This window comes from Shewanella sp. ANA-3 (genome assembly GCF_000203935.1).
In the GTDB taxonomy this organism is placed as follows: domain Bacteria; phylum Pseudomonadota; class Gammaproteobacteria; order Enterobacterales; family Shewanellaceae; genus Shewanella.
This window is the reverse complement of the sequence record NC_008577.1, coordinates 2071591-2186933: the sequence shown is the minus strand read 5'-3', so window position 1 is coordinate 2186933 and position 115343 is coordinate 2071591. Positions and strand designations below refer to the sequence as shown.

Genomic DNA, 115343 nt, shown 5'->3' with positions numbered 1-115343 from the left:
GTTTAGGCCCCATGGGTTTAGAACATTGGCACATTCGCTCTGCGAGCCTGCGTGTACATGACTCGCATTTAGTGATTAATAATCTTGATATTCAGCTTGAACTCAACTGGCCCAAGAGCCTTGAAGAACTGAAGCAACTTGTCCAAGTTGAGAGTTTGACTCAAAAAATCAAGCGTATTAGCACGGGCGAGATAGACGTTGAACTCGGCGCATCGCTGCTGGAGCGAAGCCCCACCATCGCCGATGAACAAACGCCAGCGTTGGCGTTAAATATCAAATCCTTACCGTTAATTGATATAGGTAAAACCACACTCAGATTAGCGCCGCAAGCTGAGCTTCCCGCCTATCAGCTGGTGATGGATAAACTCAGCCTGAATCATCAAGGTGAATTAACTACAGCCTTTAGCAGCCCTGAGGGTGAGCCGTTAGTCCAGCTTGCCGCCACGCTAGGCAACGAACAATGGCGCCTCAAGAGCGAACTGAATATCGCGCCGCTACTGGAAAACCTGCATCAAATTGGCCTGCGCCAAACCCAAGGGAGCATCCTCAGCCAACTAACTCTGTGGGATCAACAGTGGCAGCAACTTGGGATAGGCTTAAGTGGGCAACTCAGCTCTGAGAGCACGATGACACTCGCCAGCGGCGAAATCACAAGCCGCCACCGCATTCAGCAGCCTAACATCAGCTTAAGCCATTTTGCCGACTTAACGCTCGCGCCCCAGCCGGCTTTGGGGTTTGAGCTTAGTGGATCACTTGCCTCGCTCAATCTCACCCTTGAGCCCTTTAGCCTTGCGCTTACGCCGAATGCGGCACAGCACACGCAGCTATTAGCGGCGCTTAATCAGTCTCTGCAATTGAACGATGAAAACTCTCAAGCGCTCCTTACCCTGCTCTCGGGGCTGAAAAGCACCGAGGCGCCCGTGGGTCTTGGCTTTTCGATGACAGCGCCGCTGCACTATGCGCTGACATCTCAAGCGAGCCCCCATAAACCAATAGCGCTGCCCGCAATAGAGTTAACCACCCTAGGCTGTAAGCTTGAGACGCGCATTCACTTGCAAGAGACCCAGTTAACGCCCACACCAGATGCTTGGAATGTCGCGAGCCGCTGGCAACTGGCGCTTAAGCAAACTTCCCCACTGACGCTGCGAGACCTCTGGCACGTAGCCCCGCAGGATCTCAGTTGGGGCGCGGGAATGCTGCAAACGGCGGGTCAGGTCAGTGTTGCTCAATCGGCTCAAGGACTGAACTGGCAAGTCAGCACTGCCCCAGTGACGAGTGACTCAAGTGACTCAAGTGACACTCTGCAATTTGCGCTGGAAGATGTGCAGCTACAACAAACAGCGCAAGCCGCCGAGCACCAAACGAAACAGACGCAGTTAAGCCTTGGCAGTATTCAACTCAACGCCAAGTCCCCCTTGGCCGCAAGTGCAACCCCGTTAGCGACTCAGGATACTACTGGCGCACAATCGACCGAGTTTGCCTTCAAGCTGCCGCCTTTATCGCTCGCCTTGTCGCAGCTGCGCGTGAGCCAAGCGGTAGAGAATCTTGCGGGCAACAACAGCACCGCGACTGCAATACAGAGCAGTCGCAATGATATTAGCCTCAAGGCGTTTTCCCTTGAGACATCAAAGCCGATGACCCTCGATTACTCGTCGCTGCAATCCATTGTAAATACTATTCAATCGAGTCAGTTGACTAACCAAGTTAACTGGCAAGCGCAGCAACTCTTGATTGAAAAGCAGCTCAGCGCCAAAGGCCGAACACGTAAGCAGACTGTGCTTAAACTGGATAATTTAACGCTCGCGCAGACATTAAACTGGCAAAACCAACGTCTTCACGGCCATGAGCAGTGGCAAGTCGGCAAGGTTGCGCTACAAAGCGATCATCAATTACAGTTCGCCGCGCCTCACAAGCCCCTGCTGTTAACGGGCCAGTGGGTTGTCGATACCAGCATGACAGAGGCGCTATCTTTGCTTAATCAAACCCAGCCCTTGCCCGCTGAGTTAAATGTGACCGGTCATAACCAATTACAGGCACAATTTAAGCTGACACATGAGCCAGAGCAGACCCAATTTGCGATGCAAATTACCCAGTCGATGACAGAGCTGGAAGGTTTTTATCAAGACACGACCTTTGAGGGCGGGAAATTACAGGCCCAATGCGAGTTCACCTGGGGGCAATCCTACAAGTCGCCGCAAGCGCCAGGCTATTTCAGCAGTTTAAGCCGACTAAACTGCCCGCAAACCATGATGACTTTTAACTTGTTCGATCCCGGCTTCCCCTTGACCGATATCGAAGTGGAGGCCGATATTGTCCTCGCCAAGGATGCTGAGAAGCTTCCCGACAATTGGCTGCAACAACTCACGGGCTTAAGCGATACCGATGTCTCGATGACCGCCAAGGGTAAAGTATTGAGCGGCCAGTTTTTACTGCCTGATTTTAATTTAAAATTGCAGGACAAATCCCACGCCTATCTATTATTGCAGGGCATGAGCCTTGAAGAAGTGCTGCGGATTCAGCCGCAAATTGGTATTTATGCCGATGGTATTTTCGATGGTGTGTTACCCGTGGATTTGGTCGATGGCAAAGTCTCGATCAGCGGCGGCCAACTGGCGGCCCGCGCGCCCGGCGGTCTCATCGCCATTTCGGGTAATCCTGCGGTCGATCAAATGCGCCAATCGCAGCCTTATCTCGATTTTGTATTTTCGGCGCTAGAACATTTAGAATACAGCCAGTTATCCAGTAGTTTCGATATGGATCAAACCGGCGATGCCAACTTATTAGTGGAAGTCAAAGGCCGCAGCCGAGGGATTGAACGCCCCATCCACTTGAATTACTCTCATGAAGAGAACATGCTGCAATTATTCAGGAGTCTTCAGATTGGTAACGATCTGCAGGACAGAATCGAAAAATCCGTGAAGTAACAAGGAAACCTCAGTGAAGATCATTCAATTACAGCAAGTGAGTTTAGGTACATTGCTGCTACTGGCGGCATTGCAAGGCTGTGCCCCAACGGTAAAGATTGAGCCGCCTGACAAACCGATTGTGATTAATCTCAATGTGAAAATTGAACACGAGATAAAAATCAAAGTGGATAAGGAGCTAGATCAGCTTCTATCAGATGATAAGTTGTTCTAATCACAAAGAATTGAGGAATATACAATGAAATCAATGCCACTCAAAACCCTGCTACAAAAGCCAACATTACTGCTGTTGCTCGGCCTGAGTTTATTCAGCTTAAATGCCTTTGCCATGTCATTGCAGGAAGCTAAATCCCAAGGTTACTTAGGTGAGCAGCTCAATGGCTATTTGGGTCTAGTGCAAAATAATAGCGAGGCCAAGGCCGTGATGGACGATGTGAACAACAAACGCCGCGCCCATTACGAAACCATCGCTAAAAAGAACAATATCTCCGCCGCCGATGTAGCCAAACTTGCCGGTGAAAAAGCCATCGCCGCCACAGATAAAGGCAACTATGTGCAAAACGCCCAAGGAAAATGGGTTAAAAAATAGTGAGTTAGCACTTCCAAGCGACTAAGCAATGACAAAAACGCCTGCAATTGCAGGCGTTTTTGTATCAAACATCTCTTGCAGATTGACCCTCTCAATACGATTGCACTTGCTAAAGTCTCAAGAGATGAAGTTAAATTTGTACGCGATTTTTACTACCGAGTGATATACAGCTCTTCAACCACGAATTGCCAGCCTTGTTTCTGCATACACTGGACGAGTAAAACACTGCGAAGCGCATGGCTAGGCAACATGTCAGCAGATGAGCTCAACTGTTCCAAACACAAATTCAGCGCCTGAACTTGCTCAGCTTGTCGCTCAGCCGTCATCTGATTGGCTCCTTCATTGCCAATTGGCACCCATGATTTAAAGTAACCAAGATGGGGCGCGATTACTTCAAGTCCCGTCAACTCTTGGCTTGTTTGTTCATAGGTCCCCCTCGTATGGCAACCAAACAACATGGTGAGTGAGCAACACAAAATCAGCAGTTTACCCATAGTTTCCTAAAGCAGATAAGTTGAGGTTAGGCCCACATTGCTCATGGTTATCAATTAGCTATCAGAGCAGCCAGCGAGCCTAATATTTGATGCCTTAAATAACGTTTGCTCAATCCAATCCCGAAAGTATGAAATACGTGAGTAATGTTCAATCACGCCATACTTGCCCTCTTCCCAATTGGTTGACTCGGCATTTTGTCATGAGCTAACACCGATAAGGCAAACTGAATCGGCCGAGGTGAGGTACGCGGGGCCACCCGAATCTCTAGGGCCACTTATCCCCTCCAACGGCAAGGCATTCGCGTCGCGGTCAAAGACAAATTGCAGCCATTGTTCCTGCACCCCGACCACGGCATTGTGGGCCGCGCGTAATTGTTTATCGGCCCCCGCGACGCCCACCAGCCCATTACCATAATCGCCGCGTCCAATGAAGGTGGCGATTTTGCCCGTTTAGGTAGAGGCATGATTCAATTTAGCGAATGTTGCATCTTCAATGGGAGAAGCCAATTGAACCAATGCAATGTCATTGGGAAAGTGCCTTTCTTTCCAAAGTGGATGTTTTATCACCTCTTTAATCGAGTAAAAATCCGTTTTAAATTGCACTTTATTGCCAGTCTTTAGCTCATTGGCCACGTGCGCCGCCGTCACAATCCATTGCTTATCGATAAGGCTGCCAGTGCCAAGCACGATTTCATCACCTTTATAAAGTCCTAAAAAGGTGACCGTCGAATTATCGCTTTGCGCCGCCGCTTGATATTTCGCGTCTTCCACATCATGCCTAATAATCATGGCATTGGCGGTACTTGCAATCGCCAGTAACAGAACGAACATCCATTTCATATTGAACTCCCTATCGTTGTATGTTGTCTTTCGCCACTATTCAGTTAACCGCGCACTTAGCCGTGACATAAGTTGGTATGAAGTAGAATTAACCGTGGTTAAATCTATCGCATTAAAGAGATGGTTTTAACCCTATATCAGCACAGACTTCGGCTAACATTTCTGCCGTCATTCCTGCTGGCAGTTTATCCAGTTTTGGCAGGGCGAATTGCTGCTGCAGTTTTGCGTCGCCACTGGTGATATCCTCAATCCAAGCGCTAAAGAAAGACACTCTGGAATACACTTCCACCACGCCATACTTGCCTATTTCGCCTCCACCCACTCTGGAGCTGATCCCAAGTAAGTAATGTATGCCCTCAAGCGTGAGATAGGCTGGACCACCACTATCACCGCCGCCAGAAACCCCTTCCAAGGGTAGCGCCTCATCCCCCGAATCGAATGTAAATGTTAATAATGGCCCTTGGGCAAATTCGACGCTATTTTGCGCTTTGCGCAGCACTCCTGCATTGGCGCCATTATCCACGGTTTGCCCCGTTAAACCATTTCCGGTGCCACCCGCCCCGATAAACCAGATGTTTTTGCCTAATTCATCGGATTGCTCGTAGAGTCGAGCAGGCGTCACGTCTGTTACGGGGTCGACTAATTTGATTAATGCAATGTCATGGCTAATGCCTGGCTGATATTTCTTATGCACAAATACACTGTCGACCTTATGGTCAGTATCCAGTATCCGAATATCACTCCCGGGGGTGATGCAAAAAGTGGCGTGAGCCGCAGTCACAATCCAATCTGGCTTGATTAAGACGCCATGGGCGCCATCGGTATAAAAAGTGGCTAAGGGTGGAAAATCGCTCGCATCAGCAAGGTACTTTTGCGCATCCACATCGTGGCGCACCACTAGGGCCGATGCCGATAGGCTAAAACAGAGGAGTAAAATCGTTAGAGTGATACGCATTATGTCCCTATGCCATTTAGATTGGGCGAGCGGATTAACTCAAATAAAATGCCCACACTAAGACGGTAACTACCGAGTGATTAAGGCAATGCTATTGCACCCAGCCATTCCTATTAAACCCGATATTCCTATTGGCGAGAACTTAACAGCTTTTTCTTATTTGAGATATAGCCGCTGCATTCAAATCATTCAGGCGCAATGGAACAACATGACATGTTGAATGACATCGCAATTTGTCCGTAGAAAATAAAAAGCGCGGTGAACTTAATGTTCACTGCGCTTTTTATATTAAACCCTAAAGTTTAACTCTAGGGTTTAATGCTTGGGGGTTAACGCTAGGCAGCCTTATTTAAAATACAAGCTATGGAATTTAAGGTGCTCTTCGATAAAGCTCGCAATAAAATAATAGCTATGGTCGTATCCCGCCTGCATACGCAAATCTAAGGGGTAACCTTTTGCTTTGGCAATATCACTGAGCGTTTGCGGCATCAGTTGCGCCTCTAAAAAGCTGTCGGCGTCACCTTGGTCGACTAATACGGGCACTTCGTTAATCGCCAATTTGAGTAACTCACAGGCATCGTATTGGCGCCAGTGCTCGCGATTCTCGCCCAAATACTCGGTAAAAGCTTTAATCCCCCAAGGCGCGTTGCTTGGATTACTGATAGGACTAAAGGCCGAGATTGAACTGTATCTGTGGGGATTGGTTAACCCTATCACTAACGCGCCATGCCCGCCCATCGAATGGCCAGAGATAGCGCGTTGATCTGTCACGGGGAAATTGGCTTCGATCAGCGCAGGCAATTCATGCACTATATAGTCGTACATTTTATAGTGACGATTCCAAGGCGCTCTGGTCGCGTTCAAATAAAACCCCGCGCCTAAGCCTAAGTCATAGGCTTTATCCGGTGCATCGGCAACATCATCACCACGCGGGCTGGTATCGGGGGCAACGATGGCTATCCCCAATTGAGCCGCAATACGCTGCGCGCCCGCCTTCTGCATAAAGTTTTCGTCGGTACAGGTGAGACCCGATAGCCAATACAACACAGGCACAGGTTTGTTGGCCGCCTCCGGAGGCAGGTAAATCGCAAAGCGCATCTCGCAATTCAGCGCCTGAGATTGATGGCGATACTGTTTGTGCCAACCACCAAAGCTCTTGTTACAGCTGATATTTTCTATGGTCATGTCAATCCCTTTCCTGTTCACTTTTAGCGTTTAGCTTGCCGTTCAAGGCCCTATCACAAGCTTAAAACGCATAAGCAGCAGATAAGCCGTTAGCGGTTATCTGCTGCTGTGATGGCAAACTGAGCGCTTATTTATCGAAATGGATCACGCTGCGAATGCTCTTGCCTTCATGCATCAAGTCGAAGGCTTCGTTAACTTGCTCAAGTCCCATAGTGTGGGTGATAAAGTCATCGAGCTTAAACTCACCCGCTAGGTATTGTTCAACGATTTTAGGTAATTGCGAGCGTCCTTTCACGCCACCGAAGGCAGAACCACGCCATACGCGGCCCGTCACCAGTTGGAATGGACGGGTAGAAATCTCCTGCCCTGCGCCCGCAACCCCAATGATCACTGACTCGCCCCAGCCCTTGTGGCAACACTCGAGCGCGCTGCGCATCACATTGACATTACCGATACATTCGAAGGAGTAATCCACGCCGCCATCGGTCATTTCGACAATCACCTCTTGAATGGGTTTGTCGAAATGTTTCGGGTTAATACAATCGGTTGCCCCTAATTTACGGGCAAGTTCAAATTTAGATTCATTGATATCGATGGCAATGATCCGGCTGGCTTTAGCCATGGTCGCACCAATAATGGCCGAAAGACCGATACCGCCAAGGCCGAAAATCGCCACGGTCGCGCCTTCTTCCACTTTAGCCGTGTTCATCACAGCGCCCATACCTGTTGTCACACCACAACCCAGCAAACAGATTTCTTCTAATGGCGCAGTTTTATTAACCTTAGCCAATGAAATTTCAGGTAATACCGTGTATTCAGAGAAGGTAGAACAACCCATGTAATGGAAAATGGGCTGGCCATCTTTATAGAAACGCGTGGTGCCATCTGGCATCAAACCTTTGCCTTGGGTTGCACGGATCTTCTGGCACAGGTTTGTTTTACCCGATAAACAGAATTTACATTCACCACACTCAGGCGTGTAGAGAGGGATCACATGGTCGCCCACCTGCACGCTGGTCACGCCTTCGCCCACTTGCTCAACAATACCACCGCCCTCATGGCCGAGGATCGCTGGGAACACGCCCTCTGGATCGTCACCACTTAAGGTAAACGCATCAGTATGGCAAACCCCAGTCGCCACGATGCGAACTAACACTTCGCCGGCTTTTGGTAACATCACATCGACTTCTTCAATCTTGAGCGGCTGTCCCGGGCCCCAGGCCACGGCGGCCTTTGACTTGATAAACTGTGGTTTTTCGTTCGACATGCTTGTCTTTCCTTCTTTTAATCAATGGGCTTATCGATTTACGGCTTACCCTAGCCCTACTCGCTTGTAAGCATAGATTGAGGTGGACGGATAAGCTTAAAAATAGTGTGCGGTAATGCAGTCACTAGATTGTATTTATTTCCTGATGATTGATAATCTAGCATTTTGGCAATTCATTTTTACCGAGAAGCAACAATGTACCTTTGGGATGGCATATCAGAATTTGTAGCAGTAGCCGAAGTCGAGAACTTTACCTTGGCCGCACTGCGCCTCAATGTGTCCACCGCCCACGTGAGTCGGCAAATCGGTGCACTGGAAAATCGACTCGGTACTAAGCTGTTTTATCGTACAACACGCAAGGTATCGCTCACCGAAGAAGGCACGATTTATTATCGTCATTGCCGCCAATTGCAAACAGGCCTCGAGGAGGCCGAGCGGGCGATTACCGATCTAAAAGGTTCGCCCCAAGGATTGGTAAAACTCACCGCACCCGTGGCCTACGGCGAAAAATTTATCATGCCATTACTCAATGATTTTATGGTGCAATATCCCAGCGTGGAATTTAATGTCGACTTGACCAACAGAACCTTAGATTTGATTGAAGGCGGCTACGATTTGGCCATTCGCCTTGGTAAACTCGCCGACTCCAGCCTGATGGCTAAACCCTTGAGTAGCCGCACCCATTATGTGGCCGCCTCGCCCAGTTACGTTGAAAAATACGGTGAGCCCCATACGCTTTCGGAGTTAAATCAACATAATTGCCTGATCGGGAATCACAATTACTGGCGCTTTATTGAAAATGGCCGCGAGCGCAATATTAAGGTACGTGGCAACCTTATCTGCAACAGCGGTTACGCCCTGCGAGATGCAGCATTAAAGGGTATAGGAATAGTGCAACTCCCTGATTATTATATTGAAGAAGATATACATGCAGGCCGACTCATCTCATTCCTCGACGCGCACCGCGAAGCTAAAGAAGGCATTTGGGCGCTCTATCCGCAGAATCGTCACCTGAGCGCAAAAGTGCGGGTATTAGTGGATTATCTCGCGGAAAAACTGGCGATGGAGGATGCGTAGTAACGAGTCCATTGCAGCGAACCAAAGTAACAAATCACCCAATCTTGCGACCAATAACGCGCTTGAGCTTGACGGATTACTGGCTATTTAGCGCCAGTTTTCCCTCAAGGTGTAGTACAACATCCCTAGCGCAAGGGCCTGATTACCAAACCATTCATTCAATGGGATCCGGATATGACGCATGGAGGCGAAGAGATCGAACTCTCGCATTTGACCATCGATCGCCTGCCCCATGATCTCGGCCATAATATGGGAAGTCGCCACGCCATGGCCCGAATATCCCTGACAATAGAAGATATTCGGCGCAATCTTGCCCAGCTGGGGAATACGGTTAATCACTATCCCCGCCATGCCAGCCCAGGCAAATTCAATGTCGACGCCCTTTAACTGGGGGAAAGTGCGTTCAATCGCCGGACGCAGCTCGGCGGCAACGTTTTTAGGATCGCGGCCGCTGTAATTGGTGCCGCCCCCAAACATCAAACGGTTATCGGCGGTTAAGCGGTAATAATCCAGTACAAAGCGGCAATCATACACGGCTAAATCCTGCGGATTGAGTTGCTTAGCTAAATCTTCTGGCAATTGTGCCGTCGCGCAATTACCAAGGGAGGCCGGAAATAACATGCCCCGCAGCTGAGGTCGGCCTAATTTGTGATAGGCATTACCGGCGATAAGCACACTGTTTGCCTTCACCCTGCCCTTTGGCGTGACCACAGTTGCGAGCTCTCCTTGCTGAATATCCAGCACCTGCGAATGTTCAAAAATCTTAGCGCCTAAGGAAGCCGCGGCTCGTGCCTCACCAAGACATAAATTCACCGAATGCAGATGCATATTCCGCCGATTGACCAGCCCCCCGTGGTACAAGGGCGAAGCTAAGTAGGCGGGCATCTCCTGCGCTGGCACTAAGGTCATCAATTCCCCCATGCCACGGCGATTAGCTTCATCAAACATTTGCTGTAACTCGACCATATGTGCGGGGCGATACGCCGTTTGGATATGGCCAAATTTTAAATCACAATCAATGCCATACTTCGCCACTCTGTTTTTGATAATATCGTGGCCGCGCCAACGAAGGTTCCACACATAATCTTCAGCCTCCTGACCAAGCTGACGCCGCAATTGCTTGGTCATGGCGGCATCGCCGGACAAACTCCCCGTCACTTGGCCGCCATTTCGCCCTGTGGCCCCCCAGGCAATCTTATTGGCCTCAAGTAACGCCACTTGGTAACCCTTTTCGGCCAATTCGACCGCCGTTGCCACACCGGTAAATCCACCGCCGATAATGGCCACATCGACCCGAATATCGCCTTCAAGTTCAGGATAATTAGACTCTTGCTTGATGGTGGCATTGTAATAAGACGCGCAACGTTTAGCAGACATAGGGATCCTTTGAACAGATTTAAGCTGTTTTTGTTTTATATTTTTTACATTTGTTCAGAATTTTTGAGTATATCTAAGCTAATATCGTGGTCAACAGAAGATTGTAGGAACGGAATGAAACTCAAGCAGTGCACCCATCCAGAATCGTGCTTATCAATAGAATTCACCGCCGCATTGGCTTAAGCTACAGACCATTACAACCACGAGGGCTGACTGATACAACGCAATATCTGTAGGACAAACATTCTGTCAGCCCCTCGCAAGGAAAAATTTAGGACATACCATGTTTCAGGACTCTCAAACGCTGCCTAGCTTGCTGCCCTTTTCTCAAGCCTGTGAAAATAACAAAGCGCCCATACTCGCCGTGCTACAAACCGCCTTTGCCAGCGCCAAACAGGTGCTTGAAATTGGCAGCGGCACGGGACAACACGCGGTCTACTTTGCCGAAAATCTGCCTCAGCTTTTTTGGCAAACCAGCGATCAAACCGATTACCTTGAAGGCATTAGCGCAAGATGCCGCCAACAAGGGCATCAAAAAGGCATCAACAACCTCGGCTTGCCCTTCGCACTCGATGTCACCCAACCTTGGCCCATCGATAACATCCGTATCGACGCCGTGTTCAGTGCCAATACCCTGCACATTATGAGTCAAACCATGGTTGAAGCCTTCTTTGCTGGCTTGGGCCAATATTTGCCACAACTCAAGACCCTCTGTATTTACGGCCCTTTTAACTACCAAGGCCAGTTTACTAGCGACAGCAATCGTCAATTTGATCAGTATTTAAAACAAAGAGATAGTGAGAGTGGGATTCGGGACATAGAATGGATTATTCAGCTCGCCCAAGCGCAAGGTATCACACTGATTGCAGATACCGCCATGCCAGCCAATAATCGGCTGCTGCATTTTTCAAAACACGCCACTGACTGATACTAAGTAAAACACTAACTTAATCATGTGGTTAACCTGTACTGACTGACTAGCAAGCCAATTTAACACTCAGTCCCATTTGCGAATAGAACAATGCTCGCTACAATTACTGTATTTACATACAGTAATTATATTGCTATGCGTGTTTACCCTATTATTCCTTGGCCCGCTCACGCGGGAATTAGCGGCTTTGAAAGCCCAGCAGCTGAATATACTCAGCTTGGATTGTGTCTTGATGATTTACTCGTATTGCACCCCAGTGCAACACGGCTTTGCATCGCTCAAGGCGACTCGATGAAAGGTGTCGGCATATTCGATGGCGATCTGCTGATCATCGATCGCCATATAAAACCTCACACAGGGTGTGTGATTTATGGCCAACTCAATGGCGAGTTCATCTGCAAAATCTATGATGAAAAACAGAGAATGCTGCTCTCTTCCCATGAAAACTGCCAAGCCATAGTGATACACGATTACGATGATTTTTGCGTTGAAGGGGTCGTGATCAGAACCTTGAGGCAACATTTCTATCTCAATGATTCTATTAATATTGCTTCAGACTATTCTGAGCTTAGGACAAACCTGGATGATCTATTGGTATTACACCCTTGTGCAACCTGGTTTGGTGTCGCCCAAGGGGACTCCATGCAAGATGAAGGGATATATGATAGAGATATATTAATTATTGACCGACAAGTTAACGCATTACAGGGAGCCGTTATCGTTGCCCAGCTCAATGGCGAGTTTATCTGCAAAATTTTTGATAAAAAACGCAGGATGTTACTGTCTGCTAATCCGCAATACCATGCCGTGCCGATACGAGATTGCGACACTTTTAGTGTTGAAGGAATCGTTATTCGCTCGGTTAGAATGCATTTTAAATCTTCATTACAGGGCTTATGGTCATGTACGCCTTAGTCGATGCCAACTCGTTTTATTGCTCCGCTGAGCAAGTGTTCCGCCCCGATTGGCGCGGCAAACCGATTATCGTACTAAGCAATAACGATGGCTGTATCGTGGCAGCCAACCGTCAGGCCAGAGAACTCGGCATCCCCAAATTTGCGCCGTATTTTCATGTCAAAGAACAATGCGCCAAACTGGGGGTAATAGTGTGTTCTAGCAACTACGAGCTCTATGCCGATTTGTCGGCAAAAATGATGGAAATCATCGGCCGCTTCGCTCCAGACCAACATATTTACTCCATTGATGAATCATTTTTATCCTTCAAGCACTGCCACACCAGCATCCCCTGCTTAAAAACACACGGCCTGCGCATCCGCCAAACCGTTTGGAAAGAAGCGCGCATCCCCGTTTGCGTTGGCATAGGTGCAACACTCACACTGGCTAAAATCGCTAATCATGCCGCTAAAAAATTACCCGGCTATCATGGTGTTTGCCTGATAGATAATGAACCTCAACGAATTGAAATTCTTAAACAACTCTTAGTCAGTGATGTATGGGGTATTGGGCGCCGCCTCAGCAAAAAACTGGTGAGTATGGGCATTCACACCGCTTACGATCTGGCACAAATGCCAACAGGTCTTGCTCGCAAGCAATTCAGCATAGAGATAGAGCGAACCGTCCGAGAGCTTAATGGCACAGCCTGTAAACAATGGGATCACACACGGGCAGATAAACAACAGATATTTTCCACTCGCTCCGTGGGTGAGCGCATCATGGATTTTGAGGCGTTACTACAAGCATTGAGCAAACACGTTGGGATTGCAGCGGCAAAAGCCAGAGCGCAGGGTTCATGCTGCAAATCGATGCTGATTTTTGCCAATAACTCCCCTTACGATGAACAACCCGTTGGTTTTAAATCCCTTATCCATTTCCCCACTGCAACCAATTGCACCATTGAGATGACGCAAGCAGCGTCTTTAGCAGCACCAAGATTATTTCGACCAGGAGTTAAGTACTACAAGATAGGAATAGGCCTGATAAATCTCGAACAAAATAGGTATCAACAACTCGATTTGTTCAATTTATCTAAAACTAAACCCACACTAATGAACGCATTTGATGGAATAAATGCCCGTTATGGGCGAGATACCTTATTTTTAGCCGCACAAGGCATAGAACAGAAATGGGCAATGCGCCGCGCATTACTCACACCACAATACACCACGCTGTGGGGTGGCATACCTAGAGTAAAATGCTAGTCCTCAAGGCAAAAATTGCATTTTCCCCAATTAGTCCCAAAGCAAAAACGGGACTCCGTAAGTTACTGATTCCCGTGAGAGAGGGAGTCTACTTCATGATATAACGCATTGAAAAACATAATAAATACAAGTCAAGCAGAGGGCTGCATTACTTTTTGCATTACTTCTGTTTTTTGATATTTTCTTCAATTAGACCAATGACTTACCCTGAGAATCCGACTCCTCAATTTCAGTTCAAAATAACAACATAACCAATTGTATTTAATGGCTTTTGCTCCATTTCAAAAAAATCAACAAAAATTTAAAACAAATAGCGCTAGTCGTCATTTTTGACCAATATTCGCACATCTGTGATTTATTTTGATAGCCTCAATACCTAGATCAGACGTTCTTTGAGTAATGGGGTTATCACTAACAGCCAAGCTGTGAAGCTTAAAAAAGAATCTTATTCTGTAAAAACTGGCAACGAATTATGGACATCATCTCTTCTCAATTTCTTTATAACGATAAGAAATAATTAAACTTATCCAAATCATTAAATTCTATTGGGGCATGATAGGGCTTGGTTACTTTGATAACGTCATCTTCGATAATCATGGTGAAACCACCACTTCGGATGACATTACCCTGAATAGTATATTGATAATCGTTAAACTCTAACGCTTCGATAACCTCTTCCAGTTTCATAAATTACCTCATTTTCCCGTTTTCATACTTGCACGACCAAACTAACACACTGGGGCAACCTAGGATACCTTACTTATCTTATTAGGACTGCTTCGGTCAGACCTTTTCCCACATGCTCGACAAATCTAAAATTTAAAAGCGAGTGAATAATCACGCTCAGTTATTTTATTTGCTGAAGTACTCTCTCTAAATGAGTTTTAAAAGTACCAACATGAATTAGGACGAGTCTATTTAAGAAAGTGAAAGTATGATGATAGTCATCACTTCGCTCATCGTCATGCGGCAAGTACGTTGAAGTATGCGTATACCAACGGTTAACAGACCCTCCCCATTATTACATTAAAACATCTAAAAAATCATAGACATAATATTTTATTTCTACTAATTTATGCATAGACTCTCCGGTGTAATGGAGTTTCTCTTGGCCACAAATTCTGAGCTCAACGAGGGCCATTTGTTCAAATGTTATTATCCGGAGTTTATGCACCCTATTCTTTATGGCTCAGTTTTTTCACAGCTTGATCTCTGGTGAGTTATGACGCGACAAGATTTGATTTTTATCGGTGATATTCATGGGCAAGACGGAAAACTTCGTGCACTGCTCGAGCATCTCGATTTTATTGCTGATCCGCTTCAAGAACGTCGCCACCTTGTTTTCATCGGCGATCTGATCGATAACGGCCACGAAGTCGGAATCGATCATCAAGGGGTTTTAACCTTGGTCAAGGATCTATGCGATCAGGGACTCGCATGTTGCTTGATGGGGAACCATGAATTTAATGCCGTTGGTTGGGCACTAAAGCACCCAGAGACAGGCTTGCCGCTTCGCCGCCACAATGACAACAACCGCAAACAGCATCAGCGTTTCCTTCAAGATGTGGACGAGGGAAGTGATCTTCATAAAACTTGGATCGACTGGTTTATAAAGCTACCTCTTTTTTATGACTTTGGTCATGTCAGGGCTATTCATGCTTGCTGGCATGAACTGTCTATCCAAAGGATTCTGCCATACCTCAACGAGGATAACAGCTTGAAGATTGAGCATTGGCCTAATGCCTTCGACGAGCGGCACGAGCTATATCATCTATGTGAAATCTTGCTCAAGGGTCCAGAGTTAGCATTACCGCAGGGTTATAGCTTCCAGGATAACACGGGTACAGAGCGTCACAAAGTCCGAATTAAATGGTGGAGTGAAGAGGCTAAAACCTATAGAGATATAGCCCAAGTACAGCCCAATATGGTCAATCGTATCCCCCCTATTTCACTGGCTGATGAACATTGCAATCAGATAATCGAGACACCAGTTGTTATTGGTCACTACACTCTAGCAGGACTCCCTACACCACTCAGCGGTAAGGTAGTATGTGTCGATTACAACGCGGCCAGTGTACAAGGAGAGCTGGTAGCTTACAGCTGGTGGCATGATGAGACGTCGAATCAGTTGCATGAGCGCAACTTTAGCTACTTAAGCGACATGGAGTTTGGTCAGAAGGGAGTAGCAGAGATGAGGGTGTTATTTGACCAGCTTGCCGATCGCTATAACCCTGTACTATTAAAGTCAGAAAAATGCGAGGAGATTCGTCAGTGTCTGCTGAACCATTGGGATCCAGCCTTCGTCAACGGATTCGATGAGTGCCATGACGAATATGACAACTATATAACCCCTTTGGCTACTTTGGGTCAACAAGCAAGCTGGGAGGAGTTATCCTGCTATTTGATGGGTATAACCAAAAGCTATTTCAATCAGGAGTTGGAGTCTGACGCTGCAGACCGATTAGCCAAGCGCTTACAGCTGGTGATGAATTCAGAGCTGGATTGAGCGCAGAGATACATCAATAACTTCTTAATTAGGGAAATAGATATGACACGATATTTGAAAGTGGGTGATAGTTGCAAAGTGTGTAGTACTCCCCGAGTAGACATTAACCATCAGACATTGCTCGAGATACTAGAGCTGCGCCCGTCGATTAAATCGATTCCAGAGAGTGTGTTAGCAAAGGGGAAGGATTTTTATGCTATTTGCCCATGCTGCGATGCTTATGCATTAGGGATAGAACTGTCCACAGGCTTTCCATTCACCGAAGCCGATGGCAACATCACCAATATCCAAGAACTGACTTCAAGATCCGATTTGGGTTGGTAAATCACAAAATGCTTGTGTACGTAACCTCATCTAAACCAAGCGCTTATTTCCGAGTAAGAATGCATGACTATGAATTGACCATGTAGCAATTCATCGACTGTGCGCCTAACCTTTATACCCCAGGATAGCATGCATCTCCCCAAAGTGTTTCAGGATGAGTCATCATGATCTCTATAATCAAAGGCACAAGCTTGCTGAGTAAACTAGCGGAATCTTTAAGTTGCTTGCGATTAACAGAGCTATTCCATGTTGCGCCACCATGGATTAATTGGTTGCGCATCGTATAGAGGCGGTTAAAAATAACACCAAGCAAAATAGGAGTATTACCACTCGACAAGGCGTGGCTCGCCATCTTTTTACCTTGTTGAAGCCGCTCTTTCCATTTGTCTTCAGTTATTTTACCGCTATGAAAATCCCAAAAACTTTGTAGCACAAACGGGGTATCAAGTAAGATACGGATACTCCCCGAAAACTCCCGCCAAACTAACAGATCTATCTGTTTTTGTTTATCTAACTCGCACAACTTCTCTAAAAAACCTTTAAAAGATTCTTGTTCTGACAACTTAAATCGTTCATCAATCTCAGTAGCATAAGCAGCATTAAATGCTATCCAGAGAAAGATAAAACAACCATCGTCATCATCCGCCATTTAAGCTCTTTGCAACCAGCTTAACGCTCGATGAACTCGCAAGTTGAGATTGGTCGGAGACTGTTCACGTAATATCCTTTGTTGATTTTTTAGCTGTACAAAATCCATTGCTATTGATCCTTAACGATCTTTACCTTATTAACAGGCTTATATATGATCCAATTTGGTCATAAATAAGCCATAACATGTCGAAATAACGATTTTAATCAAACACACCGTTACGAGGTTATCAATCCCGTTTCAAGATCCAGTTTCATACGACTAATAATATCTGATTCAAGCAAAGCCTCTTCGCTTACCGCTGCTAATTCTACAATACAGGGATGAATTGCACGGACAAAAAGTTTCGTTCCAGATGGCGCAGCAGGAAAATCAAGTCTGTGGATCAATAACTCAGGATCCCCTTCTTGCATGCCCACTTTAGCTTTCGGACTCACACTGTAACACAGCTTAAAAACCTGCTGAGGCATACTACCCAACAATTGCCACTGTTGATAATCACTAGAGGGGGCCAACTGCGGCGTAAATTGTCCACGACGAATACCGCCCAAATAATAGCGAAATGGCGCTTCATCATGGCTTTCTGTTCTAATCTTATTAATAAGTTTTACTTTCTCACCAGGGCAAAGTCGCAACAAACCGAGTGCAACCCCAGTTTTAGCCGTTGGTGCATGCAAATTATCTTGGTTTACCGCCAAAGGAGGATGAATAACTAATGTTGGACTTCTGCCTTGAAATACCTCTTCAAGCAATGCGTCCCATTCATCACTTTCATTCTCAACCAACGCGGTAATATGCCTTGACCGGCTACCATTCCCTGCCAATAGTAAATGTATAGGCCTTGGACCTAATTGTTCAACTACATGGTCTAATTCTACTAAAAAGGCACGTAAACCTTCTTTAATTCGATTAAATAACAAGACATCTAACTTTTGAACATCAAAACTAATCTCACTCTTAACTTTCTGCCCATCCATATTAAGCAAATCTATGGAAACTTGAGATTCAAGGTGGCTATCAGCATTCTCCATAAATGGGCGTAACTTTGTTCCGAGTAATACAGAGTTAGTTTGCGCCGCTTGAGTTTGTTGGGCAAAAACTTCATCGCCGCTAAAGAATTTGCCATCAAGGGGCCGAGTAAAGGGGAGCTTATATTCACGGCAAATGTCTAAATTGTCTTTAAAGGTCTCATAAACAAGGTGTTCGAGTAAGTTTTCGCCACCTAAAAAATTATCCCCCGATGAATGAAGCGACTCAAATACTTGCTCATAACCTTCATCCTCCTCGACATCCGTTGCCCAGCGCCAAATACCAAAGTCAAAGTCGGTTGTACCACCGCCAAAATCAAATACCGCATAGGCAACACCATCATCGGTTAACTTAGGTTTAATGTAACGGCTATCGCCATTAAGCACAGCACTAGTATCCTCAGCGTCTTGAGATGCTAAATGATGTAACGCCGCAGCGGCATAAGCTGCCGGCTCTGATGCCAATTCTTTTACTTCAAAGTCCCTAAAAATTTCATTTTGAGACACTAACGTGCTTGGCAAGCTACGCTGTAAGCCTCGGCGGAAACTGGCAAGGATTTTATCTTTAGTCGCGCGCTCATATTTTGTTGGGAACGTCAGGTGGTATTTAAGATACAAGCCACGCTCACGCCAGTTGATGGTCATCCCTAAATACCAAGCATATAGCTCGACCGGATCAAAGGGATCGGCAGTGCTCACCTCCATCGCCTGACCACGCACAGGGTTACGTTCTGTTAATGCCGCGAGGGTCAATTCATGGCCTTGGTAGTCAGTTAACCGCAGCAGTTGCTTATCTGAACGCATAGCCCACTGCTTAATACGCGGTAAAATTCTGGCAAGCACTCCAGTATCGCCTGGGTTATTTCTAAAGCTTTCCTGTGCCTCATGGGAGGTATGTAACCAGTTCCAATCAAGCTCTGGCCGGTAAGTTTGGCGTTGCCAGATTGCCCTGAAGCGCTCAAAATCCAATATTTCTAATACTGTGGGGTTTTCATAGTGGGTGGCTTCTGGTTGCTGGTAAAAATCCCGCACGCCAATGCGAAGTAACTGCCGAGCGCCATGTTGGTCGCAATAGGCAACCACAGTGCTACTCGTACCAAAATCGATTGCCACATTGTGCAATTTAACATCCTGCTTGGGATTACGAGCTACCAACTTATGCTTAGCCAGTGTCTCGGGGTCACAGTCCCACAATTCCCATAAGCCTTTATTGAGATCGGTTAACCTCGCCTTTTCTAGTTTAGGTAAACGGCAAGGTCGCCAATCTAATCCATTCAGCATACTAATCGGACTCGTTAAACATTGATCTTGATTAACGCCGCGTAAATAAACCCCCTGTTCATTGAGGGTGATAAGTAGTTGCTCGTGGTCTAGATCTTGCCAATTTCTATCAGCTACAAAAAGCTCACTTTGTTGTTTATCGATAGTGAGTAATGTGCATTGATGTTCAATGATAAATATAGCTATTTGAGAAAAACTAAGGGATTGCCATGCGGAGTTGCAAGCATACAGATATCCCTCATAATAATCCGTAGGATATAAATCCCAATTTTCAAGCCCAACTCGATACTCTCGGGTCATCCAGTCGTTTTGCTTTAATATTCTCTTCCCCGTTACGTCAGGGTTTGCGTTACTTTGGGCAAATTGTTTGAAATCGGACGTTTTAGGTACACACCATTTATCTAATCCAAGGATTCGAAACTTTGCAGCTTCGATTTTAAGCGTATCTAGGTAACCCTTTATCAGGTTTGAGCTATGCCCCCATGACCATAACAGCTTGCGCTGAGTATGAAATCTTGCAGAATTCCCATGTTTGTCCTTGACCAATACAAAAGCATTCGCGGAAAAAAACTGTTGATAAGTAACAATTGGCGGATGTTTTAAGCCCATTTGGGTATCGAATAGTCCACAAGGTTCGTTACTACCAAGGGGGCAAATATGCCAAAACCGCTCAGTTGCTAAAGATTCAGTGAAATCGGCCAGCTCATCATTAAAATGTTGAATAAAATTTGTGGCTGTTTTAGGGCTCGATTTACCACACACACCGCTGGAATGATTCGAGTTAGTTTCTTGCGACTGTAAATGCTGTTTAGGTTGGTGTTGAGTCATATTGCTATTATCCGTAATAGAATCTAGCAGTTAACGCTCGTAAGAGACTGTAGCATTGCATTAAATAAAGCGAATGTTTCGGCCAAATGCAATTATGAGCGTCTGTCTGCTATATCAAAATCGCTAGGGTGTGGTGATAACTAAGGCTTTTTTAAGTAATCGCCCCGCATGATCTCTTATCCCAGGAAGCACCACCGTTTTTACTGTTTCTCCAATCGGTTGGCTGAAGGCTGCGCGCTGCTGTTGGTTAAAATCAAAACTCTGTCCCATCGTTGGCTCAAAGAGCTGATAGGGCTTTTGCTGCCAGTTGTGGTTATGCCAGCCAAGTGCAGTCGCAAGCAATTGGGCCTCGGCTTGGCTGGCGGCTCTATTTTGCTGTTCGCAGCGATCTTTCAGTAAGTCCCATAAGCGTTTAACACTATCGAGTTGGGACATTACCGCAACTGTGCTAATTAAATCTGTACTTGAAGGCTCTGCGCCGCCGGATGCATTAAGGCCCAAATCGGTACTTAAGCTTAAGTCTTGCCTGAGGATATTTTGCACCGGGTGGCTTAATGCTTTGGAAGCAGCCGTTAAGGCCTGTTGGGCTTGTTGATATTGAGCTTCTAAGTGCTTTAGTTTTGCGGTAGCCGACGTTAACGCATTTTCTAATGTGAGATTTTTATTCTGTTGCTCGTCAAGCTCCGATTGAAGTTGTTGCAACTGCTGCACGAGTTGGCTATTGGCCCCATGTGCCTGCGATAACTGATGCTTAAGAGCTTGTAGATCCACCAAGGCAGTTGGCAAACTATGCGCCGCTGTTAAGGAAGTATCTGCGGCTAATGTGCTATTAGCAGTAAAGCTGCTGCCGGCATCAGTATTATCGGATGTGTTGCTATGTGTCTGGTGGGCAAGCTGCTGGATCAAACTTTTTAAGGGTGCAAAATGCAAGAGCAACAGTTTTAAGTCAAACACGCTTAACTTCGGGCTACCCGAAAAAAAGCTTATATCCTCTTTAGCCCAGCTGTAACTGAGTTCATCTAAGCGCTTTTGTTCATCAAGGGTTAAATGCACAAAAGTGTTTTCTTCTTGGTGATCAGGCATGTTTATCCGCCTCTAGTTGCTCTATCAGGCTACGTATTTCAGGACGCGGCGTTAATTGCTGCCGCTGCGGTAATCTTGAAACAAAACCGACAATTTGGCGCTGAATGTCTATTGGTAGGGCTTTAAATTGTCGCTGCAATTGGTAGAGAGTTTCTTGACTCGGTTCAGGGTAAGGGTTTGCGATTTTAAAGGGCTCTATCCGTCCTGCTAATAAAGCCAGCTCATTCCCGTCGATAACGGTAAATACCCGAGGAAATAATGCGGGCAAGTAACTCATCAACTGCTCTGTATCTACACGACGTAGTATGGCATTTTGAGCCACTAACCGTTCATTCTCCTTCATGATTTGTTCTCTATCCCACTGTAGTTGCTGTGTGAGTGCTTCATGCTCGCGATGAGTCGCCGCCTGTAACCTCTGGCGCTCAGTGGTGTTATCTGTAGCAAGCAACATGGGGAGGAGCAACTCAGCGACCAAGCTTCTTTTGGGTAGCTCGGCATTAATAGTCAAAGCACAACGTTTGGCTAAGTGCTCATAGGACAGAATCTGCCAACCACGCTTAGACAATTGAACTAGCAACTTAGGCAGCGCTGCCTCTAGGGTTGACTGACTCTTAGTATCGTAAATTAGTTGCAAAGGATAATTTCCCCCAAGACGTAAATCTATATCGGCAAGTGCTTGGGAAAGCCGTTCCCCATTAGAACAAGCTAACCATTGCTTTTCCTCCTCGATAGGGAGTTCAACTGGAACTTGATTAGCGCTGAGCGCCCAAGCGGCAAGGTGGTCTTGTACCCAAAAAATGATCACAGATGTTATCTGGCTAAGTTGATGAGTTGTCATTGGCCTATTCTTTTATTCTTGATTGGGGATCTGGCGATCTTAACTTGTCATTGTTATTGTCATTGTCTTCAAAGGCTTCAAGATCAAATTGCTGAAGCTTTGCGACGGTTTCATCAAAGTCTGCAAACAGTGCGTCTTTTTGGGTTTCAGGTTTGTCCGCTGCATTTATCTGCGAAAGCGCGCTGGAAATTGAGCTAAAAAATCCCATTTTTATTCCTTGTCGATATTATCTGCACTGTCATTTATGCTGTGCCAGTTATCACTAGCTTTATCAAGAGCTGCAAATAGCGCTTCTTTACTCTCAACCCCACTGCTATTGACTAAGGCATCTGCCATACCTTCTTCCATGCGGTAAGCATCGCCCGCACTGAGTTTACGTTCAAGATAACTAAAAACATCACCGCTTAACTTACCTTGCTGAAGTAACGAATCCATTCGATTAACAGTAAAAAATTCTGGGTTTGCCACAGGTAAAAGCCAGATAGCAGACAATGAGCCAGGGGCTACATCAAACTTTTTTTCTAATCCAAAGGAGCCTACACCAAGGCCTACAACGAGCCTTTCGACATCATTGCGATTTTTGGCTTTATCAGGATCAATTTCAAAGTTACGCAGTGCTTCAACGTAATCGTCAAAATCATCAAACTCTTCAGGTGTGATCCCATCCTGCGCGGCTTGCAGCGCTCGCTCCCCCAACTGCTTTACGTCTTCGTCTGGCTTTAAAATCCCTACTGCTTGTAAAAAGTTGTTCGCAAACTGTCCGAGTGCCTCGCCGAGTTTGGGTAAATGAGTCGCTATAGTGCTCAGCACAGGACCTAAACCACTGGCAAACGAACTCAACGCACTGCCAATAGTGCTGCAGGCAGAACTAATGGCAGTACTCACAAAGCTAATAAATCCCATAATGACGCTCCTATTAATTAAAATTTTTGATAAAAAGATAATTGCTGAAGAACCTTTTGACATTCTCTACTGCTAGATTTTGCCGCGTTGAGCTTATTTATCACCTCAGTAGCAGTACTGGTCGCTAAGGTATTGAGCATGGTTGATAAGCCCTCACTCCAGATTGCTAAATCGGTGGCAGGAAAAGGCCAAATCGCATTTGTTTTCGATTTTGTACGCAGGGTTGGATGACAATCTTTCATTAATGCGAGTAGTAGCACCGTAAAAGGATGAGTCGGCAATGGTAAATTTGCCCCCCTGCTCCATTCATCTTGATTGACGGGATTCAGCGCTGCAATTGGCTGCCATTTCTCTAGCCACTGTATCAAGGCCTCAGAAAGTTTTAGCTGTTTTAACTCGGTTATACTCGACGTCCCCAAAATCGATGGGGTTAATTCTAATAATATATTCAATGCCTTGCGGCCAGTTCGTACAAAATCAGCAAAAGATAATTTTTGTTCTTCTTGGGTAAGCCAGCCCAGGTGAGTAAGTGCAGGATAATATCTGGCTCTCTCTTGCCAGAGCTGATTGACTGCCAGTTGATTAATATCATCCTCGGATAATGGATCTCCATCGGTTTGCGCTAGATCTGCGCGAATAGCCCCATGGGCTGGTCCATGCCATCCGCCACAAAAAATAACAGCCTCACCTGTAGCCAAGTTCGGTAAATAATCACGCTGTGCCTCATCCATCATCATGGCTTCGCCCATTGCACGCCTATCGTCCTCAGCAAACAAACGATGAACAATCTTGATATGGGTATTTTTAATCACATCAGCCACTAACTTGGCTGGAATTTGATCTGCAATGATCAAGCCTTCACCGTATTTTCGCACCTCGGCAAGTAAGTCAGCAAAGGCGTCAACGGCCATTGCGCGCGCCTTATCGCCTGGTTCTGGTTTCGCCAACAAACGATGGGCTTCTTCTATCAATGTTAAATGGCGAAATGTACTGTCTTTTCCATGTCGGTAGCGTATGGCTTCACTCACCGCACCCAACAACAGCGCCATCATTAGCGCCTTACCTTCGCCATCTTTAATTTCTTCTAACTCAATTACGACCTTGTTATCGAGTAGCGCATTAACTTTCAGCGATTGTGGCACATTGAGAATATCCCCGAGTACGCCATGAGTAAGACTGGTCAAACGTGATACCAGAGAGCCGCGATACTTTTCTTCAAACTCTTTACCCATTCCTTGCTCTGGGATCAACTGATCAAGCTGACGGATCATATCTCCCATGGTTGGCCAAGCCTGCGCCGCAGGCGCAAAAGGATCATCGCAGCAAAAACAAGTGTTATCCGTTAGATCCCAGCCCTTTTCCTCGTAGGCACGCACAATCGCTTGCTCAACCAAAAAGGGCATTGATGCTTCCATCGGGAAAATCGCAGCAAATACATTTCGTAAAAATGACGCGTGACTTCTAATATGCTGTTTGGGATGCACCAATGCGAATGGATTAAGCCGCAAACTACGGTGTTGATCGCCATTAGGACGATAATACGCCACCTGATTAGGCATATGTTGATGTAAGGCGCGGTACTCGGTTTTGGCGGGTTCAATAACTAAAAAAGGCAATGCCGATTCAATTAATAAATTAAGGCAGGTTGTGGTTTTACCCGCTCCAGTGACCCCAGTCACAAAGATATGTTTATTAAAATCAGCCTTGTTGAGGTTGATTGAATTAGTGTGTTGCTTACGACCTCGATCAATAACAGCTCCTAATTTAAGAGCGTCATCGGCCTTAACTCTCGGTAAATCAACAATAAACTCTACTGTTTTGCGACGGCGCAGTCCTGGTAACTCATGCCGTGGTAATCCTGCAACCATAGCTAACTCATCACAGGTCAATAACGTCGCAAACTGTGATTCATGACTGCTAGTGATACTGTGAAACAATGAGTTTCTATAGTTAAGTGATTGCTTTAACGTTGGTAACTGTAATAGTTGTGCGGCAGAGGTTTCATTCAGATCAACGACTTCGAGTGGGCTGACAGTGATTTCTCCCCCTTGATAGGTGGAACAAACGGTATTTTTTAAACGGCGATAACTGGATGGCGTATCCGCCGCAAGGTAAATGGCTGTGCCAAATAAGCCTTTAGTTACGCCCTTTTGCAACCTAGGGATAAGGGATTTTTCAATATGATCGAGCAGATGCTGGGCGCGCTTATCGGTCACTTCTTTAGTTAAACCAATATTGCTCCCAGCAGAGCGATTTAGATTATAGGTCTCGTTAATACTGGTTGAGTGGCTACTCCCTTTAGTATCAGCAACACTGGTATTGGTTCCCCAATTTTTGCCTTGAGTATCGCAACTAGAGGTTCCTGACGAGTGATTGGATGATGAATTGTCATTGGAGCTCTTTCCAATATTTTTACTCTGCGAGACACCGTCATTTTTACCGCGAGTATCGGTGCGCCCAGTATTGGTACTATCCGATGTCCCCTCGCTGAAACTATTGCCTTTTTGCTCATTGTTATTACTACCCGCTTGAACACTGGTTTTCACCTGAATGGATAGTTCGCTTGCCAGTTCATAGGCATCATCTAGATAAACTCTTGCATCTTTACGAGTTAAAGGTTGCGTCACGACAACCATTTGCCAATTAGCAGAATTGATACTGCCTGAATCACTGCCGCTGCCTGAAAGCAGAGTTCTAACAAGCCTTTCAATACCTTGATAATCTTCTTCGTTACTGTCTTGATCTTGACTCTTTCCTGTTGGAATACCAAGTACAACACCTTTATGCTTACTTGCTTGTAGACGAGCCATCAAGGGCTCAATGCCTTCTAGCCTAGAAAGATTAATCCCTGGCAATTGGCCCTCAAGCGCCCCGCGTAAATTTTTAAGTGACTCATGCCCAGGTCCATCTATTGCAGAGGTTAACTGGTTAACACCAAAATAAAGAGCAACACCTTCTAAACTCACATCAAGCAAATAGATAAACTGAATTTGATCTTCATGCTCTAAGGCAGCATAAACATTAGCCAAAGCCAGCCTATATGCGCTTGGATTTTCATCATTAATTTCTTCTGCACGTAACAGTTTTAACGATGAACTGGGGAAGGATAATGGCAGTTGGGCAAATTGCGGATTAGGCATGCAGGAAATATGCTGCAAAATATTACTGCGACCCACAATAGAGTCGGAAAATTTGGTGATGACTTCTTGAGACATGCAACAATCCTTATCACAAAGCCAGAAATATAGACTGCGTCAATCCCTGACAAAAAATTAAAAGTACCGATTACCTTACGAAGATATTGGTCAATTTCGATAAACCAGTCTCAATCATTGTTGCAGGACGTTTTTCAAGCGCCCTACCACACTTAGGACATACATCAAACCAGTTGTAGCCACGCGTAATAACATCACTTTTGAACACTACTGTTTTGTGCCAGTCGCAATTCGAACAAATAAATGTCGAGCAAGGGGGAGGAACAGGCATGGTAATCCTTACGCAAGCTTGAATGTGACACATGCTACACGATAAGACTCAACCTTTTCTACTCACTAAGATCATATTTTTAATAAATATTTGCACTATAAATTACGGCGTTTTCATCTTTGCTGTATATGCATTACTCAGCAACAGATCTGCAACTACATTAAGGTATACACAAACACATTAACTTAAACATCAGTGGCATCATGCAGGTGTAGTCGCCACTTACCAGACTAGATAGAAATCTTGCTTCACAATTTCAATTAGACATGCGGTGTTTAAAATTTATTACTTAAAATTAACGTGTTATAGTATTTGAAATTTAAAATAAGGTAGCCAGAATGGACTCAAAAGCTCAAAACATGCGTCAAAAAGTGCAGCAAATTTTAGATAGTAACGCACTGCACTCTCATCAAATCAATGCTGCACAGAAAACTTTTAATGCATTATCAAGTGAGCAAGTCAGGGCCGTTGTTACTGCCGCGGAAATGCAAGCGGGTAAATCAGGAATTGCGCTGGCATTATGCTGTCTGCAGCGGTTGAGCTTAACTGATGCACAAATTTGTGACCGTACACAACTTAAAGACACTCTCTATCTTGTCACGATGCCTGATACTGCATTAAAAGAGCAAGCTGAAGCAGATCTTAAGTTAGCCAAAAACGTCGTCGTGAGTAACTTCGTCAATTTTGAAAAAACGCTAGAAAGTGAGTTCAAAGGCAATCCCCCTAAACTGATTATCATTGACGAATGCCACTATGGGTCCAATGTCGCAGCGGTTCGCTATAGCAAAATCTTTGATTACCTAGAGCTAGAGAATGACAGCTGTAACGTGGTATTTATTTCTGCAACGCCGTTTGGTGCGCTGTATGGTGCAGAAACCGAATATCAAGAAGCACTCGAAGCCAAAACAGAAGCAGAATCAAACCAAGACCTAGAGCTTTTAGAAGAAGCTAATGATATTGCAGCAAAAGCGCTCAAGGATTCGATTTTAAGACGCGACTTTAATACTCGCCTGGTTTTTCATAAAACAAGTGATGAGTACTACGGCGTTCGCGAAATGTTACGTAATGACAAAGTAAAAGCACTCATCGATGATAATCGCAATTTTCTGTTCCCGTCCGCTGAACGCGATGCATTTATCAATCAATTTAAACAGCATGAAGGTATGGGTTGGTCGCTAGTTAGGGTTCCTGCTGGCTTAGCTATGGAAGCCAAACAATTTCTTAAAACCCAAGGTATTGATGAAAACTCAATCTACATTATTGGTAATTCATTGAGTGGTGTGCCTGAAGATGAACACTGCTCAATTGAACGCTTTAAAAAAGAATTTGATGACGCATTATTGTTCGAAGATAAGCTAATTGCAATTACCGTCGCCAGTGCACGCGCGGGCATCAACTTCGGTGCAATGATGAAAAACAATCTCATCTCAACATGGGATAGCACAGTTGCGAGTGTTGCGGCTGTTGTTCAAGCAAACATTGGACGAGCGTGCGGTTATCACGGCAATAACGAGTCCACTCACTATACAAACTTAAATGCCACTGAAGCTTACGGTGCAATCCTCAATCATCTAGAACAAACTTGTTCAGACCAGGCAGCATCAGATTTCGAAGGGCTCAAAGAGTTTTTCGATGACATCTGCCAGGAATATCAAGTTAATGGCTTAGATGTGGGACTCACAATAAAATACAAACGCCGTCGACCTATCGGGGACGTAGAGACTTACAAAACTGATAGTTATGTTGCTGTGCCAGCCAAACTTCTCGACGAAGATGCCAATTTTAGGCAATACACTCAAGACAAGCATTTTCTGCAAGCGATAGAAATTATTCGCAAAGAATTTACCGCTAAGGGCGCACCTTGTGTAAAAGGTAGCAGAGCCATGCGTGGCGCAGGAAAAAATTGGATTAAAGCACACTGGGTTAACGGGGATAGTTTTGATAATCCAGAAAAAGCGCGGGCAGACGGTACACAGAAAGAAAAAACATTTATGTATACCCAAATGCTTGATGATGGCGAAGAACTCGAGTTTAACCGCGTTGTAGCGCCAGGTTCTGGAGAACTATCAGAGAACAAACTCATCACTGCAGCCATATTTAGTGTTTACAACATTTCTCGTCGTGATGTGGCAAAAAAAATCATGTCACAAGAAGATGTTTATCAGATGTGCGATCACTTTGGCATCGAAAGAGATGACACCATGATGGTGCTCTATAAGCGCGGTGAATACGATATTGACCGCTCATTAGCCAAAAAACAACACAATGAACTGCCAGAGAAAACCGGACAACTAAGCGACGAATCCCACTTTTCTGATAAAACACAGGCAGTCTACTGAGTGATTCTCTGACTATGAATATTGCAGAACAACATCGGCAACACGTACAACGAGCGATTGAAACAACCTATGAGCATCAACGAATTGCGGCTAAGAAGACTTTTGACAAGTTTTCGGCAGGCGCTCGAGCAGTCGTCGTTGCCGCAGAAATGCAATCAGGAAAGTCAGGTATCGCTCTTGTACTTGCTGGATTACAACGCCTTGCCCTGTCAGATGAAGCAATCTGCGATAGAAAACGTCTAAAGGATACCTTGTACCTAGTTACCATGGCTGATGTGGCATTACAGGAACAAGCCAAAAGAGACTTAGCTCCGACACCTAACATCGTTATAAGTAACTTTGCCAATTTCGAATCCGCTTTAGTAACCGACTTTAAACACCGGGCTCCCAAACTCATTATCATTGATGAATGCCACTATGGCAGCCACATTGAGGCTATTAGATACAGCCGGGTATTTGACTACATCGAAAAAGAAAACACGGAATGTTGTATTGTTTTTATATCAGCAACACCATTCAGTGCGCTCTATTCTGCTGGCGCCGATTCAATCCTAAGACATAATTTCCACACTAAGCTGGTGTTCCATAAAACGGGCAGTGACTACCATGGAATCCGCGAAATGCATCGACACAACCAACTTATCAAGTTAAGTGAAGATCAACGGGATTTTTGTGATGATTCGTTATTACAAAAGCGTTTCATTCGTCAATTTATGGAACACGAAGGGCCAGGTTGGTCACTCATCAGAGTCCCATCCAGTCAAGCTAGCACTGCCAAACAAGTGCTGATGGCTCATGGTATTGCCGAAGAGCAAATCTACATTATCGGCCAAAAGCTCGTAGGTGTAGCCGAGCATGAACTTTGCAGTATTGATGACTTTAAGTCGGAATATGAAACAGCGGCAATGTTCGACGACAAACTGATTGCAATCACTGTGGCGGGCTTTCGCGCTGGTGTAAACTTTGGCCAAAATATGAAAGAAAACTTGATCAACACTTGGGATAGCACAATCGCAAATATTGCAGCCGTTGTTCAAGCTAACGTCGGCAGAGCATGTGGTTACCATCAAAATACCCAAGCCAAGCACTTTACCAACCTTGATGCGGTGAGAGCCTATTCAGATCTGCTCGATCATCTTGAAGCCAAAGATAATTCTGAAGACTTTGAAGGTTTACACCAACTCTTTGAAGATATCTGCGACAAATATCAAGTGAGAGGAATCGATCGCGGCACAATGATCGCACCGGAACCACAAGTTCAACTAACTAAAAAACTTGATGATTCAGCGACCTATCTAACTAAGGGATATATCGCCGTGCCCGCCAAGCTCTCCTGTATAGACGCAGATTTTAGTGCCTATACGTCTGATCCTGAGGTGCTTGAAGCCATTCAGCTCATCCGCGGTGAATTTTTAGCAGAAGGAACACCCTACCCGAAAAGTGGTCGAGCCATGAAAGGCGACGACAAAAACTGGATTAAAGCGCAATGGGTCAATGGTGTCACTTATGACGACTACACGCCAAGTTGTGCTAAATCAAGAGCAATTGATTTCACTGCTAAATTGAACGATGGCATTGAGGTGGAATTCAACCAAGTGGTAAATCCTGGCGGTGGAGAAATAACGGCAGATAAACGCATAATGGCAACTATCTTTAGCACTTACAATTTATCACGCAAAAAAGATGCTTTTAAACGTGCAATGGATGCCGATGACATGACAGAAATTTGCCAACTTCTCGGCTGCGAATATGACAATACGCTCATTCTACTATATCAACGGGGCGAATTTTCTCAGTCACTCACCGACCAAAAACGGCAGGATCCAATCCAAATTTCAAAAATTCGCAGTGACAGTGTCTTTAAATAACAAAGCCGCTATAAAAAGCGGCTTATCGTCATAGAATATGCTTAATAGCAATCAGCTTTGCTTGCCTTAGCGATCATCTCTTTCTGTTCTTGAATGGTCTCTTTCACAATCTTGTCAAAGAACTTCTTTTTCTCTCTAGATGATGCATTACGCACAAAATCAGAGAAAGCTGTTGATTTAACTCTTTCACGCTTAGATAGCATCACTTCCCCCCTTATGTAACTGGATTTAGGCCAACGATGGCTTCTAAGGACTGGCGATTGTACTTTTTGCGCAATAACGCGTCAATGTCAGTCACATTAAAGTGGGGGTTATCGTTGTCACCGTCAATGTTTTTTTCGATGAACGTAATATTAATTTTGTCTTTAAAATGGCGTTTAAGTTCACTCACCACTCGTTGTGACTCCAAAAATTGCTCAACGAACACAGACTCTGGCACACGACGACCTTCTACCTTCTCTCTCGCCTTGACCAACTGCCATGCTTGCTCAGGCGCTTGGTACACAAAGATCACCATCACAAAGCGATTTTTCTTCAATGAACGCTCAATGTTATCTTTTGCTTTGTCAAAACTCGACAGTGTCGAGTCTAAGATAAAACTAACACCGTTCTTCAGTGCCTTGTCGTGTATAGCTTCCACTAAAAGTGTAGCCGGGCGCTGAAACAACGGCGAATTCAAGCCGTTATAATCTTCAAACTCTTTTCTCAGTTCATCGTTTTCAATATGCACCAAGCCTTGACCATGCTCATTAGCAAATGCGCGGATCATCGCACGGGCCGTTTCTGTTTTACCTGCACCAGGGGAGCCTGCCATAAAAACAGATACCGGAGATTCCTCCTGCGGTAAATGATCAACTAACCTGTTGGCCACCGCTTTTTTCATTTTCTTGGCTTCTTTGGTAGCTTTCTCAGTGATCTGTTGATCGTCCATGGCTAAATCCTAACTATTGGTAATTTTCAGCACAGGCGTTAAACACTCCTGCAGGCTTAATCCACCATGGTTGTAATAGTCACCAGCGGTAAAAGCGCCGACCCCCGGTGCCATGGCAAGCGATACTGCATTATTCCAATGCCAGCCCACCTGCGGAAGATCGGTCGAGGCGTTATCATGCAAAATGGCGCAGCGGGACAAATACTTACGCACCAGTGGCTTATCCAGCTCAACCTTCGGCAGTTTGTCCGGCAACCACAACCAACCATGGTCTGTCACAATGTGAACCTCACGCCAGCCGGCATCCAACAGATGGCAAACCCTATCGGCCACTTCATTGAGCACAGCATCAATCCCCAAAGGCAATTTGCGCTGCTGCTGGTGGCCCAGGTTATCCAGGTCGCCAGTTTGTAACCAGGCAAGTCCTTCTTGCTCGCCACTATCGAGCCCCTCTAAATACTGCCATCCGTGTTCTGCCAGCAGCTTTTTAAGGTGATAAGCACTGAAATCACTCGAAGTCGCCGCAACAGACGGCGTAAAGTCCTGGGTATCCTGCGCTCCCGTTAACAAGCCTGCAATGGGTGTCACTGCAGCTTTAGCGGTGTCAGTCAATGACGGCAATGCACACCACTGGCTAGTCAGCGTGGCCTGTATCTGGCGCGCAAGCAGTTTTTGCTCCAACCATTTGGCGCAGTCATAACGCAAACCATCAACAAAAAACACCACTAAACCTTTGGCAAGATAACCCGCTGTGGCCTCGTTAATCTCCCCATCGCCAGGGTAACCCTGACGCCTCACCAATCCCTGGAAGTTATGGGTCACTTCAGAGAGCCAAGGGGAATAAATAAGTGCAAGTACTTCTGCCACCAGCTCTTGCTGCTGAGGCTCTATTGCCAGTGCCATCGCCTGCAGCGCGGCGGCATCGGCTTGCCAATAAGTTTCACAGTAAAGGGCTGCCATCTCTTGAGGTGATTGATGAGTAAACGGCTGCGCCGTCAGCTTCGCCACTTTGGCAAGCTCGGCCAAAATTTGCAGATACTTAGATTGTCCTAAGCGATACCAAAGCCAGCCTTCACGCACCTGGTGGGCTTTATACAAATCCGCAATGTTGCTCCTAACCAAGCTCAGTTCGCCCTGCCCCAACGCCACTATGGCATTCATCAATCGCTGCTCTTCGCGGGCGTTTTCGATGGGGTAATGACTAAAATCCGCCGCCAAATCGACTGGCACAAGTGTAGCAATCGCAGTGAGGAGAGAATGCAGATTATGGGCCGAATCCTCAAACCGCTGCCACACCGCAGCCCAAGGCCCCTCGGCATTAAGCATGGCTGCCAACATCTGCTGATGGGTATCATCACCTGGTTTCAGACCGAATTCACTCTCACAGGTTTGGCAAAATAGCTGCCACTTGTTTTCATCCCACTGGGCACGTTTCTGGCTGGGATGATTAAGCCACCCCAGCAAATCTTTAATGGGATCGTTAAATACCAACTCTTGAAAGTCTTTCGCCTCTAAACGACGACCTTTAAGTGCATCCACTTGGGTTTCAAGTAAATCACGTAGCACTTTGGGAATGACCTCTTGAGTGCTGTTATCTTTAGCCACATCCAGCTCTAGTCCAACCCTTGGGTTCGTCAAAAACGAGCCAACACTCCAGTCTCGTCCAGCAGTATTATAGGCCCACCAGCTTCCGCGATATTGTAACTCTGCAAGCGGCCGTAAATAATCCGGACAATCCTCAATGGCGCGCAGCGCCTTACGACTCACACCAGGGAGATAGATGATGGGCGTGCGTCCTTCAACCAACGGCGCTTCGTCTAATACCCCAGCAATGGCACACTTGAGCCAAATCGCAGGACCTGTGCGCTGTGATGGTTCATAGTCACCCAACTCCAACAACTCAGGTAAATACTCTTTGATTAATGGCATCGCACTTTGCCATTGACACAGCTCATCGGTCCACAACACCGCAGCAGGCTTGACTTGAACTGACTTGTTATAGGCAGCAGCATTTCTCAACTGCTCGATTAAATAGTTAACAACTAACATCTAGACCCCAATTCTTCTTGCATAAAGTGACCAAGTCAGCTTGTCGGCGGGCTAATACGTCCGGTGTCCAATTAACCTCACTTAGCACCTGCGTCGTCAACACATACGATGACACCCCACTTTTACCGCCAAAATAGGCTGTCTTCTTACGCTCAAAATCAAAATTTGATGCTGAAGAATTTCTACGTTGGGTGAGTGGTACCAGGTTAGCTAAGCGATGCGTCCAGCTGTCGCGAATATCAACATCTGGCCAATTCACTTCCCATTCACTGCCGGCTTCAACCGTTTGCGGTAATACATGTTCAATGGTCAGAATCGAATGGTCATATTTGGCGGCAGCATCTGTCAGAAATGAGTCTGTTCTCAAAATCAGGTAATTACGTCTACGCGCAGTTAAATAGTAAACATTGCCATCAATTGCAGCTAAAAACTCGCCTTGCTCATTTTGCGTTAAATTAATACAAGTAATACTGGGTGAGACAGCGGCATCTATTTCAGCCAAAATTTGGGCATAACGTTCTATCCGTTCATTAATATTAGCGGCACAGATGTGTAGCTTGGCAGCTAAACGTTCTAAGCTGGAAACAAAGTCTAAAACCGCATCACTGTCTGTGCCAAACTTAGCCAGATAGTGAATAGCAACGGGTAACCAGTCAGAGTTATCAATCCTGTTTAACCAATAAAACAACTGATTAATATCGCCAGCATTTTGAGTCGCTTGGTAAGCGCAATCCCTTGCTATTAAATAAGCATCGGCATAAGGAGTAATAACATTATTAATCAACACCTCAGGATGGGTCACCTTGCTCAGCACATGCTCACGGAATTCATCGATTAGCGCACGTTTTGCCTTACTTTTGGCGTAAATCATCCTGATATAGGTTAGAAGATCGTTGAAACCATTACGCCCGGTTTCTACCTCTATCTCTTCCCATTTATCATTAAAAGATTCGCGCTTCGCTTCTGAGATCTGTCCAATTGCCTCAGCTTTTATAAGATCCGATGGCAGCAAATCCAAACCACGGTTATTGAGCACAGAAAAGACACGGAAAGCAGACTGCTGACTGGGCGACGTCACCGCCACCAAGAAACAACGCGTCATCAAAAACATACCAAACTTAATAAGCAGTTCATCCTCAGTAAACTTGGACTGCAGTTTTTCCTTTAGCAACAACGCATTTTGACGAATATTGATTTGTGATTCATTTTCCAACGTCGCAATATCGAGTGCCGCCAATGCGGTAAAATTCAAAGCTTGCACTGTGTCAGCAAAAAATGTTCTATCACGCTGACGTAACGCTAATCTGGGTTTTGCGGGTATGCCCTGCAATTTTTTACCGGGCTCTTGGATATATGCAAAGCACTCGGCGCGAGCCTCTTTATCGTCAATAAGTGACGTCAATGCAGCAATCAAAATCGTCAGTGTGGTGAGTCGTTGCTGACCATCGATCACTTTGGCATGGGGAATATTTTCTTCTTTGATGAGCACAATACTGCCCAAGAAATAACTTTCCTCAGCCTCATGACTGTAAAAATCGTACAGATCATCAAACAACTCTCCCGCCTGTTCGGTCGTCCAGGCATAAGGTCGTTGATATGGCGGGATTTCATAATCAAAATCAGAGCTAAAAATCTTCGACAGTGGGTATTCCGCCCCAGTAATATTTTTGGACATCCCTGTTACTCCTGCTTGTCCCTAGCCGCTTGTTTTTCGGCCAGGCTTAAGTGGTGGTCGTTGATGCGGGCGCCTTCTTTTTCGCCGTATTCTGGGCCTAAGTGATACCAGGGGGCGGAGGCCACGTCGGTGCCGCGGTCTTTATTCCAGTTGATATTGGGCTTGGCGCGCAAAATACCGGCGCCTTTTTTGCCTATATCTGGCGCTTGGATAAAGGGGCGGATATTAAGGCGCACGCCGTCGTTTAAGTCCGGGTGCCAGCCCATGGGCTGCTCGTGCAGCGGTTTCCAGCGCACAAAGATATCGAGGCCACTCTTGGTGCTAATGGCATCACCCTTGAGGATGGCTTCGAGGGTGTCTTTCAGGTTTTTGGCGGCCATCAAACGGCTGTCGGCGCCATCAACGCCCTCTTTCACGCCGTGCTCCTGGGTGCGGATCCACTCGCCAAGATAGGTGTAAATCAGCCGCTCTAAGCCTTTGTAATCGAGCTTATGGTAGTTTACTAGCACCGAGAAGCCGTCATTCAGGCCATCCCATATCTGCCAAATAAAGGGGCGATGCTGGAAGAGCTTGCAGTGCTGCTCAAAAAACTTATCCCTAAGCCAGGTCTCCAGGCTCTTGCTGCCGACACTGGCAAGAAGATTGGTGAGCACCTTGGCGGACCAGTCGTTCTCGTAGGCGGCCTGCAGCATGGCCTCCAAACGGCTTGCCGCCGCCTTTTCACCGCGAATGGCCGGCAAGCAGACGATGCCATCGTCATCTTGCAGCGCTAACAAGTCATCACACTTGGAAAGCCAGGTGAGCATCTCATCGGCAAGCTCCATTTTTTCATCAAGCTCTGCCGGCCAGCGGTAACCGAGCAAGCGCGCCACTGCCACTTGCAGCACGGTCTCGTCGGTGCGCTTCTCGGCGATGGCAGTCCACTTTTTGTGTTCATCCCACACCACAGCGCCGCAGGGATGACCATGGAAGATCCATTGGGTGGGGTCATTGCTGTAAGGTTTTGGTAGGCCGTGGGGGTATTTCTCTTTGGCCACACTAAGCCAATACTCGTGGTCGAATTCTATCTTTCCTAAAGTAGCATTAGTAACCTTAAGTGCTTGATCAACTTCACGAACCGTTGAGCCATAATCCCCAGATGAACAATAGGCCCAAATTGATAACAATGATTCATCACTATTAGGTTTAATCAAACCCGCGTTTTGGTCATAAGGCTTTCCAAGATAAAGACTTACCGGCAGATCTCCCATCAAACTAACCATGACTCCCTTTGCCCCCCAATACTGGGAGCCTGCTTTCCAAATGGCGCTTGTATAATTCTCAAGTAACCTTTTATCTTCCATCATGGCATACAACTGTCCTTCACCACTCTCCCAGCGGACGGTAAACTCACACCCCCCCATGTGGGTTGTAGAACGAACCGTCGACTGACATGGCTCCCATCCATTAGAAAAACTAACTATTTCCCAGAATTGATATATAAACCTTGGTCGGTCAAATGATTGCATCCCTGTTGCTGTATCAGCATGACTATTTACTAAAGCGGTACTATTAGTCTCATTTAGAGCCACTCTAAAATCCGGATTCTCCAACTGCTTCGCTTGCTCTACGCTCTTCAGCGGCTCAATCAGCAGCTGCTCGGCTTTATCGGCGGCGGTTTTGGGGGCGGAGACATCCAGACCATGGAGCAAGGCCCCTTGGGCGGCCTCGCCCTTGCTGAGAGTGATCAATATGGCTTGCACTACCTCGCCGGAGATGGTTTCAAAGGCTCTTGGCCCCAGGCGCGCCACCAGGTTCCAGGTGTCTTGAGTGAGCAGCTTCTCGCGGAACTTTTTATAGCTGGTAAGAAACAGCCAGTTTTGTGGCAGCACTATGGTTGAGCTGCCACCTTTGGGGCTGAAATCGAGGCAACGCTCGAGGAACACGGTCGCTAAATCGGACTTTGCTTCGGGGTAATAGTTTTCACAGAAATCTTTTAGGGTGTCGCACTGCTTACCTCGGGCAAGATACGGCACATTGGTGGCCACCAGGGTGTATTGATTGGCCAGAAGCTTAGCCGCCATCGCCAGGCCCTGGGCGGTGACTTGGGCGATTTGCGCTTCGTCACCCAGGTTTTGCATACCAGCCTGCGCATCCAGCAACACTTGCCAAGGTGCGGGCTCTCCCTCTGTTTTTCCGTGGTAGTAAGCACTATTGACATCAATCAGGCTACCCAACACAGGCGCGTCTTTAAAGGTGCGGGCAAACCAGCTTAAGGCATCGCTTATCTCTGGGCGCTGTTTGGCCAGCGCCTGCCACTCGCTGCCAAGGGCACTGACATCCAGGCCCGAGCAAGCCAAATTAAGAGCCGGCAAACTGCGATAACCGCCGGCGTTAGGATAGCGCCAGGCCTCCAGCGCCAGGGCAAAGGCGGCGATTTCGACGCAGCGGCTATCGAGCTCCAAACCATGGAGGTTGTCACGCAGTATCCGGTCGATGGCGGTTTTGGCATCTATTCCCTCAAGCTCAATACGCATCGGCACCAACATCAAAAACAGCGCCACCAAAAAGTGGCCGGAGCCACAGCAAGGGTCGAGGGTTTTAAGCGCAGCGATATCCTCTGGCCAAGCCTCAAACCAGCCACCCGCCGCTTGCCACAGCACGCCTTGGCTATCCTTGGTTTTCACAAAGCGCAGGTACTCCAGCGGTACGCCAGGAATAGCGGCGGCGCGGCGCAAAGTCGCCTCGTCGCTGGCGCTACGCAGGTCGGCATCGGTTAAGCGTTTTTTCGCCCACCAGGCGCCCAGGCTATTGTCGAGCAAAAAGCTCACCATATAGGGCTCGGTAAAGAGCTGAGTGACCGGACTTAGCTCATCGGCGCCAATGGGGACACCGGCGGCATTCACCTCTTCTTTACGCTTGCTTTGCCAAAACTGATAACACCAGCCGAGACTATCCTGAGCCGTGAACACCGCCGTTGGCAGGGTGAGAATGAGGTCTTCAAGCTCGCGCACCCGATCAATGGCGAGCGGTAAGGCAAACACCGGCGAGTCAGTGCGAAATATCTGCGGCAACATCCGCTCGGCCAATACTCCAGCGAGCTGCCAGCCATCTTTTACGCCTTCATCGGCAGCCAGCTCCTGACACTCGGCCAGGGTGACGGCTGTGTATTGGTCATACATGAGCAGCTGGTTTTGCTCTAAAAAGCGGGCAAATAGCATGCGGTGCCAATGTTCATAGGCCATTTCGGCGCTTAGGTGCGCTATGTCTTGCTTGCCATTGGTGTGCAACCTATCCCCGAGCTGGCGGGCATGGGCGCGCAGGCAGTTACGCAGCGCTCGCTCATCATCGTTTAGGTACGACGGCGCCTCGCCTAAGCCAACGCCTAAGCGGGTTAAGGCCTCGAGTGCGGCAATCTCAGTCAGCTCTCGGGCACGGACAACGGCTTTTTCCAGCAAGTTTCTGAGGGTTTTATCCAGGGCTTGACGCATAAGAGGTTCTCTATCTCAACTAACTGTCATTTGAGTGAGCCTTGCCCTATTTGGGCAAGGCTCAAATTAACGTGGCTCTTGTAAAGAGCTCTTGTTAAGGGCTCTTTTTCTGGGTGCTTTATCAGCGCTACTTTAACGACGCAGGGCGATTATCGTTAAGCGCCGCCATGACATCGGCCCGCACCTGCTTAAGCCAGGCATCGAGCTCAGCTTCGGTATTAATCACCACCTTGGACAGCTGCACCTGCTTGGCCTTGGGCACTAATCTGTCTACCGCCTCTTGCCGTACCCGACTAAAGCGGCCAGCCAAGGCGGAGGTTTTGTCGCTCCATTGGGTGAGCGAGGTGTTTTCGATGCTGTCGATCACTCTGTCGTTGCCGGAAAGCGGCTGCATCTCGAGGTTATCCAAATGGTGCTTGGTTAACAGCTCGCTTTGCTGAGAGCTTGAAAGCTGCGCCCAAATGGCGTCTTGCTCAAGCTCTTGCAAGCAGGTTTGATATTCCTCCTGGAAGTCTTGATACTTCTTCATGATGGCTAGGCGAATCGCTTCAATGGCCTGTTTGAGCAGTGGTTCTATGGGGTTAGGCTCAGCCAAGAGACTGCGATTTTGCTCGATAGCACGTTTTTCACTATCAAGGGCATCGTATCCCGCTAAACCTTGACAGTGCTTGAGTGCAGCCTTGAACTCGTCCCATAGGTAAAGACGAGTACTGACTTTATCTGCCTGCGCTTTCCATTGTTCCAACTCTTGCAGAATAATGGGCTGTGATTGATAGGCGGCAAGCAATTGCGCATTACCTGACAAGACTTCAATCTCATTCAAGTGCGGGGTTGCTGGCGGCAGTGGCAGTGGCGCATCGCCACCGGCCTTACGGGCAATTTGCTTAGCCTGGGCTATCGCCTGGCTTAGCTTGGACTGTTCTTCACCGTTAGTACAACTCACCCCAATGGCATTGATTAAACTGCGCACCTTGAGGATTTGCACCGTACTTAGGCTGACTGTTTCGGGGCGGAATTTAGTTTGGCCGACTTTGGCGCGCTCAAGGCTTTTGGCATCGAGCGGTTTTTCTTGGCCATCGGTCGCCTTTAATACCCCAGAAGCCAACATGGCGTACAGGGCGCCGTCGATAGTGTCTTTAGGCCAACCATAAGGGGCATTTTGGAAGTTATCGCGGATTTCGGCACCAGTTTTCATCACACCGATAAAGCGCTTAATGGCCATGCACACGGGGTGTTTGTCGGCTTCGTCATTAAAGCCAATGGCAGCAAGAGCATTGGCATCGGCCGACTTACTGGCACGGTCGTACACTGTACCCCAGCCTTTGACATCGACCAGTTTGAATTCGTTGTAAAGGCGCTCGCAGGCCTTTTTACCGCCATTTTCAAACTGTTCGGTAAGGGTCTCCCCCATGACCTCAGAGCCGCCGGCTAATTGCACCATAATGCCGTCAAAAATCTCTTTTAAAATAAGCTTTTTGGTGCGTTCGGCCTCATATTTGCGATGCTCCATGGCTGCTTTGGCATCTTTACCAGCATCCGTGGCTGGCAGGCCACTCACATCTAAGGTGGTCTCCGCGGCTTTAAAATCCACAATGGCACTTAATAGATCAGAGCGGCGAATGCTGGGCACATGGACAAATAAGGTGGCATTGTCGGCGCTGGCACGTCTCACCGCATCGGTAAATTGGCGCTCGCTGCATTCCAGCACATGGGCATACAGTCGCTTATTGGCATCGGCGGGGAGATCCGCATCGAAACACAAATTGATAGTACGGCCTTCAGCCACTGTCCCCTGGTTAACTTTGGCTGCTGCCAATTGTCTGCGAATATAATGCTGAATTTCCTGACTGCGGAAAGTCTCAAGCGACTGTGGGTTACCACGCAGGTCGTTTTGCTGCTGCTTGAAGGTGTCATGCCATTTCTGACTCTCGACGGTTTGCAGGCGATATTCAACGCCAGCAGCGCTGTTCATCGGCAGTAATGCGCCCTCTTCCACCAGCTGGCTGAGTAAGCCTGGAAGTCGGGCACGAAGTTCGTGCTTACCTTCACTTAAATGTTCAAGCAGCAAGTCTGCCAAAAAAGCTTCCGTTGAGGCGATACCATGGTTGATATCGGCTGGCAACTTGCTCATAAGCAAGATCAATGACAGCAGACGCCCTTGCAACTGCTCATCGTCATTACCGGCTTTTAAGCGGCCTATTTTTTCGTAGATGTCTTTGCCAATCACGCCAGTTTGCAGCAGATTAATGGCAATTTGATCGTAGATAAAATCGGCTGGCACCACACTGCCCAAGGGTTTAAGTGCTGTTAACTTAGTTGCCTCGTGTACGACTCGAAGCTGGTTACGTAGCTGTGAGCCAGTACCGGTTTTGTCTAGCGCTGGTAATACCCGCTCCCAAAAGCGGCGACGTACTGGCAGCAGAGGATAGTCGGCGACCATCCACTGCTCATCATCTTTATTGGATTCAATAACAGAACCGCGCAGATGGCGGTTGATTTCACCCAAGTTTTCTTGAATCACACTCTCAATACTGACTCTGGCGGTTTCCTTTTTCTGCAGGATCACTTTGCGAATAACGGCATCAACATCGGTGTCTTCCAGTTGGACCGATACCTGGAAGCGACCCATCAGACGCTGCAGGTTTTGCAAGCCAGATAAGGCACTTTGCCCGGTAGCAACAAACAACAAGCGCCCTTTAAATTTGCCTGCTTTACAGCAGGTTTCGATCGCCTCTTGCACTGCATAGGCTTTATCTGGGTCGTCGGCAATATATTGCTGTACCTCATCGAGCACGATTAGGGTTAATGGCATTTCACCATGTGGGGCTAAGGCATCGACTATCGCCTGCACCATTTCAGTGTTTGATACATCCTTAACTATTTTGAATTGAGCTCTGATCATCTGATTGACGCCTACGGCATCACCACTTAAAGCTGGCATGGCGTGCAACACTGCACTGGCCATCACAGGTGACATGTGTAAGTTACGCAGCTCTTTTTGCCACAAATCTTCGCCTTCTTTCCCTTTGGCGTGCTGCTCGATATAGGCCTTTACCTGCGCCAGAATACCTTCGGCCTTAAGCCAAAGTTCAAATCTTGCCAGGTGGTATTGCTCTGATAACCCGACCGATTTGAAAATAACCGCCAATAACGCCAAACGCACCTTATCATCAACACCCGCACCTAAGGTGCCGGAGGCGGCATGTAAACCACCCAATTTGGCGCCTAATGTTGAGAGTTCGTCAAAGTGATGACTTATAGTGTCCGGCAAATCAACCAGTGAGCGAGCATCGGTGCCATCATTTATTTTTTGATTGGTCCATAGCGTTCTGAGCATTTTAGCCAGGTGTGACTTACCAGAACCGAAGAAGCCTGAGATCCATACCCCTGGCTGTTCTCCGCTGCTTTTTACGTTACGTAGAAATGTACTGAGAATATCGTCTAGCCCTTTGGCATAAGCACCACTACACACAAAAGTGCGAAGCTCATACTCGAGTGTTTCGAGCGCGCCTTGAGACAGGTCGTCTTTTACTTCGGCCACGCCGTTGTTGGCGAGTTTGCTTTCCAGTGGGTCTAACTGATATATATCGCGGTTTAGCATTGTTTCGGTCCCTCGTTAAACGGCTGTGATAGCGGTGGCTTGATAGCCCCATCCATCCTTGGCATCAAGTAATTTGTAGTTATTGTCGTGATATTCTCCGGGGAAAAACACCACCAAGCGGCCATTCACCTGCGCAGCCAGCGATTTGACCAGTGCAGATACTGACAGGAAGCCAAATAGCGCACCGCATCCCATTAACGCTACGACAGTGTCGGCCGTTTGCTGGTTGTTAATTTCAGCGCTCAGTAATTTCACTAGTTCATCAGCAAAGTAGTCGTAGCTACCTTCGAGGTATTCAGGGTCTTCAAAATAGCCTTCTTTGTAATCCTGCTCGGCCATCCAGTTGGCAAAGGCGTTGGTTAAATCGAGCAATAACCATGGATGTTGGGCCTCTATACTGGCCTGTTCAAATTCAGTCAATCGTGCTCTAAGCTTGAGTTCATCGGCCTTGTCATACACCACGAAAATTGCTTTTTCCTCGGCGGAGATGGTGTTACTCCAGGGCACACTGATATGGTTGCTAAAGCTGTTAAGTAATTTGGTAAGTCTGTCGGACATGGATTCAATCCTTGAATTCAGGAAGTTTTAATGGTGCAAATGACACTTCTATCACTTCGCTTGCCTGTTTAAAGTGGATCAAGCCTCTAAGCGTCGCACGATGAGCTAATTCGTATAAATCTGCGTGACTCTTTAAGAGCAACTTACACCAGAAACTGTTGAAAAGCCTTATACCACTAAGCTGGTGGTAATGGGCCAAAACCAAGGCAAATACCAGGTTTACATAGGTGACTTTAGGCTCGCTACGGTATTTTTTAGCCTTGCCAGTCAGATAACCCGCCTGAGTCCAGGTACCGTTTAAATTTTGCGAGAAGGACTTTAACGAAGCGGGACTAAATCTGTCCGGGTCATCTTTGGCAAGGTGCGATTCCATGGTTTCTCTATGGAGCATCTCTCCAGGTTCTAGAGATAAAATGACCTCGGCGGAACCTCTTAATAGCGGATCTCTGGCAACGGCTAACTGCAATGCCAATAGCGGCTGAGACTCCTCTGATAAATCCCACAACTGGCGAAATATTTTAAAAAGCGGAACTTGTGGCGACAAACCATAAAGATCGACCATATGTCGAAAAGTAAGCTTACGGGCGTTCTCACTCGATTTATGCAGAAGATTGGCATCGATAATATTAGCGCGGTATTCATCCAACGATGCCTGCTCTGGCAGTGACATCAACAGTTGTGTCAGCTCTTGGATCATCATGCTTCGGGCGGCATGCGCCCCATTTTTACCAAACTTGAAGCCAATTTGAGTCAAATGCGGTAGTTGCTCCATTAATTACTACTCTTTTTCAGCGAACACAGAAACGATGACATATGGTATCGTAGTTCGTTGTAACAGGTTGCTCTTATTCACAAATATTCGCACAAATTACTCGCAATCATCATTAAATAGGCATTCGCTGTAATCCATTGGTACATGACCTTGCCCTCTGGCTTGGATCACCAAAGAAATGCCGTCAGCAATTGAGCAACCTTCACCATTAGGGTGATTACCAATAATTGCATGAGGGGCATAGTGTCTAAATGCGGATTGGAAACGGCGCAGTAGCGCGTTTTCATCTGAGAAATCAGGCTCTCGCGCCTTTAACAAGGCATCAAAGACCTCAAGATCCATGAGGGTGCCGTCCAGCCAATTGACTTCACAACGGTAACCAAACTTCCAAACAATGGGAGAATTTGTCATTGATTCGCCCATGATGTCAGTGTTATTGCCCACTAAACACGAACCGATGACCACACCTAAGATATTATTTTGTTTAGCTTTAGTTTGGATAATCTTTAACGCGTTAGCCAAATTGATGTGATGTAGGCGCTTACCATCACCATGACATGCGATATACACATAACAGCGTTCGTATTGCACTCTAGTGAGGTTATCAAGCGCCATTTTAAAGCTTTTGGCTTCATAGAAGTGGGAGTGGAACAGATCAAAACTCCCTCTCAATCGCTCTAACCCTTGAAAAAAGGGTAAAACACTGACCGTATTTTGGTCTGACTCAGACAACTCCCATGGAGCTTCCAAAATTAGAATTGCATTCTTTTTTTTCATTTCCCTTTGATATCCTAACTTCTATTGGCCCTAAATAGACCACAATTCACTGTATGGCTGACTATAAAAACATTTAACAATAAAATCAGTGTATTGAATACTTTCAATTCGTATTTTTTAGCGAAAGCTTTAAGTACTTTGAGTTTAATCACAATCAAAGGAGCTTTAGCAGTTTTTTCCGAGCTAAGGTTGCATGACAATACAAGGCTTCTACAACCAATAATGTAACTAGTTTCTCACTGATTAATTGGCAATTAGATTCATTACGGTTTTACCTTTTCATGCTCGATTACAGTTATTCATTTTACACTGACTCAATAGCTAAATCTGTTGTTTCTACGAGCTTTTTAAAAAACGTCAGGCATTTTTTCATATCTGGCCGGCTTACTAAATGAGTGGCTTGTTTGTCATTAATAGACCGATGAACTGCTTCACCTCGTTTTCTTATCCATTGGTTTAGTTTGGATTGAACTTGCTCAATATCACCATCAATCCAGGTCCATTTCTCGGTCACATCTACGTATAAAAACCGCTCAAACATTCCCTTGGTTTTCTGAGAATTTGGGGTATGAAAATACTTAAGCTCAGTTTTAAGTGTCGATGTAATAAATTTTCCAACATTCGAGCCAGCCAGGGTTCTCAAATCTGCTGTCAACTTTTCCTCAATGACATCTTCGACATAGGTTTCCCAAGCAGTTAAGGTCATGATCAATGCAGCCCGCTTAAACTCCTCAGGTTCTCTTTCCCTACCTTCAATTTTGTTTAAATGGTCATAGGCTTCTAAAATCCATTCAGCATCTTGAATTGCCTTTTCAAAATTATCTTTAGCTTTTGTCACACGTGCTCCCTTATCACTGATATACGTTATTTTGCAGGTCTAACCAACTTGAAAACTGATGCAACGGGTCACAGATCTTGTCCATCGGCGACAAACTCGACCCAATAACAATCCCATGAATACTCAATCCGCTATTATCCTTACGATGACTAATTTTACGGGTTAGTCCTGAAGACACCGCAAACTTACCATCGCTAACGAGCAATATATCTGCTTGATGCCATTTATTCTTATCACTTTGCTCAAGAGCCAAATTAAGTGGCCCCTCTGCATCTGTACCACCGCCGAATGACATGGACAGAAAAAGTATCATCCGCTCTAAGCCCTCAGCATCGGGTGTCAGCTCCATTTCTGTCACTTCTCCCCAGCTACCAAATAGGTAAACATAACAAGCACGTTTTTCGGTTTTAGCCACACTGATACATTGCAACACCAGCGCCTTGGCAACATTCTCTGGTGTTCCTTGCATGGAACCGGAAGTATCTAGACAAACAATCATGGGACCACGGTTACGATTTATTTTGAAGCCGGATTTTTCTTCCTTAACCTCTTGCTCAAATGTAACCTCTTCAGTGATGACGTCCGTGCCTTCAACAGCATAACTGAGCAATGCATGCTCAGCTCGCCGGGCATGCCAAAGTTTTTTAAGGACTGGATGCCCCAAAAAAGCCGCTTCTTGAGGCAACATTCGACTGATTGAGTCAGAACGAGTAATCCCTTTGGTTTCCATTGGCACAAGCGGCATAGAAATCTCTTTATCGCGCCTTTTCGTTACGCTCATCTTAGAGATAATTTCTTCAATCACGGGCTCACCGTCGCAATCTTTCATGCGCCCCAGGGTTTCAATCACTTCACGCAATTGTGGGATTTGCTCGACCAGCTTCTGTAATCGCACCATGTTCATCCAACCATGGCTTTGCAGCATTCCTTTCAATAGGTCCCAACCAAGACCAGTGACCATACCTAAATCATCAAAAATCTCTGAAAGTATTTGCCAGACTTCCAACCTTTCGGCCCAAACTGATGGCAATGCAAATGGATGTTGTCCATTAGCATTAATTAACTGCAACCAGGCCTCTAATTCAGCCTGGAGCTGACATTCAAGTTTTTTTGCATCTGAAAGAACAAGTAAATTTTTAAGTTTGGCTGAATTGCGTTTGATATGGGCAACGGCGAATTCCTCTTTCAGCACTTCTAACGCCTGCTTATATTTGATTTGAGCTAATTGCCTAGCAAGGATTAATGCTCTTGTCTGAGCACCTTCAAGAGCAGATAGTAAATCCAATATCAAGGCATCGGTGACTTGCGGATTATTTTGACAATAAGTTGCAATACCTGAACGGCTAATTACATTAACAATGTTTTGCTGAACAGCCTCAGGTAACCAAGGACAAGGTTGTGACAATGACTCTCCCGCCAACAACTGATTTCGCAATAATGCGATAGTCATACAGCGAGTAGATAAATCGCCTCCTGGTAGGGTAGCTACAGCTGGCACCAACGAATCAGGTAATAAATCAATATCAACTAACTGCCGCTCCAAACCAGCTAAAATATTAAGTGCTGGAGCCAGCTGTGTTGGTTTTTGTTCATTCACAGAGTTCACCCTCTAACACTGCATCAACTGGAATGCTAGTGTCCGACAAATCAACTTCTTGTTCCCGTGGCAAGGCTTCAAAACCTTGTTTCACTTTTACCAGACGATTGGATAATTTATGGCTGTATTCAAGGGCGTTATCTAAACTCGCAATCACTTTAGAAAGCAGTTCAGGATTTAACCAAAGATGGCTTTCAAATACTGTCTTAGCATCTTCTCGCTGTTTGCTTAAAGCGTTAATGTGGTTTTTTATCTTCGCCAGAATTTCTTCTACGCCTGCAACACGCCCCTTAATATGGTCTTCAGAATAACTAATTGATTCCATAACGGGTTTAAATGCTTGATTAATCATAATGGCATTTAATGAAGAGCTATAACGCCCGCGACTTGAAGTTGTCTCTTTATTGTCATAGTCATCCCAATAGAGAACTTCACCTTTAGCATTTGTTTTTTGGACTTCTCCAGAGGATTGTAATGTCTGTTTACCTTTATCATTAATAAACAGTGGCCGACTTTTGTTGTCTACTTTCTGCTTTTGTTGTGACTTATCAGCCTTTAATCGTCCTTCCCAAGTTGCCACTAAACTTGATGCACGTTCATCGGTAAAATCACCATTGATGGCTACAGCTTGATTATAGAGCTCTTGCAGCCCAGAAAACTCCTCCGGCTTATTCCACAGACAATGAGGTAAAACCCATGCATCATAGTTACTCACTTGCGTCAAGCCAGAGGTGAATGCTGATACCTTCATCAGTTTTATCAACTTGAGCCAACGCCTGTCAGAAACGTAAATATTCTCTCGGTTTAAATAGGCCCGAAACTCTTTACACAATGCCAGCACAGAAGAACTCAGGGTAACCTTGTCAGCTAACTGCTGTACATCTGCAAGATCTTCTAGCTTGAGTCGGATATTCAGCTCAGGCTCAAATTTTTCAGCTGAAAGCTGCAATAATTCACTAAATGAACTATCGGACACTGGACCGACAAAACTACGTAACATAAAGCGATCATACAAAGCAGAAAGCTCCTCACCTTCCGGTAACTCGTTACTCGCAGCAATAACCGAAATTAAGGGCACTTTGTATCGACGATTACCATTATCAAATTCTCGCTCGTTTAATATGGTTAAAAGACTATTCAAAATGGCACTGTTTGCTTTAAAGATTTCATCAATAAAAGCTACTGATGCATCAGGTAGATAACCACTAGTTAAACGAGCATACCTATCATCCTCTAATGCACGAATAGAAAGAGGCCCAAAGACTTCTTCTGGGACAGAAAAACGTGTCAACAAACGCTCAAAATAACTCGCTTCAACAAAGATATTTTTTAGCCGTTTGGCAAGTTCACTCTTTGCGGTGCCCGGAGGACCTACAAGCAAAACATGCTCACCCGCAAGTGCGGCAAGTAAAATCAGCTTAATTTGTTCCTTTCGCTCTAACAGACCAACATTCATCGCAGCCATAAGCTGTGAGATTTTATCTTTACGTGAGAGTGGTTGTATTGCCGTTAATTGTGTCACAGTGGATCTCCTTATGTTGAATTGCATTCCCTGGCTTAATTCAGGGTCAAACTCATATAGCGACTTTTATGCCAATTTAGTCATTGTCGTTTTCTAGACCGAGTTTTTTAAGGCGATTATTTAAAGTTTGGTGATTGTTGTAGCCGAGTAACAACGCCGCTTTACGTTTATTCCCCGACGTAAATGCCAATCCTCGTTCTAAATAGTGCCGTTCTACTAGATCAATAATACTATTTATATCAACACCTTTTGATATATCTCTTTCGAGAATGCTCTCACTATTTTGGAACGTCGAAAGTATCGCCCTGCGTATATCAACTTCTTCCAATACGGCAGTTTCAGACCATAAGGCTGCCCTAAGAATCGTTGCTTTCAGCTCTCTGATATTTCCAGGCCAACGATGATTACTGATAATTTTTTTTGCAGCAGTGGAAATTTTTTTACCACCTAGAGAAGGGTATTCTTGTGTGAGCATGGCGGTAAACTGATCTGCTAGATGGTCTAAATCGCTTTGTCGAGACCTTAGAGGTGGTAAGGACAACACACCAATGGCAACCCTATAGAATAAATCCTCTCTGAACCTACCCTTGGAAACGTCAGCCATCAAGTCTCGATTAGTTGCTGTGATTAAATGGAAATTGCTGCTACGTTCTTTACTATCTCCCAAGCGAGTGAATTTACCATCTTGCAATACTCTAAGGAGCCTGACTTGGGCTGAACTATCAAGCTCGCCAAACTCATCCAAAAAAAGAGTACCTGAATGCGCCAATTCAAAAACTCCTACCTTATCTGAAACCGCACCAGTAAAAGCCCCCTTTTTATGGCCAAAAAGTATTGAATCGATAAGTTCTGAGGGAAATGCGCCACAATTGATCGCAACAAATGGTTTGTCCCTTCTCGCACTTGCATTATGAATTGCCCGAGCAAACATCTCTTTGCCGGTACCACTCTCACCACAAATCAGCACAGATACTTCATGCGATGCTAAAACTTGAGCCTTGGCTTTAAGTAGTAACATTTCAGGATCAAGGGTAATAATGTCATCAAAAGCGGGATCAGCATCAAAGCCCAATAGACCAAGTTGCCCAAGTTCAATAGGGGCTAGATTAGTCATCGAAGGAAAATATTCAGCTGTCAGCTTAAAAGGAATTTCTACAATATTAACGCCTTGTTCTTTTGATGCTTGATAAAAGTTGCAGGCGAATCGAGTTTTACCGAGTAATATCCACACAGCCTGCATAGCAGGTGTACCCGGACTCAATAAAACAGACAGTTGAATGGCTTCACGATTAATACCGTCTAGTAACCGTTCTGCAGCGAGGTAAATTTCTCCGAAATCAACTGGCGAGGATAAATCGGCCTTACGAGCATTGACAGGACAACTCAGATTGCCAGTGAGTAGCTCAAGGTACGGAGTAACTAGGTCCGACGGATAATTGTAAATAAGCTCAAGCCGATCAAAGGTCACATCAGATACTGTCGCCCATATAGGGCCAGTCATTTTACTCCCCTTTGATTCTAAATCGTTGCCACCAATCCAACTAACCAACACTTTTTCGTTAATTATGTTCATCCCTAAACCAACATTTAAATTTATCAATAGTAAAAGCAAACATGCCATGCTGGCTGTTGTTCGTCAGACTTGTAGCGTTTGATTATTTACAGAAAAACAACCATTTTTCAATGCATTTGAATCAATATTGCCTATTGTAGCTCTTTGTTTTTCATTTTGGTTGATGTCGATTACTACCTAACAATTAATTACCCTAAAGCTTGCCAAAATCCCCCCTTATATTTCACTTTCAACCCATGCAACAGACCTACTGCCCAGTTTCACTGCTTTGGGGAAAATACCTTTATCGACATATTTGTAAATGGTTGAACGGGCTAAGCCTGTAGTGTCAATTACGTCTTTCATTCGAATTAGCATTATGTTTGGTGTCATGCTGAACTCTTGGTAATGGTTTCTTCCCATTACCTATGCCAGTAATTTTTAATTTTTCCCATTTTTTCAGATATATATCAATCCTGTGCATATACCGACTTAGCAACATTTGGAGGCGCTATACACAAAGAGATCACCCTCCCCTGCGATAGCAGGTCACAAACCTCATAGCAAATCTTAGAAACCGCAGCAGGTATCGTCGCCGAACGCTTTGTGCGCGGCGATGCCTTTTGTAACAAGCATGCAACTATGGATTTTCTGCGCTTTAAGCTCCACCAGCATCAACGTGAAGTGTTTGCGGTGATGATGCTCGACAGTCAGCATCGACTGTTCGAGTTCAAGGAGATGTTCTTTGGTACAATAATAACTAAAGCCACTTTCAACAATTATCTAGAATGCTTGTACACGATTGTGCCTTTCGCGTATGCCATAGCTATACTAAGTAAGGTTCGTTTTATTACTGGGTTATAGCTATTTTTTCCCTCATTGAATTAAGTGAATATGGTACTTGGAATAACATCTTAAACTCAGTAAGAACAATAGAAATGACTTGTACTATATCTTCATAATTATGCCACTTTACGATTGACTTACACTGGTAAAGCAATAACCAGCTTCTCATCTTGCTGATTCAATTGCTCATTTTTACCAAGCAAAATCTTGTTTTCCAATGAGTTAAGTAAGCTTTTTATGTCATTAAACTTATTAGTTAATAATCGATTATTGTGGCTAGATGATGAACCAGTCAATAAATTGTCGTAAGAATCTCTAGCCCAACCACGATAAGCTTGGAGCACCATGGTATATTTAGCTCCAGCAGTTTCTACTAAGGTATCCGCATGATGGTAATGACCTAATCTAGTGTAAAGAGTTGACTCAATATAAATAGCTTTGGGCATCATATCTAAAACATGAGTGATAAAATCAATTATTAAAGCTGCGTGTTCTTGGGTAATAGTATTTTTACCATCTCGATTATTCCGCTGCTCGATCCACCCGATCAATTTCATCAAAAAGGTACAAAGCTCATTACGTTGTTGAGCCAAAGTAACCAACAAAGGACCAACAATCTCAGGTATAGGATCATGTTCTTGATAAATACCTAGCAACTCATGTGCAGCCATTACACTACCAATATAAGACGAAAGTTTTTCAAGATAAAACAATTGATTTTGTGTTTGAATTTCGATGGCTATCTTGTCGATGGATGCTTGGATTTTTTCCAGTTTCTTCGATAAATATACTGTTTGGATAACAATCGCACCAAGAATGATTCCTGTCGATAAGCCAGCGGCAAAAAAGATACTTTGCTTAACTGCAGCGCTTGCTTTTGCGAGCTCTACTACGTTAACTCCCTCACTAAGATCTACGGTCATCTCCTTGAATGGTAAATGTTTAACAATACTCCCTGCACCATCAATTAATTTCTTGCCTTTTGACCAGTAAACAATACCCTCGCGCAACCGCATGTGACCTGACTTAATTAGCTCAATGATTTCCGGATCAACCTTGTCCCAATCTGGTACCATTATTGTTCTAATTGTATTACTTATCATTACAACTCCTTGTTTAGCAGATCTTATTTGAATGGATTATCGTTACGTCGCAGTTCTCGGAGCATTGCAATATGAATAACACAGGGTAAAGTAACGTTAACATTTGGGGCATCGGCAAATACACCAAAAATCCCACCCAATACACCCATTGGACTGTATGTCATCAGCACTCTTGGCAAAAGTGCTGCACCAACCGCTGCACCACCAAATGCCGAAGCAAGGACTCTAGATACAATAGCGAAATCTTTGCTGCTCCAGTCAAGCGCATTATCAATCTTGCATTGATAATCTTTACTCATTCTCTCGACAAATGCCGAACGATCAGCTTGCGTCATCTTGTCCAATTGCAATTTCATGACCTTAGCGACAATAGCTTTTTCAATTGCAAGAGCACTATCTTTATCTTTAGCACTGACCGAGCAGCCAATTGAACGGGCAGTATATTGCAGTAAATTGAGATAGGTTCCCCCCTTTCCGGTAATAAGATTCATCACTGTTGAATTACCAAAAGTTTGCAATTCAGCGCAGATCTCTTGCCATACTAGCGCCAAGTCATGCTTATTCTTTTTAAACCTTGGGTTAGTCGTTAGTGTCTCAGTGGTTCTAAGTTTACCAATTTTGTCTTTAGTCAAATATTTAACAAGTGGTGTCAGTTGCTTATGAGTGCAAAGAGAAAGAAACTGTAAATCATCATCTTCCCGGTACATGTAGTTCCGCTTCACAAAATCCATATTAGTTCCCTTTTATAAAACAGCTTGCATACTGACGTCTTCTTCACTACCTAATTTTTTCAGAGGGCAAATCGCTAAACGCTCAACTTTAATTTTCGCAAGCAACACCTCGGCGCGGTTAAGCTAAAAGTGGGTTGCACTCTAATCGGCGGTCAGTTCGCGATGAAACTTCTCAACTGAAATCGATTAAGGTTATTCACACTAGCCAGCGCGGCAGGCTGGTGTTGACACGAAATACTAAATTAAGCTTAAAAACCATTGGGTGGCATGGTGTCTCTTTGACTTCATAACGTGAATGTTTGAGATGGGTATTTCCAACCAAAATACAGGTTTTTACAGCCAAAAAACGAGAGGTAAATCAATTTAATACCTGTTTTATTCATCAGTAAAATCCCACCAAGGTTTTTCATTTTTCCTCTTCTCCTTATATGCCTTAAAAGCATCATAATCAGGCTTAAGAATAACGAACCTAATTACAAGCAACACAGCAATGATGAGAATCAAAGGCATGAATCGAACAAGCATTCCCACAAGCAAGTCCATAGAAAAGAATCCTTCGTAAGAGAATGATTATAATGACTATTTAGTATATGCCGGGCGAAAAGGCTTTTTACCGTTCAACTACCAGTGAGATGCAAGGCTAGATTAGCACGAAGATCTATCGCAATATCGGGATCGACTTGATCAATAACATGTTGTTGCTGTAACCAATGCCTTAACTTTCGACCAGTTCTTCCAGCATTAGATACTTCAAGAAATGCTAGTAGGATTTCAAACACTAGAAGTTTTTCCGGTATGTCAGGATAAAAATTCATATCAATCATCAAGATTTTCTGCAAATCAATGCCTAATGATTTAATACAAGCAAAACTCAATTCCAACGAACCATTGGACGCCGCTTTGTTGAAAATTCTTAGCCAGCTGGCGATTGCAGTCGTATCTCTATCAACTGGTTCAGCAAGATCATCTACAAATGTTACGTTCTGTTTGTGTAAAAATGCTGGGATATCAAGGCAATCAAGCACTGAGTTGCTATACACTGGTGCGGCAGAACAAAGAGATACAACCCCTGCCACTGAGCCAAACCCTGCTTCACCGGCTGCACGAGTGTGCCTTATAGTTCGCAACTCTGGTAAACAGTCAGCTTTTTGGTCACGTACGGCGACCAACACACAGCAGGTTTGCTCACAAAGTAAACTATACTTAACGGCAATTTCCTCAGAATCCTTGCTGCTCGACAATTTTTGGTAAGCAGCCAGACGTGACAGAGTTCCAGTACCAATCCCTCGAAACAGCCTTACCGGGATTGACTGATTTTGCTGCATAATTTCAATATTCACGTAGTTTTTTGATGATATTTCAGTCTCAGATGTGGCATAGCATTGATATCCATCACCCGTAAACAGTAACTGTTTATCAACTTGCTCATTAATTGGTATCGGCCAATGTATTTTAAGATCTGTTATCTCTGGCTGACGGCATCGTTTAAATTGTCCCACAATCGCATCTGCCATCGACTCGTTTGGCGATACATAGATGGCTGAAGCGCCAGTACTGCGTGACAATTTATTCAGAAAAGCTTCGTTTACTGCAGAACCCACGCCCACACTGAATAATCGTATATTTGCTTTTGTTGCATCCGCGATTATTGCCGCGGTACCCCACACTTCACCATCAGTGATCAGCAACATTTGCGTCGCAAATTCTGCATGCCGTCCAGTTTTGCGAGCCAAGTTTAATGCTGCTGAAATTTCAGTTCCCCCCATGTTGGCATCTAGCTGGTTGATGTATGCATGAAGTTTTGCAAGATGCTCACTATCGGCAGGAACAGGAGATGGAAACAAACTTTGTGCTTGAGACCCAAAGGAGATGATGTTGAACCAGTCTGATGGCTTGAGAAGTGTTTTAATTGCGACGAAGGCCTTACGCACCTGCTCAATGGCATCTCCGCACATGAACCTGAACGGTCAACAATAAACTGGAAGCACTGAGCTGACTCATTGTGGCTATCTGAGGATGGTAATAACAGGTTGGCGCAGTACTGCAACCCAAAAGCACTCTTTTCAACTAGAATTTCGCCAGTAAATGAAGGTAATGCTTCTAGTGTAATTATGATGTCCCTATCAGGAATAACCCTATCCCCTGATAAGATTAAAGAACTCTCTTCTCGTTTTACCGTTAATGAATGACTTGGACTGGTAACTAATGAGGAAGATAATTCACCGTTAATCGCCAGATTAAATGTTAAGCGTGCGCCATTATCTAGTGTATGCTCAATCTGTTGATAATCATGTAAATTTGCTGATCGCTGATGTCCGTAGCGGTCACCAATTGTACACGGAAAATAAAACCGCAGTTTACGGTCTTGCCAGTTCAGGACTTGGGCATATTGAATAGAAATGGTAACGTCATCATTAGGTAGCAAATTACCAACATTGAGACAATATAGCCCATCATTCAACCGCTCCAGTAATACTGCACTGTCACCTTCTGCTATGGCACCTTCGTATTTATCAGTTCCGATAGCTTTTGGCGTCACTTCACCTGTGAACTGACGCTCACCAATCGCCATAGATAACCCTAAAATGACCGCATCTAGTGGTAACGTAAATGAGAATATGGCTTCAATAGGGCAAGTTTCACGATTTACAAATTCGTGAACCAATTCGACTTCACTGATAGCTCCATTCAGTTGCGCATTAACTAAACTGTGCTTTAAAACAATGTCATGATTAAACCCAAATCCTTCAGAATTACCTAGCGCTATGTTATTTATCACATTGTTGTTCATTTTCCACCCCACCATTATTTTTAGGCAAAGAGCACTGCATAACCTGCTGATAGCTACTTACCATTGCAGGAACTAACATCCTTAACTGCTCACTACTCACACCTGCCGCAACTGGGTCAATCATTAGTGTCAGCCCTTGGCCCAGATACAAATGACTAATTACACGCATGTCCCCTGCTTTTGGTTGCATATCAGGCAACTCAGGTTCATTTGCATAATTCAGTAATTCTTGAATTCGCTCTAAAGACAGCCCCGCACTTTGCCAACGTTTAATTTTTAGCAATTGCTCAACATGTTCTGTGTCGTGCCAGGCTCCACGACCAGCGCCATGAGGCCCTTTAATCAGCCCCTTTTGCAGATAAAACCTGATCGTTCTAACTGGAAAGTCGAGCAATCTTGCCAGATCGCTGATGCCATATTTTTCTTGCATCCTGTACCTCCATTTAAACTTCACCCAAATGTATACACTAGAAATGTACAGATCAAATGTAATGAATAATATTTTTTATGTCGTTTGAATCAATAGAGAAAAAATTAACAATAAGGATAGGTTGATTAACTTCAAACTCTATCGGTGACTCATGTTCTTGCTGGTATTAAAATTTTTCTATGTAATATCTAAACCCACCTTATTTAAAGCTTTTTTGATATAGCATCATGACATTGACCACTTCATTAATGCTTATCTATTACACTTTTTCCAAATATTTTCAGATATATATCACTCCTGTGCATAAGCCCATTAACGCTTTAAAGGAGCCTAATATGTCAACAAAAGCGACGCACGCCAAAACTAAACCAGACAACTTGATAGACCAGCCGATTAACCAGTGGCCGCAAACCGCCGAAGAAGTCCTAGCCTCTGCCGCCAATATCATTGCCGAACGCTATGTAAAGAAGGACGCCTATACCAACCCTCAAGCCACTAAGGATTTTTTAACTTACAAACTGGGCGGTTATGAGCGGGAGGTGTTTGCGGTAATGCTGCTCGATAATCAGCATCAATTACTCGAGTTTAAAGAGTTGTTCTTTGGCACCTTAGATGCCGCCAGTGTTTATCCACGGGAAGTGGTTAAGGTGGTGTTAGCCGTCAATGCGGCAGCGGTGATTTTTGCCCATAACCATCCCTCCGGTGAGTCTGAACCTTCGGTAGCAGATAAGCACATCACTCAACGGTTAACCGATGCATTAGCGCTTATCGATGTGCGCGTGCTTGACCATATCGTTGTTGGCCGCACGCCAGTGTCCTTTGCTGAGCGCGGCTTACTCTAGCCAGCGTTTAAACCTGCCACACCTTTTTAAGGAGTCCATCATGATTGAATTTACCGACAGCTTTTCACAGGCGTGTGTCGCTGAAGCCTGCGCAGCTTTTCCTGAACTGCGTAACCGCTTAACAGTTGAGCTGATTTTGCCGATGTTTGTGCGGCCGCTCAATGCCATGGGCCAAGTGATTGGCAAGCCGATTGTGGCACCGAATCCAAAGCTACATAAAACCGTATTGAGTGTATTTCACCGTGATGTAGTTGAACACTTACCCAAGGAAATTGCCTTTTGCCGCTATGTTTGCCCCTGTGACAGTTATGGTGTGCCAACAGGTGAATGGCAGCGGGTGATCAACGGGGTGTACTTTAACCATGGCAGCAATGAACAGCCTAATTGGAGTGTACATACCTAAAGACCGCTATCTATCATCACCCACTCCACTAGTCGGCAGTATTAACCGCTCTTACTAGTCCGCTAACCAGCAAGCCACTACCTGAGTTTTATCCTTCAACCATTGAGGTCACTATGACAACCCTAAAACTTTTCAATATTGAGCACGCTTGGGGGTTGCCCCGTAAAGTGTCTCCCCGCTTTGGTGCAAGGCTAATTTTACGCGGTCTGCACTTGGATTATCTCCATGACCGCGCAAGCTTTGTCGGTGAATTTCCACCAGCAATTAAACAACAATTTGTCGAGGCCTTTCCAGCTATGGTTAAACAGCTTGAGCGGCTGGTAGCCACCGGCGAGATTGATGCTACTGAGCAGCACTGCGTAAGCATTGAACACGCTGGCTTTACCTGTGAAGCCGACACACTTGGCAGTCACGGTTATTTGTATCTTGCGATTTATCAAACCGAAGCTAAACCAAAACTAAGTCACTGACCACCAGCAACTTCGCCCTGACTCAATAACCCATTCATTATCGTAAGCCAGTACTCATCCGTTAAACATAACCACCAAACTTTAATCTCCCAGCTTAAAAGCCTTAGCAAGTAGCCCTTAGCGACTCACATTAAACCGCTTAGCCAACACCCGTTTTATTAACCCACCCGCATAGACAGCAAGAGTTAAGGCGCAGTTACGCCTTAGCTCTTGCTTATGCCCGTTTTTAAATAAGGAATATTCCATGACATTAACTATCAAGCGTAATCAACTGCCAGCGATGCCTGATCGTTTTTACCAAGTGATTGAAAAGGAACTGGCTGAAGTCACACCAAAAGACGCCAACGCCATCACCCTTAATTTTCGAGACCCAGATTACAGCGCCGAAGCGGGTGGCTTTCATCCCGTCGAAGTCAGGCTTGAGAAACAACAAGATCACTGGCGTTTAGTCTACGTCACCGACTTTGCTTTTCGCGGTCATCCCTTCCCTGAACTGGTTAAAGATATCGATATCTGCTTTAACAGCAACCAGGTCTATAGCCTGTTTAGTGGCTGGATTACTGAGCGGGAATCACAGGGGCTGATTAAGTTGTTCAGCGATAACTTTGTCAGTTACCACCAGATGGAAGTCTATCAAGTGCAGGTAAGCTTGGATTAACCCGACTCACCGTCATTTTACGCGAACATCCTCATCCTATCTACCGGTTTCAGTACTATCGCCAGCAACAGGCCAAGCGCATCACACTCGCGCTAATCAGTCTAATTCATTGCGTCAAGCCCATATCGATAACAACCTACCCTGCCCGCAACGCCTGTCGTTCGCGGGCTTTTTGTTTTGGAGTCCACCATGAAAATACATCGCGAAACCATCCTGCTACTACCAGAGCGCTTTTATAAATTATTAGAACGACAACTGGCCGCACTCAATAACCCCGACCTCAACATCATCACCTTTAACTACCGCGATCCCGAGTACAGCTATGAGAACGGCGGTTATCACCCCGTCGAAATCAACCTCTACCGCCAGGGTGAGTTTTGGTATCTCAATTACTTCACTGACTTTGCCTACTGCGGCGGGCCTTTCCCTGAGCTTGAGAAAGAAATGGAAGTGCTGTTTCAGGAGAAGCAGGTCTACAACAGCTTCTTTGGCCGTTGCTACCTCGAGCATGCCGACAGCCTGGTACGACTGTTACTGGAGAACTTCTGCAACTCCGTCGAGATGGAGGTGTACCAGGTTCAGATCAGCGCCGACTGAACTTGGTGCCCACAAAGGTATTTTGGGCACCAAGCAACGCAGGCCCCATGCGGGTTGGCGATGGGCTGGTGCCCACATTCATCACATAGCCAATTGAGGGAACCAAGCATGAACGAAGTCGAGGCGGTCAAGAACCGCGACACCATCAAGCTTATCAGTTACCTGCTCGAACGTCACTTTGGTCAGCAGATGGCCAATGTCTGGAATATCGGTCTTAACCTGGCCCTTAGGATCTCGGACTTACTGGCGATCAAGTTCAGCGATATCGACGGCGATCGCTTAAATATCATTGAGCAGAAGACCGGTAAACGGGCCAGCATCAAGCTCAATCCTAAGACACTGGCGTTGATTGAGGCGATCCACCAGCGTCACCCCGAGCATATCTACCTGTTCCAATCCCACCGCTCGAGCCAAGCCAAAGACCGACAGGCCCCCGCGAAACCACTGACACGGCGCGCCGTCGCCAAAGCGTTTGCCTTTGTCGGTGACGATATCAAGTTAGCCCTGGGCACCCACTCGATGCGTAAAACCCGCGGCTATCACCTGTACCAAGCCTGCAAAGACATTGGCCGGGTGATGCGTATGCTGCGGCATCAGTCAGAAGCGGTCACCCTGCGTTATATCGGCATTACTCAGCAGCAAATCGATAAGGACTTTGTCGAGCTGGAAATCTGAATCAATCAGCACGCCCATTTCATCCTATTCAACCCATTAGCAGATGCAACCTAGGAGTATCTGCGTTGCTTTCTTGGAGTACATACCATGTATAGATTTCATCCCGGTGATCACCTGGTCACCAATATCGATCCGCTTGGCTTAACCGAACACCATGGCCTGTATGTTGGCCATGGCAATGTGATTCACTTATCTAAACAGGGCATCATCGAAGAAATCGATCTGCAGCAATTTGCTGGTGGCCATAAGATCAGAGTGAAAAAGTCCAGCCTGTTTCCCCATCAAGCTATTGAGCTTGCACGCAGTCAGCTGGGTCACAGTCCATACGACGTTGCCACCAACAATTGCGAGCACTTCGTCAACGAATGCTTAGCGGGGAGCAGCACCTCCAATCAAGTGAGTAATCTTAGCCACATTGCGCTGCAAGGCTCTGCCAGAGCAGGCTTACTGGGGAATGCTGCTTCAAAGCTGGCCACGGGAACTGTCGCAAACGTCGTGTTAGCCTCTACCGCCATCAAAATGACCGGTGAATACCTAGGGCTACCCGATAACGTCAACACGCTACTAGGGACACCTGGAGATCTTGTGGCTAAACCTGCCGAATGCCTACTAAAAGGCACCACGCAAACTCTAGGTGAAACTTATACTTGCTTAAGCCAAGGAGAGATTACCGATGCGGGGATCAAACTCGTCACCGGCAGTGTAGAAACTGGCTTAAACACCATGTTGACGACAGCAGAAGTGGGCATCAATGGCGTAAAAGCCGGTGCAGAGCTAATAGTCGATGCATGGCATTGGTTAAGGTCATGATGCTTCAACTGCAATATTGAGAGCACTCAGTCACCCATTACCCAAACCCTATAAACGAAGCGGCATGCCGCCGCTATCGTTTTTATCCCTCATGCGATTACGTTGAAGATTAGCGTGATAAAGGCGTAACAGGTTTGCCCAGTTAAGTGATACAACCTATCTTCTATCATCCTTGAGCTTATGGCGTTGCTCATGCAGGCAAGTAAACGTGTAATCATTATTTTTTTGTACCACGTTATGCTAAGGTATTACCTAGTAGTACTAAGCATTACCTATGGAGTTACAGATGAGCACAATCAAACCCGTGTCGGTTAAATTAGATGCCGATATTAAAGCCAGAGTCGAGCATTTAGCCGAAACTCGTAAACGTTCATCACACTGGATGATGCGTGAAGCGATCCGTGAGTACGTTGAGAGAGAAGAGAAACGCGAGGCGTTGCAGCAAGAAGCGTTACGTGCATGGGAAGAACACCAGACATCAGGCTTGCATGTGACTGGTGACGAAGTGGTGAGTTGGCTGGAGTCCTGGGGAAGTGAAAATGAACAGGCTGCCCCTACATGCCACAAATAATCTTCACCGCCACTGCATTACGTGATTTAGAGCGCTTACGTGAGTTTCTTCGCAGTAAAAATCCCCCCGCCACACAACGCGCTGCCAGCGCCATAATCAATACCATTAGAAAACTGGAAAGCTATCCAGACATAGGCCGGCCTATCGATGACAATGACTTTAGCTTTAGGGAACTGCTCATTGACTTTGGTGACACAGGTTATTTGGCAATGTACCAGTATGATGGCGGCGAACGATTGACCGTATTGTGTATACGCCACCAAAAAGAAGCTGGTTATTGATAGAGATGCATCAGCAAAGATGTCTTCTCATGACTCAGTGATTATGAATATACAGCTGCTCTCTATAAACACAAAAGCAAGGGATTTAAGCCCTTGCCCTTTACTTCCCTATTTGTACTAGCAGCAATCGTGCTAAGTAAGTTAATCACCAACTTTGTAACCGACCCGAGATACGACTACAACCAAAGTTGTGATTGCCATTCCCATAAATTTTCGTGTCAGTTTTAGCAAAATAACTTAATCTTTTAAACAAGTCTTGGTAAATGTAAGTGAAATCAGCTTGGTTACGACACAGTAAATATTGAGCATTTTCTGGGAAATGAATCAACCCTTGAGCATTGAAAATATCTAACCTTAGTGCACTCGCCCAAGCTTTGTGTATTCTGTTATACATATTAGCCCGACCCAATTCAAACTTTCCTAAACTTTTATACGCATGGCCATTGAAGAACAAACAGACATGGTAATGACACTTATCCCTTCCGCTGATCTCTTTAACCCAGAGGTAAAATAGTTCACTTTCGTGGACCTGGCCTAAGGAAGTATCTCGTAATTTTGCCAGATAATCTGCTTTTAACTGGGCCTTCAACGATTCGAAGAAACGGGTGATCACTGCTGTGTCACTCGATTCAAAAGTATCAGGAAATCGTAGATCAACTCTTATCGCAAACACCTTTGAATAATTCAGCACAACGTAATCCATAACTGACCGGATTTTATATAGATACTCTTCAATTGTACCATTCTTAAGTGAAAGTGTTTGCAATCCATCATATTGAGGCGTTGTTAGCACCGTTAAATTTCTATTAAAATCAGAACCCATATCTAACTCTCCTGTCCCAATCACTATTTAAGGGTGTAGTTAACCACTCGAAATTAATACACTAATTCCGATGAATAAAAACACCCATACAGTACATCAGACAACTAAATTAAAAATTAAGAAAACAACATATAAAACACAGATATAATACTATTAACACCCTAAATAAAAATCATCTGAAACCAACCTGATTAAAACAATATTTTTAAATTATGTAAGGAAAATAATTGTAACTAACAGTTATCGCCACTCTGAATTAATATGCATAGTATAATAAAAATTAAAGCGATTTCTTATGATTTAAACAGTACTGCTCATGAGTAGCGCGCCAGATTTTCAGCTAGTTGAGCATTGTCAGGCTTTAGAACGAAAAATAAATCTATTACCCTAGTCTTATCTATCAAAATTTCTGCCATTGGGTTGCTTTGCTTTAGATAATCTAATGCGGCTTGTAAATCGGCTTTTTTACGAATACAGTTTGGACCAAATTGTAAAATATAATTCTTTCTTATGTATCTTATTCCCGAAGCGGTAAATGGCTTCAGCCATTCGCTCAGCGCACATGCATCCAACACATATTTAGGTGGAGGACAAAAGACTCGCATAAAATCATTTGAGAAATAACTTAACAACTCAACGGCTAACCACAAGGATTCTGCAGATATTTCAAAATCACCCGGATGTTCGAAACAATGGATCAAGGCTGCAACCCTAGCAATGTTCTCTGGCACCTTGGATGCATGGTCTTTTGCACATTCATACATGCCACCAGGGCCCATTTTAATTTCGATGTCATTAGCAATATCTAACCACACATTTTTAGCTTCATTTGAGAATGTGACAGTGATCCTGTTCCTATAATCTTCCATAGCAATGACATTTAATAGTGACTGCTTTATTCTATCGTTAAATTTCTCAATCGCCGTCTTAGAATGTTCATATCCAGTAACTTGCCTGTAGCCACATAAAGAAAAAGGATTAGCCACTATTGCTCGAGCAAAAAAACCATTCCCCCTCATGTCATCCTTCGACCGTGCAATAAAATCTTGCAATGCACTCCATTGAGTCATGATATGCATCGTCAGTCTTGCATCAGACACCACAAAAGACTCTAATGTTTTTCTATCTATATCGAGTTCCCCTCCACTCCATAATGAATTAATAACCGGGGAATTTCGCATAATAGAACTTTTAAATAAAACCCCACCTTCATCGGAATCTAGAAATGCATTTGGTAAGTTTTCATTTAATCCCAAAAGCAATGCTTCTTTGGTTATATCCTCATAAAGAAATTTGGGTGCTCTTGGTTTTATCGGTTCAGCATCACGATGTGCTTGCAATTCATTAAGTGCTAATTCATATCTTTCATTATCTTTTTCTTTTGAAAGGCGTCTTCTTAGCCTTACCGTTTCGTCATCATGAATTTCCTTTTCTACTTTATATTTATTAAGTATGCTTCTGTATTCTATCAGAAATTCTTTTTGTGCGGCCTTAAGCCCTTCCATATATTGGCTTTCAACAGTTGATTTTCGCTCACCAGACTCGGCAATCGTAATTGCCAATATTGACACAGGGCATATTTTATTGATTGGGAGCGATACATTAAATGCTCCCTGTAAAGCAGTTGATATTGTGCTTAGCTGAACAAGCATGATCATGCTATATGGAGCCTGAACAGATTCAAAAGTTTCAAAAAAAGCATCGCGAATTAACGGAGCAGCACTTAAATTTGGAAAATTGCCATCCGAGATAGGAAAATAATAATGATATCGAGAATAATTCATAATCCACCCTTATTTAATAAGTTAATCACTTTTAAGGTCTGCAAAATCTTCTACCTTGCAGCCACTGTTCGACTTCTTGCATGTACCAGCCTACAGCACGAGCACCAAGGCAAACTTTTCGCGGAAAAAGTGGATCAAACCTAGGGGATTTGGGATTGAGTTTATCGTAGATAGTTGAACGCGAAAGCCCTGTAAGCTGAACCAAGGTCTTCAGTCTAATAATGGAATTGCTTGTGATAGTGGTGTTCATAATCGTCCTCAGAGTTGTGAATAAACGTCTACAACCCTGAGATTAGATGGTTATCAAGCATGAATAAACGGGGTAAAAACGGTCCCCCTTGCTCACCTAAAGTGCATTATTCATTGTATTATATAAGTTTTTTTGATCCCCTAAGAAATTTACTCGGTCTCAAAAATAATTCAGCATATTTGGCATTATCACTGCTAAAACCTTCTTTAACTAAAAAATCTTTTATTTTAGATGTTATATTTTTATTGTATTCTTCCTGATTATGCCAAAAACGTTCAAGGCAGTAAGTTAAGTATGGAAACTGGCAACCATCTGCAATGGTTTTATCTTTACCGCATAGGCCTTCGGGATTAGGGTTGAGAAAAATGCCGCCGCTTCTGCCTTTTTTTGAGCATAACCGAGTTGATTCATAATCCGCTCTACCAATCCTTTAACTTTGGGCGGATTAGCCGTTTTACCCCAGTAATAACGGCAGCCTAAGAGAGATAATTGGTCCAGATCAGATTGATTACGTAAGAAATCTTTAACATAGTAAGGACTTGTTTCGGGAATGTCAGTGGTATCTATCTCTCGTTCGAAATCTTGATTAACAAATGAAAGAATATCACGTTCAAAAACATAAACTGAATCTATTTTAGTTGGTAAGTCTTCTAGCTGATTTACAATAAAATGTGTATTGGATAAAAATTTAAAGCTTTTTCTTGTAAAGAAAAACTTAATAGTGTAGGTATAGTCATGGAAATCAGACTGAGAATTTATCCGCAAATTTTTTGCATTAATTGGTGTTTCATATTTTTCTATATACTGTTCACCACTCATCAATTCAAGTTCGAAGTTTTCAGCATACCGGTAGAATTCTGTGATGAATTTCAAATTAACAATCCCGTTTTTTATTAATACGGTTAAGTCATCACTCCCCAACCTTAGATATTCTGTTTTCGGAACCAATGATGCCACTGAGAATGATTCACTACGTTTCAATCGTTCCCGTGCAACCTTTCTAGACATAGAATCCACTCTATCTAGATATGGCCCATTACGATTTTTATACGAACTCCTTTCATATACGGCCCAAACATTAATATTAGCAGGAGAAAAAATTAAGACAGGTTTATTTTCTTTCAAAAGGTACTGTATAACTTCTTCTCGGCTAGCATTTAAGTTCACCTTCGATAACTCTACAATTTTTTGCATTGACACATCCATTTTATCTGCTATTTCTGCTATTAGTAGCAGAAATAGCAGATAAAATGAATTTGTTTTTTAAACTTTTCCCTCACTAGATGGCTTAACTTGTGAATATTTTCAACCTGTCTTCGTGACTATGTATAAGAATATGCTTAAAGTGGGTTTTCGTAATGTACCAAGAGTTAGCATTCATATATTGGAAGTTTAAGCAAACAAGTTCACATTAGTGATGTTCACTTCAATATAAGAGTCTGGAGGCCCCTTTAGTCAGTCTTCAAAGATAACCATTCCAACTCCTGCTCTGCAAAGGCAAATAATCTATCGCTATAACCTTGAGAGATCACACTGCGGATGATCTCAGGGTCAATATTCAGATAATCATGTACCAGAGCATTACGCAGGCCTATCACTTTACGCCAGCCATTTAATTCATCAGCTGTTTGTGTTCCTCGTTGACACAGGATCTCAAATGTTTGGTAGGCATCCTGCGGACTATGTCCTGCAAGTGCCTTAGCCCAGTGTTTTGCAATGTCAATGCAAGCTTCAATAGAGACCTGTAGTGTGCGCTCTGCTGCTCGATATTCGAGATTAGATAAGGAACGCTGACTAAGTAATTGACGTAACTCTCCAAGTTCGGCTTGGTACTGGCTAAGGCTTAAACTCAATGACGTGATATAGGCATTATCCAAAATAATAAAGTGGCTTGGGGCTGAATAATCGAGTTCCATTTGCGACATAATGCGGGACTCTTCTTGCATTCTTCGACCTTCATCTCGACTAAAAATAAGTTTGTTGGCATTAATGATACCGTAGGCCAAAGGGATTGGTGCTAGATTGATATCGACAACTGAAAGCTTCCCTTCGGCTAGCCCCAATGCTCTTTGCCAATCCATAGCAAGCAGTTCAGCTCTAATACGAGTATCAAGCACACTATCTGCCTTTACCGGGTCGAATGCGACGGCTAAATCCCAATCGCTATGCTCGCTAGCATTTCCTTTCGCCTGCGAACCATAAAGCCATAATACCGCCACCTCAGGATGGCTTGCAGCTAAAGCGCTTAGTTGATGCAAATTCTGGATCTGTTCGATCGTCATTGGTTTGGCTTTGAAATTGTCATATTGTAAGTGTACCAATCCTAAGTCGAACTTCATCACGTCCCCTAACCTTGTAGCTCAGGGAGATATCTATTCGGCCTCAACAGGTCATCCACCTAATTTTCTTGAACCCGCTGTGACTGACAAAGACCCGACAGCCGCAGTGGCAATATGATTGCTCCACCACTCCATTAACTTGGTCCGTCGCTCTAGGTAGGTCGTGCGATTGTAGGCACTGCGGATTTGGTTTTTATCAACGTGGGCTAACGCGGCCTCAATGACATCACCATCAAAGCCTTGCTCGTTTAAGGTAGTGCTCGCCAGTGAGCGTAAACCATGCCCCGTTGTTCTTCCCTTTAATCCCATGCGCCCTAATGCTTTGTTGATGGTTTCTGGATCTGTGTGCTTTTGAGGATCTTTAGATGATGGAAAGACAAATTGGCTCTGTTCACTAATCGGCTTAACAGTTTCAAGTATTGTGAGGGTATGCTCTGTAAGCGGGATAATATGCTCACGATTCATTTTCATGCGTGATTCAGGAATAGTCCAAAGTTTGGCATCAAAATCGATTTCTTCCCAACGGGCTCCGGCCGCTTCATTTGGCCTGGTCATTGTGTGCAATTGCCATTCAATCAAACACCGGGTCGTTAACAATAAATTGGCGTTTGCAATGGTCTGCAACAACTCAGCTAGCTCTGCTGGTTTTAATGCTTTCAGATGTTCTACTTTGCTCTTTCTAAAAACTTCTCGAATACCTGACAACGGATTGGCGTGAATGTAACCAGAGTTAACTGAAAAGTTCATGATTTCATTCAGCAACTGAGCGGTACGCTTAACCGTTTCAAGATGCCCCTTCTGCTCTAGGGGCTTGAGCGCAGCAATGGCTATGGGAGCCGTGAGTCTGCTAATCGCAATACTCCCCAGTTTAGGGAAGGCATACAGCTCAAGCTTGCGCCAATTGCCTTCGATGGTTTTAGGCTTAATGCTTCCCTGCTTTGAGTCCATCCACATTTGCGCAATATGCTTGAGAGTTTGAGCGTTCTCTGTTGCGGCTTTTAATTTGTTTTCAACTTTAAGTAGTTGAGGGTCGATGCCTTCGGCCAAGTTTTTTCGCGCTTCTAGCGCTTTATCACGCGCCTCAGCTAAGGATACGTCAGGGTATGAACCTAAACCAAAATAGGTGGGTTTGCTGGTGGAGGGACGTATGTATCTAAATTCCCACGTTTTCCCTGCAGTGCGCACATAGAGATAGAGATTGCCACCATCTGACAATCTATAGGGCTTTGCTTCCGCTTTAGCATTGAGCACCGCTTTTGCAGTCAGCTTATTTGTACTCCTTCCCATACCGTTCTACCCCCTCAAATTTAGCCCAAAAGTAATGCTTGATTTTGGCATTATTTCGCACTCTAAAATCAAGCATTACTTTTCACTGAATAAATTCAGATAAATCAGGATATTGCCAAGTTAAATCTGGGCCATAAAATCGAGATAATCAAGTAAAAAACGACATAAAAAAGGATATTTTTGAAGCCGAAAGTAATGCCAAAATTTATCAAATTTCCTTGGCATTACTTTTGGCATGACTAAAAATTTCGGATGCAGTAGGATGTTATTAAACAATATAGGATGGTAAGTTATTGATTTTAATAAAATACAGGTAAGAAAAAAGACGTCCTAGGACGTCTTTAAACTTGAATATGGCGGTGAGAGAGGGAGTCGAACCCTCGATACGTTTCCGTATACACACTTTCCAGGCGTGCTCCTTCGGCCACTCGGACATCTCACCAGATTGTTGTGATTAGTTTCACGTGTTAATCAGCCACGATGTTACAACTTCATAAGCTTTACTCGTAAGCTTTCGTCGTTAACGGAGCGGTACTGTACGCAAAAGCCTGTGGGTGGTCAAGTAAAAAAGAGAGGATTTCAGGCGGTTGCGCAATTGCTAAACAAACCGCCTGATAAAGTGGGATTTATGTCCGGCTTTCACCATTAATTGACGTGGAACTTGTTCACTTCCTTAGACATTAAGGCCGCATCGTAGGTCAGTGCTTTGGTCAATTCCCGTAATTCATCCGAAATCCTCTGGGTATTGAGGTAAATTTCACTGATTTTTAATGCATTGCGATTCACATCCTCTGACACGGCAGACTGCTCATGGGTTGCCGTGGCAATTTGTTCATTCATGCGGTCGATAATATCCACTTGCTCTACGATGCGTTTAAGCTCAATCCCCGCCTGCTCGGCTTCGTGCACGCTGTTATTGGCCTGCATCAGCCCGCGCTCCATCGCTTTAACGGCGATGCTGGCACCCGATTTGAGTCTATCCGTCATGTTCTTAATATCCGAGGTCGAGGTTTGTGAGCGCTGCGCGAGGCTTCGCACCTCATCGGCCACTACAGCAAAGCCTCGTCCCATTTCGCCAGCCCTTGCCGCTTCAATTGCCGCATTAAGCGCGAGTAGATTCGTTTGTTCGGCGATGCCGCTGATCACATCGAGCACCACCACAATACCGTGGATTTCACGGTCGAGTTCATTAATGGCTTTAGAGGCGCCATCAATATCATTGGCTAAAGCCTTAATGGCGGCACTGGTGCGGCCCACTTCGATATTACCCGCTTTCGCTTCATGGTTCGCCGCGGTGGAAGCTTCCGAGGCATTAACGGCGTTACTGGCGATTTCTGCCACGGTTGCGCTCATCTCTGTCATTGCCGAGGCCACTTGCTCAGCCTCACTGTGCCCTGCCATCACATCTTGCTCCATTGCGTGGGTGCACACATCCATTTGCTCTACCGCTTGCTGTAACTTGCTAGCGCTAGCACGCACTTGCAGGATAACACTCTCGAAATCATTCATCATATCGTTGAATGCAATGGCTAATTCCCCAAATTCATCCGAGCTGTTTTGGGTTAAGCGCACACTAAGATCATAATGTTTTCTTGCCTTGGTCACCGTCGAATACACATGATGCACACTGTCGTGTAGATAACGGATCACCGACAAACTCAGCAATAACACTAAGACTAGCACCACAGTTAAGGTCACCAGCACGAAGAACATATGCTTGTTGGCAGTAAAGAGTCGGTCTGTGGTGGTTTTTAACAGATCAGCAGAAACTTGTTGCTCAAAGTCACGCAAACGGTCGATACGCGCCGTGGATTTAGCAAACCAATCCTCTGGGTTTTGTTGTTGAATTTTCTGATTATCTTGATCGGTTGCTATTTGTCTTAATGCCTCAACCTCTTTAACTTCGTTACCATTTTGCAGCTGGCGAATACCATCCACCAAATTGGGCGTGGCCAGCGCCAAGAAGCGCTCAAGATACGTATTTTGCTCAGAGACTAAGGTAATAAACTTGGCATAAACCTTAGGCTTAAAGCCTGCTTGTCCGAAGGTTGAACTCAGTACCGCCCGCTCAATCCCCGCCCTCTCCTTCATCTGTAGATAGGCACTGAATGCTGCAGCCTTAATGGCAATTTCTTGGTTAGCCCCCGCCTTTGCCGTTTCATCGACGATGGCTAATAGCTGTTTGTTTAAGTCGGTGTAATAGGCCACTTCATCGGCCACACTAATGGATAGGCTATCGACCTGAGAACGTATGCTAGAAAGGCGGCCAAGTTGGGTGTTTATCTCCCGCAACTTAGGCGCAAATACTTCGGGTAACGCATTGTTTGCAATGAAATCCTGGAATTGTCTCAACTGAGTGTCGGTCAACTGTCTTTGACCAGGAATTTTGCCTGCAAAGGCTTTACCGGCTGAGCCAATAAAGCCAGCGCTCATGCCGCGCTCTTTTTGTAATTCATGCACCAAGTTACTGTTGGTGACGGCCAGTTCACTCAATTGCACAATCAGCTTGAGCTCTTGACGATATTCATATTTTTCAATGAGAAACAACGCACCATACAGAAAACACGCAAATAACGGTGGCAATACAACCATAAGTAATTTTTGCTTTAAGCTGAGGTTGCCAATCCATTGCCATTTCATAGCGATATCCTTATTAGATGGGGTTAAAAGGTAAGACAAATAAGGTATAGCATAGGATTAACACGATAACGACCATTTTGCGCTAATTTAGCAACTGCTAAACACCTAAAAAACAGATGCTTGCATTCATTAGCGTGGTAGAAGACCTTCTCTTGTCGGAGAATAAGACTTAAGGGAAACCAAAAGAACTAGGTCGATAATTGTGCCAATGCCACACCTAAAACAAGGGAGGACTTGGTGTCCTCCCATCTTCAATTTTAGCTAAAAAGTTGTGGGAACAGCCCTTTAATCCCAGCGGCAATTACCTCAATCCCGATCGACAGCATTAAAAGCCCCATCAAACGGGTAATAACGTTAATCCCTGTTTTACCAAGAATTTTGTAGATGATTGACGCCATTCTGAACAGGGCGAAACTCACCAAACCAAAAATGATTACGGTAATGAACATCGCCACAAAATTGGAGAAGGAATTATGCTCTGCGGCAAATACAATAACCGAGCTGATCGCACCAGGGCCAGCCATTAACGGCAAGGCTAACGGCACCACAGCCACTGACTCCATGGCCGAAGATTCGCGGTCTTCCTCTTGGTTGCGTTTCACCTCGCCCAATTTACCCTGCAACATCGACATCGCAATAATCGCGATCAGCGTGCCGCCAGCGATCCTAAAGGCCGAAAGTGAAATGCTAAACATATTCAAAATATGTTGTCCCGCCACTATGGTCACCAGCAGGATCACCACCACAGCAAAGTTAGCCACTTTACCCGTATGGTTGCGCTCGGCTTCGGTTTGATGGCTGGTTAAGCTCACAAACACTGGCAACAAACCAATGGGGTTGATAATGGCAACCAGGCCAAGAAAAAATTTAACGTAAAGTGTTAACTCCAAGTTGCAGTCCTTATTGAGCGTGTCACGCCAATTTCATCAAACTAACCGTAAGGGCAAGTATAGTAGCTTAACCACAGATGACTGAAAAATGAGATTTTTGAGGTTAAATCACAAGTTTGAGTAATAGCTGCTTTAGATACTCGACTCATTTTAGGGCAAAGAGGCTAAAACAGATCATTGTTACTGTATTTTTATTACATAAAAGCGCCAAACTGACTGAACGATCACACTTTCACTTAGGCTTTAGGTGTAATTTTTCATCATAAAGAAGATTTAGCGAATCGCGCATTCCCTAAATCTTTTTAGGAGTTTTAATCATGACAGTAACCAATGCTCAAGAACTGGATCTCATGGTCGAGCGCGTCGCCAAAGCGCAAGCCGAATATGCCAGTTTTAGCCAAGCCCAAGTCGATGCCATTTTCCGCGCCGCAGCTTTGGCCGCCGCCGATGCACGTATATCGCTCGCGAAAATGGCCGCAGCCGAAACCCGAATGGGGGTGATTGAAGACAAAGTGATTAAAAACCACTTTGCTTCCGAGTACATTTACAACAAGTATAAAGATGAAAAGACCTGCGGGATTTTATCTGAGGACCCGACCTTCGGCACTATCACAATCGCCGAGCCAGTGGGCATTATCTGTGGGATTGTTCCCACCACGAATCCCACCTCCACCGCCATCTTCAAAGCGTTGATAAGCCTTAAAACCCGCAATGCGATTATTTTCTCCCCTCACCCAAGGGCAAAAGTCTCGACCACCACAGCGGCCAAACTGGTGCTAGATGCCGCCATTGCCGCCGGTGCGCCCAAGGACATTATCGGTTGGATTGATGAGCCCAGTGTGGCACTTTCCAACCAATTGATGACCCACCCTAAAGTGAACCTTATCCTCGCCACAGGTGGCCCAGGAATGGTGAAAGCCGCCTACTCCTCCGGCAAACCCGCCATTGGCGTGGGTGCGGGTAACACGCCAATTGTGATTGATGAAACCGCCGATATAAAACGCGCGGTCAGCTCGATTCTGATGTCTAAAACCTTCGATAACGGTGTTGTCTGTGCCTCAGAGCAAGCGGTGATTGTAGTCGATAGTATCTACGAACAAGTTAAAGAGCGCTTCGCGACCCACGGTGGTTATCTCTTAAATGCAGCGCAAACCGCTGCAATGCAACAAGTTATCCTTAAAAATGGCGGCTTAAATGCCGATATCGTCGGCCAAAGCGCCGCGACCATAGCGCAAATGGCGGGCATTGATGTCCCCTACACTACCAAGGTCTTGATTGGTGAAGTCACGGATATCACTGAGGCCGAAGCCTTTGCCCACGAAAAACTCTCTCCTTTACTTGGCATGTACCGCGCCGCCGATTTCAATGACGCCTTCGATAAAGCCGAAGCCTTAGTTGCCTTAGGCGGCATTGGCCACACATCCGGCTTATATACTGACCAAGACACCCAAACCGAGCGGGTGAAAACCTTTGGTTTTAGAATGAAAACCGCGCGAATTCTAATCAATACTCCAGCATCACAAGGCGGAATTGGCGATTTGTACAACTTTAAACTCGCTCCCTCGCTCACCTTAGGCTGCGGCTCTTGGGGCGGAAACTCGATTTCTGAAAACGTCGGTCCAAGCCATTTAATCAATAAGAAAACCGTCGCTAAGAGGGCTGAAAATATGCTGTGGCACAAGCTTCCTTCGTCTATCTACTTCCGCCGCGGCAGTTTACCCATCGCCCTTGAAGAATTGAGCGATAAAAGACGCGCCCTCGTAGTGACCGACAGATTCCTGTTTAACCAAGGTTATTGCGACGAAACCTTAAAGATTTTAAAAGCCCAGGGTCTTGAAACCGAAGTCTTTTACGAGGTGGAAGCCGATCCCACACTGGCCACAGTGCGCCAAGGTGCCAAAGTCGCCAATAGCTTTAAACCCGATGTGATTATCGCCTTAGGCGGTGGCTCGCCCATGGATGCGGCCAAGATTATTTGGGTGATGTACGAGCATCCCGATGTCGATTTTGCCGATTTAGCCCTGCGCTTTATGGATATCCGTAAACGTATCTATAAATTCCCTAAAATGGGCGTCAAAGCCACTATGGTGGCAATCCCCACCACATCCGGCACAGGCTCAGAGGTCACACCTTTTGCCGTGGTGACCGATGAACAAACCGGTAAAAAGTACCCCATCGCCGACTATCAACTCACCCCAAACATGGCGATTGTTGACCCGAATCTGGTGATGGATATGCCGAAATCCTTAACCGCTTTCGGCGGAATTGATGCAATCACCCACGCACTCGAAGCCTATGTCAGCGTAATGGCGAATGAGTACAGCGATGGTCAAGCCCTGCAAGCACTTGACCTACTGTGCAAATATTTACCCGATGCTTATCAGCTTGGCGGCGCATCCCCTATCGCCCGTGAAAAAGTGCACAATGGCGCGACTATAGCTGGTATCGCCTTTGCCAACGCCTTTCTTGGGATCTGTCACTCTATGGCCCATAAACTGGGCGCCGAGTTTCACTTAGCCCATGGGCTGGCCAATGCGCTACTCATTAGTAACGTGATCCGCTTTAATGCGACCGACTTACCCACTAAGCAAGCCGCATTCAGCCAATACGACAGACCCAAAGCCCTCTGTCGCTACGCGGCCATTGCCGATCATTTAGCCTTAGATGGAAACTCAGATGCGGAAAAAGTCGAGAAATTGCTGGAAAAAATCGAGCAACTCAAGAAGACGCTGGGCATTCCAGCATCTATCCAAGAAGCGGGAGTTAACGAAGCCGACTTCCTCGCCAAACTAGACGAGCTCGCCGAGGATGCCTTCGATGATCAATGTACTGGCGCCAACCCTCGCTACCCCTTGATTAGTGAGCTAAAACAGCTACTGCTCGACAGCTACTATGGCCGCCCCTTCACCGAGCAATAGCACATTAAAATAGTACATAAAAATAGTGCATTAAGTAGTAAGTAAATTGACTGGGCTTTGTTTCCTTAGCGATATAGGCAAACAAAGCCCATTATTCACTAAAGTATCGACAAAGAAATTTGAAGATATATTCAACTGGTCGACTTCTCTTAAGCTTTACCAATCGAATGAATCGCGTACCTAAACTTATTGTCTATCCTCACCCAATAGTTTATTAACACCATTTCTAAGATAAATGGAGAGCAATCCTAGAGCGCTCATATCTATATTTACCCACATATCTTGCGTTCAAACATCGGGATGATAAGTATCACTAAAGCCTATAATTTGGATTAATAAGGAGATATAACGCTGTCGATATTCTAAATTGACCTTTCAGTAAATCATGTCTATTTATAGGGTAAATGAATAGTGTCAGATAAGCGGAAAACCGTGCGAAAATAATGAAAAATACCAAGCTATGTTGGCAATAGCTCGCAATAAATAATGACGGCCAAGACTTGGCTAGACCGTCATTTATGCCGCAACAACATGGCGCTGTACCCTTAATGGGTGTAAGCGATTATGCATCACCTTAATGGTTTCAAATTGCGTCATGGTTTTAGCGCCGGATAACACACATTCTGGCGATAATAACATCACTAACGCGGATTGTAGGGTATTTTCGATGACTAAGACTAGCGCACGTTGTTTTTGGCATTTAAGCTCAAAGACTTTACCCACATCGCTAAATACGCACACATCGCTGCAATCAAAAAACCATGATTTTGGCATTTGCGGTGTCAGCATAAAATGCGCGGCAGTTGCATTTAGGGCGATTTGCACTATGGCAGCATCGGTAAGGGATAAGGTTTTCGGCAACTTGTCGAGCAAGCTCATATAAAATTTGGCGTGCGCAATATTAAATTCCATGCTTGATAAGGCATCAGGAATTAATGATTTTGCTTTATAAGCTGTCAGAAACTCTATCTCGGCACCTAACGAAACGCCTAATACACCATACGAATCGTTATATTTCCAGTGCCAATCCTTTTGTGGCAATAATAACATAACGTTTACCTACTATTTGAACACTCGCACATCATAGTAGATATTTTATTCAATATCAAAATAAAAATAATAAAATACAGATTAGTTAACAATTACTTAGTGGATCTGTTTTGAGATCTTAACTGCGATCTAATGATCGTTTTAGATCGCAGTTATTATTAAAAGATCCTATTTTAGATCCTATTTTAGATCCTATATTGATCTAAAGATCATTATTTTAAGCGATAAGCTTCAACAATTTCTTTAATTAACTTTGGACCCTGGTAAATAAAACCTGAGTAAATCTGTACCATAGTCGCGCCGGCATCAAATTTTGCTAACGCATCTTCAGCACTGTTAATTCCACCAACACCAATGATCGGGATCTGGCCATTTAAACCGGTGGCTAATTGTTTGATCACTTTAGTTGAAAGCTCTGTCAATGGCTTACCACTTAACCCACCACTTTCATTGGCATTCGCAAGGCCGCTTACACCGTCACGGGTTAACGTTGTGTTAGTCGCAATCGCACCATCAAACTTGTTTTTAATCAAGGATTGCGCAATATTTTCGATTTCTTCCGTGGTTAAATCGGGCGCAATTTTAAGGGCAATTGGCACATATTTTTTATGTTTCTCGGCCAACTCAAGTTGCTTGGTTTTTAATGCGCTTAATAATTCATCTAATAGATCGCCATATTGCAGCGATCGTAATCCGGGTGTATTCGGTGATGAAATATTCACCGCAATATAGGCCGCATAGGGATAAACTTTATCCATGCAGATCAAATAATCGTCTTTGCCCTGCTCTACTGGAGTGTCTTTATTTTTACCAATATTGACCCCAACCATGATATCGGTTTTCTTTGCGATCAAATTTTTGACCAGATTATCGACACCTTTGTTATTAAAACCCATGCGATTAATGATCGCCTTTGCAGGTTTTAATCTAAATAAACGGGGTAAATCATTACCGGGTTGTGGTCTTGGGGTCACAGTGCCCACTTCAACATGACCAAATCCCATCGCATGAAAGGCATCGATCGATTCGCCATCTTTATCCATACCTGCGGCAAGACCGACAGGGTTTGGAAAAGTCAGTCCCATAAAGCTGACGGGCGCTGGCGCAATATTCTGGGCATAAAACGCATTCAATGGGCTGTTGCCTGTCATTTTCAGGCTGCCAATGGCTAGATTATGCGCTCGCTCAGGATCCATCTGAAACATGACTTTCTGTGCGATTTTATAAAACATGTATTTTCCTCGACCTAAAAAAAGCCCCGGCGATCGCCAGGGCTTCTGATTGTTATAAAAGTTTACTTATGGCCTTCGCAATGAAGGATCAGAAGGTTCAGTTCACGCAGGGCGACAGAGAACTTAGCAAACTCATGGCTTTGCGACGTTTTGAAGTCAGCGAGCATATGGAACCATCTTTCCAGTAGGGCTTGATTGGTATCAATCCACTGAGAAATAACGCTCTGGGCGTCACAGGTTTCACTGCATGTTCTTAAGACCACTGACGTCAACGCACGTTGTTGCCAATCCAACTCTTCCCTAAAGGCTGCACGAGCCAGTGCTTGCCAATGGTTTGCCACAGGCTGTGCACTGATCTGCTCTAGGAACCAGTGCAGCTCAACGCGGGCACCGAGTTTGAAATATGTCTCGGCAACGAGCTCAACTGTTTTCTCTTCGGCTTGGGCAATTTGCGCAATATCCAGCGCCGAGAACAGCGTGCTCATGTTAGCCACGACGGTTGCCACTTCCTGAGGCACATTCTCTTTGATAAGAGCGTTGATCTCAGCTTGGATACCCGCCGCTTCTTCTTCTACCAAGTAAGAATGAACATTCGCTTTGATTTGTTCAAATACAGGTTTGAAGAAGGCTACAGTTTGCTCGATGCTCCAAGTACGGTTGCGGTGACGCAGGAACCAGCGGCATGCACGGCGCATGTTGCGACGTAATTGATGCAGCATTTCGCCCTGAACCACAGCAGGAACAATACCGTTTAAGTCAGTGATCGCTTTAGTTAATTCAGCTAAACCAAACACTTCGCGAGCCATAGTGTAACAAATTGCCGCGTCGGCAACTGAGGCACCAGTCTCATCTTGCATACGTTGAACAAAGTTCAGACCCATGTCGTTGACCAATTCGTTGGCCAGTGACGTGGCGATGATTTCACCGCGCAGTGGGTGCGTCACCATTCTGTGGCTGTACAGTTCCTGAAGTTGTTTCGGGAAGTAAGCAATCAACAGTTGGCTCAGCAGCGTGTCTTCGGTGATTTCTTGAGTCAGTAACTGCTCTTTCAGTACCATCTTAGCGTACGCTACCAGCACCGATAGCTCAGGACGCGTTAAGGCGCGGCCATTGGCTAAACGTTCTGCCAGCTCTTCTTCCGACGGTAAGAATTCTAAGGCGCGGTCTAACTTGCCTTCTTTTTCCAGATACTGGATAAAGCGAATTTGTTCTTTTAACTGCTCAGCACCACGGACTTGGGTGACCGAAATCGTACGGGTTTGATCTTTACAATCCTGCAGTACGATTTGGCCGACTTCTTCAGTCATCTCTTCCAGTAAACGGTTACGTTGCTTGAGTGTCAGTTCACCCTCAGCCACTAACGCGTTTAATAGAATTTTGATGTTAACTTCGTTGTCAGAACAGTCCACACCACCCACGTTATCCACGAAGTCAGTGTTGATACGACCGCCGTTAGCTGCGTATTCGATACGACCTAACTGAGTACAACCTAAGTTACCACCCTCGCCCACGATCTTGGCGCGCAGTTCGCGGCCATTGACACGCAGTGCATCGTTAGCGCGGTCGCCCACTTCAGCATGAGTTTCGCGTGATGACTTAACATAAGTACCGATACCACCGTTCCAAATCAGATCCACTGGCATTTTCAGCAGTTCTTTCATCAGTTCAGTCGGGGTCATCGAGGTCTTTTCCGTTTCCAGCATTTGCTTCATTTCAGCAGACAATGGAATTGACTTAGATGAACGCAGGAAGATACCGCCGCCCTTAGAAATCAGCTTGCTGTTGTAGTCTTCCCAGGTTGAACGTGGCAGTGCAAATAAACGGGCACGTTCTTCATAGCTGGCTGCAGTATCTGGATTCGGGTCGACAAAGATATGCATGTGGTTGAACGCAGCCACAAGTTTTGTGTGCTTAGACAACAACATACCGTTACCGAATACGTCACCCGCCATGTCACCAATACCTAAACAGCTAAAGTCTGTGGTTTGACAATCGATACCCACTTCGCGGAAGTGACGCTTAACCGATTCCCAACCACCTCTGGCCGTGATACCCATTTTCTTATGGTCGTAACCGTTACTACCGCCCGACGCGAACGCATCGCCTAACCAGAAGTTGTATTCCTGCGAAATGGCGTTAGCGATATCCGAGAAGGTTGCAGTACCTTTGTCTGCCGCGACCACTAAATATGGGTCATCTTCATCGTGACGGACCACATCCACCGGATGAACGATTTCGCCGTTAACGATGTTATCAGTGATATCGAGCAGCGCACGGATAAAGATGCGGTAACATTCTTGACCTTCGGTGAAGAAGGCTTCGCGGCCACCTTCAGTTGGCAGCTGTTTACAAACGAAACCACCTTTCGCGCCCACAGGTACGATTACGGTGTTCTTCACTTGTTGTGCTTTTACTAAGCCAAGCACTTCAGTACGGAAGTCTTCACGACGGTCAGACCAACGCAGACCACCACGAGCCACTTTACCGTAACGTAAATGCACACCTTCAACCCGTGGCGAATAAACGAAAATTTCGAATTTCGGCAGCGGGCGCGGCATTTCTGGAATTAACGAAGGCATGAATTTAAACGAGATATAACTCTTAGATTCGCCTTTGGCATCCAGTTGGTAGAAGTTGGTACGCAGCGTTGCATTAATCAGATCGAGGTAACGACGGATAATACGGTCATCATCTAGGCTCGATACTTCGTCTAAACGTAGGTTGATCTGCTCCATAAACTTGCCCAGAGTACGGGTCTTCAGTTTTGGATTGAACTTACGGATAAACATTTTCACCAACAAATCAGCGATTTGTGGGTAACGGCCGAAGGTTTCTTCGATATAAGCTTGGCTGAATGTCGCATCGATTTGACGCATGTACTTAGCGTAAGCACGCAGTACTGACACTTCACGGCCAGTTAAACCTGACGCTAGAATGATGCGGTTAAAGCCGTCATCTTCTAATTTCTTTTGCCACACTTGAGAGAGTGCAGTTTGGAATCTGTCTTGGCTGTCTGCGATATTGTCAGTATTAGTGACTTTAACCGTCATTAAGAAGTCTAAGATCCAGAAGGTAGAACCGTCTGAAGTCGTCACTTCGTATGGGCGCTCGTTGATCACGCGCAGACCAAAGTTTTCCAGCATCGGCAGTACGTCAGAAAGATGGATTGGCTCATCTTTATGGAACAGTTTTAAACGCACTTTGTTGTCGTTCAACGCCGCTTCCTGCGGTTGATAGAACAACATGCCTAACTTGTGTTCGTCATCCAGCGCTTCAAGCTGTTGCATATCCACAACGGCAGAGCTTGGTAATACGTCTTCTTTATAGCTTTGTTCGAAGGCGTTAGCGTAACGCTTCATCAGATGAGTACCGGCTTCTTCACCTAAGGCAGTGTTTAGCGCGGTATTTAACTTATCTTCCCACGAGCGTGCCGCTTCAATTAAATTGTTTTCAATGGCAGCCACATCTACATCCATATTATTGTTATCAACTTTGACAATGTAGTGAGTACGGGCCAGGGTTGACTCGGAGAAATACGTCGTAAACTCTACATCTTCTTTGCTGTTGAAATGCTGAGCCAGAATACGCTGGGTATCTTGGCGAAGTTTAGTGTTGTAACGATCTTTTGAAACGTACACTAAACAGGATAAGAAACGACCGAAACCATCTTTGCGAACAAAGAGTTTCAGCTTGTCCCTGTCTTGCATCTCGAGCACACCGTGCGCCGTGTGTGCTAAATCATCCACATTGGCTTGAATTAGCTCATCGCGCGGCAGGTTTTCGAGAATGTTCAGCAGGGCTTTATAGTCGTGAGAACGTGGCGTTAAACCTGAACGGTCTAATACGCGCTGGACTTTTTCGTTCAGCAGCGGGATCTCACGTGGGCTGCGGTTATACACGTTTGAGGCGTACAAACCAATGAATCTGTCTTCACCGACCACATTGCCTTTCTTGTCGAAGCGTTTGATACCGATATAGTCCACATAGGCAGGACGGTGCACGCGGCTCTTGGCGCTGCTCTTGGTCAGGATCAGTAAACTGTGGTCTAAGGCTTCTTTACGGGCGCTGTCAGAGAAGCTTGATAATAACAAACCTTGCTCTGGCTGAGTCTTATGGTGCTTATTCATTAGACCTAAACTAGAGGCCATATTCGGCACTAGCTCGACGTCGCCTTCAACACGTTTTAAATCGTATTGACGGTAACCCAGTAAGGTAAAGTGATGATTATTAAGATAAGTTAAGAAGTTAATCGCTTCTTCTAACTCTTGCTTCTCACCGGGGAATGGACGCTTAGGTAACTCTTTAATGGTCTCACTCAGCTTAGCTGACATCGCGCTCCAGTCGTTGACTGATGCAGCCACATCACCCAGCACAGATTGGATTTCACGCTCAAGGGCTTTGATATCCACACTGCTGCTTTGACGGTCGATTTCAATCAGGAAAACGGCAACGTGTTCAGTGCTGTCAGGGCTTTGATTCAGGTAAGTGACTTTGGTTACGTCTTGGGCTGAACGCTCAATCGCCAGCGGAGTGTGTAACATCATATGAGCCGTAATACCCATACGATTCAATGCCATACCAACTGAATCTACCAGGAATGGCATGTCAGGTTGGATAACTTCAATGATCGAATGAGTTGATTGCCAGCCGTGCTTTGACTGACTTGGATTGAATACTCTGAGGTGAGTCTCCCCTTTCGGGGTTTTGTTTAGTGCATTCCATAAACTGAGAACCGCACCATACAGGTCGCTGTCGTTACGCGCATTGAGGTCGTCTTTCGACATGTGTGCATAAAGGCAGGTCGCGAACTGTTCAACTTGCTTGGCTTGTGAATTAGGGACTTTAGCGTGAATTAAACTGACTACATTTTCAAGTAGTACTGAAGGCATTGCATCTTTCAAGGCCATGTTGCTGTTTCCTTAAGCGTCTATGGCAGCGCTTTTTTTCATTATTTGGATGCTTCGGCTTAACGATCTCAGAAAATTAGTGTGATCCAGATCATCGCGCGAAGTTTATTACTAAATCCTCTGTATTTCGAGGAAAATTTTAGTGGTACATCCTCTGTAATTCCAGCCAGAGCGTAAAGATGTGATAACAGGTGAGCAAAAAATCAAAAAAACAGCGTTTATATTCAAAGACAATGGGGAGTCAAAAACTCCCCATTGTTTGTATCTACTTAGCCTGCCGCCAGAATACCGCTGCCAGTGCGGGCAGGATAATTATGGCGCCCAACATATTTACCACAAACATGAAGGTGAGCAGGATCCCCATGTCCATTTGGAACTTAAGCGCCGAGAAAAACCAAGTACTCACCCCAATCGCTAATGTCAGACCAGTGAAGATCACCGCACTGCCCCGCTCGACTAACGCTTCATAGTAGGCTTGCTGTACTGGCATTCCATTCGACAACTTAGATGACATGGTCGACAGGATATAAATACCGTAGTCAACACCGATACCCACACCCAGCGCAATTACGGGTAAGGTACTGACTGCTAAGCCAATATTAAGTTGAGTCATCAGTGCCTGCGCCAGTGTGGAGACCACATAGAGCGGAATAATCACCGCGACTGTCGCTTTTAATGACTTAAAGCTGATAAGGCAAAGTACAAATACCGCGCCATACACATAAATCATCATAGGTAATTGAGCTTCCGCTACCGCTTCGTTGGTCGCCGCCATCACTCCAACAGGGCCAGACGCCAACTTAAATTGCAGCTTGTCATTGTCCATTTTGGCCGCGACCGCTTTCACCTTAGCGACAACCGTTTCAATAGTTTCTGCCTTGTGATCCTGCATAAATAGATACACAGGCATCACAGAGCAATCGCCATTTAACAAGCCCGATGTCGTTGGGATCTGGCCAATCGCTTGCACTAAACTCGCAGTGGTGCGCGGTAAGACTTCCCATCTTGGGTTGCCTTCGTTAAAGCCCGCATTCACTTTTTTCGCTACCGAGGCCAAGCTGACGGTTGACTCAACACCCGGGGTATTACGCACTAACCATTCAAACTCATCAATTTGCGTCAGCATATCGTGGTAAGTACAGGCCTCTGGGCTCGCTTCTACAATCACAGTCATCACATCTGTGGTGATCGAAAAGTGGTCTGTAATAAAGAAGGTGTCCAAGTTGTAGCGTGAATCTTGATGCAATGCTGGCGCCCCGCCCTGCAAATCGCCAATTTTCATCTGATTAGCCTGTTGCAGACCCGTAAAATACAAGGCAATGGTCGCCACAATTACCACTACCGCGTATTTCGGCGTAGCAAATTTGGCAAGGTAGCGCCAAATCGCCTCGGCTCGCACTTCATCCGAGGTCGGCGCGCCCTGTGGTGCAACCTTGAGTTCAGTGAAAGAAATCACTAAAGGCAGAAGGATAAGGTTAGTGAAAATAATCACACCCACACCGAGTGAGGCCGAAATGGCCAACTCACGGATAATACCGATATCAATGGATAACAGTGTGATAAAACCAACCGTATCAGAAAGCAACGCTACCCCGCCCGGCACCAATAAGCTGCGAAACGCAGAAGCCGAGGCCGCCTTGGTGGTTTGTCCGTCCATCACCCGGCGTCTGACCGCGTTGATCATCTGCACCCCGTGACTCACCCCGATAGCAAAGACGAGGAATGGCACCAAAATTGACATGGGATCTAAGCCAAAACCGATGACCGTCAGTAAACCCAGCTGCCAGATCACCGCCGTTAAGCTACAAACTAATGGCAATAGGGTCAGGATAAGTGACTTTGAAAATAGATAGACCATCACCGCCGTGATCAAAATGGCAATCACGAAGAACAGTAAAACGCCTTTGGCGCCATCGGCAACATCACCCGCCATCTTCGCAAAACCGATGATATGTATTTTCACCTTATCGGTTTCATACTTACCGCGAAGTTCCTGCTCTAGCTGAGCGGCAAAAGCGATGGTGTCTAAAGGCTTACCCGTTTGTGGATCAAAGTCCATCAACTGGGCCGACACCATGGCGGCACTATAGTCGTTGGCGATCAAGCGCCCCACAATGCCCGCTTTTTCAATGTTATCGCGCACCGTGTTCAAGCCCGCTTCGGTGGTCGTGAAATCTGCGGGGATCACAGGGCCGCCCGCAAAACCATCTTCCACGACTTCAGTAAAACGGGTCGAAGGTGAAAATAAAGATTTCACCTGTGAGCGGTCAACACCGGGAATAAAAAACAGCTGATCGTGAACGTTTTTAAGGGTATCGAAAAAGTTAGGGTTAAAAATATTGCCGCTGGTGTCTTCCACCGCCACCATAATGCTATTCGCGCCACCAAAATCTTTTTGATGTTTGAGGTAGGTATGCATATAGCTATGATTAAGCGGAATATTTTTAATGAATGCCGCATCCATTTTTAATTGGCTAGCTTGGTATCCCAAAAAAACCGTCAGCAAAATAAAAATGCTCACCACCCAAGCACGGTTGCGGAATAAAAATGACTCAAATCCGTTGACCAGTTTTTCTAACATCTTATCGGCCCTGTTATTGTTGTTTTATCATTTATGGCTTTAGAGTGAGTAGCCCTTGGCTACCCGATAACCACACATTCCCTTGGTTATCTTTGGCAATCGAAACTAAGTTCTCCCCCTGGCGGCGCGTGACAATACTCGCACTATCATCCTGATTTAGCTGAATAACGACGCCAGCATTCCCCACTAGGTACAAGCTAGTGTCTGAGCTCACCAAAGCGCCATTGATGGATGATTGCACGGGCATTTCAATCTCATCCCATTGGCCAAGGCTCAAATCCGCCTTAAACACGTGTCCCCTCAGTCCCATCACATAGACCGCATCCTGCAATTGAATGGCATTGAACATAGAGCCGTCGTAATCAAACCCAGTACGGGTAAAGGTTTGGCCCTTATCGGCCGACATTGCAACAAGCCCAAGCTCTCCGACTAATAGCAAACGACCATCATTAAGCACGATCATCCGGTTAAAATGTGGCAGTAACGAGGCGCGCTCGGTCAAATAAGCGGCTTGGTCGCTATTTTTTAACTCAGCCAAATAGGACACGTCTTCTTCGGCCAGCAACTCTTCGTGGAATTCTTCCGCCCAAGTCTTGCCGCCATCATGGGTTCGATAAAACAGTCCGTACGCCCCAATCGCCATGCCGTCCTGCTCATTGAGAAACAGCACATCGAGGAAAGGTTTTTCGATTTCGCTCGACTGCATTTGTAACGACCATGTCTGGCCGCCATCTTGGGTGTGTAAAATAGTGGCATCGTGCCCGACAGCCCAACCGAGTTTTTCATTTAAAAAGAACACTTTTGTCAGCTGCGCCGAGGTCGGTGTCGGCACTTGTTGCCAAGTGTCATTGAGCACAAGCACATGGCCACGCTCGCCCACGGCGACTAAACGCTGTCCCGCATGGGCAATATCTAACACTAAAGAAGATGCCGCTAAGGGCTGAATTTGCGGGAAAGTCTCAGACACCGCAGAAAATGAAGGGGAAGAAAATAAACAACCAACACTGATTGCAGCGGCGCATTGAAGGATGCGAAACGACATACAAACTTCCTTAAACTAATGAGGGGCGCTTAGCGCCCCTTTATACCGTGGCTGATTAACGGATACCTTCGCGACGCAGCGCGTCTGGGGTGAAGTTCGCTTCACTCAACTTGGCATCGAAGTTATACATTCCACTCTGGTTGTCTAAGCCCATGGCCAAATAACGACGGGACTGCAGATCGTGGAACACTTCTAAGGTATCCCACTGGGTTGGGACTTCGTAGTAGTTCAAGCCGTGGGCAACCGCCACACGGTAGAGTTCATCACGGTTGTCATACAGATCCGCAATCGAGACTTGCCATGAGTCTTCGTCAAGATACATCACACGGGTTTTGTAAATGTGGCGCATACCGTCTTTCAAGGTTGCCTTCACTTCCCATACGCGGTGTTTTTCCCAACGGACAAACTCAGGATTGATATGACCGGGTTTTAAAATCTGGTTATATTTCAGCTTATCTGAGTGCAATTTGTAGTCGTTGTATGGAATATAGATTTCCTTCTTGCCCACAAGCTCCCAGTTATAACGCACGGGTGAGCCGTTAAACATGTCGAAATCGTCTGTGGTGCGTAGACCATCGGATACGGTACCCGGTGTATCAAAAGCAACGTTTGGTGCTTTACGAACGCGGCGCTGACCCGTGTTATAGGTCCATGCTTGGCGTGGCAGCGCCTCTTGATCCATGGTTTCTTTCACTAACAGTGCCGTACCTGCCAAACGAGCAGGCTGAGTCACCACTTGTTTAAAGTAGAACAGCGTGTTGCTGGCCTTTAATTGATCAAGGGTGATTTCAGGGCGAGAATACTCGAAGCGAATTTCCTCAGCGGTTTCCACTAAGGTGTAGCTGCCATCGGCCGTCGGTGCCGCTTGGCTACGTGAAGTTTCCACATCCACACCACGGAAGCGTAGAATATGGTTCCAAATCGCTTCTAAGCCATTGGCAGGGATAGGGAATGGAATACCAATTGATGCACCCGCAATACCATTACCCTGTGCAACCAGTTCTGCGCGAGTGGCGTTGGCTTTGGTCGCATCATAGACAAATTGTGGTACTGACGCGCTGCGGCGCGTTTTGTACACATTCATCTTGTATGTATCTGGGTAAAGCTCAAACAGTTTCATTTGACCCGGGGTCAAGAAATCCTTGTATTGGGCTTTGTTCGCATTGGTAATAGTGAATTCAATTTTATCCTCAGGGAAAGGATCGGGGTGATGCATTCCCTTAGTGTATCCGGCAACAGGCTTAGTAATACCGCCATCCCAAGCGGGAATAGAGCCATCGGCATTGCCAGCTTTTTCTGCGCCTAATGGCGTTAATTCGTTACCTAATTTAGCGGCGTCGGCTTCAGATACCTTTGCCATCGCTACAGGTGCTACAAGGGCCATCATCACGGCGCTTGCCAATATCGACAGTTTCTTCATTGTTATAGTCCTTTAGATCGAATACTTGATATTGAAAGAAATATAATCACGATCTGACATCGCGTTGGTTGTTCCTACACCGCCAAAGAAGTTGTTGTAGGATAAGTCTGCACCCCAACGGTTTTGGTATTCAAAATTAACACCTAAGGCCACTGACTTACGTCCTTCGGTAAAGAGGAACATAGGATCAGGCGTAATACCGTCGACATCGTGTGAGAAAATCAACCGAGGAGACATGTTCACGCCCGCAAACAAGTTGTTAAAGTCCGCTTTGGCCACCAGACGGTATCCCCACGCGAAATCCGTTGGGAATGGGTTGGTTTCTGGACCATTGTGCAGCGCTTGGATAATGCCAGGCATATCTGGATTACCGCCAGAACGTGCGGTACCTGGGCCATTGAGGCGCAGTTCATCAAATCCTGGCATATCATGGATCCATACCCCGCCGACTTCCGCCAACATCGTCAGGTTATCCAATCCCAAAGTTGGACCGAATAAGTGAGTAAAAGTGACTTGCGCTTGAGTGGTATCGAGGCGGACAAAGCCGTCAACGGTTTCGCCGGGTTGTACGCCATCAATCTGCGAAATGCCGTCGAAATCGGGGCGAATGCCCGCGTTGGCTAACTGTTGTGGCATACCCGCAAACAACAGTTCTACGTCATCGATTTGCAGTGGTTCATCTTGACGGTGAGCGATTTCGGCGCCGACTGAGGTATCGCCAAGCGAAGTGTTAAAGCTAAAGCCATAGAGTTTAATGTCTTCAGGGTAAACAATTTGCGCCTTAGAGAAGCTCTTTAAGCTGAGCAGCAATTCACGGTTAATATCACCCGCGTTTTGACCCAGTACCGCAAGATCTGACAACAGTGCGCCAGTGCTAAAGTCGGCGGCGGTACCGCTGATCAGCGGACGACGGCTGTGGTAGTTCATAAAGTAGAAACCAAACTCGGTATCGCCTAACTCAGGGGCGTAATAACCCAACTTGATACCATATTGGCCACCGTTGCTTGGGGCTTGCTCATCTTGCACTAACGTCACTTTAGTGGGATAAGCCAGTGCCATTGCCACCAATTGCTGTGTAGGAATCGTTTGACCACTGGCGATCATGCCAGCCAGTTTCTGATATTCCTGCGTCAAGAAGTCTAAATTGATGTCTGGGTTAGCGTTAAAGCCTAATTGCGCGTTCTGGTTATAACCACCGTAACCGGCGAAATCGTTGGTCGCAAAAATCGAACCTGGGGTTGGGATCCAAACGGGTTCCCAATCATATTGATAGAAACCTTCTACCGATAAGTTTTCGGTGATCCCCAATGAGGCCCACACCATACCCTGAGGACGGAAGGCTTCTTTAAGTTCCGCGCCAGGCGCGTTCAGGATGTTCAAATCGACGGGGTTGATTTCACCAATACCGTGGGCGATCAGCGTACTTTCACCCCAAGAAACCACTTGGTTACCTACGCGGATAGAAAGCGGGTTGGCACCATCGTTTAAATCAAAATTCGCGTATACGAAAGCATCCAGTAGACGGATGTCCTTACATTGCACTTCAGAAGCTTTGCTGTCGCGGCAAGGATCGTATTCTTTCCCGGTTAACGGGTCATTGTAGTCGTAGTTACCATCGTTTAGCTTGCGATCGTAGAAGTACATGCCACGAACGAACAGGCCATAGTTCTCGTACTTAAGGGATAACTCGTGCAATCCTTTAACGATTTCGGATGTAGTATCACCTTGAGAATAAAGTAAATTACTCAAATCGTTGTTGCTAGAGTAAGAACCAGGTTGCGCCCAAATCTCAGCAGAAGTGTACTTGGTATTGCCAAATGCGGAGTAATTTGACCAATCAAACTGCGGCTGGTTTACCTTACCAATTTGTCCGTCCCAATCGCGTTCCCCGACACGCCAACTGGCACCCGCAGTCCAAGTCGAGTCAAAAGTCCCTTGTATCTCCCCCCAATCGAACGCAACCGCATTAACATTCGACACCATCAATAAACTCAATGCCGACGCCACCCCCAAAGCAAGCGCCGACTTGTTAAAACTTTTTTTAACAATTTTCATTTTAGCTCTCCGTACCCTGCTGGATTCTTTGTTCTTGGAATTACAACCAACATCTTGTTAGCTCACAGGTAACATCATTGTTACAGCAATTAATCCCCATGAGCAAGGCACAGTTAGAGAAAATTTTCTAAAGAATTAAGCACGTAGACACATTTATGTCATCTACTACGGCAATGGGATTTAAATTAGAAAAGCAGAAGATTAGAAAGCGTGGAGAAAAGCAGATAAAAGACTTTATATTTCATTAACATAATCACAAAGAAAATATCATATTTACGCGATTGTAATTAGTCGACCGTTTAAAGTAATTACTCTAAGTAAAAATCAACAATTTATTAGGCTAACTGCTCCAGCGACACAAATTGCCCTTTATCATCGAGCACCAGTTTGAACTGTCCATGGATGCCGTTATCGGTTAAAAAACGCCTAAAATGTCGGCCATTAATCCAGAGGATCCGCCCCTGACGTTCACGCACTTCAACCTTATCGGCAAGGCCTTGGTAGTAAGGCAAAAACTCTCGATAGCTTAGGTTTAGCTTAAAATACAATTCCATATTGATACTCAAAATAATCTGCGCCTGCTGAACCAAGCAGGCTTTATGGCGAAAATGCGTGACATCATTAGACTCGTCAAAAAGTAAATAAACTATAAGGACTTACAGTAACTCACAATCTAACCGCTACAGTGCTTCATAACAGCAAAACCTTAGACTCCCCAGTATAAAGCGGCTTTCCTTAGGTTTAACTTAACGAGCAAAAGAGTATGACTAAGGTATGCCCCTGACTGTGCATCCATCCAAAAGAGCGCAATTTCCACAGGGTTTAAAAAGGAGTACTGAGTGCTCACTTCAAGGAACTAACACCTAGGACAGACATTTATAAAGCCCTACTTCTAAGGCATTTTCTCCTAGAGCTTAACGTTCAAAGCCCCTATGTGTTTAGTATCTAAATCAAAGACACTCACTTTAAGACACTCGACATCAAGCCACAAAATATCCAGCAGCTTGCAAATTTTCGCGGAAAACGGCTTAAAAGATAAGGGCAGCAAAATGCTGCCCTCGCCCAACTCTTATTGCGCTAAGGCTTTAGATACTTTCTCGAATAAGTCCTTTGAAAGCTCTGGTAACGCCAGTAATCGCGTTAAACAAGCCTTGATCTTGGCCTGACGCGCCGTATCAAACTTACTGAATTGAATGAGTGGCGTCACCATACGCGCTGCAACCTGCGGGTTGAGTTTATTTAAGCTGATAAGGCATTCAGTTAAAAATTCGTAACCTTTGCCATCGGCGCGGTGGAACTGGTAAATATTCCCGGCAGCAAAGCTGCCAATCAGTGAACGTACGCGGTTAGGATTGCTCATGCTAAAGCTCGCGTGCTGCTGTAATTGACGTAAGCTATCAATCACCCCTTCCTCATCATGGGTCGCCTGCAACATAAACCATTTGTCCATGACCAGCGGAGTATCGCGCCAGCGGGCTTCAAACATTGCCATCAAATGTGCACGGCAAGGTAACGAGCCGACATTGGCCGCGCTTAATGCGCCGAGTGAGTCGGTCATATTGGCAGCCTTCTCAAATTGCTCAACCACAAAGCTTTCGGCATCGCTACTGACTCGGCTCAACCAGTTAAGACACTGATTTTTTAACGCGCGCGCTTTAGTGCAATCACGGTTTACCAATGAGCGATACAGCGCCGTTAACTCATCTTCACAATAGGCGGCAAGCTCTGTGAGCACAAATTCACGGGCTAAGGCTAAGGCATCTAAATCGACCGTGTCGGTTTGCTCAATCAAGGCCGAGGCCGATGGTATGGCTAATATTTCCGCCATCAGCGCCTGATCTAACTGCTCATCGAGTAAGGCGCCTTTAAAACTGTCTTTCACACGCTCATCTAAGGTCATGGTGTGATGTTGCTGTAAATGCGCCACATTTTGCCAAATCGCTTGGCTCACGAGCGCAACCGATGCCTCCCAACGCGCCACTTCACTCGAGGCAAAACGCATCAAATGTACTAGGTGGTCGATTTCAAAGGGATAATGCAATTTAACTGGTGCAGAGAAATCCTGTAGTAAGGAGGCAACGGGTTTATGGCGCATACCTTCAAAGTTAAACACTTGCTCTGATTGAGTAAAATCAAGTACTTGATTTACCAGTGATAGCCCTTTCTCATCTAACAGCTCTAGGCTAAAGGGAATATGTAAGGGTGAAGCGCAGCCCGCTAAGGTTTGCTTGAGGGTTAACTGGTAAGTCCCAGTCTCGGCATCCAAACTGTCACTTGCGGTAACAATTGGGGTGCCGGCTTGGCTATACCAGAGGCGGAATTGCGTTAAATCGATACCACTGGCATCTTCCATCGCCGCGACAAAATCATCGCAGGTCACAGCTTGGCCATCATGACGTTTGAAGTATAACTTCATCCCCGCCTGGAAATGGGCTTCCCCCAACAGGGTGTGCATCATGCGAATAACTTCGGCACCCTTGTTATACACGGTCACGGTATAAAAGTTATTCATCTCAATCACAGACTCGGGGCGGATAGGATGCGCCATTGGGCCTGAGTCTTCTGCAAACTGCTGGTTTTTGATGACTTTAATTGCGTGAATTCGGTTCACGGCACGAGAGCCTAAATCCGAACTAAATTCCTGATCTCGAAACACTGTTAAGCCTTCCTTGAGGCTTAATTGGAACCAGTCACGGCAAGTCACACGGTTACCCGTCCAGTTGTGGAAATACTCATGGCCGACCACAGATTCAATGCCGTGGTAATCCTCGTCGGTTGCGGTCAAGGTATCGGCCAACACATACTTGGTATTAAAGATGTTTAAGCCTTTGTTTTCCATCGCCCCCATATTGAAAAAGTCGACCGCGACTATCATGTAAATATCTAAGTCGTACTCGAGGTCAAAACGGGACTCATCCCAAGCCATGGACTTTTTCAGGGACGCCATCGCATGGTGTGCTTTGTGCAAATTACCTTTATCAACAAACACCTGCAGTACCACTTTGCGATGACTACGGGTGATAAACTCATCCTGCAGCAGATCGAAATCGCCAGCGACTAAGGCAAACAGATAGGCGGGTTTTGGGAAGGGATCTTGCCAGCGCACATAATGGCGCCCCCCATCGAGCTCGCCTTTTTCAATCAAGTTGCCGTTGCTGAGCAGGAACGGAAACGCCAGCTTATCGGCCTCGATTCGCACTGTGTATTTGGCTAACACATCCGGGCGATCGAGAAAATAAGTGATACGTCTAAAGCCCTCGGCTTCGCACTGAGTACAGTAGGCGCCGTCGGACATATAGAGCCCTTCGAGGCTTGAGTTAGCCTCGGGATCCAGTTGAGTGATGATGGTCAACTCAAATTCATTCAGCGAAGTCTCGATTGACAACTGCCCTTCACTCGCGTGATACACCGCCGCTTGTCCATCGATAGCCACACTCACTAAGGTCAAACTTTCACCATCGAGCACTAAGGGATTGGTGTGGGAAGAAGTGCGTTTAACTTTGCTAACGGCTTTAACCAGAGTGTTTTTACCATCGAGATTAAAATCTAAATCAATGGTTTCGATCGTGAACTGGGGAGCTTGATAATCTTTAAGGTATTTTGCTTGAGCTTGTGTCATGTCGTTCCCTTTAACACTTTGTTCTAAATAAGAAAAACGCGCCATAAGCGCGTTTTAAAATAAGGTAAACAGGCGCGATAACCGCCTATTTAGTGCCAGCGTTAGCCAGCTTTTTTGCATCCGCCATATCTAAGGTGATATAGGCCGTTTCGTCTAAGAAGGCATCCGGTGCTTCAACATCGTCTTTGTCTTTAATGTCTTCCATCGATTTAACCGCGGCTAAACCATGGGCAACACGACGCTCGTTGGTTCTATCGAGGACTTTCTTCTCATCGGCTTCACGTGAGGCAATACGCTCACTTTCAACTAAGGAGACAGTTTTCTCTTTATGATGCTTTTTAAAGTCGGCAATATCTTGATTGATATAGTTAAACTCAACATCGTTCTGAATACGGGCAAGGTGTTTTTTCTCTAAACTCGCCACTAACTCAGGAGTGATGTCGTTTAGCGTACCGTATTGCGCCATCGGCACTTTGTCCCAAGGTAGAGCATTCTTCTCTTCCGCTTCACCGTATTCACCCGGCTCTAACGCACTTGGGTAAGCAATGTTCGGGGTTACGCCCTTAAGCTGCGTACTACCACCGTTGATACGGTAGAACTTTTGAATCGTATACTGCACATGGCCAATTGGCTTCTCGTACATATCGTAGATACGACCCAGGCTCTTATGCTGCTGCACAGTGCCTTTACCAAAGCTAGACTCACCGACAATCAGCGCACGGTCATAATCTTGCAAGGCAGCGGCAAAAATCTCAGAGGCTGATGCACTGTAACGGTCAACCATAATGGTTAACGGACCAGCATACGTCGTCTTGCCATCGTTATCACGGTGGGCAGACACTCGACCATCGGCGTCACGCACTTGCACTACAGGGCCCATATCGATAAAGAGTCCGGTCAGTAATACGGCTTCGGTTAACGCACCGCCGCCATTACCACGTAAGTCGATAACGACACCTTCAACCTTGGCTTCGTTTAACTTCACCAATTCTTTTTCGACATCCTGGGATAAATTCATATAGAAACCAGGAATTTGAATCACACCCACTTTACGGTTGGCGTATTCACCGTCTTTTGGCTCGATGATCTTTGAGGTCGCGGCACGGTCTTCTAGACGGATTTTGTCGCGCACTAAGGTCAGATTGAACGGCTTAGCGTTAGAACCGCCCTTCTTAGGTAAAATCTGTAATATAACTTTACTGCCCTTAGGGCCTTTAATCAGATCGACCACATCGTCTAATCGCCAGCCGATCACATCAACAATCTCACCGCCTTCTTGGCCGACACCGACAATCTTATCTTCCGGCGACAGTTTTTCACTGCTGGCCGCAGGACCACCTGCAATCAAACTCTTGATGACAGTGTAATCGTCTTCGAGCTGTAACTGCGCACCAATACCTTCGAGGCTTAAGTTCATTTCCATTTGGAAACGCTCAGCATTACGGGGCGATAAATAGCTAGTGTGTGGCTCGATGCTGCGAGAAAATGCATTCATCACCGCTTGGAACACATCTTCGCTATTGGTCTGGGTCAGACGTTTGATGGCGTTGTTATAACGCTTTTGCAGAATATCGACGATCTCAGGCCATTTCTTGCCTGTGAGTTTCAGATTCAACGCATCGTATTTAACACGTTGGCGCCACAACTCGTTGATCTCGGCTTGATCTTTCGGCCAAGCCGCATCTTCTCTGTCGTACTCGTAGGCATCACCTGGCACGGTGAAATCCATCTCTTTATCGAGCAGAGAAAGCGCGTACACAAAGCCTTCGTAGCGGCGCTTTTGCACCAAATCAAACATCTTGTAGGCAGGATCAAGATCGCCCGAACTCAACATATCATCGAATTGATTGGTATAAGGCTTAAAACTGTCGACATCGGCTTGCGTCAGCACATTACGACGGTAATCGAGTTGTTGCAGGTAACGGTCGAAGATCTGCGCCGAAAACGCATCGTCTAAGGCGAATCTGTGATAGTGGGAACGAGTGTATAAATCCGTCACTCGCTTACTCGCCACTTTATGCTGCGCTTCCTGCTTGAGAGTGGGTAACTCGCTGATTTGAATCGTGGGTGGTACAGCCCAAGCCGAGAATCCGACAAAAACAGTGGCAATGGATGTAGCCAAAGTGAGTTTTCGCATCAACAAGTTACTCCGTTTGATTAAATGATTACAGCAGGATATGTTCCGCTTTCACTTTTACCGTTAAGCCGCTATCCAGCTGAACATGAATGTCCTCTTTGTTAATATCGGTGATCACGCCGGCTACTGGCGTCATACCTAACTTAACATTGACACGTTGCTTCTTGGTTAGATCGGTCAATTGCGCTTGCACTAAGTTAACCGCAGGCTCAGCCTTAGGGGCTGCTTTTGCTGGGCGCTCAGTCTTACGTGCAGGTACAGCCACTTTCTTAGGGGCTTTCTTCGCAGGCGCTTTGCCAGCAGGCGCCGCTTTAGGTGCTTGAGCAGCACGCTTAGCTTTGGCTTTATCTTGGCTTTCTTTCAACATCGCTTGAGCATGATCGATATGCTCTTGCTCTAACTCACCGCATGGTTGACCGTCGAGGTCTACACGCTGTGCACCGGCTTTTACCGATTTCAGGTAGCGCCAGCTGCTGGTGTAGCGTCTTAAGGCAACTCGCAGTTGAGTTTTACTGACTTTAGAATCATCAGCCAACCTTTCAGCCAAATCTTGAAACAATCCGATTTTTAATGGCTTAGTTTCACCTTCAGCAATAAAGCACAAAGGAAATGTTTCATACAAATACGCCAAAATTGCGTTGGTGTCGGTCAACTTATCTGTTGATTCCATCATTACTTCCACAGTTAAAAAGGGACATCGAATCCGAGGTGATAAAAATCAGCTTCTTACGAGTCGTTTATCTTGGTTAAGCCCACATATGAGCCAAAGTACAAATTAGCATTCTCGCCGAGTTAACTAAAGTTAAAAAATATAAGTTAACAATTTTTCACGGCTGAACCTATCAGGCTTATTTCGGCTGCGCTCAAAATAAGCCTTATCAATGCATGCGCTATTATAAGGCGCACGCCACCGATTGCGACTATGAATTATGCGTTATTGTACGCAAATTAAGCAAATAGGCAGTTTTCGAAGCTTTTTACCAATAATTCCAAGCCCTTTTGGTCCTCTTCATCGAAGCGGTCAAAAATAGGACTATCGATATCCAGCACGGCCACAACCTTACCATCGGCGCGGACTGGGATAACAATTTCAGAATTACTGGCCGAGTCGCAGGCGATATGGCCATCAAATTGATGCACATCGGCGACACGCTGCGTCTGATTGGTTTGTGCGGCGGTACCGCACACGCCCTTACCCATTGGAATACGGGTACAGGCCACTTTACCTTGGAAAGGACCCAACACCAGCTGTTCGCCACGCATCACGTAAAAACCCACCCAGTTCAGTTCGGTTAGGTTATCGTTTAGCAAAGCAGAAAAGTTAGCCATAGCAGCCACTAAATCATCCTCGCCCTCGAGTAAGGCCAGCGCTTGACGATTCAGTGACTCATAAAATTGCGGTTTCATAGACTTCCTAAAAAATTATTCGGCAGCGTCGTCCTTCTTAGGCGCTTTTTTCGCTGCATTTTGTTTTGATGGCGTACTATTAACTTGAACTATGCCTTTAAGCAAGTTTGTCAGCTCATCTTTATTGTTCGCAAAATAGAATGCGAGCTGTTCGCTCACGGTTTCATCAATTTCGAGCTGCGCTTTTTGAATAAATGGAATGAGGTTATCGGCGATGTCGAGCATCTTATCGTAGGCATCAGCCTCCTTTTTCGATATGAATGTCATCTTCTCCACCCCTTCTCTTACCACGACAAACTGTGTAATAACTGCCATGACTGCCCTCGCACTGTTTTTATATACAGTAATCAGGATGACATAAAGTGAACTAGTGATGCAAGTGTTCTGATTATTCTGATATTATGAGTGCGCTTTTCGTTGTCGAGATGGGTCAAGCTGTTTGATGTCTCATTGGATAATCTGCTCGTTTACAGATTATTTGCGCAATCTCAATGGCTTTGGGGCTAATTTAATATTTTTATATGCATGAAAATACAGCAGAAAACTCTGTAATCCTCTGTCGTTCCTGCGACTTGGCCATTCGAAAGCGCGCCCTACCTACGGGTGTTAGGGCGTTGTGCCCGCGCTGCAGTACCGCACTTTATGACACACCATACTGCTCTGTAAACGGCATGTTGGCGCTGTGCATTACCGCGCTGGTGTTCTATTTCCCCGCCAATTTTTTCCCTGTACTCGAAATCCACTTTTTGGGCAGTATTCGCACCACAACAGTGTTTCAGGGCGCCTTTGCGGTGTTCGACCAAGGTTATTGGGTCGTGGGACTAGCCGTGCTCGCCGCCGCCGTGATTGGTCCGGGTTTATTGATCCTATCGATCCTCAGCCAGATTTTGATTGTCAAATGGGGACTTGGTAGCCCCTTTTGGCGTCGCAGCCTCAAACAGTTATTAAAACTTCAAGGGCTGCTATCCCAGCTGACTATGCTGGAGATTTATGTGATTAGCTTTCTGGTTTCTTCATTTCAATTATCTGATTTTTCTGATATTTACTTCGGAATGGGCACCTTTTGCTTCACTATGCTTTTTTTAGTCACCCTGTTCTTACAGCGGGAATACGATATTGAGCATATGTGGAGTCTACTGATGCAGGGGCGCCGCTAAGATGAAACAACAGGGGAAAGATTTAGACCTGTGTCTGTGCCGAGTGTGCCGGCAGCTCAATAGCAGTGATAACACTCATTGCAGCCGCTGTGAAGCCGAGTTACAGGTGCGCGATTACAGTAGCTTACAAAAAAGTTGGGCGCTGCTGATCACCGCCGCCATTTTGTTGGTTCCCGCTAACCTCTACCCTATTACTATGCTCACCAATCAGGGGCAAGTGCGCCACGATACGATCTTCTCTGGCATTATCCATTTAGTGCATTCGGATATGTTACCCATCGCTATTATCGTGTTTATCGCCAGTATCTTAGTGCCTTGGGTGAAGATTATCGGTTTGGCCACTTACCTCTGTGCCATTAGCTTTAATTTGCCGATTTCAAAAAAGAAACTCATGGTGGGATTTCATGTGATTGAGTGGATTGGCCGCTGGTCGATGCTCGATTTGTTTGTAATTTCCCTAACCGTTGCCCTCGTCAATATGGGGCAACTACTCGATGCAAAGCCTGCACCCGCGGCCACGGCGTTTGCATTGGTGATTTTACTGACGCAACTTGCCGCAAAAGTTTTAGACACTCGTTTACTCTGGGATCGATTGGAACCTCAAGATGACACAAATTGAATCGCCAAAAGTTGTGAAGAAAAAACTCTTTTCGCCGATTTGGCTGCTCCCAATTGTGGCGCTCGCACTCGGCGCATGGCTGGGCATTAAGAGCATCAAAGAATCGGGCATTGAAATTCAGATCCACTTCCCCAGTGCCACGGGGATCGACGTGGGTAAAACCTTAGTCAAATATCAAGGTCTTACCGTCGGTAAGGTGAAAGACATTGGTATCGATGAGGATCTTAAGGGCGTAAACGTCAAAGTCATGATGGACTATCGCGCTAAGCCTTTCTTAAATAAAGAGACCCTTTTCTGGTTAGTCACTCCAAAAGCCAGCATCACGGGTGTTGAAGGCCTAGATGCGCTATTTTCGGGCAACTATATCGCAATTCAGCCCGGTAAAGGCAATGCCGCCACCTTCTTCGAGGCTGAGCGTCAACCACCACCGATGCAAATCGGTACTGAAGGGGTGATGATTGAACTGACGGCCGATAAACTCGGCTCGTTGGACGTAGGCTCGCCGGTATTCTTTCGTCAGATCCCCGTCGGCAGCGTGGTCAGCTACCGTTTAGACGGCAACGCCAGAGTGATTATCAGCGCCTTTATCCAAGAGCAATATGCGCGTTTAGTGAAGAAAAACTCCCACTTTTGGAACGTATCCGGCGTGAAAGTCGACGCCAGTTTAGCGGGCATTAAAGTCAACACAGAGAGCCTGGCTTCGATTCTGGCGGGCGGCGTGAGTTTCAGCTCCGATGATAAAGCGCCTGCGGCACAAAATGGTGACAGTTTTGCCCTCTATGATTCCGAAACCAGCGCCCTTGGCGGAATTGAAGTCAGCCTGACCATGAACGATGGCAACGCGATTGATAAAGGCACTCGCATTGTGTATCGCGGCATCACCATTGGCACCCTACAAAGCAAACAACTCACCGCAACCGGCGTGACTGCGGTGGCAAAGTTTGAGCCTGAATACGCTAACCTGTTAACCAGTGACGGGCTGTTTTGGCTTGAAGGCGCCGATATTTCGCTCTCTGGGATCAAAAACCCCGAACGCTTACTCACGGGCAGCGTGATTAACTTTTTACCCGGCACCAATGCCAATACGGCGCTGCCTAGTAGTTTTGCCCTGCAAGAGTCGGCGCCCGATCTACTGAAGGCCAAGAAACGTCAGCTCACTATTACCTCGACTGAAAATATGGGCCTCACCGCAGGCGCTGAAGTGCGTTACAAGCAGCTGTCTATCGGTGAGGTGCTGGCGGTGAGATTAACTAAAGATCTGTCGGCCGTTGAATATCAACTCGAGCTGCAACCTGAGTTTGCCAGCTTAGTTCGCAGTGACAGCTATTTTATCCCCGAGTCTGCGCTGAGCATCGATGCCTCACTCGATGGAGTGTCGGTGAAAACCCGTGATATGGCGACCCTCACCAAAGGGGCTGTGAGTCTTATTCCAGGAAGTAGCGACACACCGCTTGCGGCCAATACTCGCCTGTCACTCTTTAGCTCGATAGATGAAGCAAAACAATTCTTTGCTCGGCAGCAACGTCTGTACTTTACCCTCAGTAGCGTCGATGGCGCCGATGTCAGCCAAGGCTCACCGATTTACTATAAAAAAATGCAAATCGGTAGCGTGGAATCGGTCAACTGGCAGAGTAAAACCGAAGACTTTGCGATTAAGATCGCTATCGATAAGCAGTTCCAACCCTTAGTGCAAAAACCTAAAGTGTTTTGGCGCAACAGTGCCGTGGATGTCAGTGCCAGTCTTGCGGGTATTGATGTCGCCGTCGCACCACTACAAGGTGCGTTAAAGGGCAGCATCAGCTTAGGTTTGTTGGATAGTTCAACGGCTGAACCGAATGCGGCACTTAAACTATACGAAAGTAAACAGCTCGCCTTAGCCCAGGCTCAAGCCATCAAACTCACCTTACCCGCCTCGGCGAAATTGGCCGCCAAAGCCGCCATTCGTTACCAAGGCCATCAAGTAGGTGAAGTGACGCAAGTTAAGCTCAATACCGACTTAACTACCCTCACGGCAACGGCTTATCTCTATGGCGACTATGCCGAGCACTTCAGCCGCAGTGATACTGAATACCATATGGTTGATGCGCAAATCTCCCTAGCGGGGATCAAAGCGCCAGAAACCTTAATTACTGGACCTTATATTGGCGTGTTACCGGGTAAGAGCAACCAAAAAGCCACCCACTTCCAAGCCAAATTGGTTGAGAGCAGCTATGCCAACGTGGCCGAAGATGCGCTTAAGTTTACCTTAGAGGATAGCAACCTTGGCTCGATGAAAGTCGGCACGCCTATCTTCTTCCGTGGTATTAAAGTCGGCCAAATCGATGGTTATAGTCTGTCGTCTCAAGGCAACAGTGTGCTAATGCAAGCGCATATTGAGCCGCAGTACAGCCACTTAGTGAATCAGAGCAGTCAGTTCTGGGACGCTTCAGGCATTAAAGTCGATGTGGGGATTTTCTCTGGTGCGCAAATTGAAGCCGGCTCGCTCGAAACCCTATTGGCGGGCGGCATTAATGTCGCTACCAAGGAAACAACGCAAACAGGTAACCGCTTAAGCCAAGGTGCTGTGATTAAGTTGCAACACAAGGCCCAGAGCGAATGGCAGGAATGGGCTCCGGCCCAGTAGCTAAAACAATGACTCTGGCCAGCTAAAGCTCTCTAGCGTAAGGGTTTTAGTTAAATCTTAGTCTGAGCCGATGTTCTTGGGTCAGCTTAATAAGCCAAGAGCCCTCGGTATCACTTAACAATCAGGCGCATTAGATAAACTCTAATGCGCCTGATTTTTATATGCTAAAGCAACAGTCTACTATCGCTGTCAATCAGCTCTTCTCAATTGCATCCTTAGCCATAAAACCAATAACAGACCGCAATTGCGGCGCAGATCCCCGCAAAGTCGGCCGTTAAGCCACAGGCGAGCGCATGGCGCCCGTGACGGATCCCAACGGAGCCAAAGTAAACGGCTAACACATAGAAAGTCGTTTCAGTACTCCCTTGGAAAATCGCCGCCAAGCGCCCTGCAAAGGAGTCCACACCATGATGCGCCATGGTTTCGAGCATCATGGCCCGCGCGCCCGAACCGCTAAAAGGTTTCATTAATGCGGTTGGCATCGCATCGACAAAGCGAGTATCAAACCCGAAAAGACTCACCCCACTGGCAATCAGTTGCAGCAGGTAATCCAACGCGCCCGACGCCCTGAGTAAGCCAATCGCCAGCAGCATGGCTAACAGATACGGAATAAGTTGAATCGATTGGTTAAACCCCGCCTTGGCGCCTTCGATAAACTCATCATAAATCGCCACTTTTCGCATGCCAGCCACCAGCACAAAACTGAAGACTAACAGTAGCAATACCCCGTTACCTAAGGCGGTCGATACTGTGCCAATCGCGTCAGCCGTTAAGGTCATCAAATAAAAGCCACTAGCGACTAATGCTGACAGCAGTACTGCGCCATATCCGAGTACCACTGCATTGAGCAGTGAAAGCCGCTGCACAACAGCGACGATCAAAAGCCCCGCTAAGGTTGAGGCTGATGTGGCAAGGATAATGGGTAAAAAAATGTCCGCTGGTGCGGCTGCGCCCTGTTGGGCACGGTATAAAAACACAGTGACAGGAACTAAGGTCACCGAGGAGGTATTGAGCACTAAAAATAGAATTTGCGCATTGGTCGCGACGGTTTTGACCGGATTAAGACTCTGCAAATCCTGCATTGCCTTTAATCCCAATGGCGTTGCGGCATTATCCAGCCCAAATACGTTGGCCGTTAAGTTCATCGTCATACTGCCAAAGGCGGGATGCCCCTTGGGCACTTCAGGCATCACGCGGCGCAGCAGCGGCTCAAACACAAAGGCAATCGCCCCAACAACCCCTGCCTTTTCACCAATTCGCATTAATCCCATCCACAGGGATAAAACGCCCACTAAGCCTAAGGCGATTTCAGCGGCGAGTTTAGCGCTGGCAAACAGGGCCTCTACCGCGTTGGCTAGCACTTCGATATGCCCATTAAACAGCTGTACCGCCATCGCCAGCAGTGATGTGAGGAAAAACACTAACCACACCCGATTTAGCACTCTGCCCCTTCCTTATTCTTATTCATGCTTTGTCTTTGTGTTGCTTTAATGACTCGTTTGGGATGGCAAAAGCCAAGGGAGAAAATCCCAGCCCAGTAAAGGATTATGATATACTTGCCGCAGTTGATACACAGCCTAATCCCGTTATGGTTCAATTAAATCAAAATTTTATCAATACTATTGCCCAAGAACTGCCCGCCCATCTCTCAATGGATGACTTTATTGCGGCCTGTTCGAGACCACTACGTCGCTCGATTCGCGTCAATACCTTAAAGACCAGCAGTGAAGACTTTAAGCGCTTAATGCAGCCCAAAGGATGGACCTTTGAGCCCATTCCATGGTGTGAGGATGGCTTCTGGATAAGCTACGATGAAGAAGAGCAGCTCGGCAACGCCCTAGAGCATATTCAGGGATTGTTCTATATCCAAGAAGCCAGCTCCATGTTGCCCCCCACAGCGCTATTTACCCCAAATGCGGATTGGCAATGTGTATTAGATTTAGCCTCTGCGCCCGGCTCTAAGACCACTCAAATGGCGGCATTAATGAATAATCAAGGCTTATTAGTCGCCAATGAATATTCCGCCAGCCGTGTCAAAGTGCTCCATGCCAATGTGCTACGCATGGGTGCCAGTCACTGTGCCCTGACCCACTTTGATGGACGGGTATTTGGCGAGTATCTGTATGAAAGTTTTGATGCGGTATTGATTGATGCTCCCTGCGGCGGTGAAGGCACAGTTCGTAAAGATGCGGACGCGTTAAAATCTTGGTCCCTTGATGAAGTAATCGAAATTAGCGAAACCCAAAAGGCGTTAATCGAATCCGCCTTTTTGGCGTTAAAACCGGGTGGCAGTTTGGTGTATTCCACTTGCACCCTTAATCGGCACGAAAACCAAGGCGTGTGCGAATATTTACAGCAAACCTATGGCGATGCGGTGCAATTTGAGTCCTTAAGCCAATTGTTTGATGGCGCTGAAAAAGCCACTACGCCAGAAGGCTTTTTGCACGTTTGGCCGCAAATTTACGACAGTGAAGGCTTTTTTGTCGCTAAGCTGACTAAAACTCGCTCCGTGCCCCGTCTGCAACCTGAGCCTAAATTACAAAAGAATTTCCCCTTTACGGAGGCGAGTGCCAAACAAGCCAAAGCCATTCAAGCCTATTTTGCCGATGATCTGGGTATCGAACTGCCCGATGATCTCATTATGGTGCGCGACGATGAGTTTTGGCTCTTCCCCCATGAATTTAGAGACTTTATTGGCAAAATGCGCTTTCAGCGGATTGGGGTGAAGCTTGCCGACCACAGTAAGCATGGCTTTAAAGTCCGCCATGAAGCCATTATCGCACTTGCGGGTAAAGCGCTTAAAGCTGGGGCAAAAAATGGCGCGAAAGTCGTCGAAGTAAGCGATGAGCAGGCGAAAGAATATTTGATGGGACGAGATATTCCCCTCGATACGGCGGGCAAAGCTCAAGGCGAAGTGATTGTCTGTTATGGCGGTGCGCCTTTAGGCATGGCTAAACATTTAGGCAATAAATTAAAAAACAGCCTGCCCAGAGACTTAGTAAAAGATAAAGTCCTATTGCTACCACCACAGGCATAATGGTTATAAATCGGCGATTTTTTAGCGAGAAATAACCTAAAAAACGAGGCGGAGAAAGTGTCACTCACACTAAACTCAACTACACTGAGTCTATTGTAAAGCGCACTGCATGGCGCTTTCATCTGTAGCGCACGGCTCTTCAACGAGCCATTCCCCTAGGCCCAAACAGCTGGAATCGTTTTGGGCCTTTTTTTATGGGCTTACGCCTAATGAGTTAAGCTTTTGGGTTTTAGCTTTATAGAGCGAGCTTTACTGACTGCCACTTTACTCACAAGGCGCAAGCAAGAGTTACACCTCTTATCGGCCGATTAAACGGGCCGCATCCTTAAACAAGTTAAAGAAGTTCTCACTGGTGTACTCGGCAAGCTCCTCGTAACGCTCTCCGCGCAGCTCTGCCACAAATTCAGCCACATCACGCACATAGGCGGGTTGATTCTCCTGTCCACGGTGTGGAATAGGCGCAAGATAAGGCGAATCGGTTTCCACCAATAAACGCTCTTTCGGCACTTTGCGGATCACGGTTCTTAACTCACCGGCATTTTTAAAGGTCACAATGCCTGAGACGGAAATATAAAAACCTAAGTCAATCGCCGCCTTGGCCATTTCCCAGTTTTCCGTAAAGCAATGCAACACGCCACCGACTTTGTCCGCCTGCCCCGCTTTGAGCATATTGATGGTGTCTTCACGGGCATCGCGGGTATGCACAATCAGCGGCTTATTGACTTCAACCGCTAAGGCAATTTGTTGCTCAAAACACTGTTGTTGCAGGGCTTTGGTCTCATCGGCATAAAAATAATCTAAGCCGGTTTCGCCAATGGCCACCACTTTCGGATCCATCGCAAAACGGCGAATTTGCTCAACATCTAGGCCGTCTTTCACATCCAGCGGATGCACGCCCGAAGACAAAAACACTTGTTCGAAAGCTGCAACCTTGTCACGCATCGACTCGAATCCCTGCTGGCGCACATTGACACAGAGCATATAGTCGACACCGCGCGCCTTAGCGTTGGCGAGGATAAGTTCTAAGGTTTGTTGATCGGGCGCCGCTTTCAGGCGATCGAGATGGCAATGTGAATCGATAAGCACAGCAATTTCCACACAGAGAAACAAAAAGGAGCACAAGGATACTCAGCGATGGGATCGAGGTCAAATTCCGCTAAGGCTTCACTCAGCACTAAATAACCTGAGCTCGGGATAAGTAGAGCCGCTGAATAGGCATCTTTTCGGGCCTCTCTGCGTTGCTCTGTCTAACCATAGCTCGCTATGGCGTACGACAGAGCGCCTTGATATGCGCAAAAATCTGCGCATTCAGTCAGAAAATATTATCAACTTAAAAAACACAATTGGTTACAGCATTGATTTAGGGTGTTAAATTTAGATTTTTTCGACACTCGTTACCCCGAGTTCAGGTTCAATACTCGATGTAAACCCTAGCTGACCACGATAACAGTTACATAGTGCAGGTTAAGTCGCCGGAAGCGAGCTCACGGGATAACAATTTTTCGATATGGTGTTTATGGCTATCGGGATCAGAAACGATTTTAATCCCGATCCCCACGGGACGGCCGCCCGATGCGCCCAGCGGATTAATCCACACAACCACGCCACGAAACTCGTTTGAGGTGGTCGCGCCGGGTAAACGATAGGCAATGGTTAATGTCTCACCGAGATAATGGGTTTCCCCGGTGGCGACAAACAGCCCTGCCGGTTTAATAAACGGCATATAGGCGCGGTAAAGCTGATGTAAGGTATCAAAATTGACGACAAGATCGACCATGGCATGTTACTTATTTGTTATTTCTCTATATTCTAAGACATAACTTTGACACAAGCCTAAATAATTGACACTCGGCATTGCACTTAAGCTATGACACATTCCCATGATTTTCGCCGCCAAGTTCCCTATTTGCGCTTGCACAAACGCATCTTGGTCGCCGTACTTCAGTAAAATTTGTCTCAGGAGTAAGTATAAAACCTTAAGAGCATCAATGATTTGTTGTTCACTTATCGTTAACAAACTAGCACACAGATAGCCTGACGACAAACTTTGCGCCCAATCTTTGCGAAAACCTAACAAAGTTTGATAGCGACTCGGTTGTGCTCCATCTGTTTGCAAACTTTCGGCCAACTTTAATGGGCCGCCGACCACACTCAAACACCAAGTCACATCCTCTTGGATCTGACAGTGCTGAATTAACCAGTTTTTGATCAACATCTTAGACGGCGCCACAAAGGGAAGCCGCTGGCAACGGCTGCTGATCGTTGCCATTAAACGCGCAGGCGTATCGGAATGTAATAGCAGTAAAGTGTCTTTGCCAGGTTCTTCAAGCGTCTTGAGTAACGCATTGGCAGAAGCAGAGTTTAAGCGCTCGCTGTGGTGAATGATGGCGACACGCCGACCACTCTGCTGGGCGGTTGCACTCAGGCGAGTACACAGCTCACGAATTTGGTCGACTTTAATTTGATGACCATCGGCCTCAATTTGATAAAAATCAGGGTGATTACCCGCATCAAATAGCTGGCAGGACTTACAAAAACCGCATCCGCCCGCAGGAGTGGGTTGTGAACACATGGCGGCACGCGCCATAAACACACTCAAGAGTTCACCGCCATAGGCGGAATCGATACCCACGAGTTGCGCGTGGGGGACTTTTTGGGTTTGTAACTGGGTTAAAAACGCCTGTCTTGGCGTATCGAGCCAAGGCAGGGTTAATACATCAAATCCGCTTTGCGCTACCATGCCATCGCCTGTAACACGGCCAGAATATCTTTATGCACTTCGGCCATGGTTTGGCTGGCGTCGATGACAACAATCCGCTCATCTTCGCTGGCAAGCTTGAGGTAAGTTGCGCGCGCCCGTTCAAAAAAGTCGATGGCTTGTTGCTCGATCCTATCAAGCTCGCCCCGCTTTGCTGCGCGCAGCAACCCAAGCTTTGGATCAAGGTCAAGATAGAGGGTTAAATCAGGTTTAAAGCCTTTAAGTGTCGCGTTACTCACGGCTTCGACTAAGGGCATTAAGCCGCGTCCACCGCCTTGGTAAGCTAAGGATGAAAGATTGTGTCTATCCCCTAACACCCACTTGCCTTCTGCCAGCGCGGGTTTGATCACATTGGCGACGAGCTGGGCTCTAGCGGCGTAGATCAATAAACATTCGGACTCATCACACAGAGGATCGCTTGGGTCAGCAATTTTCACTAAGTCACGAATGCGCTCGGCCAGCGGCGTACCGCCTGGCTCGCGGGTACACACGGGTGCAAGGCCGGTATGTTTTTCAATAAAATCGCGAATAAGGGCAATCGCACTCGATTTGCCTGCGCCTTCCAGTCCTTCAACAACAATGAATTTGGCGGATGCTTGGGTCATTTTTTCTTTCTCTGATAAATATCGACGGCGCGATTGTGTTCTTCCAAGGTGGTCGAAAACACATGGGTGCCATCGTTGCGCGACACAAAATATAAATAACTGACCTTGGCAGGTTTAGACACCGCCTGCAATGACGCCTTACTCGGCGCAGCAATCGGCGTTGGCGGTAAACCGAAAATCCGATAGGTGTTAAAGGGGGTCTCTTCGACGAGATCTTTACGGGTGATATTGCCTTTAAATCTATCGCCCATACCATAAATGACCGTTGGATCGGTTTGCAGCTTCATCCCCAGATTGAGTCGATTGATAAAGACGCCAGCGATTTGATCACGCTCAAACGCTTGGCCAGTTTCTTTCTCAACAATCGATGCCAAGATCAACATCTGGTAGGGCGATTTAAGTGGTAAACCGGGCACACGCTCCGCCCATGCTTTGGCCAGCTCCTGCTCCATCATCTTATAACTTTGGGTGAGCAGCGCCTTAGCATCGCTATCGGCAGTGTAATGGTAAGTATCGGGGAAGAATTTTCCTTCGGGCAACGCCGAATCGTCGCCCTGCTCCATCAATACCGCACTAAAGACTTCGGGGGACAACTGTAAGTGCGGCGCACTCGCGAGTTGTTGTTCCCACTCGGCAATGGTTTTGCCTTCGACTAAGGTCAGGCTAAAGGTTTTCACCTTACCATTCGCTAAATCGTTGAGTAAGTCGGCAATCGACTGCGAAGGTGACATCTCGTAAAGACCAGTACGGATCTTCGCCAGCTCCGGGCGCAATTTCAGTAACCATTTGAGTTTCCATTTGTCTTGGATAACACCATCGGTTTCTAACTGCTGCGCTAATTGGTGCACACTGGTGCCACGGGCAATGGTTAATTCTTTGGCTTCGGTTAAGACTAAGGGGGTTTGGCTGTAATCAATAATCGTTCGATAGCCCCAATAACCAACCAAACAAGCTAAGGTCAGCAAGGTCAACAACGTAGAACTTGCGATCAGAATGATTTTTTTCATAGTGAGAGTGAAAGTGTTTGTCTAAGATCTGCTGTCAAAGGAGAAGGAGTAAAAGTGTGCGAGTCAATCGCCAGCACATCCACTACGCCTAAGACGCTGTTAGTGATAAATGCCGAGTCAAACTCCACTAAACGCTCGGCGCCAAACGGCAAACAATCGATATTAATCTGCTGTGCAAGTAAGGCTAACATAACTTGCTCGCGCATCACACCCGCGACGCCGCAGCGCGCCAACGATGGGGTAATCACTTGATTGCCTTTGACAAAAAAGATATTGGCCATCGAAGACTCAATCACCTGCCCAGTACAATCCAGCACCAACCAATCATCAAAACCCTGTGGTAATGGCTGAGATTTGATCAACACTTGCTCGAGGCGATTAAGATGCTTTATGCCCGCCAACAAGGGTTGATGGCCTAATTGGACCGCTGACGTCGCAAGGCGAATACCCTGTTGCTGCCACAAGGCATATTGGGGTGGAATAGGATGAACTGAGACCACTTCAGTGACTTGAACCTGCTCCGGTGGCGCATAACCACGGCCACCCACGCCCCGCGTGAGCATCAATTTAATACAATGCTGTGGGTATTGCTTGGCGAGAGTATCGAGTTGTTGGCTTAGGGCTTGACTCATTTGCCAGTCGAACCCTAGCCGCGCAGCGCCAGCCGTAAGACGGGCTTGGTGCTGCTCAAAAAACAAAATGCCATGCGCATCGGTTCGCATCGTGGCAAATAGGCCATCACCATAGGCAAGCCCTCTGTCCATGGGAGCAATGCTTGCCTGTGATACCCCATTAACCCAAATCAAGGGTATTAGTCCTGACTGATACGGCTGGCGACCGCATCTTGCTGATCTTTATATTTCGCGTTTTTACGCTTGTTGTAAGGACGCGCCACTGGGCCACTTAAACGTTCAAAGTTTAACGCACCAATGGTCATCCGTGGACGCAGCGCTAAAGGCAACTTACCACTGTTATAAAACTCAAGCACGATTTTACCCTGCCAACCCGGATCAATCCGGTGCGCTGTCACGTGCACCATCAGGCCTAAACGCGCCAATGAAGAGCGGCCATCGAGCCAACCGACGATATCGGCGGGCAGCGTCACGCTCTCATAGGTCACGGCGAGCGCCAATTCACCAGGATGCAAGAAGAAGGCTTCGCCGTCAGGGATTTCGATGATTTCGCTCATCACCCGATCAAGCGCCGCCTGCACTTCCGTACTCGGACCACTCAGGTCGATAAAAGGCGCGGTATGGTCTTTAAAGACGCGAAATTGCCCCCCTAATCGCACATCGACACTCACACCAGAAATCGCATCGTTGCTTGGGCGAGGTTCAATCACAATCGAGCCGTTATCAAGGGCCTGTTCAATTTCGATATCGGTTAAGCGCATCTTGCCTTTTACTCCCTGAGTTTTAGTCGTTATTTTGCCAGTAGATGTTGAATACGAGTCTTCAAAATATCGGTCGCGATACGGTTTTTACCGCCGCGAGGCACGATAATATCAGCGTATTGTTTTGAAGGTTCAATAAATTGCAGGAACATAGGACGCACTGTCTTCTTGTACTGTGAAATCACCGATTCCATCGTACGACCACGCTCAGCCACGTCGCGGGTTAAACGGCGCAGGAAGCAAATGTCCAGCGGCGTATCCATAAACACACTCGCATCCATCAATTCACGTAATTTAGGGTCTGTTAACAGCAGAATGCCTTCTAAAATGATCACTTTTTTCGGCGTCATTTTTACGGTTTCGGCCATACGCGTATGTTCGGTATAGCTATAGCAAGGAATATCAACAGCTTCGCCAGACTTGAGCAACTGCAAGTGCGTGCATAGCAGCTGATGGTCTAACGCCTTGGGATGGTCGTAGTTTGTTAACACACGTTCATCCATGGATAAATGACTCTGATCGCGGTAGTACGCGTCTTCGTTAATTACCCCAATCTGATCTGTGCCTAAATCGCGGCGAAGTTCGTCAAAAATCGTCTTGGCAATTAAACTCTTGCCCGATGCTGACGCGCCAGCAATTGCAATAATGACACACTGCTGAGAATTCATACCCTTAAACCTTACTCGTCATCTGATACGCTAATAGAAACTGTTTTTTGACTCTGTTTGAGAGCCAATTCGGCGCCCACTTTACGGGCAATTTCCCGATAAAGTGCCGCCACTTCACTGTCAGGCTCGGCCACAACCGTCGGCGCCCCCACATCCATGGCTTCACGGATATTGATGTGCAGCGGTAAGGCGCCTAGCAGTGGAACTTGATAACGCTCGGCCATTTTACTGCCACCGTGCGTACCAAATGGGTGTTCTTTATGACCACACTCAGGGCATAAATGGAAACTCATATTCTCAACAATCCCAAGGACCGGGATATTCACCTTTTGGAACATGGTGATGCCTTTCTTGGCATCGGCCAGAGCGATGTCCTGCGGCGTTGTCACAATCACAGCGCCACTCACTGGCACTTTTTGTGACAGGGTTAATTGAATGTCACCAGTACCCGGCGGCATGTCGACCACCAGATAATCGAGTTCAGGCCACTGGGTCTCATTGAGCAGCTGCGCAAGCGCGCCAGCCGCCATAGGACCACGCCATACAGCGGCTTCATCACCACTTAACATAAAACCAATCGACTGAGCTGCAATACCGTGGGCACTGGCGGCGCTCATGTGTTTACCATCGAGGGAAACGGGTCTGAAGTTGGGGATCCCGAGCATTAAAGGCACAGAAGGACCATAGATATCGGCATCTAAAATACCGACCTGGGCACCTTCTGCAGCCAAAGCTAAGGCAAGGTTAACCGCTGTGGTCGATTTACCCACACCGCCTTTGCCGGACGCGACGGCAATCACTTGCTTCACATTGGCAATCGGTGCAATAGAGGCTATCGCCGAATACACTTTTGGTTGGAAATCGATTTCACACTCAACTTCGTCGATGGCATCCAGCACCGCGAGTTTGTTGGTGATTGCCATAACAGTATCACGGTATTGGGTCATGCAAGGGTATGGATAGACTAAGCCAAGCTGCAAACGCTTACCTTCAATCGCCAATTTATTCACGCATCCTGCGCTCACTAACCCCTTCGCTAAATACGGGTCGATATATGCATCGAGAATGGCCAGAACGGGCCCGAGAAGATCGTCACTTAAACGATAATCAGTTTGAGTTGAAGACAAAAGAATTACCCTCACCAATAAATTTGCCCAAGTGTACCAGATAATGACAAAAACATTAGCGCAGATTTAACCCAATCGACTCAGGTTTTGATGAAAATCATCCTGTAATCGGTTAGTATCTCTACCATTATTTTTGGCCCACCACGATATTTGAGACAAGATGGCAACTTCACAACGTAAAATTCTCGTGACCAGCGCACTTCCCTACGCGAACGGACCGATTCATTTAGGTCACATGCTGGAATACATCCAGACGGATATCTGGTCGCGTTATCAAAAGCTTCGTGGACATGAGTGCCACTATATTTGTGCCGATGACGCTCACGGCACACCGATCATGCTCAAGGCGCAGCAATTAGGCATGGCGCCTGAAGAAATGATCGCTCAAGTCAACAAAGAGCATCAGCAGGATTTCGCCGATTTTAATATCGCCTTCGATAATTATCACAGCACCCACAGTGAAGAAAATCGCGTGCTGGCGAGCGATATTTACTTAAAACTGCGCGCTAATGGCTATATCAAGAGCAAGAGCATTTCGCAGTTATTTGACCCTGAAAAGTCGATGTTCCTACCAGACCGCTTCGTAAAAGGCACCTGCCCTAAATGTAAGTCACCGGATCAATACGGCGACAACTGTGATGCCTGCGGCGCAACTTACAGCCCAACTGAGCTGATTAACCCTAAATCGGCAGTCTCTGGCGCGACGCCTGTGATGAAGGACACTGAGCACTTTTTCTTCGACTTACCCGCCTTCGAAGACATGCTCAAAGAGTGGACTCGTTCGGGTGCACTGCAAACCGAAATGGCCAACAAACTCGACGAATGGTTCGAACAGGGTCTGCAGCAATGGGATATCACCCGCGATGCGCCTTACTTTGGCTTTGAGATCCCAGATGCACCGGGCAAATACTTCTACGTATGGTTAGATGCGCCTATTGGCTATATGGGCTCATTCAAAAACCTCTGTGACAAACATCCCGAGCTGAGCTTTGACGAATTTTGGGCTAAAGATTCTAAGGCCGAAGTTTACCATTTTATCGGTAAAGACATCGTTTACTTCCACAGCCTGTTCTGGCCAGCCATGCTCCATGGCTCGGGCTACCGTCAACCTAACAGCGTTTACGCCCACGGTTATGTGACAGTAAACGGCGCTAAGATGTCTAAATCTAAGGGCACCTTTATTAAGGCGCGCACCTATTTAGACCACTTAGATCCTGAATACTTACGTTACTACTACGCGGCCAAGCTGAGCAGCCGTATCGACGATCTCGACCTGAATTTAGAAGACTTCGTTCAGCGCGTAAACTCAGACTTAGTGGGTAAGTTGGTGAATCTAGCGTCTCGCACCGCGGGCTTTATCACTAAGCGTTTCGATGGCAAGTTGGCCAAGATTGCCGACACCACGCTTACGGATGCGTTTTTAGCTAAGCAAGAGCAAATCGCCGAGTTCTATGAAACCCGCGAATACGGTAAAGCAATGCGCGAAATCATGGCATTGGCCGATATCGCCAACGGTTTTGTCGCCGACGCAGCACCTTGGCAGTTAGTGAAGCAAGACGATCAACAGGAAACGGCGCACCAAGTGTGCTCGAATGCCCTGAATCTGTTCCGCATTCTGGTCACTTACTTAAAACCTGTGTTGCCACGTTTAGCGTTGGATGTTGAAGCCTTCTTCCAACAGACCTTAACTTGGGATGCGCTAAACCAAGATATGGCTGGCCATGAAATTGCACCATTCAAAGCCATGATGCAACGTGTTGAATTAGAAAAGGTTAACGCTATGGTTGCCGACTCTAAAGAAAACCTGCAAGCCACGAGCGAGCCAGAAGCACCTAAGGGCCCATTGGCGACCGATCCAATTAGCGACACCATCAACTTTGAAGATTTCGCTAAAATCGATCTGCGTATTGCGCGTATCGTCAAAGCCGAGCATGTGGCCGAAGCCGACAAACTGTTAAAACTGCAATTGGATATCGGCGGCGAGACCCGTCAGGTATTTGCAGGCATTAAATCGGCCTACTCGCCAGAAGATCTCGAAGGTAAGCTGACTGTTATGGTCGCCAACCTTGCGCCACGTAAGATGCGTTTTGGCATGTCAGAAGGCATGGTACTGGCAGCAGGCCCAGGTGGTAGCGATTTGTGGATTTTAGAACCCCACGAAGGCGCACAACCTGGTATGCGTGTGAAGTAAGCTAGGCTAAACACGAGTCAAGCTACTGCAAAATTGATATAAGGCCGCATTTAATGCGGCCTTATTTGTTGGTAAAAACATCCCGTTACGCTTTTCTGGAAGTGTAAGTTGATGTGCTCTCGACAAGCGACTCACTGTGCGACACTATCGCGCCTGTGGCTAAGTGAGTGTGATTAAGTGACTTTAGCTAAATTTATCTAAATGACTGTGTCAAAAGCCACTCTATCTAGCCAGCGATAAGTTAACGGTTAATAGCTAAGCGTGAATCGACCGCTAACACTAAGTAGTCATGGCTGAGTTGTAATCGCGGTTGTAATCACTTTTGTAATCGTTAAGCCGCACGGTTTCAGCGGCAACGCACTATGGAATTTTCGAGGAGAAGTTATGGGCAATATCATTGAGCAGCTGTTGTTTTCTGCTTCAATAACCGGTCCCATCTGTTTAATGTTAGCCTTAGGCGTGATGCTTAAACGCACCCAAGTGATTGATGAGCACTTTATTGATGTCGCCTCTAAGCTGGTTTTTAATGTCACCCTGCCCGCGCTGTTGTTCCTCAGCATCATCAGCTCGCATCACGATCTTGCCGCCAGTGCGCCATTAATCGGTTATGGCTTATTAGCCAACTTACTGTTTTTTATCCTCTCGACCTACGCGACGAAACGATTTTTCCCCGAGCCGAAGGATCAAGGCGTCATCATTCAAGGGGGATTTAGAGCCAATACCGCCATTATCGGCTTAGCCTATGTCTCGAATGCCTACGGCGAATCGGGCGTTGCCTTAGCGGCCGTTTATGTGGCGTCCATGACGCTGCTCTACAATATTCAAGCCGTAATTTGTTTAAGCCCACGGGGAGAGGAGTCGAGCCGCCGCGCCTTTGCGGTGATCATTAAAACCATCACTAAAAACCCGCTGATCATTGCCATTATGCTCGGCATGCTGTTTTATCTGCTGGCGATCCCTGTACCGAAAATGGTCCTCGATGCCGGACAATACTTTGCCAATATGACGCTGCCCTTAGCACTGCTGTGCACCGGCGGCTCACTGGATATTGGCTCGCTCAGGCATGAAAAGTATTCCACTTGGTTCTCGACCGCCTTAAAACTGGTGTTTGCTCCACTATTTATCACCCTTGGAGCCTTGATACTTGGCTATCGCGGTGTGGAACTAGCCTTAGTGTTTTTGATGAGCGCCGCGCCCACGGCGGCCGCAAGTTATGTGATGGCGCGGGCCATGGGGGGAAATGCCACCCTAGCCGCCAATATTATCGCCCTCACCACAGTTTGCTCACTGCTCACCTGCACCTTAGGCATTTTTATTCTATCGACCCTAGGGCTGATTTAAACTGAGGCTTATTCAAACTTAGGCTGATTTAAAATTAGGGGTAATTTACATAAAACAAAGGCGAGCATGGCTCGCCTTTCATTTACTCTATGTCGATAAGGCAACGCCATTAGACAGGGTTAGCGATATCCACAAAATGGTGTACTAAATTAAATTCGCGGGCGAGATGACGCCCAAGCGACTCAATGCCAAAACGCTCGGTCGCATGGTGACCCGCAGCATAATAGTGGATACCCTGCTCCACCGCGCTGTGGAACGTCCGCTCGGACACTTCGCCACTGATAAACGCATCGACCCCAAGGCTTGCGGCAATATCGATATAATCCTGAGCGCCGCCGGTACACCAAGCTAAGTGCTGGATTTCATCCGAACTTTCTCCAATATGCAGTGGCGTTCTGCCGAGCACCTCACCTAAGGTCGCGGCAAATTCACTGGCACTGACGGGTAAATCCAGTTTGCCACGCCACACGAACCCCTGCGCCACATCTTCAACCGCTTCGGCATCGAGGATCCCAAGTTTGCGGCCAAGTGTGGCATTGTTACCCAACATAGGATGAGCATCTAAGGGCAAGTGATAGCCGAATAAGTTGATATCATGGGCGAGTAAGGCTTTGATCCGGCGCTGCTTCATGCCGGTGATGACCTCAGGTTCACTCTTCCAGAAAAAGCCATGGTGAACCAAAATCGCATCGGCTTTTAGGCGAATCGCTTCATCGATTAACGCTTGGCATGCCGTCACACCTGTCACTATGGTGCGGATCTCTGCTTTCCCTTCAACCTGTAACCCATTCGGGGCGTAATCTTTAAAAGCCGATACGCGTAAGAAATCGGCTAAATATTGGGTTAGTTCTGTCCGTGTCATTCTATCACCGTTTACATTTTTTCATTGATTATAGGCAGTTACGCTTAAGTTCGCACTTTATCACATGGCTAAATCAACGCGAACCCCACCTTG

At 46.1% G+C, this 115343-nt stretch carries 96 protein-coding genes, 1 tRNA gene and 2 pseudogenes (2 of these 99 only partly in view); 29 read left to right on the top strand and 70 right to left on the bottom strand.

Features of this window, described 5'->3' with window-relative positions:
- The 3 genes in view from SHEWANA3_RS09735 to SHEWANA3_RS09725 are tightly spaced (at most 24 nt apart) and all read left to right on the top strand, a layout consistent with a single transcriptional unit that may run on beyond the window.
- Nucleotides 1-2924 carry the 3' portion of a YdbH domain-containing protein gene (locus SHEWANA3_RS09735; RefSeq protein ID WP_011716850.1) on the top strand. Its footprint begins 283 nt before the window's first position, so 2924 of the gene's 3207 nt are visible here — the last part of the coding sequence; its start codon lies off the left edge, out of view; its stop codon occupies nt 2922-2924.
- Between the two features lie 13 nt (nt 2925-2937).
- Nucleotides 2938-3138 carry a YnbE family lipoprotein gene (locus SHEWANA3_RS09730; RefSeq protein ID WP_011716849.1) on the top strand — a complete coding sequence of 67 codons (201 nt, stop codon included), beginning with the start codon at nt 2938-2940 and terminating at the stop codon, nt 3136-3138.
- 24 nt (nt 3139-3162) lie between these two features.
- The gene (locus SHEWANA3_RS09725) at nt 3163-3513 is read left to right on the top strand and encodes a YdbL family protein (protein WP_011626323.1); all 351 of its coding nucleotides are present in this window, start codon (nt 3163-3165) and stop codon (nt 3511-3513) included.
- 152 nt (nt 3514-3665) lie between these two features.
- On the opposite strand, the gene SHEWANA3_RS09720 is transcribed toward SHEWANA3_RS09725, so the two are convergent.
- The 6 genes from SHEWANA3_RS09720 to SHEWANA3_RS09700 form a co-directional block, all read right to left on the bottom strand.
- Nucleotides 3666-4007, bottom strand: coding sequence for a hypothetical protein (locus SHEWANA3_RS09720; RefSeq protein ID WP_011716848.1), 342 nt, complete (start codon nt 4005-4007; stop codon nt 3666-3668).
- 198 nt (nt 4008-4205) lie between these two features.
- Nucleotides 4206-4406 (bottom strand): hypothetical protein, encoded by a 201-nt coding sequence (locus tag SHEWANA3_RS23780; RefSeq protein ID WP_244096606.1) that lies wholly within the window; start codon nt 4404-4406, stop codon nt 4206-4208.
- Nucleotides 4407-4457: 51 nt separating this feature from the next.
- The gene (locus SHEWANA3_RS23775) at nt 4458-4847 is read right to left on the bottom strand and encodes a trypsin-like serine protease (protein ID WP_244096605.1); all 390 of its coding nucleotides are present in this window, start codon (nt 4845-4847) and stop codon (nt 4458-4460) included.
- Between the two features lie 112 nt (nt 4848-4959).
- Complete coding sequence (locus tag SHEWANA3_RS09710; protein WP_011716847.1) at nt 4960-5802, bottom strand: trypsin-like serine protease; 843 nt, start codon at nt 5800-5802, stop codon at nt 4960-4962.
- A 345-nt stretch (nt 5803-6147) separates the two neighbouring features.
- The gene (gene fghA, locus SHEWANA3_RS09705; RefSeq protein ID WP_011716846.1) at nt 6148-6987 is read right to left on the bottom strand and encodes an S-formylglutathione hydrolase; all 840 of its coding nucleotides are present in this window, start codon (nt 6985-6987) and stop codon (nt 6148-6150) included.
- A gap of 127 nt (nt 6988-7114) precedes the next feature.
- Nucleotides 7115-8254: an S-(hydroxymethyl)glutathione dehydrogenase/class III alcohol dehydrogenase gene (locus tag SHEWANA3_RS09700; protein ID WP_011622557.1), complete on the bottom strand. Its 1140-nt coding sequence runs from the start codon at nt 8252-8254 to the stop codon at nt 7115-7117.
- Nucleotides 8255-8449: 195 nt separating this feature from the next.
- Between SHEWANA3_RS09700 and SHEWANA3_RS09695 the strand changes: the two genes are divergently transcribed.
- On the top strand, nt 8450-9331 hold the full coding sequence (locus SHEWANA3_RS09695; RefSeq protein ID WP_011716845.1) for a LysR substrate-binding domain-containing protein: 882 nt from the start codon (nt 8450-8452) through the stop codon (nt 9329-9331).
- A gap of 87 nt (nt 9332-9418) precedes the next feature.
- Here the strand turns inward: SHEWANA3_RS09695 and SHEWANA3_RS09690 are convergent, their stop codons facing one another.
- Nucleotides 9419-10708 carry an FAD-binding oxidoreductase gene (locus SHEWANA3_RS09690; RefSeq protein WP_011716844.1) on the bottom strand — a complete coding sequence of 430 codons (1290 nt, stop codon included), beginning with the start codon at nt 10706-10708 and terminating at the stop codon, nt 9419-9421.
- Between the two features lie 283 nt (nt 10709-10991).
- Between SHEWANA3_RS09690 and SHEWANA3_RS09685 the strand changes: the two genes are divergently transcribed.
- From SHEWANA3_RS09685 to SHEWANA3_RS09675, 4 genes and pseudogenes are all read left to right on the top strand, one after another.
- Nucleotides 10992-11636, top strand: coding sequence for a DUF938 domain-containing protein (locus SHEWANA3_RS09685; protein WP_011716843.1), 645 nt, complete (start codon nt 10992-10994; stop codon nt 11634-11636).
- A gap of 138 nt (nt 11637-11774) precedes the next feature.
- Nucleotides 11775-12161 (top strand): annotated as a pseudogene (locus SHEWANA3_RS23770) (S24 family peptidase); the annotation flags it as partial.
- On the top strand, nt 12138-12554 hold the full coding sequence (locus SHEWANA3_RS23765) for a S24 family peptidase (protein WP_244096616.1): 417 nt from the start codon (nt 12138-12140) through the stop codon (nt 12552-12554). The pseudogene SHEWANA3_RS23770 and the gene SHEWANA3_RS23765, both read left to right, overlap by 24 nt.
- Entirely contained in the window at nt 12542-13798 is a 1257-nt protein-coding gene (locus tag SHEWANA3_RS09675; protein ID WP_011716841.1) for a Y-family DNA polymerase, read from the top strand. The genes SHEWANA3_RS23765 and SHEWANA3_RS09675 overlap by 13 nt, the downstream gene beginning before the upstream one ends.
- Before the next feature lie 498 nt (nt 13799-14296).
- Here the strand turns inward: SHEWANA3_RS09675 and SHEWANA3_RS09670 are convergent, their stop codons facing one another.
- Nucleotides 14297-14485, bottom strand: coding sequence for a hypothetical protein (locus SHEWANA3_RS09670; RefSeq protein WP_041412613.1), 189 nt, complete (start codon nt 14483-14485; stop codon nt 14297-14299).
- 535 nt (nt 14486-15020) lie between these two features.
- On the opposite strand from SHEWANA3_RS09670, the gene SHEWANA3_RS09665 reads away from it, so the two are divergent.
- Both SHEWANA3_RS09665 and SHEWANA3_RS09660 read left to right on the top strand, forming a co-directional pair.
- Complete coding sequence (locus SHEWANA3_RS09665; protein WP_011716840.1) at nt 15021-16304, top strand: metallophosphoesterase; 1284 nt, start codon at nt 15021-15023, stop codon at nt 16302-16304.
- A 42-nt stretch (nt 16305-16346) separates the two neighbouring features.
- Nucleotides 16347-16628 (top strand): hypothetical protein, encoded by a 282-nt coding sequence (locus tag SHEWANA3_RS09660; RefSeq protein ID WP_041412612.1) that lies wholly within the window; start codon nt 16347-16349, stop codon nt 16626-16628.
- Between the two features lie 112 nt (nt 16629-16740).
- Here SHEWANA3_RS09660 and SHEWANA3_RS09655 read toward each other — a convergent pair whose 3' ends face one another.
- From SHEWANA3_RS09655 to SHEWANA3_RS09625, 7 genes are all read right to left on the bottom strand, one after another.
- Nucleotides 16741-17277 (bottom strand): HEPN domain-containing protein, encoded by a 537-nt coding sequence (locus tag SHEWANA3_RS09655; protein WP_011716839.1) that lies wholly within the window; start codon nt 17275-17277, stop codon nt 16741-16743.
- Between the two features lie 218 nt (nt 17278-17495).
- Nucleotides 17496-20414, bottom strand: coding sequence for a hypothetical protein (locus SHEWANA3_RS09650; protein WP_011716838.1), 2919 nt, complete (start codon nt 20412-20414; stop codon nt 17496-17498).
- A 123-nt stretch (nt 20415-20537) separates the two neighbouring features.
- Nucleotides 20538-21497 carry a hypothetical protein gene (locus tag SHEWANA3_RS09645; protein ID WP_011716837.1) on the bottom strand — a complete coding sequence of 320 codons (960 nt, stop codon included), beginning with the start codon at nt 21495-21497 and terminating at the stop codon, nt 20538-20540.
- Complete coding sequence (locus SHEWANA3_RS09640) at nt 21490-22335, bottom strand: hypothetical protein (RefSeq protein ID WP_011716836.1); 846 nt, start codon at nt 22333-22335, stop codon at nt 21490-21492. Before SHEWANA3_RS09640 ends, SHEWANA3_RS09645 begins: the two co-directional genes overlap by 8 nt.
- Nucleotides 22336-22339: 4 nt before the next feature.
- A complete protein-coding gene (locus SHEWANA3_RS09635) occupies nt 22340-22543 on the bottom strand; it encodes a hypothetical protein (RefSeq protein ID WP_041412611.1) in 204 nt (67 codons plus the stop codon).
- A gap of 2 nt (nt 22544-22545) precedes the next feature.
- Complete coding sequence (locus SHEWANA3_RS09630) at nt 22546-23301, bottom strand: hypothetical protein (RefSeq protein WP_244096604.1); 756 nt, start codon at nt 23299-23301, stop codon at nt 22546-22548.
- Nucleotides 23256-26453, bottom strand: coding sequence for an ATP-binding protein (locus SHEWANA3_RS09625; RefSeq protein WP_011716834.1), 3198 nt, complete (start codon nt 26451-26453; stop codon nt 23256-23258). Before SHEWANA3_RS09625 ends, SHEWANA3_RS09630 begins: the two co-directional genes overlap by 46 nt.
- 609 nt (nt 26454-27062) lie before the next feature.
- Between SHEWANA3_RS09625 and SHEWANA3_RS09620 the strand changes: the two genes are divergently transcribed.
- Together SHEWANA3_RS09620 and SHEWANA3_RS09615 are read left to right on the top strand one after the other, a co-directional pair.
- On the top strand, nt 27063-29063 hold the full coding sequence (locus SHEWANA3_RS09620) for a DEAD/DEAH box helicase family protein (protein ID WP_011622490.1): 2001 nt from the start codon (nt 27063-27065) through the stop codon (nt 29061-29063).
- 14 nt (nt 29064-29077) lie between these two features.
- Nucleotides 29078-30931: a DEAD/DEAH box helicase family protein gene (locus SHEWANA3_RS09615; protein WP_011716833.1), complete on the top strand. Its 1854-nt coding sequence runs from the start codon at nt 29078-29080 to the stop codon at nt 30929-30931.
- A 41-nt stretch (nt 30932-30972) separates the two neighbouring features.
- On the opposite strand, the gene SHEWANA3_RS23590 is transcribed toward SHEWANA3_RS09615, so the two are convergent.
- The 15 genes from SHEWANA3_RS23590 to SHEWANA3_RS23760 form a co-directional block, all read right to left on the bottom strand.
- Nucleotides 30973-31134, bottom strand: a complete 162-nt coding sequence (locus SHEWANA3_RS23590; RefSeq protein ID WP_011622488.1) for a hypothetical protein — start codon at nt 31132-31134, stop codon at nt 30973-30975.
- A gap of 11 nt (nt 31135-31145) precedes the next feature.
- A complete protein-coding gene (locus tag SHEWANA3_RS09610; RefSeq protein ID WP_011716832.1) occupies nt 31146-31862 on the bottom strand; it encodes a zeta toxin family protein in 717 nt (238 codons plus the stop codon).
- Between the two features lie 9 nt (nt 31863-31871).
- The gene (gene pglZ, locus SHEWANA3_RS09605; RefSeq protein WP_011716831.1) at nt 31872-33911 is read right to left on the bottom strand and encodes a BREX-1 system phosphatase PglZ type B; all 2040 of its coding nucleotides are present in this window, start codon (nt 33909-33911) and stop codon (nt 31872-31874) included.
- Entirely contained in the window at nt 33898-35586 is a 1689-nt protein-coding gene (locus SHEWANA3_RS09600) for a DUF262 domain-containing protein (protein WP_011716830.1), read from the bottom strand. Before SHEWANA3_RS09600 ends, pglZ begins: the two co-directional genes overlap by 14 nt.
- Before the next feature lie 5 nt (nt 35587-35591).
- Nucleotides 35592-39056, bottom strand: a complete 3465-nt coding sequence (locus tag SHEWANA3_RS09595) for a DNA methyltransferase (protein WP_011716829.1) — start codon at nt 39054-39056, stop codon at nt 35592-35594.
- A 127-nt stretch (nt 39057-39183) separates the two neighbouring features.
- Nucleotides 39184-42657: a BREX system P-loop protein BrxC gene (brxC, locus tag SHEWANA3_RS09590; RefSeq protein WP_011716828.1), complete on the bottom strand. Its 3474-nt coding sequence runs from the start codon at nt 42655-42657 to the stop codon at nt 39184-39186.
- A 15-nt stretch (nt 42658-42672) separates the two neighbouring features.
- Entirely contained in the window at nt 42673-43215 is a 543-nt protein-coding gene (locus tag SHEWANA3_RS09585; RefSeq protein WP_011716827.1) for a BREX protein BrxB domain-containing protein, read from the bottom strand.
- Between the two features lie 4 nt (nt 43216-43219).
- The gene (locus SHEWANA3_RS09580; protein WP_244096603.1) at nt 43220-43969 is read right to left on the bottom strand and encodes a hypothetical protein; all 750 of its coding nucleotides are present in this window, start codon (nt 43967-43969) and stop codon (nt 43220-43222) included.
- Between the two features lie 114 nt (nt 43970-44083).
- Nucleotides 44084-44764: a hypothetical protein gene (locus tag SHEWANA3_RS09575; protein WP_011716825.1), complete on the bottom strand. Its 681-nt coding sequence runs from the start codon at nt 44762-44764 to the stop codon at nt 44084-44086.
- A 304-nt stretch (nt 44765-45068) separates the two neighbouring features.
- Nucleotides 45069-45602, bottom strand: a complete 534-nt coding sequence (locus tag SHEWANA3_RS09570) for a HEPN domain-containing protein (protein ID WP_011716824.1) — start codon at nt 45600-45602, stop codon at nt 45069-45071.
- Between the two features lie 13 nt (nt 45603-45615).
- On the bottom strand, nt 45616-47199 hold the full coding sequence (locus SHEWANA3_RS09565; RefSeq protein ID WP_011716823.1) for a VWA domain-containing protein: 1584 nt from the start codon (nt 47197-47199) through the stop codon (nt 45616-45618).
- Complete coding sequence (locus SHEWANA3_RS09560; protein ID WP_011716822.1) at nt 47192-48721, bottom strand: AAA family ATPase; 1530 nt, start codon at nt 48719-48721, stop codon at nt 47192-47194. Before SHEWANA3_RS09560 ends, SHEWANA3_RS09565 begins: the two co-directional genes overlap by 8 nt.
- A 76-nt stretch (nt 48722-48797) precedes the next feature.
- On the bottom strand, nt 48798-50294 hold the full coding sequence (locus SHEWANA3_RS09555; RefSeq protein WP_041412610.1) for a sigma 54-interacting transcriptional regulator: 1497 nt from the start codon (nt 50292-50294) through the stop codon (nt 48798-48800).
- 216 nt (nt 50295-50510) lie between these two features.
- Nucleotides 50511-50666, bottom strand: a complete 156-nt coding sequence (locus SHEWANA3_RS09550) for an AlpA family transcriptional regulator (protein ID WP_049796052.1) — start codon at nt 50664-50666, stop codon at nt 50511-50513.
- A gap of 177 nt (nt 50667-50843) precedes the next feature.
- On the bottom strand, nt 50844-50990 hold the full coding sequence (locus SHEWANA3_RS23760; protein WP_173944682.1) for a hypothetical protein: 147 nt from the start codon (nt 50988-50990) through the stop codon (nt 50844-50846).
- On the opposite strand from SHEWANA3_RS23760, the gene SHEWANA3_RS23755 reads away from it, so the two are divergent.
- On the top strand, nt 50958-51137 hold the full coding sequence (locus SHEWANA3_RS23755; protein WP_244096615.1) for a hypothetical protein: 180 nt from the start codon (nt 50958-50960) through the stop codon (nt 51135-51137). The genes SHEWANA3_RS23760 and SHEWANA3_RS23755 overlap by 33 nt on opposite strands.
- A gap of 119 nt (nt 51138-51256) precedes the next feature.
- On the opposite strand, the gene SHEWANA3_RS09540 is transcribed toward SHEWANA3_RS23755, so the two are convergent.
- The 6 genes and pseudogenes from SHEWANA3_RS09540 to SHEWANA3_RS09520 form a co-directional block, all read right to left on the bottom strand.
- Nucleotides 51257-52222, bottom strand: a complete 966-nt coding sequence (locus tag SHEWANA3_RS09540; protein ID WP_011716819.1) for a hypothetical protein — start codon at nt 52220-52222, stop codon at nt 51257-51259.
- 23 nt (nt 52223-52245) lie between these two features.
- Nucleotides 52246-52953: a DUF3944 domain-containing protein gene (locus tag SHEWANA3_RS23005; protein ID WP_011716818.1), complete on the bottom strand. Its 708-nt coding sequence runs from the start codon at nt 52951-52953 to the stop codon at nt 52246-52248.
- 375 nt (nt 52954-53328) lie between these two features.
- Nucleotides 53329-53496 carry a hypothetical protein gene (locus tag SHEWANA3_RS23585; RefSeq protein ID WP_166485348.1) on the bottom strand — a complete coding sequence of 56 codons (168 nt, stop codon included), beginning with the start codon at nt 53494-53496 and terminating at the stop codon, nt 53329-53331.
- Nucleotides 53497-53570: 74 nt separating this feature from the next.
- The gene (locus tag SHEWANA3_RS09530) at nt 53571-54908 is read right to left on the bottom strand and encodes a VWA domain-containing protein (protein ID WP_084796716.1); all 1338 of its coding nucleotides are present in this window, start codon (nt 54906-54908) and stop codon (nt 53571-53573) included.
- Nucleotides 54909-55351: 443 nt separating this feature from the next.
- Nucleotides 55352-55744: pseudogene (locus SHEWANA3_RS23750) on the bottom strand (VIT domain-containing protein); the annotation flags it as partial.
- Nucleotides 55722-56174, bottom strand: coding sequence for a MerR family transcriptional regulator (locus SHEWANA3_RS09520; RefSeq protein ID WP_011716815.1), 453 nt, complete (start codon nt 56172-56174; stop codon nt 55722-55724). The gene SHEWANA3_RS09520 and the pseudogene SHEWANA3_RS23750, both read right to left, overlap by 23 nt.
- 335 nt (nt 56175-56509) lie before the next feature.
- On the opposite strand from SHEWANA3_RS09520, the gene radC reads away from it, so the two are divergent.
- The 9 genes from radC (at nt 56510) to SHEWANA3_RS09475 (ending at nt 61481) form a co-directional block, all read left to right on the top strand.
- Nucleotides 56510-57016, top strand: a complete 507-nt coding sequence (gene radC, locus SHEWANA3_RS09515) for a DNA repair protein RadC (RefSeq protein WP_011716814.1) — start codon at nt 56510-56512, stop codon at nt 57014-57016.
- A gap of 40 nt (nt 57017-57056) precedes the next feature.
- Nucleotides 57057-57419: a hypothetical protein gene (locus tag SHEWANA3_RS09510; protein WP_011716813.1), complete on the top strand. Its 363-nt coding sequence runs from the start codon at nt 57057-57059 to the stop codon at nt 57417-57419.
- Between the two features lie 113 nt (nt 57420-57532).
- Entirely contained in the window at nt 57533-57889 is a 357-nt protein-coding gene (locus tag SHEWANA3_RS09505) for a type IV toxin-antitoxin system YeeU family antitoxin (protein WP_011716812.1), read from the top strand.
- 244 nt (nt 57890-58133) lie between these two features.
- Complete coding sequence (locus SHEWANA3_RS09500; protein WP_011716811.1) at nt 58134-58547, top strand: DUF2787 domain-containing protein; 414 nt, start codon at nt 58134-58136, stop codon at nt 58545-58547.
- Between the two features lie 189 nt (nt 58548-58736).
- Nucleotides 58737-59144: a DUF2787 domain-containing protein gene (locus tag SHEWANA3_RS09495; protein WP_011716810.1), complete on the top strand. Its 408-nt coding sequence runs from the start codon at nt 58737-58739 to the stop codon at nt 59142-59144.
- 108 nt (nt 59145-59252) lie between these two features.
- Nucleotides 59253-59819 (top strand): site-specific integrase, encoded by a 567-nt coding sequence (locus SHEWANA3_RS09490; protein WP_041412608.1) that lies wholly within the window; start codon nt 59253-59255, stop codon nt 59817-59819.
- Between the two features lie 87 nt (nt 59820-59906).
- Nucleotides 59907-60629: a lecithin retinol acyltransferase family protein gene (locus SHEWANA3_RS09485; RefSeq protein WP_011716808.1), complete on the top strand. Its 723-nt coding sequence runs from the start codon at nt 59907-59909 to the stop codon at nt 60627-60629.
- 286 nt (nt 60630-60915) lie between these two features.
- Nucleotides 60916-61200, top strand: a complete 285-nt coding sequence (locus SHEWANA3_RS09480) for a CopG family ribbon-helix-helix protein (RefSeq protein WP_011716807.1) — start codon at nt 60916-60918, stop codon at nt 61198-61200.
- Entirely contained in the window at nt 61188-61481 is a 294-nt protein-coding gene (locus SHEWANA3_RS09475; protein ID WP_011716806.1) for a type II toxin-antitoxin system RelE/ParE family toxin, read from the top strand. The genes SHEWANA3_RS09480 and SHEWANA3_RS09475 overlap by 13 nt, the downstream gene beginning before the upstream one ends.
- 145 nt (nt 61482-61626) lie before the next feature.
- On the opposite strand, the gene SHEWANA3_RS09470 is transcribed toward SHEWANA3_RS09475, so the two are convergent.
- The 9 genes from SHEWANA3_RS09470 to SHEWANA3_RS09430 form a co-directional block, all read right to left on the bottom strand.
- Nucleotides 61627-62304: an inovirus Gp2 family protein gene (locus tag SHEWANA3_RS09470; RefSeq protein ID WP_011716805.1), complete on the bottom strand. Its 678-nt coding sequence runs from the start codon at nt 62302-62304 to the stop codon at nt 61627-61629.
- A 314-nt stretch (nt 62305-62618) separates the two neighbouring features.
- Nucleotides 62619-64088, bottom strand: a complete 1470-nt coding sequence (locus SHEWANA3_RS09465) for a YfjI family protein (RefSeq protein WP_011716804.1) — start codon at nt 64086-64088, stop codon at nt 62619-62621.
- Nucleotides 64089-64119: 31 nt separating this feature from the next.
- Nucleotides 64120-64338, bottom strand: a complete 219-nt coding sequence (locus tag SHEWANA3_RS09460) for an AlpA family phage regulatory protein (RefSeq protein ID WP_041412607.1) — start codon at nt 64336-64338, stop codon at nt 64120-64122.
- Nucleotides 64339-64626: 288 nt separating this feature from the next.
- Entirely contained in the window at nt 64627-65532 is a 906-nt protein-coding gene (locus tag SHEWANA3_RS09455) for a cytoplasmic protein (protein ID WP_166485347.1), read from the bottom strand.
- Between the two features lie 257 nt (nt 65533-65789).
- Nucleotides 65790-66677 (bottom strand): HepT-like ribonuclease domain-containing protein, encoded by an 888-nt coding sequence (locus tag SHEWANA3_RS09450; protein ID WP_011716802.1) that lies wholly within the window; start codon nt 66675-66677, stop codon nt 65790-65792.
- A 51-nt stretch (nt 66678-66728) separates the two neighbouring features.
- A complete protein-coding gene (locus tag SHEWANA3_RS09445; RefSeq protein ID WP_011716801.1) occupies nt 66729-67964 on the bottom strand; it encodes a tyrosine-type recombinase/integrase in 1236 nt (411 codons plus the stop codon).
- Nucleotides 67965-68318: 354 nt separating this feature from the next.
- A tRNA-Ser gene (locus tag SHEWANA3_RS09440) sits at nt 68319-68406 on the bottom strand.
- A 203-nt stretch (nt 68407-68609) separates the two neighbouring features.
- On the bottom strand, nt 68610-70604 hold the full coding sequence (locus tag SHEWANA3_RS09435) for a methyl-accepting chemotaxis protein (protein WP_011716800.1): 1995 nt from the start codon (nt 70602-70604) through the stop codon (nt 68610-68612).
- 257 nt (nt 70605-70861) lie between these two features.
- Complete coding sequence (locus SHEWANA3_RS09430) at nt 70862-71494, bottom strand: YchE family NAAT transporter (protein WP_011622460.1); 633 nt, start codon at nt 71492-71494, stop codon at nt 70862-70864.
- A 317-nt stretch (nt 71495-71811) separates the two neighbouring features.
- Between SHEWANA3_RS09430 and adhE the strand changes: the two genes are divergently transcribed.
- Nucleotides 71812-74412 carry a bifunctional acetaldehyde-CoA/alcohol dehydrogenase gene (gene adhE, locus SHEWANA3_RS09425; protein ID WP_011716799.1) on the top strand — a complete coding sequence of 867 codons (2601 nt, stop codon included), beginning with the start codon at nt 71812-71814 and terminating at the stop codon, nt 74410-74412.
- 516 nt (nt 74413-74928) lie between these two features.
- On the opposite strand, the gene SHEWANA3_RS09420 is transcribed toward adhE, so the two are convergent.
- The 13 genes from SHEWANA3_RS09420 to SHEWANA3_RS09360 all read right to left on the bottom strand — a co-directional run bounded on the left by SHEWANA3_RS09420 (nt 74929) and on the right by SHEWANA3_RS09360 (nt 96177).
- Complete coding sequence (locus tag SHEWANA3_RS09420) at nt 74929-75462, bottom strand: cell division protein ZapC (protein ID WP_011716798.1); 534 nt, start codon at nt 75460-75462, stop codon at nt 74929-74931.
- Between the two features lie 212 nt (nt 75463-75674).
- On the bottom strand, nt 75675-76694 hold the full coding sequence (pyrD, locus tag SHEWANA3_RS09415; RefSeq protein WP_011716797.1) for a quinone-dependent dihydroorotate dehydrogenase: 1020 nt from the start codon (nt 76692-76694) through the stop codon (nt 75675-75677).
- A 62-nt stretch (nt 76695-76756) separates the two neighbouring features.
- Entirely contained in the window at nt 76757-81601 is a 4845-nt protein-coding gene (locus SHEWANA3_RS09410; protein WP_011716796.1) for an NAD-glutamate dehydrogenase, read from the bottom strand.
- Nucleotides 81602-81866: 265 nt separating this feature from the next.
- Complete coding sequence (locus SHEWANA3_RS09405) at nt 81867-84182, bottom strand: MMPL family transporter (protein WP_011716795.1); 2316 nt, start codon at nt 84180-84182, stop codon at nt 81867-81869.
- Nucleotides 84183-84213: 31 nt separating this feature from the next.
- The gene (locus tag SHEWANA3_RS09400; RefSeq protein ID WP_011716794.1) at nt 84214-85224 is read right to left on the bottom strand and encodes a YCF48-related protein; all 1011 of its coding nucleotides are present in this window, start codon (nt 85222-85224) and stop codon (nt 84214-84216) included.
- Nucleotides 85225-85279: 55 nt separating this feature from the next.
- On the bottom strand, nt 85280-86644 hold the full coding sequence (locus SHEWANA3_RS09395; protein WP_011716793.1) for a DUF1329 domain-containing protein: 1365 nt from the start codon (nt 86642-86644) through the stop codon (nt 85280-85282).
- Nucleotides 86645-86656: 12 nt separating this feature from the next.
- Nucleotides 86657-88699, bottom strand: coding sequence for a DUF1302 domain-containing protein (locus SHEWANA3_RS09390; protein ID WP_011716792.1), 2043 nt, complete (start codon nt 88697-88699; stop codon nt 86657-86659).
- A 335-nt stretch (nt 88700-89034) separates the two neighbouring features.
- Nucleotides 89035-89253, bottom strand: coding sequence for a DUF2835 domain-containing protein (locus SHEWANA3_RS09385; protein WP_011716791.1), 219 nt, complete (start codon nt 89251-89253; stop codon nt 89035-89037).
- A 515-nt stretch (nt 89254-89768) separates the two neighbouring features.
- A complete protein-coding gene (pepN, locus tag SHEWANA3_RS09380; RefSeq protein ID WP_011716790.1) occupies nt 89769-92318 on the bottom strand; it encodes an aminopeptidase N in 2550 nt (849 codons plus the stop codon).
- A gap of 85 nt (nt 92319-92403) precedes the next feature.
- Nucleotides 92404-94455: a carboxy terminal-processing peptidase gene (gene prc, locus SHEWANA3_RS09375; RefSeq protein ID WP_011716789.1), complete on the bottom strand. Its 2052-nt coding sequence runs from the start codon at nt 94453-94455 to the stop codon at nt 92404-92406.
- Nucleotides 94456-94483: 28 nt separating this feature from the next.
- Nucleotides 94484-95125 (bottom strand): RNA chaperone ProQ, encoded by a 642-nt coding sequence (gene proQ / locus SHEWANA3_RS09370; RefSeq protein ID WP_086017251.1) that lies wholly within the window; start codon nt 95123-95125, stop codon nt 94484-94486.
- 278 nt (nt 95126-95403) lie between these two features.
- Nucleotides 95404-95862 carry a GAF domain-containing protein gene (locus SHEWANA3_RS09365; RefSeq protein ID WP_011625985.1) on the bottom strand — a complete coding sequence of 153 codons (459 nt, stop codon included), beginning with the start codon at nt 95860-95862 and terminating at the stop codon, nt 95404-95406.
- 15 nt (nt 95863-95877) lie between these two features.
- Entirely contained in the window at nt 95878-96177 is a 300-nt protein-coding gene (locus SHEWANA3_RS09360) for a YebG family protein (RefSeq protein WP_011716787.1), read from the bottom strand.
- A 206-nt stretch (nt 96178-96383) separates the two neighbouring features.
- Between SHEWANA3_RS09360 and SHEWANA3_RS09355 the strand changes: the two genes are divergently transcribed.
- From SHEWANA3_RS09355 to SHEWANA3_RS09345, 3 genes are read left to right on the top strand one after another with little or no spacing between them, the layout of a single operon-like run.
- Nucleotides 96384-97019, top strand: coding sequence for a paraquat-inducible protein A (locus SHEWANA3_RS09355; protein ID WP_011716786.1), 636 nt, complete (start codon nt 96384-96386; stop codon nt 97017-97019).
- 1 nt (nt 97020) lies between these two features.
- Nucleotides 97021-97638, top strand: coding sequence for a paraquat-inducible protein A (locus SHEWANA3_RS09350; protein ID WP_011716785.1), 618 nt, complete (start codon nt 97021-97023; stop codon nt 97636-97638).
- Nucleotides 97625-100261: an MlaD family protein gene (locus SHEWANA3_RS09345; RefSeq protein WP_011716784.1), complete on the top strand. Its 2637-nt coding sequence runs from the start codon at nt 97625-97627 to the stop codon at nt 100259-100261. The genes SHEWANA3_RS09350 and SHEWANA3_RS09345 overlap by 14 nt, the downstream gene beginning before the upstream one ends.
- Before the next feature lie 215 nt (nt 100262-100476).
- Here SHEWANA3_RS09345 and SHEWANA3_RS09340 read toward each other — a convergent pair whose 3' ends face one another.
- A complete protein-coding gene (locus tag SHEWANA3_RS09340; RefSeq protein ID WP_011716783.1) occupies nt 100477-101703 on the bottom strand; it encodes a spore maturation protein in 1227 nt (408 codons plus the stop codon).
- A 146-nt stretch (nt 101704-101849) separates the two neighbouring features.
- On the opposite strand from SHEWANA3_RS09340, the gene rsmF reads away from it, so the two are divergent.
- Nucleotides 101850-103298 (top strand): 16S rRNA (cytosine(1407)-C(5))-methyltransferase RsmF, encoded by a 1449-nt coding sequence (gene rsmF / locus SHEWANA3_RS09335; protein WP_041412996.1) that lies wholly within the window; start codon nt 101850-101852, stop codon nt 103296-103298.
- A 297-nt stretch (nt 103299-103595) separates the two neighbouring features.
- Here the strand turns inward: rsmF and SHEWANA3_RS09330 are convergent, their stop codons facing one another.
- The 9 genes from SHEWANA3_RS09330 to apbC all read right to left on the bottom strand — a co-directional run bounded on the left by SHEWANA3_RS09330 (nt 103596) and on the right by apbC (nt 110856).
- Complete coding sequence (locus SHEWANA3_RS09330; protein WP_041412606.1) at nt 103596-104384, bottom strand: YchF/TatD family DNA exonuclease; 789 nt, start codon at nt 104382-104384, stop codon at nt 103596-103598.
- 364 nt (nt 104385-104748) lie between these two features.
- The gene (locus SHEWANA3_RS09325) at nt 104749-105075 is read right to left on the bottom strand and encodes a PilZ domain-containing protein (RefSeq protein WP_011622439.1); all 327 of its coding nucleotides are present in this window, start codon (nt 105073-105075) and stop codon (nt 104749-104751) included.
- Nucleotides 105076-105081: 6 nt separating this feature from the next.
- Nucleotides 105082-106038 (bottom strand): DNA polymerase III subunit delta', encoded by a 957-nt coding sequence (holB, locus tag SHEWANA3_RS09320; RefSeq protein ID WP_011716780.1) that lies wholly within the window; start codon nt 106036-106038, stop codon nt 105082-105084.
- The gene (gene tmk, locus SHEWANA3_RS09315; RefSeq protein ID WP_011716779.1) at nt 106032-106661 is read right to left on the bottom strand and encodes a dTMP kinase; all 630 of its coding nucleotides are present in this window, start codon (nt 106659-106661) and stop codon (nt 106032-106034) included. The genes holB and tmk overlap by 7 nt, the downstream gene beginning before the upstream one ends.
- Nucleotides 106658-107668: an endolytic transglycosylase MltG gene (gene mltG / locus SHEWANA3_RS09310; RefSeq protein WP_011716778.1), complete on the bottom strand. Its 1011-nt coding sequence runs from the start codon at nt 107666-107668 to the stop codon at nt 106658-106660. Before mltG ends, tmk begins: the two co-directional genes overlap by 4 nt.
- A complete protein-coding gene (gene pabC / locus SHEWANA3_RS09305) occupies nt 107665-108474 on the bottom strand; it encodes an aminodeoxychorismate lyase (protein ID WP_011716777.1) in 810 nt (269 codons plus the stop codon). Before pabC ends, mltG begins: the two co-directional genes overlap by 4 nt.
- 5 nt (nt 108475-108479) lie before the next feature.
- Entirely contained in the window at nt 108480-109061 is a 582-nt protein-coding gene (dcd, locus tag SHEWANA3_RS09300) for a dCTP deaminase (protein WP_011622434.1), read from the bottom strand.
- A 29-nt stretch (nt 109062-109090) separates the two neighbouring features.
- Nucleotides 109091-109729, bottom strand: a complete 639-nt coding sequence (gene udk / locus SHEWANA3_RS09295; protein WP_011072566.1) for a uridine kinase — start codon at nt 109727-109729, stop codon at nt 109091-109093.
- 11 nt (nt 109730-109740) lie between these two features.
- Entirely contained in the window at nt 109741-110856 is a 1116-nt protein-coding gene (gene apbC / locus SHEWANA3_RS09290; RefSeq protein ID WP_011625975.1) for an iron-sulfur cluster carrier protein ApbC, read from the bottom strand.
- Between the two features lie 160 nt (nt 110857-111016).
- Between apbC and metG the strand changes: the two genes are divergently transcribed.
- Nucleotides 111017-113047 (top strand): methionine--tRNA ligase, encoded by a 2031-nt coding sequence (gene metG, locus SHEWANA3_RS09285; RefSeq protein ID WP_011716776.1) that lies wholly within the window; start codon nt 111017-111019, stop codon nt 113045-113047.
- Between the two features lie 384 nt (nt 113048-113431).
- A complete protein-coding gene (locus tag SHEWANA3_RS09280) occupies nt 113432-114388 on the top strand; it encodes an AEC family transporter (protein ID WP_011716775.1) in 957 nt (318 codons plus the stop codon).
- 109 nt (nt 114389-114497) lie between these two features.
- On the opposite strand, the gene SHEWANA3_RS09275 is transcribed toward SHEWANA3_RS09280, so the two are convergent.
- On the bottom strand, nt 114498-115250 hold the full coding sequence (locus SHEWANA3_RS09275; RefSeq protein WP_011716774.1) for a Nif3-like dinuclear metal center hexameric protein: 753 nt from the start codon (nt 115248-115250) through the stop codon (nt 114498-114500).
- A gap of 60 nt (nt 115251-115310) precedes the next feature.
- On the bottom strand, nt 115311-115343 hold the 3' portion of the coding sequence (locus tag SHEWANA3_RS09270) for a glycine zipper 2TM domain-containing protein (RefSeq protein ID WP_041412605.1). The gene runs 438 nt beyond the window's last position; only the last 33 of its 471 coding nucleotides appear in the window; the start codon falls outside the window, past its right edge; it ends in the stop codon at nt 115311-115313.

Excerpts from the sequence above, each read along its gene's own strand:
- SHEWANA3_RS09690 (WP_011716844.1), bottom strand. The coding sequence starts at position 10,708 with ATGTCTGCTAAACGTTGCGCGTCTTATTACAATGCCACCATCAAGCAA.
- SHEWANA3_RS09485 (WP_011716808.1), top strand. The coding sequence starts at position 59,907 with ATGTATAGATTTCATCCCGGTGATCACCTGGTCACCAATATCGATCCG.
- SHEWANA3_RS09400 (WP_011716794.1), bottom strand. The coding sequence starts at position 85,224 with ATGTCGTTTCGCATCCTTCAATGCGCCGCTGCAATCAGTGTTGGTTGT.
- SHEWANA3_RS09700 (WP_011622557.1), bottom strand. The coding sequence starts at position 8,254 with ATGTCGAACGAAAAACCACAGTTTATCAAGTCAAAGGCCGCCGTGGCC.
- SHEWANA3_RS09630 (WP_244096604.1), bottom strand. The coding sequence starts at position 23,301 with ATGTCAAAAGGTTCTTCAGCAATTATCTTTTTATCAAAAATTTTAATT.
- SHEWANA3_RS09505 (WP_011716812.1), top strand. The coding sequence starts at position 57,533 with ATGACAACCCTAAAACTTTTCAATATTGAGCACGCTTGGGGGTTGCCC.
- SHEWANA3_RS23590 (WP_011622488.1), bottom strand. The coding sequence starts at position 31,134 with ATGCTATCTAAGCGTGAAAGAGTTAAATCAACAGCTTTCTCTGATTTT.
- SHEWANA3_RS09555 (WP_041412610.1), bottom strand. The coding sequence starts at position 50,294 with ATGAACATAATTAACGAAAAAGTGTTGGTTAGTTGGATTGGTGGCAAC.
- SHEWANA3_RS09585 (WP_011716827.1), bottom strand. The coding sequence starts at position 43,215 with ATGTCCGACAGACTTACCAAATTACTTAACAGCTTTAGCAACCATATC.
- SHEWANA3_RS09500 (WP_011716811.1), top strand. The coding sequence starts at position 58,134 with ATGACATTAACTATCAAGCGTAATCAACTGCCAGCGATGCCTGATCGT.
- SHEWANA3_RS09710 (WP_011716847.1), bottom strand. The coding sequence starts at position 5,802 with ATGCGTATCACTCTAACGATTTTACTCCTCTGTTTTAGCCTATCGGCA.
- SHEWANA3_RS09495 (WP_011716810.1), top strand. The coding sequence starts at position 58,737 with ATGAAAATACATCGCGAAACCATCCTGCTACTACCAGAGCGCTTTTAT.
- holB (WP_011716780.1), bottom strand. The coding sequence starts at position 106,038 with ATGGTAGCGCAAAGCGGATTTGATGTATTAACCCTGCCTTGGCTCGAT.
- SHEWANA3_RS09490 (WP_041412608.1), top strand. The coding sequence starts at position 59,253 with ATGAACGAAGTCGAGGCGGTCAAGAACCGCGACACCATCAAGCTTATC.
- SHEWANA3_RS09475 (WP_011716806.1), top strand. The coding sequence starts at position 61,188 with ATGCCACAAATAATCTTCACCGCCACTGCATTACGTGATTTAGAGCGC.
- SHEWANA3_RS09695 (WP_011716845.1), top strand. The coding sequence starts at position 8,450 with ATGTACCTTTGGGATGGCATATCAGAATTTGTAGCAGTAGCCGAAGTC.
- SHEWANA3_RS09510 (WP_011716813.1), top strand. The coding sequence starts at position 57,057 with ATGATTGAATTTACCGACAGCTTTTCACAGGCGTGTGTCGCTGAAGCC.
- SHEWANA3_RS09280 (WP_011716775.1), top strand. The coding sequence starts at position 113,432 with ATGGGCAATATCATTGAGCAGCTGTTGTTTTCTGCTTCAATAACCGGT.
- SHEWANA3_RS09610 (WP_011716832.1), bottom strand. The coding sequence starts at position 31,862 with ATGGACGATCAACAGATCACTGAGAAAGCTACCAAAGAAGCCAAGAAA.
- SHEWANA3_RS09420 (WP_011716798.1), bottom strand. The coding sequence starts at position 75,462 with ATGTTATTATTGCCACAAAAGGATTGGCACTGGAAATATAACGATTCG.
- SHEWANA3_RS09360 (WP_011716787.1), bottom strand. The coding sequence starts at position 96,177 with ATGGCAGTTATTACACAGTTTGTCGTGGTAAGAGAAGGGGTGGAGAAG.
- prc (WP_011716789.1), bottom strand. The coding sequence starts at position 94,455 with ATGCGAAAACTCACTTTGGCTACATCCATTGCCACTGTTTTTGTCGGA.
- SHEWANA3_RS09635 (WP_041412611.1), bottom strand. The coding sequence starts at position 22,543 with ATGGGATTTTTTAGCTCAATTTCCAGCGCGCTTTCGCAGATAAATGCA.
- metG (WP_011716776.1), top strand. The coding sequence starts at position 111,017 with ATGGCAACTTCACAACGTAAAATTCTCGTGACCAGCGCACTTCCCTAC.
- SHEWANA3_RS09685 (WP_011716843.1), top strand. The coding sequence starts at position 10,992 with ATGTTTCAGGACTCTCAAACGCTGCCTAGCTTGCTGCCCTTTTCTCAA.
- SHEWANA3_RS09465 (WP_011716804.1), bottom strand. The coding sequence starts at position 64,088 with ATGAATTATTCTCGATATCATTATTATTTTCCTATCTCGGATGGCAAT.
- SHEWANA3_RS09600 (WP_011716830.1), bottom strand. The coding sequence starts at position 35,586 with ATGTCCAAAAATATTACTGGGGCGGAATACCCACTGTCGAAGATTTTT.
- udk (WP_011072566.1), bottom strand. The coding sequence starts at position 109,729 with ATGAATTCTCAGCAGTGTGTCATTATTGCAATTGCTGGCGCGTCAGCA.
- SHEWANA3_RS09645 (WP_011716837.1), bottom strand. The coding sequence starts at position 21,497 with ATGCCTGATCACCAAGAAGAAAACACTTTTGTGCATTTAACCCTTGAT.
- mltG (WP_011716778.1), bottom strand. The coding sequence starts at position 107,668 with ATGAAAAAAATCATTCTGATCGCAAGTTCTACGTTGTTGACCTTGCTG.
- SHEWANA3_RS09640 (WP_011716836.1), bottom strand. The coding sequence starts at position 22,335 with ATGACAACTCATCAACTTAGCCAGATAACATCTGTGATCATTTTTTGG.
- fghA (WP_011716846.1), bottom strand. The coding sequence starts at position 6,987 with ATGACCATAGAAAATATCAGCTGTAACAAGAGCTTTGGTGGTTGGCAC.
- pepN (WP_011716790.1), bottom strand. The coding sequence starts at position 92,318 with ATGACACAAGCTCAAGCAAAATACCTTAAAGATTATCAAGCTCCCCAG.
- SHEWANA3_RS09540 (WP_011716819.1), bottom strand. The coding sequence starts at position 52,222 with ATGATAAGTAATACAATTAGAACAATAATGGTACCAGATTGGGACAAG.
- SHEWANA3_RS09325 (WP_011622439.1), bottom strand. The coding sequence starts at position 105,075 with ATGGTCGATCTTGTCGTCAATTTTGATACCTTACATCAGCTTTACCGC.
- SHEWANA3_RS09460 (WP_041412607.1), bottom strand. The coding sequence starts at position 64,338 with ATGAACACCACTATCACAAGCAATTCCATTATTAGACTGAAGACCTTG.
- SHEWANA3_RS09675 (WP_011716841.1), top strand. The coding sequence starts at position 12,542 with ATGTACGCCTTAGTCGATGCCAACTCGTTTTATTGCTCCGCTGAGCAA.
- SHEWANA3_RS09595 (WP_011716829.1), bottom strand. The coding sequence starts at position 39,056 with ATGCGTCAAGCCCTGGATAAAACCCTCAGAAACTTGCTGGAAAAAGCC.
- proQ (WP_086017251.1), bottom strand. The coding sequence starts at position 95,125 with ATGGAATCAACAGATAAGTTGACCGACACCAACGCAATTTTGGCGTAT.
- SHEWANA3_RS23005 (WP_011716818.1), bottom strand. The coding sequence starts at position 52,953 with ATGGATTTTGTGAAGCGGAACTACATGTACCGGGAAGATGATGATTTA.
- SHEWANA3_RS09520 (WP_011716815.1), bottom strand. The coding sequence starts at position 56,174 with ATGCAAGAAAAATATGGCATCAGCGATCTGGCAAGATTGCTCGACTTT.
- SHEWANA3_RS09615 (WP_011716833.1), top strand. The coding sequence starts at position 29,078 with ATGAATATTGCAGAACAACATCGGCAACACGTACAACGAGCGATTGAA.
- SHEWANA3_RS09650 (WP_011716838.1), bottom strand. The coding sequence starts at position 20,414 with ATGACTCAACACCAACCTAAACAGCATTTACAGTCGCAAGAAACTAAC.
- rsmF (WP_041412996.1), top strand. The coding sequence starts at position 101,850 with ATGGTTCAATTAAATCAAAATTTTATCAATACTATTGCCCAAGAACTG.
- SHEWANA3_RS09625 (WP_011716834.1), bottom strand. The coding sequence starts at position 26,453 with ATGTCTCAAGAAGTCATCACCAAATTTTCCGACTCTATTGTGGGTCGC.
- SHEWANA3_RS09530 (WP_084796716.1), bottom strand. The coding sequence starts at position 54,908 with ATGTGCGGAGATGCCATTGAGCAGGTGCGTAAGGCCTTCGTCGCAATT.
- SHEWANA3_RS09655 (WP_011716839.1), bottom strand. The coding sequence starts at position 17,277 with ATGGCGGATGATGACGATGGTTGTTTTATCTTTCTCTGGATAGCATTT.
- dcd (WP_011622434.1), bottom strand. The coding sequence starts at position 109,061 with ATGCGCTTAACCGATATCGAAATTGAACAGGCCCTTGATAACGGCTCG.
- SHEWANA3_RS09345 (WP_011716784.1), top strand. The coding sequence starts at position 97,625 with ATGACACAAATTGAATCGCCAAAAGTTGTGAAGAAAAAACTCTTTTCG.
- SHEWANA3_RS09480 (WP_011716807.1), top strand. The coding sequence starts at position 60,916 with ATGAGCACAATCAAACCCGTGTCGGTTAAATTAGATGCCGATATTAAA.
- SHEWANA3_RS09410 (WP_011716796.1), bottom strand. The coding sequence starts at position 81,601 with ATGGCCTTGAAAGATGCAATGCCTTCAGTACTACTTGAAAATGTAGTC.
- SHEWANA3_RS09350 (WP_011716785.1), top strand. The coding sequence starts at position 97,021 with ATGAAACAACAGGGGAAAGATTTAGACCTGTGTCTGTGCCGAGTGTGC.
- SHEWANA3_RS09470 (WP_011716805.1), bottom strand. The coding sequence starts at position 62,304 with ATGGGTTCTGATTTTAATAGAAATTTAACGGTGCTAACAACGCCTCAA.
- SHEWANA3_RS09365 (WP_011625985.1), bottom strand. The coding sequence starts at position 95,862 with ATGAAACCGCAATTTTATGAGTCACTGAATCGTCAAGCGCTGGCCTTA.
- SHEWANA3_RS09450 (WP_011716802.1), bottom strand. The coding sequence starts at position 66,677 with ATGAAGTTCGACTTAGGATTGGTACACTTACAATATGACAATTTCAAA.
- adhE (WP_011716799.1), top strand. The coding sequence starts at position 71,812 with ATGACAGTAACCAATGCTCAAGAACTGGATCTCATGGTCGAGCGCGTC.
- pyrD (WP_011716797.1), bottom strand. The coding sequence starts at position 76,694 with ATGTTTTATAAAATCGCACAGAAAGTCATGTTTCAGATGGATCCTGAG.
- SHEWANA3_RS09390 (WP_011716792.1), bottom strand. The coding sequence starts at position 88,699 with ATGAAAATTGTTAAAAAAAGTTTTAACAAGTCGGCGCTTGCTTTGGGG.
- SHEWANA3_RS23760 (WP_173944682.1), bottom strand. The coding sequence starts at position 50,990 with ATGCTGACTGTCGAGCATCATCACCGCAAACACTTCACGTTGATGCTG.
- SHEWANA3_RS09665 (WP_011716840.1), top strand. The coding sequence starts at position 15,021 with ATGACGCGACAAGATTTGATTTTTATCGGTGATATTCATGGGCAAGAC.
- SHEWANA3_RS09405 (WP_011716795.1), bottom strand. The coding sequence starts at position 84,182 with ATGTTAGAAAAACTGGTCAACGGATTTGAGTCATTTTTATTCCGCAAC.
- SHEWANA3_RS09445 (WP_011716801.1), bottom strand. The coding sequence starts at position 67,964 with ATGGGAAGGAGTACAAATAAGCTGACTGCAAAAGCGGTGCTCAATGCT.
- tmk (WP_011716779.1), bottom strand. The coding sequence starts at position 106,661 with ATGACCCAAGCATCCGCCAAATTCATTGTTGTTGAAGGACTGGAAGGC.
- SHEWANA3_RS09670 (WP_041412613.1), bottom strand. The coding sequence starts at position 14,485 with ATGAAACTGGAAGAGGTTATCGAAGCGTTAGAGTTTAACGATTATCAA.
- SHEWANA3_RS09720 (WP_011716848.1), bottom strand. The coding sequence starts at position 4,007 with ATGGGTAAACTGCTGATTTTGTGTTGCTCACTCACCATGTTGTTTGGT.
- SHEWANA3_RS09725 (WP_011626323.1), top strand. The coding sequence starts at position 3,163 with ATGAAATCAATGCCACTCAAAACCCTGCTACAAAAGCCAACATTACTG.
- SHEWANA3_RS09620 (WP_011622490.1), top strand. The coding sequence starts at position 27,063 with ATGGACTCAAAAGCTCAAAACATGCGTCAAAAAGTGCAGCAAATTTTA.
- SHEWANA3_RS09395 (WP_011716793.1), bottom strand. The coding sequence starts at position 86,644 with ATGAAGAAACTGTCGATATTGGCAAGCGCCGTGATGATGGCCCTTGTA.
- SHEWANA3_RS09575 (WP_011716825.1), bottom strand. The coding sequence starts at position 44,764 with ATGAAAAAAAAGAATGCAATTCTAATTTTGGAAGCTCCATGGGAGTTG.
- SHEWANA3_RS09455 (WP_166485347.1), bottom strand. The coding sequence starts at position 65,532 with ATGCAAAAAATTGTAGAGTTATCGAAGGTGAACTTAAATGCTAGCCGA.
- SHEWANA3_RS09275 (WP_011716774.1), bottom strand. The coding sequence starts at position 115,250 with ATGACACGGACAGAACTAACCCAATATTTAGCCGATTTCTTACGCGTA.
- SHEWANA3_RS23775 (WP_244096605.1), bottom strand. The coding sequence starts at position 4,847 with ATGAAATGGATGTTCGTTCTGTTACTGGCGATTGCAAGTACCGCCAAT.
- SHEWANA3_RS09385 (WP_011716791.1), bottom strand. The coding sequence starts at position 89,253 with ATGGAATTGTATTTTAAGCTAAACCTAAGCTATCGAGAGTTTTTGCCT.
- SHEWANA3_RS09435 (WP_011716800.1), bottom strand. The coding sequence starts at position 70,604 with ATGAAATGGCAATGGATTGGCAACCTCAGCTTAAAGCAAAAATTACTT.
- SHEWANA3_RS09550 (WP_049796052.1), bottom strand. The coding sequence starts at position 50,666 with ATGACACCAAACATAATGCTAATTCGAATGAAAGACGTAATTGACACT.
- radC (WP_011716814.1), top strand. The coding sequence starts at position 56,510 with ATGTCAACAAAAGCGACGCACGCCAAAACTAAACCAGACAACTTGATA.
- SHEWANA3_RS09355 (WP_011716786.1), top strand. The coding sequence starts at position 96,384 with ATGCATGAAAATACAGCAGAAAACTCTGTAATCCTCTGTCGTTCCTGC.
- pglZ (WP_011716831.1), bottom strand. The coding sequence starts at position 33,911 with ATGTTAGTTGTTAACTATTTAATCGAGCAGTTGAGAAATGCTGCTGCC.
- SHEWANA3_RS23585 (WP_166485348.1), bottom strand. The coding sequence starts at position 53,496 with ATGGACTTGCTTGTGGGAATGCTTGTTCGATTCATGCCTTTGATTCTC.
- SHEWANA3_RS09660 (WP_041412612.1), top strand. The coding sequence starts at position 16,347 with ATGACACGATATTTGAAAGTGGGTGATAGTTGCAAAGTGTGTAGTACT.
- brxC (WP_011716828.1), bottom strand. The coding sequence starts at position 42,657 with ATGCTAAACCGCGATATATATCAGTTAGACCCACTGGAAAGCAAACTC.